The sequence below is a fragment of the Oscillibacter sp. MSJ-31 genome (assembly GCF_018918025.1).
Classification (GTDB): domain Bacteria; phylum Bacillota; class Clostridia; order Oscillospirales; family Oscillospiraceae; genus Hominicoprocola.
In genome coordinates, this window is the sequence record NZ_JAHLPT010000005.1 from 1 (window position 1) to 107,744 (window position 107,744).

Sequence of the window (107,744 nt, forward strand, 5' to 3'; positions counted from 1 at the left end):
TGTTGGTACTTTCCAGTTTACAAGGTTTGAAAGAGCTGTGGTAGTGGCTTTTCCTTTTCCGACTATTTTCGGCTGTGAACTCCCGACATCTGGCGGTTAGTTACGCCCGACGCGAATACAGGCTCCGGCTGAATGAAGTCAGCCGGCAATAGAGGCGTCGTCCAAAGCTGCCTCCAAGTGCTTCATGTTCATGTATTTCTTGTTGCCCCACTGGGTGCCCGCCACGTGGCGCAGCCTCGCGCAGACCAGCATCAGGGCGGAGTTGCCATCGGGGAATGTCCCCACCACACGGGTGCGCCGACGGATCTCACGGTTCAGCCGCTCGATCACGTTGTTGGTGCGGATGCGCGTCCAATGCTCGCTGGGAAAATCGCAGTAGGTCAGCGTCTCCTCAATGCCGTCCTCGACCTTCTTGGCGGCCTCCTTCAGCTTCATGGCGCGCAGCTTGCATACGGCGGCGGCCAGCGGCCGCTGGTGCGGAGCAGAACGGCCGCGGTGCGGTCTGAGTAACAGCCGCCACTAACAACTTGATGTAGTCCAGATATTCTCCATAATGGTGGTATCCGCAACAGCGGAAATTCACTATTAGGAGGGTAATGGATGTTACCGATACAGTAGCCGCAGTCGCCGGAGGTTTTGCTGGTGGAGTTTATGGTTTGAATGGAATTCCGCAGGAATGGCTCAAATCCTTGCAACGGAAAGAGTACATTGAGGACTTATGCGAAAAGGCTGCACTGCGCTGGAGCGCAAAGTAAGTCAGGAAAACACTCGTTGTGGCAAGCTATTAGACCCCTCTGCGGGGCTGATTTGACAAGAGCAACGACTTGTGGTATTATCTCGTCAAGATCAGTGCACGGGTCTTATAGCAATTCCACAACTGAACAATAATCCTATAAGAGAGACGCGAGGGACAAGCCCTATGACCGTCCGGCAACCTCCCAGAGAGAAAGGTGCCAAAGCTTGTACGATAGGTTCAACCAGCCCCGCAAGCTGGATTTTTTGCACCTATTTTCTGGGAGAGTCTAGAAAATGAGGTGCATTTTTCATGAAACCGAATTGTAAATACGAAGTACATACCTATTGGGGATGGTTCCGTTTAGACGAGGGGGCATACCAGGATTATCTTGCTGGGAAGCTTTGGATCACTTGGGTTCCCGGAAAGCCTAATCAGAGCCACCCGGTCGGGTCTGATCCTGTCCATGTATCTGATGAGGCGCTCAAGTATCGTGAACTTGCCGCGAGAAGCGATGCATACACGGTGTGCTATCAGTTCTTTGCTACGGGAAAAGCAACGGTTCCCTATCGTTCCAAAATGAGTGATACGCCGATTGACGAGATGTGCCTGTCCGTCCGCTCTTCGAATGGGCTGATGCGTGCTGGCGCGAACACCTTTGGCAAGGTGAAGTCAATCATGGAGCAGGAAAACGGCCTGCGAACGATTCGCAACCTCGGCGTGAAGAGTGAAAAGGAAATCAAGTTGTGCTTCTTTAATAGCTGCTACTCGCTACTGAACGAATACGAAAAAGCGGAATGGTGGCAGGAAGTGATAGACGGCAATTCGAATTCTGCATCGCCGGCACAGGAAATCGCCTGACAGGAGGAATCGGATGAATTCGTTCAGAGATTTTGAGAAATCCCTCTGTATTCTGCGGGATCGGGCCTGCATCAATATGCTTGACCCGGATCAGGCAAGCGGGGCGAACGGTATACTGTGCTACGGATATGTGGATCATGTAGCCGGGTTGACTTTTGAAGGCTTGGCATTGGTTTCGTGTGTGGACGATGACTATACTATTGTTTTAGACAACAAAGAGATTGGGATGAAGATCCGCGCCGATGAAGAAAAAGTCAGAAATGCAGTTCCGGTATCGAATAAGGCCCTTTTGGCCAGATACGCAGATCGCATTGAGATCCTTGACATTTACTATGAGGACACGGAAGTAGTGAATGCACGCGCTATGACAGAGTTAGACCCCTTCCGGCATCCGCAGTATCCGGACGATCTTTTCGTTTTTTTCTTAGCCCAAGACAAACATTATGAGCAAATGTGGGTGCGATGTGGGAAATACTTGTTTGATGCAGACGGAATAAAGGTGTTCACCGGAACACTATTAAATGAGCCCAATCGTGATATGGGAATTCACGATGGAGACGAGGTAAAAGTCGGAGTGTTCCATACTGACGCTGGGCCTGTATGTGCTTGGTGTGACATCTGAGGCGCATTTTCAACAACTCGGAAATATAAAGGAGGAGAGGGGCCGTTGCCACTCTCCTCCTTGACCTGTCTATCAGTTCACTTCTTCTGAAATGCACAGTTTACCTTGTCAATAATATCCTCTGGCCGGTTATATGTTAAATGAGCATATATGTCCAGCGTAGTCTTAGATTTTTCGTGTCCGGCGAGGTATTGGACTGTTTTGATGTCAGTGCCGGCTAAAAGAAGATTTGTGATGTAGGTATGACGAAGCAGATGGGGCGTCACTTCAAAGTCAATGGTATAGGAATACTTCCTGCATTTGGCTCGCATCCCCTTTTCGGCCTTGACGGTAAACTGAACTTTCTTGCCATCAGTGTACTTATAATAGGTGCGTTCACCTACACTCCTCGATTCGACAGTATGCCACAAATGCCTGAACTGTGTGTATGAGAGCGGGCCGCCAGTTCTATTTGCGAACACATACTCAGACGAGGATAAATCCTTGGCCTTCCTAAGCTCTATCACCAGTAGATTTGGAATGGGAACCGTTCTCCTGGCAGCCTTTGTTTTTAGCTGGTCCGAAATAACAGCTTTATTTCGTTCATGCCTAAGTGCCCTTTTTACTTCAATTCGAGGGACATTATCTAACTCGATGCAATCCCATTTCAATGCCAAGATTTCTTCCCTCCGCAGACCCGCATATAGTGAAGGGGCATTTGCCCACAAATCCATTCTTTTGAAGGAGTGAGGTACGATGGAACTGTTTAACCGAAAAGAGACAGCGGCCATTCTTGGGGTATCGATAACCACCTTGGACAAAATGCGTGAGAACAAGAAAATCGGATACTATCAGTCCTGCCCAGGTGGTAAGGTTCAGTTTACCAGAAAACACATTGAACAATACTGGGAGCGGATTGAGAGTGAGCCGCGAGAGAAGTATGCGAGGAAGCCTAAGAAGGCAAAACTGATTTTTTAATGGAGAGGGCCGTTGCAGAATGCCAAATTCTGCAACGGCCCTTTTTCTGCGCTCAAATTCTGTTTTCAGATGGGGGACGATCATTCGAGATTCAGAGCGAAGAACAAACCATTGCTCATTATCCATAGAACGCAGGATGAAGAAAAACAGAGTCGTGATTAGATGCGCGGATACCAATTTCTGGGCGGTTTTCCCACCGCAAATTTAACCTCAAACCCTCAAAAAAAGGCTTCCCACCGCAAATTTAACCTCAAAAATTGTGCTATAAAAGGTTACGCACCACAATATATTGTGGTGTGCTTTTTCGGAAAATAGACCCCTCAGATTTAGGTATCGTAACTTTTGGCATAAGAAAACCCCGGAAAACCGAAGTTTTCCGGGGTAACTGATAACAAAATCAGCGCTTGGAGAACTGGGGAGCACGACGGGCGGCTTTCAGGCCGTACTTCTTGCGCTCCTTCATACGAGGATCGCGGGTGAGGAAACCGGCCTTCTTGAGGATGGGACGGTAGTCGGGGTTGACGAGCAGCAGAGCGCGGGCAACGCCGTGGCGCAGAGCGCCGGCCTGACCGGACACACCGCCGCCCTCGACGGTGGCGACGATATCGACCTTACCGAGGGTCTCGGTCGCGGCGAGGGGCTGACGGACGACCATCTTGAGGGTCTCGAGACCGAAATACTCATCGATGTCGCGGCCGTTGATGGTGATGGAGCCGGTGCCGTTCTCAAAGAGATGCACGCGGGCAACGGAGGACTTTCTGCGGCCGGTGCCGTAGAGGTAAGGCTTCTTGGACTGATACATTCTTCTTTATCCTCCTTTACTTGACTTCCCAGACTTCGGGCTTCTGAGCCTGCTGCTCATGAGCCTCGCCGGCGTAGATGTGCAGGCGCTTGAGGGAGTCCTTGGTGACGGTGTTGCGGGGCATCATGCCGCGGACCGCGACGCGCATCGCGAGCTCGGGCTTCTCCTGCATGAGGATGCGGTACTTGGTCTCCTTGAGGCCGCCGACCCAGCCGGAGTGAGTACGGTAATACTTCTGCTCCATCTTGTTGCCGGTGAGGACTGCCTTGGCGGCGTTGATGATGATGACGTTGTCGCCGCAATCAGCGTGCGGGGTATAGGTGACCTTGAGCTTGCCGCGCAGCAGATCGGCTGCCGCCACGGCGGTCTTGCCCATGGGCTTGCCGGCAGCGTCGATAACGTACCACTTACGCTCGATGTTGCCCTTGTTCGCCATAAAAGTGGACATGGTGTTTTTCCTCCGTTTGAAATCTATCATGTAGGCTTTCGCTTTACATTTTCTCTGTTCCCTGTTAAAATCGGAACAAAGCTATTTATAGCACTTCTCCGCCCCTCTGTCAACACCATTTTAATTTAGCGCAGTCAATACTCTTGAAATCTCTTTTTTTCTTTGATTTGCTCTCGTTTTCTGAAATGGCAAATTGAAATTTTACTCTGTTACCCGGGAGGAATACCGAACCATGCAGGAAATTCTGGGCCTCGTGCGCCGCTGCGTCGAGGATTACGACATGATCCAGGCGGGCGATACCGTCGCCGTCGGCGTCTCCGGCGGCAAGGATTCGCTCCTCACGCTCACCGCGCTCGCGCGGCTGAGCCGCTTTTATCCCAAGCCGTTCCGGGTCGTCGCCATGACCGTTGAGGCGGGCACGCCGGGCATGAGCTTCGACGGCGTGGCGGACTACTGCCGCGCGCTCGGCGTGGAGTACATCCGCGTGAGCGTCCCCATCTACGAGGTCGTGTTCCTCGAGCGTAGGGAGAAGAACCCCTGCTCGCTGTGCGCCAAGCTGCGCCGCGGCGCGCTCTCGACTGCGATGAATGAGCACGGCATCAGGAAGATCGCGCTCGGCCACCACTACGACGACGCGGTGGAGACCATGCTCATGAGCCTTATTTTTGAAGGACGGCTCGGTTGCTTCCAGCCCGTGACCTACCTCAGCCGCACGGACGTCACGCAGATCCGCCCGCTTCTCTATGTCAAGGAGCGGCAGGTCGTGAACGCCGCGAAGCGGCTGGAGCTGCCCATCGTGGAGAATCCCTGCCCCGCCAACGGCGAAACGCGGCGGCAGGAGATCAAGGAGCTCATCGCCTCGCTCGAGGGGCGCTATCCCGACCTCAAGCAGAAGATCTTCGGCGCGATGCAGCGCTACCCGCTCTACGGCTGGGGCGTCGGCGGCGAGGACAAATGAAAAAGCCGCCGGTCGGCGGCCTCTCCGAAAATATGTAGGCTAAACGAACAGCATCTGCAGCAGCACCAACAGCACCAGTCCGGGCACGCCGAGGATGCCGACGGTGAGCGCGTTGAAAAAATTCAGTCCCAGCGAAAAGCCGGTGACCGGCTCGGTCAGGCCGAGCAGGAACAGCGCGAGGAAGCCCAGCGCCGTGTTGAGCAGCACCTTCGCCGCCAGCTTCAGCGGTGCGGCGAACAGCCGCACCACCGAAAAAAGCACGAAGGCGCAGAGGATCGCAATGCCTATTTTGTCCGTCAGACCCATGTGACCGCCCCCTCCGAGTAGATCCTGGACGCGGCGATGCCGCCGCTCTCCTTGACGAGCCGCAGCAGATAGTTGTAGCGCGACTGGAGCGCGTTGAGCTCGAAGATGCAGGCGTCCACCAGCTCCGGCTCGGTTGTGTTGTCGAAGCGGACATAAGCCTGCGCGAGCGCGAAGCGCGTGTCGCTCAGCTCGGCGAAAAGCTCCTGCAGCTTTGGGTCGCTCGAGACCGGCTGCTGCAATAGATTGATCTTACGCATATGTTTCAACTCCCTCTACCATTTTACGGAGAGTATGGACAATTATGCCTAAACTTAAACCATGGGAGGAACGCGCGCCCGCCGCAGCGGGCGCAACCCCGCCGCAGCGGACACATGAAAGCCACAGCCCCCGCCCCCAACACTTAACGGGGGGCGGGGGCGGAGGAGCGGCGGCGGCGCAGCCGCCCGCAGGGGCGAGCAAGCCCCCCCACCGCTGCTTGCCGCGCAGACGGACGCGGGCGCGGGCGCGGCGGCAGGCAGGGAGCGAGGGGACACGAGCCACATTAGCCCCCTTTTTAATGGCGAGCGCGCCGCCGAGCGACCAACCGCCGCCGCTGCCCACGAACGACGGACGCAAGCGGCAACAGGGGGGGCGCAGCGAACCCGCCGCGACGGGCGCGCAGCCTTTTGCGCCCCGACCGCGCCGCCATCTGCGCCAGCGGGGGCAAGCGGGCGGACAAGGCGCAAAGGCGAGGAGGGCGCGCGAGCGAATGCCGCGCGCCGCGCGCACACCGATGTGTGGCGAGGACGGCAACGCCGCCGCAGCCACAACGAGCGCCGCAGCGGGGGCACCGCCCCCCATCGGCGCGAGCGTCATTCACCATCGGCAGAACCGATAAAAGCCCCCGAAGGGGCTTAGAACGGACACCATATCACACCTTCTTCCGCGTAGAGGTCCGCGAGGTATTCCACAATGTTCTGCGCGTACGCTTCTTTCAGCGAGCGGCGCAGCTCCGCGAGTTCTTCGGGCGTACGCGGCGCGCGGTGACGTTCGGGCAGGAATGTGCCGTGCGCTTCCGCATGGCAGCGCCAGCAGAGTGTGACGAGGTTCATCTCGTCATCCGAGCCGCCGACAGAGCGCGGCATGGCGTGATGGATTTGCAGCCCGCGAACATCGTCGCAAAGGGCGCAGCGGTAGCCGTCGCGGCGATAGACGGCGCGACGCGTGGCGGCGGGAATGTTGGCAGCGGTGGTGATTTTGGCTTTCATGGTGAAGCCCTCCTTTCGTTGATACGACCGCCGCAGCGTAGCCGTCAATGGCGGCTTTCAGCCGCTTGCGAAGCCCTTGACGGCTATGTTATGCTGCGCGGGCGGACGAAAGGGGCGAAACCTGACAGCCTATCAAACGCCGCCGTACCGCAACGCGTCCTCTACGGCGTCTTTTAGCGCCCGATACGGCGTTTTACCGTACCGAAAGCACAGTTTCGCGAACCGCTGCGCCGTTTCCACAGGGACGCGGCAGGACAGCGTACGGTAGTGCCGTCTGTCCCACTCGTACTTCCGCATGGCGCGGCGGTATTCCCTCTCGTGCTTCTCGTTCAGTCGCTCCAACTCGCGGCGGTACAGTTCGAGTTCTTCGTTCGTCATGGCGCCTGCTCCTTTCAATGCTCGCGCCGTGGGCGCTCGCTGCGTGGCGTTTCCGTGGCGGGCTTTTTCGCCCTGTCCTATAGATACGATTTTACAAGAAACTTGTTACCGTGTCAAGATATTGCGGTGCTGCCCTTTAGCAACCGCTACCCCTTGTACCCTACGCGCAGCGTATGCCGATTACCCTCTACCATTTTACGGAGAGTATGGACAATTATGCCTAAACTTAAACCATGGGAGGAACGCGCGCCCGCCGCAGCGGGCGCAACCCCGCCGCAGCGGACACATGAAAGCCACAGCCCCCGCCCCCAACACTTAACGGGGGGCGGGGGCGGAGGAGCGGCGGCGGCGCAGCCGCCCGCAGGGGCGAGCAAGCCCCCCCACCGCTGCTTGCCGCGCAGACGGACGCGGGCGCGGGCGCGGCGGCAGGCAGGGAGCGAGGGGACACGAGCCACATTAGCCCCCTTTTTAATGGCGAGCGCGCCGCCGAGCGACCAACCGCCGCCGCTGCCCACGAACGACGGACGCAAGCGGCAACAGGGGGGGCGCAGCGAACCCGCCGCGACGGGCGCGCAGCCTTTTGCGCCCCGACCGCGCCGCCATCTGCGCCAGCGGGGGCAAGCGGGCGGACAAGGCGCAAAGGCGAGGAGGGCGCGCGAGCGAATGCCGCGCGCCGCGCGCACACCGATGTGTGGCGAGGACGGCAACGCCGCCGCAGCCACAACGAGCGCCGCAGCGGGGGCACCGCCCCCCATCGGCGCGAGCGTCATTCACCATCGGCAGAACCGATAAAAGCCCCCGAAGGGGCTTAGAACGGACACCATATCACACCTTCTTCCGCGTAGAGGTCCGCGAGGTATTCCACAATGTTCTGCGCGTACGCTTCTTTCAGCGAGCGGCGCAGCTCCGCGAGTTCTTCGGGCGTACGCGGCGCGCGGTGACGTTCGGGCAGGAATGTGCCGTGCGCTTCCGCATGGCAGCGCCAGCAGAGTGTGACGAGGTTCATCTCGTCATCCGAGCCGCCGACAGAGCGCGGCATGGCGTGATGGATTTGCAGCCCGCGAACATCGTCGCAAAGGGCGCAGCGGTAGCCGTCGCGGCGATAGACGGCGCGACGCGTGGCGGCGGGAATGTTGGCAGCGGTGGTGATTTTGGCTTTCATGGTGAAGCCCTCCTTTCGTTGATACGACCGCCGCAGCGTAGCCGTCAATGGCGGCTTTCAGCCGCTTGCGAAGCCCTTGACGGCTATGTTATGCTGCGCGGGCGGACGAAAGGGGCGAAACCTGACAGCCTATCAAACGCCGCCGTACCGCAACGCGTCCTCTACGGCGTCTTTTAGCGCCCGATACGGCGTTTTACCGTACCGAAAGCACAGTTTCGCGAACCGCTGCGCCGTTTCCACAGGGACGCGGCAGGACAGCGTACGGTAGTGCCGTCTGTCCCACTCGTACTTCCGCATGGCGCGGCGGTATTCCCTCTCGTGCTTCTCGTTCAGTCGCTCCAACTCGCGGCGGTACAGTTCGAGTTCTTCGTTCGTCATGGCGCCTGCTCCTTTCAATGCTCGCGCCGTGGGCGCTCGCTGCGTGGCGTTTCCGTGGCGGGCTTTTCCGCCCTGTCCTATAGATACGATTTTACAAGAAACTTGTTACCGCGTCAAGATATTGCGGTGCTGCACTTTAGCAACCGCTACCCCTTGTACCCTACGCGCAGCGTATGCCGATTGCCCTCTACCATTTTACGGAGAGTATGGACAATTATGCCTAAACTTAAACCATGGGAGGAACGCGCATGACCGAGCAGGAAACTTACATGGCGCAGGCGCTCGCGCTGGCGCGCGAGGCCGCGGCGGCGGGCGAGGTGCCGGTCGGCTGCGTGATCGTGCGCGGCGGCGAGATCGTCGGCCGCGGGCGCAACCGCCGTGAGGAGAAGCAGTCCACCGCCTCGCACGCCGAGATGGAAGCCATCGCGATGGCGAATGAGACGGTCGGCTCGTGGCGGCTGGACGACTGCACGCTCTATGTCACGCTCGAGCCGTGTCCGATGTGCGCCGGCGCGATCCTCAACGCCCGCATCCCGCGCGTCTACTACGGCGCGCGCGACCGCGCGATGGGCGCCTGCGGCGGCGTGCTGAATCTCTACATGGAGCCGTTCGCGCTCACCCCCGCGCTCGTCGGCGGCATCCTCGCGGACGAGTGCCGCGCAGTGCTGGAGAGTTTCTTCCGCAGCATACGGGCGGACAAGCTACCATAATTTTTATCCGATTTAATACTTTTGTAACAACTGGCCCGAACTTTATTAAAACTCAGCCGTTATCTTAATACTTGCAAGAGACAATAGCTTCTTTTCATCCAATCTTCCAATCAATAGGAAAAAACGGCTGCGAGAGCAGCCGTTTTTCCGTTTTTGGCATGATTCCGTTGTTACCCCTCGAAATCCCCCGCCGCCTCCAGATAGGCGAGGAGCAGCAGCGCCGCGCCGAGGCAGGCGGCAAGACCGGCGAACCGGCGTGCGAGCGCCATATCCACGCAGCAGGCCGCCGCCAGCGTGAGCGCCAGATGTGCGGCGGGCGCAAAGCTGCGCGGAGCGCCGCAGCGATAGGCGAACGCCGCGAGATAGAGCGAGGCGAGGCAGAGCGCCGCGAGCAGCAGAAGCTCCACATAGAAATGCCCCAGCACGCTGTCGCGCGCGTTGGCGCGGTAGGTAACGATGAGCTGCACGACGAGGAAGCACACCGGCATGAGCAGCGCGGTCGGCGCAAACGCACCGGAGCGCCGCTGGGCGATGAGCGCGTAGAGCAGCGCCGCGCCGGAGCAGGCGAGGAACACGGAAAGGATCAGCTCCAACCCCGCCATTCCCCCGCTCACGAGCCGCAGCGCCGCCGCAGCCAGCAGCAGAAAGCCGCCCAGGACCGCAGCGGTCAGCGTGAGCTGACCGTCAAAGCGGAAAATACCGCCGAAGTCCACCGTGACCGCGTCCCGCGCGGGCAGTCCGCGCGCCGAAAGCAGGAACACGACCGCCGCCGCGGCCAGCACGGCGGGCAGGTACGGGAAGCCGCCGGTCGGCAGACCGGCCGGGTCATAATTGTTTTTCAGCTCCAAAAACCGCGCGGCGGGCGCGGCAAGGAGAAAAAGGATCGTCGCAAGGCGGTCGGAGGTCTTCATACAGGGCATCGTCCTTTCCGGTAAAATATCCGATCGACGCTATTGTAGCACGGCGGAGGCGATTTGTCCACGCATTTCGCGCCGCGGTCTATCCTCGGGACAGCCCCTCATATAGTAAATGAGAAACAGCCTGCAAAGGAGGAGCTTCAACATGAAAAACGCCCTGCGCATCAGCCTATTGCTGATCGCCCTTCTCTTTCTTCTCGCGTGGCGCTTCGCGCCCGCGCGGCAAGCGTCGGACGAGCCGGAACCGTCCGGCGAGGTGCGGCGTCCCGATGCCGCGGTGCCAGACCATACGCGCACGCTGCGCGTGCTGCACGGCGGCGCGGTCGAGGAGATGGCGATGGACGAATACCTGCTCGGCGTGCTGCGCGCGGAGATGCCCGCCTCGTTTGAGCTTGAGGCGCTCAAGGCGCAGGCGGTCGCTGCGCGGACCTACACACTGCACAAGATGGCGCAGGGCGCCATTGCGCGCCATCCCGACGCGGACGCCTGCGACGACATCACCTGCTGCAAAGCCTACGAGACCGCCGAGGATGCGGCGGCCGGATGGGGCGCTGGAGCGCTCTACTACGAGGAAAAGCTCGCGCGGGCCGTGGCAGAGACGGACGGCGAGGTGATCGTCTACGACGGCGAACCGGTGCTGGCGGTCTTTTTCTCCTCCGCCGCCGGACACACGCAGGGCGCGGGCGAGGTCTGGCAGACCGACCTGCCCTATCTTCAGAGCGTGGACAGCCCCGAGGACGATTCCCTCGTGCCGAATTACTACTCCGTTGTGACCTTTACCGCGCAGGAATTCCGCGACCGCTTTCTTGCGGTCTACCCTGCGGCAAAGCTCAACGGGGACGCGGGCGGCTTCCTCACGGACATCACGCGCAACGACGCGGGCTTCGTCTCCACGCTGCGTGTCGGCGGCGTGACGGTGCGCGGCAACGAGCTGCGCACCATCCTCGGCCTGCGCTCACCGTCCTTCACGGTCGAGGTCAGCGGCGACACGCTGACCTTCCATGTCACCGGCTACGGTCACGGCGTCGGCATGAGCCAGTACGGCGCGAACGCAATGGCGAAGGAGGGCTATTCCTGCGAGGAGATCTTAGAGCACTACTTTACCGACGCGCAGGTCGTACAGTGGGCGGGATAAGGGATTGCAAAGGCCGCGCGGATTTGTTATACTATAATATAGAAGATTATTGAGTCATGGGAGGTGCGATAGATGACGCGAGGAAAACGGCTGCTGAGCCTGCTGCTCAGCGTGCTGATGCTCTGTACGCTGCTGCCGCCGCGCGCCTCCGCCGCGCCGACGCTGTACTTCACCGCCGTGAACGACCGCATGTGCGACCTGAACGACGAAACGATGCCGTTCTGGCAGAACGGTCTTCTCTATGTCGCCGGTGCGACGGTGGACGGGCCGGACGACCTCGGCATCCGCTACTCGTACAACCAGGAAAAGTCCGTCGCCATCCTCTACAAAGGGCAGCGTGTGCTCTACTGCGACCTGACCGCCGGCACGATGGAGAACAACCGTACCGGCGAGCAATACACCGGCTCGCCCATCGTTCGCAGCGGCATGGTGTTCTTCCCCATCACGGCGCTCGCCAAGATGTTTGACCTCAAATATTCCAGCACGAAGATCGCCTACGGCTATCTGCTGCGCATCCGCGACGACAACGCCGTGCTCTCGGACGAATACTTCATCGACGCGGCGACCGACCCCATTCAGAAGCGCTACGCGCAGTACGAGCGCGCGCACGCGGCGGCGGAGTCGGAGCAGCCCGAAACGCCCCCGCCGGTCGATACGCCCACGCGGCGCGACGATCTGACGGTCTATCTGCTGCTCCCCGCGGCAGAGGAAGCGGCGCTCACGCAGCTGCTCTCCACGCTCGAAAAGCATCAGAGCCACGCGACGCTGCTCCTCACGCCCGAGCTGCCGGAAAGCGCGGGCGACGGGGTGCGCCGTGCCGCCGCGACGGGCAATGCCGTCGCGCTGCGCATCGACGCGGCGACCGCGGTGGAGGCTCTCGCGCAGATCGAACGGGGCAACGACGCGCTGTGGCACGCCGCGAGCCTGCGCACGCGGCTCGTCTATCTCGAAAGCGCCGACCGGACGCTGCGCACCGCAGTCGCCGAGGCGGGCTACTGTCCCATCACGATCAACACGTCCGACTTTACGCGCAGCGGCACACACTGGGCGGACACCGCGCTCAAATGGGCCGGCCGCTCCACCAGCGTGCGGCTCTACCTCGGCGCGGAGAGCGGGGTGTCCTCCGCGCTCGGCACGGCGCTCAGCCGCCTGCGTGCGGAGAACTGCACGATCGCGGCGCTGAATGAGGTCACGGCATAGCTTATGCGGCGTCATGCCGCAGCGGCGTCGACCGAGCGCGGCATGAAACGAGGTCACGGCCTGACCAAACCTTTACAAAATGTTCAGGAAAAGCGCAGGAAACCGATTATAATAAGAACATTCCAAAGATAACTGATAAACGGAGGGATCTGCCATGGCGCGCAACATCCTTGTGGTAGAAGACGACAACAACATTTCCGACCTCATTCGGATGTATCTTGAAAAGGAGGGCTTTGAGGTCCGCATCGCCGCGGACGGCGGCAAGGCCGTGGAGGAATTCAAGGCCAGAGAGCCTGACCTCGTGCTGCTTGACGTGATGCTTCCCGTGCTCGACGGCTGGGGCGTGTGCGCCAAGATCCGCGAGACCTCGAAGTGCCCCATCATCATGCTCACCGCCAAGGGAGAGGTCAACGACCGCATCCACGGTCTCGAGATGGGCGCGGACGATTACCTCGTCAAGCCCTTTGAGATGAAGGAGCTCATCGCGCGCATCAACGCCGTGCTCCGCCGCACGGAGATCCCCGAGGACACGAAAAAGCGTCTCGTGTTCGATAAGCTCATCATCGACCTTGACTCCTACGAGCTGATCGTGGACGGCAAGAAGATCGACACACCGCCCAAGGAGCTGGAGCTGCTCTATCATCTGGCCGCAACGCCCAACCGCGTCTACACGCGCAATCAGCTGCTCGACGAGGTGTGGGGCTTCGACTACTTCGGCGACAGCCGCACCGTGGACGTTCACATCAAGCGTCTGCGCGAAAAGGTGGAGAACGTCTCCGACCAATGGGAGCTCAAGACCGTCTGGGGCGTGGGCTACAAGTTTGAAGTGAAGAAGTAATGAAGGGCAGGAGATGGGAACTTCCGCAGAAGCTCCGGACGATCTACTGGCAGAATTTCGCCCTGACCGCGAGCATCGTCATGCTGACGCTCGCGCTGCTCGGCGCGTCGTTCTTCGCGCTCAGCTACGCCTACGCGGCGGATGAGCGCAGCGACGAGATGGCGCAGAAGGCAAGCGTTGTCGCGCGGCTGGTCGCGTCCTACGCCTCGAGCGGCGATGTGCGCGATATGCGCGAGATGGCGGGCGTTGCCGCGTCGATGACCGACGTGGACTTCCTCGTGTGCAGCACCGAGGGCAGCGTTCTGCTGACGACGGACGAAAATCTGGTCGACCATGTGCTCACCGTGCCGTCCGACGTGATGGAGACTGCGCTCTCCGGCGAGCGTTACAGCGCGCGCACGACGCTCGGCGGCATCTACGAGAGCAAGCGCTTCGTTGTCGGCGTGCCGATCGAGTCCGATATCTGGACGGTCGGCGCGGTGTTCGCCGTGACCGAGACAGGTCGGCTGACGACGATGTGGCGCGCGTTTTTCGCCATGTTCCTGATGACGAGCGTCATCGTGCTGCTGCTCTCCTTCGTCGCTTCGGCGTGGGTGAGTATGCGTCAGTCGCGCCCCATCCGTGAGATGGCGGCTGCTACGCGCGCCTTTGCCGAGGGCAATTTCGACACCCGGATGCACGACTACGGCGCGGGCGAGATCGGCGAGCTGGCAAGCGCCTTCAACGCGATGGCGGATTCTTTGCAGGAGACTGAGCGCCAGCGCCGCGAGTTCATCGCGAACATCTCGCATGAGCTGAAAACGCCGATGACGAGCATCGCAGGCTACACCGACGGCATCCTCGACGGGACCATCCCGCCGGAGAAGGAAAAGGAATACCTGCACATCATCTCCGACGAGAGCCGGCGGCTGAGCCGTCTCGTGCGCCGGATGCTCGAGGTCTCGCAGCTTCAGTCGCGCGACGTGATGCGCAGCAAGGCGCCCTTCGACGTGTGCGAGAGTATGCGCCGGGTGCTTATCTCAATGGAAAAGAAGATCACCGACCGCGGATTGGACGTGGAGGCCGACATCCCCGACGAGCCGGTCACCGTGCTCGGCGACAACGACCTCATCACGCAGGTCATCTACAACCTGCTGGAGAACGCGACGAAGTTCGCCCGCGCGGGCTCGACGCTCTACCTCGGTCTCGCGGTGACGAACGGCAGGGCCGTCGTCTCCGTGCGCAACGAGGGCGACACCATCCCCGCCGAGGAGATCCCGCTGCTCTTCGAGCGCTTCCACAAGAGCGACAAGTCCCGCAGCGAGGATAAGGACGGCGTGGGCCTCGGGCTCTACATCGTCAAGACCATTTTGGAGCAGCACCACGAGCATATCGCCGTCACGAGTGAAAACGGCCTGACGACCTTCGCCTTCACGCTCTCGCTCGCCAATTCGCTTGCCCCACAGCCGTAACACAGGAGTTTTTACATGGAGCAGTATCCGCCTGACAACTTCATTCCGCAGCGCGAGCCCAACGAGGTCACGTTTGAGTACGTCGCCGAGCCGAAGCCCTACGTTGCTTACTATGTGCAGGACCGCCCGCTGCCCGGCAGGAAGCCGGAGGCCGCCACGCAGGAGCCGCCCGCCAGGACGCGCCGCAAGGGACACCGGGGGCTGAAAATTTTCCTCATCTGCCTGGCCGCGGTCCTCGTTTTCGCCGGTGGGCTGTACGCCGCCTGGTGGTTCGGCCTGCTGCCGGACCGTTTCTACGGCGGCGAGCACGGCGACTACTACGATGATCCCGGCTACTATTATTACTACGGTGAGCTTGACGAGAGCGCCGAGCCGGAGCTGCCGGTCATATCGGCGGACGACGGCGTGCGCCTTGTCTACGCGGACGGTCACGGCGACGCGCTGACCATTCAGGAGATCTACCGGAGGGTCAATCCCTCCACCGTCACGGTGGTGACCGAGCTGCCGCGCGGCGCGTCCGTCGGCACCGGCGTCATCCTGACGGAGGACGGCTACATCATCACCAACGCGCACGTCATTGCCGGCGGCACGAGCTGCTACGTCGCCCTTGCGGACGGCTCGATCTTCGACGCCGCCCTCGTCGGCTACGATGCAGAGCAGGATCTTGCCGTCATCAAGGCGCAGGACACCGACGGCCGCGCGGCACAGGGGCTTCTCGCCGCGGAGTTCGGCGACTCCGACGCCCTGAGCGTCGGCGACCCAGTCTACGCCATCGGCAACCCGCTCGGCGTGGAGCTGCGCGGCACGCTGACCGACGGCATCGTGTCCGCCATCAACCGCGACGTCGATGTGGACGGCGTGACCATGACGCTCATCCAGACCAACGCCGCGCTCAACAACGGCAACTCCGGCGGCCCGCTCATCAACCGATACGGGCAGGTCATCGGCATCAACGTGATGAAGATGGGCATGGACCGCTGGTCCACCGCGAGTGTGGAGGGGCTTGGCTTCGCCATTCCCATCGCCTCAAGCGCCTACATCGTCAACGACATCCTCCGCTGCGGCGAGGTGCAGGGCGAGCCGGTGCTCGGCATCTCGGTCGACCGCACGCCCGCCTATCTGCCCGATGGGCAGCAGGCCGCCCGTGTTTACACGGTCGATCTCAACGGCCCCGGCGACAAGGCCGGACTGGAGGTAGACGACCTCATTTACGAGGCCGACGGCGTGCGCGTCGAGACCTCCAACGATCTGCTGCGCGTGCGCCACCGCCACGCCGCAGGCGAGGAAATGATCCTCAAGGTTTGCCGCGGCGGGGAATACCTGACCGTTCCCGTCACACTCGAAGCGAAAAAATGAGGAGAGCATGAAAAAGAACAAGCAATTTCCCGCGGCGATGATCCTGCTTGCCGTCGTCTCGGCGGTGTGCTACAAGGGGATGCGCGCCATCGAAAACAAGCTGAAAGCCAAGAAGGAGAAGTCTCAGAAATGAGGCTTCTCCCTTCTTTCGTCAAATTGCACGAATGGCTTGACAAAATTTTTACGCAGGCGTAAAATGCCATCGTCGTCTTATTCCCTATCGCATTTGTGGGATTTTCACAAAGGAGCACCCATGAAAAAGAAAGCATTCCGCGCCGCGCTGCCCTATTCCCTGCCCATCTGCATCGGCTTTTTGTTCATCGCCATGTCCTATGGCTTTCTGATGCGCAGCCGCGGCTTTTCCGTCTTTTACCCGATGGCCATGAGCGCCTTCATCTTCGCCGGCTCGATGGAGTTCGTCGCGGTGGAGCTGCTGCTCTCGGCCTACGCGCCGCTGCACGCCTTTCTTCTGACGCTGATGGTCAATGCGCGGCATCTGTTCTACGGCATCTCCATGCTGGAAAAGTACAAGGGCATGGGCTGGAAAAAGCCCTACCTGATCTTCGGCATGTGCGACGAGACCTTCTCCATCAACTGCACCGTCACCCCGCCGGATGGCGTGGATCGCGGCTGGTTCATGTTCTTCGTCACCCTGCTCAACCAGACCTACTGGGTCGCGGGCGCGACGCTCGGCGCGCTGCTCGGCTCGGTCCTGCACTTTGACACCACCGGCATCGAATTCGTCATGACGGCGCTGTTCACCGTGATGTTCGTCAATCAATGGGAGGAGGCCAAGGACCACCGCCCCGCCCTCACCGGCCTCGGCTGCGCGGCGCTTTGCCTCGCCGTGTTCGGCAGCGACGGCTTCATGCTGCCCGCGATGGCGCTCATCATCGTCTGCTTCCTCGTGAGCAGCAAATCGCAGAAAAAGGAGGAGCCCGCCCTATGACCATGACCGTCACGCAGAGCGTGATCACCATCGCGGCCGTCGTGCTCGGCACGATGACGACGCGCTTTCTCCCCTTTCTCATCTTCCCCGAAGGGCGCGAGCCGCCCGCGTTCATCCGTTACCTCGGCGCCGTCCTGCCCTTCGCGGTCATCGGACTGCTTCTCGTCTACTGCCTCAAGGACGCGGTGTTCGCCTCGTACCACGCACTGCCGGAGCTGATCGCCATCACCGTGACCGCCGCGCTGCAACGGCGGAAAAGGAATATGCTTTTGAGCCTGTTCGCCGGCACGGCGCTCTATATGCTGCTCGTGCAGACCTGCTTTGTATGAAAAATGAGGCAATGCGTTCGGCATTGTCTCATTTCTTTTTTTGCAGCAGCATATTGGCGCCCGCCCAAAGCAGGAAAACGCCGAACGGCTTGCGGAATACCGTGATGTCGACCGAGGTCGCCGCCCACGCCGCGGCAAGCGCCGCGAGCGTCCCGAGCGGGATCGCCGCGCGCATCACCTCGCGGTCGAGATAGCCGTTTTTCCTGTGCTCAAGGAGCGACATTCCCGCCGTCGGCAGGAAGTAGAGGAGGTTGATGCCCTGCGCCTGCGTCTGGTCGACGCCGAGAAAGAGCGTCATGAGCAGGAGCAGCAGCGTCCCGCCACCGACGCCCCACGCCGAGAGGATGCCCGTGCCGAAGCCCGCGAGCGCGGGTAGAAGCCAGTCCGTCATCGCTCAGCCTCCCGTGAAAAGATAGCGCCAGCCGCCATAGAGCAGAAAGAGCGCGAAAATGCGCCGCAGCCAGAGGTTCGGCACCTTTTTGAACAGCTTCCCGCCGACCCGTCCGCCCGCGAAGCCGCCGAGGAGATACGGCAGCGCCGCCGTCAGGGACAGCTCTGCGCGCCAATACCACAGCGCCGCCGACACCGCGCACATCGGAAAAATGACCGCCACGCAGGTGGCAAATGCCTTCTTTTCCTCCACGCCCGCCCATTTCGTCAGCAGCACGAGCAGCGGAATGCCGCCGCCCCCGCCGAAAATGCCGTTCGTAAGTCCTGCGGCGACGCCGCTGAGGCGGTACTTCGCTTTCTTCTCCATGTCCCCCACTCCCTATGTAAGAAGCGGCTGCGCCGCTTCTTTGCTTACTTCTTGCGGAAGCTCTGGCAGTCGGTGCACTGATCCATGGTGGGATTGGTCTCATGGGTGCCGACCTGAATGGCGTTCAGACCGCAGTAGGACTGACTCTGGCAATGGTTCGCGCAGGAAGTGACCTCGCATTTGATGGCTCTGTTGGGGGTGCAGGCGCAGCCGCTGTTGGTATGATCGGACATGAAGAAATTCCTCCTTGCAAAATTCGCGCGAAGCGAACGTTCGGGCCTCGCGCAGAGGATAGTTTGCGCCGAGGAGCAAAGAATATACACCGTGCGCGGACGCTTTGAGGAAAACAGGTGGACAGGCTTGTATTTTTGTGCTATGCTTTCGTTCGATAAATCGGAATTTGCAGGAGAGTCACCGTTATGATTAGAGAATTACGAAAAGCAGATATAAATAAAGTTGCAAATATATGGTTGGACACCAATATAACCGCACATTATTTTATTCCTGCGCAATATTGGCAAAATAATTTTGAATTAGTGAAAGAACTGCTATTACAGGCAACCGTCTATGTCTATGAATACAATCAAGAAATACAGGGGTTTATAGGACTAAACGATGAATATGTTGAGGGTATTTTTGTTTCTGACGAAATGCAGTCGCAGGGTATAGGTAAAGTTCTGCTGAATTATGCAAAGGGCAAACGGAGCAAATTACTTTTGAACGTATATCAAAAAAATACACGGGCAATATCCTTTTATCAAAGAGAAGGATTTGAGATTCAGCACAGCGGTTTGGATGAAGCTACTGGAGAAAAAGACTATGTAATGGCATGGCACCAATAATAAAAATCCAGTTCGCCGAACCGGCAGAGCTTTAGCGCATTTGCACAGCAAGCCTTCGCCGCACATGAGGCTCGTCCCTCGCTTCGCGGGAACCCTGCGCTCACCTCAAATTGAAATGCGCTCCGCGCATGGGTGGAGGCAGCCGGAGCTTCATTTTGGCGAGGCTCGTTCCTCGCTTCCCGGCATCCCACGAACCGCCTGGCGGCGCTTCGCGGGAACCCTGCGCTCACCTCAGATCAAAATGCACTTCGCGCATGGGTGGAGGCAGCGAGTTCGAGAAACCGGTCTCCATTGCAAAAAATAACACCACGACATCGTCGTGGTGTTATTTTTTGGAGCGGGCGACGAGGCTCGAACTCGCTACCTCCACCTTGGCAAGGTGGCGCTCTACCAGATGAGCTACGCCCGCGGAACATTGACGATAATAGCAGATTCTTTCGCGTTTGTCAAGCCGTATTTTTCATTTTTCCGCAGATTTTGGTTCTGCCGCCTTGCAAATGCGGAAAAGCTATGATAAACTGCCTATTTGTATTGACAAACACCGTATGCAAGGAGACGACACTATGGCCACGCTTCACGAAGAGATCTCACGCCGCAGGACCTTTGCCATCATTTCTCACCCCGACGCCGGTAAGACCACGCTGACCGAAAAGTTCCTGCTCTACGGCGGGGCCATCGCGCAGGCCGGCGAGGTCAAGGGCAAGCGCGCGCGGGCCGCGACCTCCGACTGGATGGAGATCGAAAAGCAGCGCGGCATTTCCGTGACCTCCTCCGTCATGCAGTTCCAGCACGGCGGCTACTGCATCAACATTCTCGACACCCCGGGCCATCAGGACTTCTCCGAGGATACCTACCGCACGCTCATGGCGGCAGACAGCGCGGTCATGGTCATCGACGGCGCGAAGGGCGTCGAGCCGCAGACGCGCAAGCTGTTCCGCGTCTGCGCCCTGCGCCACATCCCCATCTTCACCTTCATCAACAAGATGGACCGTGAGACGCGCGACCCGCTCGAGCTGTGCGAGGAGGTCGAGCGCGAGCTCGGCATCGACACCTACGCCGTCAACTGGCCCATCGGCTGCGGCAAGGAATTTCAGGGCGTTTACGACCGCGAGAAGCAGTGCATCATCCACTTCACCGATGCGGGCCACGCGAAGAAGGCCGGCGTGACCGAGATCGCGCTGGACGATCCCGCGCTGGTCGAGCTCATCGGGCAGAAGCGGCGCGACAACCTCGCCGGCGAGATCGAGCTGCTCGGCGCGGGGCGCGAGTTCGACCTCGACGCCGTGCGAAACGGCACGCTCTCGCCCGTGTTCTTCGGCAGCGCGCTGACGAACTTCGGCGTGGAGCCGTTCCTGGAGGGCTTTCTGCGCATGACCACCGCTCCCCTCTCGCGCGAGAGCGACGCGGGCGTGATCGACGCCTTCTCCCCTGACTTCTCGGCCTTCGTGTTCAAGATCCAGGCAAACATGAACAAGGCGCACCGCGACCGTCTGGCGTTCATGCGCATCTGCTCGGGCAAGTTCGAGCGCGACGCGGAGTATTACCATGTGCAGGGCAACAAGAAGATGCGCCTTTCCCAGCCGCAGACCATGATGGCGAGCGAGCGTGAGATCGTGCAGGAGGCCTACGCCGGCGACATCATCGGTGTGTTCGATCCCGGCATCTTCTCCATCGGCGACACCATCACCGTGCCGGGCAAGAAGTTCCGCTTCGGCGGCATCCCGACCTTCGAGCCGGAGCACTTCATGTCCGTCAGTCCCAAGGACACAATGAAGCGCAAGCAGTTCGTCAAGGGCATCGAGCAGATCGCGCAGGAGGGCGCCATCCAGATCTTCAAAATGCCGGACTCCGGCTTCGAGGACGTCGTGGTCGGCGTGGTCGGTACGCTGCAATTCGACGTGTTTGAGTACCGCATGAAAAGCGAGTACGGCGTGGAGCTGCGCATGAGTGCACTGCCTTACGAGCACCTGCGGCTCATCGCGGAATGTCCCGGCGACCCCAAGGACCTGATGTTCTGCACCGGCTCGAAGCTGCTCGAGGATTTCAAGGGCCGCAAGCTCATCGCCTTCGGCGGCGAATGGAGCGTCGGTTTCCTCACCAAGCACAACCCCGGCCTCGTGCTCGACGACTGGCTGACGGTATCCAAATAAGCATGAAAAAAGGACGGCGCGAGCCGTCCTTTTCTTATGTAATTCCGTGCGTCCCGTGCTACGCGCCCACGAGATAGATGCCCGCAAGGCAGACGAGAACGCCGAGGCCCTGACGCAGCGAGACCGTCTCGTGATAGACCAGCAGACCGACCGCGAGTAGCACGCAGGCCAGCGCAATGTTCATCACGAGCGAGGCGACGCTGATCTTCCAGCCCGCGCGATACACGCAGATAGTGCCGAATTCCAGTCCGACGATGATGGCGCCGAGCGCCCACGCCGTCCAGTTCGTTTTGCCCAGCTCGCCGATAAAGCCGCGGTTCCCCATCAGATAGAACGCCGCGGCCGAAAAGGCCGCGCCCACGAGATAGGTGATGGTGAGCGAGGCAAAGGCATTCACGCCCTCCGGCGTGGACTTTGTTGTGATGTGATAAAACACGTTGACACCGACCACCAGCGCGATCGGCCAGATCATGCTCCACATAGCTGCTTCTCCCTCTTTTATTTCAGCAAAATTTCCACGATGCCCGGCTCGTCCGTGTCCGGATAAAAGCTGACCTGCCACGGCGCGGCGAGCATACCGGCATCTCTTCCGCCGTCCTTCTCCTCCTGCACGTCGCGGACCATCTGCTCCACGCCCGCGCGGTCGGTGGAAAGGTAGCTCACGCGCACCACCAGCCGGTCCGCGCCCTCCGCCGCCGCGGCGCGCAGCAGGTCGGGGATCGCCTCGGTGCTGGTGGCGTTGATGATGCTCTCCTGCTCCTCCGCCGTGCGGCGGTAGCCGAAGCTGAGCGAAAGCTCATAGAAGCCGCGCTCGTCCGTGCCGGCATAGGTGATGTAATCGAGCAGATAGGCGCCGAGGTCCGTTTCCTGCTGCACCTCGTTGCAGGCCTCCGCGGCCAGCTCGGCGTATTCCGCGTCGCTGCCGAAATAGCAGCGCACCACGCCGCGCTCCGCGTGGTTTGCGATCAGCATCAAGATCGCGTTCACCGCATCCTGATAGCTGTCGGCGCGCAGAGTGTCCTTATCGCCGTTTTCCCAGTAGCCGGCGCTGTGCGGCGTGACCGACGACCACTCGCGCTCGAGCAGCCCGCCGCCGCAGCCGCTGAGCAGAAGGCACAGCGCCGCGCAGAGAAGCAGTATTCTTTTTTTCACGGCGCTCCCTCCCCGCTGCTTTTAGTAGCCGAGGTCCTCGTTCACGAGCACGACCTCCATATCGCTGCCCATCATCGCGCCCCAGAGCACGGTGAGCGCGCGGCAGATGCGGCCGGGACTCTTGCAGTCGTAGCAATGGTCAGCCTTGACTGCGCAGGGCGTCTTTGCGTGGAGACGTTGCGCGTTCTTCGGCGCGGCGATGTTGCGGGCGCGCCAGAGCGCCTCGTCGTAGGTGGGCGCGAGCTTATTTTTGCCCGCGACGATCCAGACCTTTTTGTGGCCGTAGATCGCCGAAGCCACACGGTTGCCCGCGCCGTCGATGTTGATGATCTCGCCCGTCTCGGCGATGCCGTTGGCGGAGAGCAGATAATGCTCGCTGCCCGCCGCCTGCGCGCGCAGCGCGGCGGCGTCCCCGCCCTCCGGCAGGTGCCAATGGCTGAACACCGTATTGTGCCCGCTGAGCAGGGCATACAGCCCCAGCTCCTCGAGCGTGATGCTGCCGCCGAAGCCGACGGTCGCGCCGTCGATCTGCGTGTTGAGGTATTCGGCGGCCTCCTTTGCCGTCTCAAAGCTCGAGACCTTAAAGCCGCGCGCGGTCAGCGCCTTTGTCACATTCGTAAAGTCCATGACATTGCTTCCTTTCTTTATGTTCCGTCTCCCGCACTGCGAGAGAGATTATTTGTTACAGCCCGTCGGGCTTATATTCGCCGAAGCCCTCGCCGAGCACCTCGCGCGCGTCGCAGACGATGAAGAAGGCGGTCGGGTCGATCTCGTTCACCAGCCGCTTGACCGCCACGATCTCGCGGCGGCGGACGGCGCAGAGCAGCACGGGCTTGTCGTTGTGCGTATAGGCTCCCTCGGCGGTCAGGCGGGTGACGCCCATATCGCGTGCAAGCAGCTCGTGCGTGATTTTCTCCTGCTCGTTGGATATGATGTAGGCGAGCTTCGCGGCGCTGCCACCGTAGACCACCATATCCATCACCTTGGTGGAGATATAGAGGGCGATGCCACCGTAGAGCGCATTTTCCAGGCTGCGGAACACCGCGGCATAGAACACGATGATCGTCAGGTCGATGGCAAGGCAGAGCGTGCCGATGGAGAGGCCCGGGATCTTCGCCTTCAGCAGCCACGCGCCCAGCTCCGTGCCGCCGGTGGTCGCCTCCTCGCGCAGCAGCCAGCCGAGCGACACGCCCACGAGCACGCCGCCGTAAATGCAGCCGAGGAGCTTATCCATCGGCTGAAAGGTATAGACGGCGTTGATGAGGTCGATGAAGATCGAGTTCACCGCCACGGCGAAGAATGAGCGCACCAGAAAGCGCTTGCCGAAGCGCTTGAGGCTCATCAGAAAGAGCGGCGCGTTGAGCACGATGACGGTAACGCCGACCGGCAGCGCGGGCGCAAAGAAGTTGATGACCTGCGCGATACCGGTGAAGCCGCCGAGCGTCAGCTCGTTGGGCGCGTAGAACCAGTCGAAGGCCAGCGCCATGAGCGCGCAGCCGAGCGTGATGGAAACATACTGTTTGAGCAGCTTCAAGCAATGACTTCCTTTCTCAATCCATCAGGGAGATCTGTTTTTCGTCGCTGTCCTCCGCCTTTAAGAGCGCGCCGACCGCGGGGAGGCTGCGGGCGCGGTAGCGGGCGAGGTTGGCGATGCCGGTCGCCTCAGCGGGACAGGCGTAGTCGAGCGTGAATTTCTTTTTGAGCGTCAGCACCGCGACGCCCTGCGTCGCGCGCGTGGTCTTGCTCCCCAGCAGCGCGGTGGAGAACACCAGCACGCGCGGCTCGGTGGAGTAGACCGCCAGCTCGCAGTCCTCGCGCAGACACAGCGCCGTGCGCAGCGGAGACTTATCCGAGTACGCGCCGGTGAGCTTGCGGCGGTTCGAGGTCGTCCGGTAGGCGGACAGCTCCACCTTGGCGGCCTTGCCGTTTTCAAAGAAGAAGAGCATCCAGCCGCGGTAATCGCCGGGCAGCACCATATAGACGACGCTCTCACCCTCGTCCATGCCGAGCCTTGCGGGCAGATAGTCGCCGAGGGCAGACGCCTTGGTGTCATCGAAGTCCGAAAGGCGGGATTTGTAGACCTGGCACCTGTCGGTGAAGAACATCACCTCGGCGGCGTTGGAGGTCTCAAAGCTCTGCGCGAGCGCGTCGCCCTCCTTATACTTCTGCTCCGCGTTCATGCGCAGCGAGGCGGGCGTGATCTTCTTGAAGTAGCCCTCGCGGGAGAGGAACACGGACACGGCGTAATCGTCCACCGTGATCTCCTCGGTGTATTCCTCGACCTCGTGGCCGTAGACGATGCCGGTGCGGCGCGGCTCGGCGTACTTTTTGCGCACGTCCTCGAGCTCGGTGACGATGATCTTCTTCACGCGCGCAGGACGGGCGAGAATATCCTCCAGGTCCTCGATCTCGTCCTGCAGGGTGCTCGTCTCCTCCACGCGCTTGAGGATATATTCCTTGTTGATGTTGCGTAGCTTGATCTCCGCGACATACTCCGCCTGCACCTGGTCGATGCCGAAGCCGATCATCAGGTTCGGCACTACGTCGGCCTCGGCCTCCGTCTCGCGGATGATCTTGATCGCCTTGTCGATGTCGAGCAGGATGCGCTTGAGACCCTTCAAAAGGTGCAGCTTGTCCTTCTTTTTGCTCATGACAAAGTAGACGCGGCGGCGGACGCATTCCGTGCGCCACGCGCACCACTCGTCGAGCAGCTCGCGTACGCCCATCACGCGCGGCATTCCGGCGATGAGCACGTTGAAGTTGCAGGACATGGTATCCTGCAGGGTCGTGGACTTCATCAGCTTCTGCATGAGCTTGTCGGGATCGGTGCCGCGCTTTAGGTCGATGGTCAGCTTGAGACCGTTCAGGTCGGTCTCGTCGCGCATATCGGTGATCTCGCGGACCTTTCCTGCCTTGATGAGCTCGGCGACCTTGTCCATGATGGCCTCGGTCGTGGTGGTGTAGGGGATCTCATAGACCTCGATGAGGTTTTCCTTTTTGTCGTAGCGCCAGCGGGCGCGGACCTTCACGCCGCCGCGGCCCGTGCTGTAAATTTCGCGCAGGGCGTCGACGTCGCAGATGACCTCGCCGCCGGTCGGAAAATCGGGCGCAAGCAGCGTCTCTGTCAGGTCGCAGTCGGGATTCTTGAGGTAGGCGATCGTCGTGTCGCATACTTCGCCGAGGTTGAAGCCGCACAGCTGGCTCGCCATGCCGACGGCAATGCCCTGATTGGCGCTCACAAGAATATTCGGGAAGGTCGTCGGCAGCAGCGCCGGCTCCTTCATGGTGTTGTCGTAGTTGTCGATGAAATCGACGGTATCGGAGTCGATGTCGCGGAACAGCTCGGCGCAGATGGCGGAGAGCTTGGCCTCCGTGTAGCGGCTTGCCGCCCACGCCATGTCGCGCGAGTAGACCTTACCGAAGTTGCCCTTGGAGTCCACGAACGGGTGCAGCAGCGCACCGTAGCCCTTGGAAAGGCGCACCATCGTGTCGTAGATAGCGGCGTCGCCGTGGGGATTGAGCCGCATGGTCTGGCCGACGATGTTCGCGCTCTTTGTGCGCGCGCCGTTCAGCAGTCCCATCTTATACATGGTATAGAGGAGCTTGCGGTGGCTGGGCTTGAAGCCGTCGATCTCCGGAATGGCGCGCGAGACGATGACCGACATCGCGTAGGGCATATAGTTCGTCTCCAGCGTATCGGTGATGCGCTGCTCGACCACGTCCGCGCGCAGGCCGAGGACGTTGGGGTTATTGCGGTGCGGAGCGGTCTGTTCCTTCTTTTCGTTCTTCTTCATGGTGTCCCTCGAGCGTTCCTGTATTTTATCACTATCTATTGGATTATATCAGCTTTTCCTCGTGCCGTCAATGCGCGGACGCGGCGGGAAGCGCCGCCCGTCCTTTGCCGCATTGCACAAAAAAGCTAAACGACTTTCGTGTTTCTTGGCTAAAATCCCATCTTGTTTTTTCCGCTCCTGTCCTGTATCATTTCCAAAAGAAACAAACGAGGGAGGACACAGCCATGACGCAGTATGTGTACAAAAAGAAATTCCTTCCTGCTGGTGTTTCTATTTTTATCAGCACCGTTTTTGTTGATAATGATATTGTTTCCTTTGACCGGTAATTTTTTACCGGTCTCTTTTTTTGCCCGCGCGGGGCGCTGAGTCGTTTGGTCAAATAAGAACATACATCAAAATCAGAAGAAAGAGGGAAAATCACATGAAGAAAGAACTCGGACACGAAGCCATCTACGACGCCCGCCAGCTGGGCACCCCCAGAATGCTGGTGCTGGGCTTGCAGCACATGTTCGCCATGTTTGGCGCGACGGTGCTCGTCCCCATCCTCGTGCAGGGCTACGGCCTGCCGCTCTCCATCCAGACCACTCTGCTCTTCGCCGGCCTCGGCACACTCCTCTTCCACGTCTGCACCAAGATGAAGGTCCCCGCGTTCCTCGGCTCCTCGTTCGCCTACCTCGGCGGCTTCGAGACCGTCGCTAAGCTGGACGCCGGCAAATACGCCGGTATGAGCGGCGATGAAAAGCTCGCTTACGCGCTCGGCGGCATCGTGATCGCTGGTCTTCTCTACCTCGTGCTCGCGCTGCTGTTCAAAATGCTCGGCGCGAAGAAGGTCATGCGCTACTTCCCGCCCATCGTCACCGGCCCCATGATCATCATGATCGGTCTGAACCTCTCCGGCTCCGCGATCAACAACGCCGCGACCTGCTGGTGGCTCGCGCTCATCGCCATGGCGATCATCGTCGTCGCCAACATCTGGGGCAAGGGCATGGTCAAGATCATCCCCATCCTCCTCGGCGTGGTCGGCAGCTACCTCGTCGCGCTCATCGCCACCGCCTGCGGCGCGCAGCTGCCTGACGCGAACGGCGTGATGCAGCCGCTCGTCAACTTCGCCTCCGTCAGCAAGGCGAACCTGATCGGCCTGCAGCAGTTCGTCATCGCCAAGTTCGACGTCTCCGCCATCCTCGTCATGGCCCCCATCGCCATCGCCGCCATGATGGAGCACATCGGCGACGTCTCCGCCATCTCCTCCACCACCGGCAGGAACTTCATCGAGGACCCCGGTCTGCACCGCACCCTCGTTGGCGACGGTCTCGCCACTGCGCTCGCCGGTATGTTCGGCGGCCCCGCCAACACCACCTACGGTGAGAACACCGGCGTGCTCGCCCTCTCCAAGGTCTATGACCCCCGCGTCGTGCGCCTCGCCGCCGTCTATGCCATCATCCTGAGCTTCTCCCCCAAGTTCGACGCGCTCGTCAACTCCATCCCCGCGGCCATCGTCGGCGGCGTCAGCTTCATCCTCTACGGTATGATCTCCGCGGTCGGTGTGCGCAACATCGTGGAGAATCAGGTCGACCTCACCAAGTCCCGCAACCTCATCATCGCGGCGGTCATGTTCGTCAGCGGCCTGGGCTTCAGCTCCGTCGGCGGCATCACCTTCACCGTCGGCGGCGCGGCCGTCACCCTCTCCGGCCTTGCCATCGCGGCCCTGTGCGGCGTGATCCTCAACGCCGTCCTGCCCGGCAACGACTATGTCTTCGGCGTCAGCGTCGAGGGCGACAAGTCCGCCGACCTCGGCAGCTATTAAGAAGAATATCACTCATTCCCCCTACGGAGAGAGGCGGCGCGGCCTGCGGGCCGGGCCGCCTCTCTCTATCCTTTTTCCTCCTCCGCCGGCAGGAGCGGCCCCGCTTCGCCGTAGGGCAGCGAAAAGTCCACGATGCCCTCCGCCGCGGGCGCGACGGAATACATCGGATAGAACCAGTGCAGGCCGTCGTCCGCCAGATAAAAGCTCCTGCTGGAAAACGCGCGGCGCAGCAGCGCGCCGTAATTGGGATAGTACGCCGCCGTACCCGTCTCCATCTGCTCCCACGCCGTCTCCCGCGCCGCGCGGACGAGGCGCTTTTTTACCGCCGTTTTCGGCAGAAAAAAAGCCGTGAGCGGCATGAGAAAGCCCGTGCGCCGATCCCACGTCTCCGCGCGGCGGAGCGTGAGCCGCGGCGGCAGATGCTCCTCCCGGCCTTCGGTATAAAGGCTCAGGGTGTCTCCCCGCACGAGCGTCACCCGATAGGCGAGCACCGCGCGGGCGCAGCTCCACGGCGCGCTGCGCTCCAGCGCCGTGTGCATCGTTTCGGCAGCGCGGGGCAGCAGCTCCGCCTCGCAGTATTTAAGATAGGCGCGCGCGTATTGGCGGTAGTAGCGGTCGAAGCGCCGCGCACGGCGGCTCTTTCCCCCGCAGCGCGGCAGCGTCACCTCGGCGGTCAGCACCGGCACGCCGCCGCTCTCCCATGTTTTCTCCAGGTGCAGCGGCGTTTCCGACAGCCGCAGAAGCTCTCTTTCCATACCGTCCTCCCGTTTTTTTCTCACTCCAATGTATGAAGCGTCCGTGCAGGCGGTTCCGCCGCGGAAAAATGCGAAAAGTTCACACTTCCGCCCTTTACTTTCATGCTCTGTTCTGTTAAACTATAAAGTAGGGTGCGCAGGGCGCACTACTGTCATATTTCGGAGGGGTCTATCATGGCTGCACCGGGAAACCGCATCGGAAAGAAAGAAAAAAACGAGGACTTTTATAAGGCCATTCTGCTTTTGAAGGACGAGGAGGAGTGCTACAGCTTCTTCCGCGACGTGTGCACCATCGCCGAGCTGCGCGCGATGGAGCAGCGCTTTGAGGTCGCGCGGATGCTCACGCAGGGCAAGGTCTACAGTGAGATTCTGGAGCGCACCGGCGCCTCCAGTGCGACGATCTCGCGCGTGGCCCGCTCGCTGACCGACTCCGACGGCGGCTACGAGCGCATCTTCGCGCGCATGAAGGGCGAGAAGTGATGGAAAGCTATTCTGCCCTCGCCGCCTCCTACGACGAGCTGACGCAGGACGTCGGCTACGAAAAGCGCGCCGCCTTCGTCGAAAAGCTCTTCCTGCGCAGTCATATTCCGGTCCACACCGTGCTCGACCTCGCCTGCGGCACCGGCACGATGACCGCCCTCCTCACCGAACGCGGCTACGAACTCATCGGCGTGGACGGCTCGGAGGATATGCTGCTCGAGGCGCGCGAGAAGGCACAGACGCTCACCGGCGTCCCGCCGTTGTTTTTGCACCAGTCCATGCCCGAGCTGGACCTCTATGGCACGGTGGAGGCGGCAATCTGCTGCCTCGACAGCCTCAATTATCTCACCGAAGCGCGCGAGGTGCGCGAGACCTTCCGCCGCCTGCACCTGTTCATCGCGCCCGGCGGCTCGCTCGTGTTCGACGTTCATGCCCTCGGCAAGCTCGAGGCGATGGACGGTCAGGTCTGGCTCGACGAACGCGAGGATGTCTACTGCGTGTGGCGCACGGAGTATTCCCGCCGCTCGCGCCTGCTGGACTATTACGTTGACATTTTCTCCGCCCGCGCGGACGGCGCTTGGGAACGCAGCTTCGAGGAGCACCGCCAGCGCTGGTACAGCGTTTCGGAGCTGTCCGAATGGCTGACCGCCGCCGGCTTCGGCGAAATCCGCGTCTACGGCGACTGCCGCCTCCGCGCCCCGAACGAAACAGACGGGCGCATCTATATTTCCTGTATCCGAAAAGAGTGATTTTATGAACGACACATTAGTAAGAGCCATGTCCAAGGACGGCATGGTCAAGGCCACGGCCGTCTACACCCGTGCGCTCACCGAGCGCGCCCGCCAGATCCACCACACCAGCCCCGTCGCTACCGCGGCGCTCGGCCGTGCGCTCGCCGGCGTCTCCATGATGGGCAACGCCCTCAAGGGCAGCGGCGAGAGCGTTACACTCCAGATCAAGGGCGACGGCCCGCTCGGCACCATCCTCGCCGTCTCCGACGCCGAGGGCAACGTGCGCGGCTATGTGCAGGACGCTTCCGTGGAGCTTCCCCTGCGTGCGGACGGTAAGCTGGACGTCGGCAGCGCCGTCGGCCACAGCGGCACCCTGACCGTTATCAAGGACCTCGGGCTCAAGGAGCCCTACGTCGGCACGGTCGACCTGCTCGGCGGCGAGATCGCCGAGGACCTGGCTGCCTACTTCGTCGAGTCCGAGCAGATCCCCTCGGCCTGCGGCCTCGGCGTGCTGGTCGACCGCGACCGCAGCGTGCTCGCCGCCGGCGGCTATCTCATTCAGCTCCTCCCCGGCGCGGGCGAGGATACCATCGCCAAGGTCGAGGGCGGCATCTACGCCGCGCCCAGCGTGACGAATCAGCTCCGCGACGATCCCGATCCGGCAAACCTCCTGCGCACGGTGCTCTCTGATTTCGACCTTGAGATCCTGGAGACGACGCCCATCGAGTACCGCTGCTACTGCTCGCGTGAACGCACAGAGCGCGCGCTGCTCTCCCTCGGCTCGAAGGAGCTGGAGGACATTCTGCGCGAGCAGGGCAAGGCAGACCTCACCTGCCAGTTCTGCGACCGCATCCACAGCTTCTCCGGCGAGGAGCTGCGACGCATGATCGACGAGCTTAAAAAAATCGGCAAGTAAGGGCGCGCATACCGCGCCCTTCTGCCGGGTCAAAAAAAGTTTCAAAAGTCTTGAAAAAAATTGTTGACACGGCGAGGGGGATTTAGTATAATAACCCTTGCCGTTCGTAAGACGGCTTCGAGTGGGGAGCATAGCTCAGCTGGGAGAGCACCTGCCTTACAAGCAGGGGGTCACAGGTTCGAGCCCTGTTGTTCCCACCAAAATGTGGCCATGTAGTTCAGTTGGTTAGAACGCCGGCCTGTCACGCCGGAGGTCGAGGGTTCGAGTCCCTTCGTGGTCGCCATTATCAGGCTGCAACAGCGGCTTGATATGCCTCTGTAGCTCAGTTGGTAGAGCAGCGGATTGAAAATCCGCGTGTCGTTGGTTCGACTCCGACCGGAGGCACCATTTGCGGGCGTAGCTCATCTGGTAGAGCGCCACCTTGCCAAGGTGGAGGTAGCGAGTTCGAGCCTCGTCGCCCGCTCCACAAAAGAAAAGGAGCAAAGCATTTGCTCCTTTTTCCATACGGTGACATAGCCAAGTGGTAAGGCAAGGGTCTGCAAAACCCTCATTCCCCAGTTCAAATCTGGGTGTCACCTCCAAAAAGAAGGACATGACGAAAGTCATGTCCTTCTTTTTGGGTTCCGCTCACGTTGTTCGCTCCACCCCAAGGGGATCGAACATACTCGGGGCAAGTGAAATGCGGCGAAGCAGGGCACTCCGTGCATGCGGCACTTTTCCGCTCCGCTTCTGTTCCTTATGGGCTGCCCTGCCGGATAAAATATGACGATGCCGAACATCGGCACCGTCCTGCTGTATCGTGTATTCAGTTCGCCTTTTTCAGCTTTGCAATATCCTCCGCCATTTGGCGGCACATGAGCTTGAGGAATTTCACCTCGTCCTCCAAATCGTCCATGCGGGAGCGCGGCACAAGCTTCTCCTGAATGTCCTTAATGCCGTCTGCCAAAAGGTTGAACTTCGGCGTGACGTCTGATTCAATCAAAACATTCATATAGCGCCGCGTGCGTTCTTCGGACGCATCAATCATTTTTTGGATCGCCTGTAAATCTTTTTCGTCAAGCATTTTTCTCCCCCCCCTTGTCTTGCATTATACGGTGTCGGTATTCGGTTGTCAAGGTGCGCTCTGCCGCCTGCCAGTATTCGAATTTTCTGCTTTCCCCATATTTTAATCAATAATCTTTCAAATCTTATGAATATTGGCTGTTGCATCTTCCGCTGCTTTGCCGTATACTCCTATATTATTTCATAGTAGGATGGGATGGAACCGTATGAAAACCTATTCATTTGCCTACGGCAGCGGCACGGTGGAGCTGCCGCTGGACGAGAAAAATGTGATCGGCGAGCTGCACGGCAACGCCGTCGCCCCGCTTGCCGATATCCGCGCGGCGCTGTGGGCCTCGCTCGACGCACCGATCGACAGCGTGCCGCTGTGCGAGCGCGCCAGGGCGGGCGATACCGTCGCGCTGGTCGTGAGCGACATGACGCGCTTCTGGATGCGGCAGGACCTCGTGGTCCCGCATCTGGTGGATTACCTCACGGAGCGCTGCGGCGTGCGTGAGGAGGACATCACCATCGTCATTGCCAACGGCACGCACATCGGCGGCGACGAGCAGGAGCTGCGCACGCTCGTGACCGACGCGGTCTACGACCGCGTCAAGGTCAAGAACCACGACTGCGAAGCGAAAGACCTTGTCTATCTCGGCACCACGCCGCACGGCACGCCGGTCTCCATCGACCGCACGGCGGCCGAGGCCGACCTCGTGGTCTGTCTCGGCGCGGTGACGCATCATGTGATGGCGGGCTTCGGCGGCGGACGCAAGAGCATCCTGCCGGGCATCAGCGGGCGCGAGACCATCTTCCACAACCACGCCTTCTCGCTCGACGCGGCGCAGCTGCGCTCCAACCCCGCCATCGGCAACGGCGTTTTGAAGGGCAACCCGCTGCACGAGGATATGTGCGAGGCGGCGGGGCTGGTGAAAAATCTCTTCATCGTCAACCTCGTGATGAACGCCCAGATGCAGCTTGCCGCCATTCTCTCCGGTCACTACCTCACCTCGTGGGAGGCGGCCTGCCGCATGGTGGACCGCATCTATCAGGTGGACGTGCCGGAAAAGGCGGACGTGATCGTTGCCAGCTGCGGCGGCTTCCCCAAGGACATCTCGCTCTACCAGGGCACCAAGACCATCGACAACATCGAATCCGGCCTCAAACCGGGCGGCACGCTCATCCTCATCATCGAGGCGCGCGAGGGCGGCGGCCCCGCCGAATACTTCGACTGGGCGAAGGACCTCGTCGCCGGTACCATCGAGCGGCGGCTGCGCGAGCATTTCACCGTCGCAGGCTACATTTTCTTCCTCAACTGCGAGCAGGCGCAGCGCTACAACATCCTGCTCTATTCGAGCATTGCCCCGGAGGACGTTGCGCCCATGGGCATAAAGGCGTTTTCCGACGTCAACACCCTGCTCGACGCCGCGCAGCTGGAGGGCAAGTCCATCTATGTCATTCCGAACGGCTCGACCGTCATTCCACACGTCAAGGAGGCCTCCAAGCATGAAGCGTAGCTACATCGCCAAGCGATTTCAGAGCAGCGGCGCCGGACTGTCGCTCGACACCGAGGCGCTTGCCAAATACAAGGACATCATCGACCTGAGCATCGGCGACACCGATTTCACCACTGACGAGAGCATCATCAATGCCGCCTTCCGCGACGCGAGGGCCGGTCACACGCACTACGGCGACCCCAAGGGCGACCCCGAGCTGATCGACGCGGTCTGCCGCGCGTGGGAGGAGGACTTCGGCCAGCGTCTCCCGCGCGACCATGTGCTCGTGAGCGCGTCGAGCTGCCTCGGCATGGCGCTCGTGATGCTCGCCATCCTCGACCCCGGCGACGAGGTCATCGTCTTCTCGCCCTACTTCCCCATGTACCGCGAGCAGATCGAGCTGGCAGGCGGCGTATGCGTGGACGTGCCGACCTACGCGAGCGAGGACTACGCCATCGACGAGGCGCGCCTGCGCGCCGCCATCACCCCGCGCACCAAGGCCATCGTTTTCAACAATCCCACGAACCCCACCGGCATGGGCTACGACGGGAAGACGCTTGAGCTACTCGCCCGTGTCGCGCAGGAGCATGACCTGCTCATTGCCGCCGACGAGATCTATACCACCTATCTCTACGAGGGCGATTTCTGCCCCATCCGCACACTGCCCGGCATGGCCGAGCGCACCATCACGCTCAACAGCTTTTCCAAGAATTTCCTGATGACCGGCTGGCGTGTGGGCGTGATCATCGCCGAGCCGGAGCTGCTGGCGGTGATGAACCGCATCAACGGCTCGCTTATCTACTCCGCGCCGTCCGTCTCGCAGCGCGCCGCCATTCAGGCGCTCGCCATGCGAAAGGAAATCCGGGAGAAATACGTCACCGCCTACCGCGACCGCATCTTCTACGCCGCCGACCGCATCGAAAAGATCCCCTACCTGAGTCTGGTGCGGCCGAAGGGCACATTCTACCTTTTCCCCAGCGTGGAGAAAACGGGACTGGACGAAAAAGCCTTCTGCAAGGTCCTGCTCGATCAGGCCCATGTTCTCGTCAGTCCCGGCACACCCTTCGGCGTGAGCGCCGCGGGCCACTTCCGCATCGCCTGCACCGTCGGCATCGACCGGCTCAAAGCCGCGTTTGACCGCATGGAGAAGCTGTCGTTCTGACGCCGTCCTTTCCGTTTTTGCATAAATTGCACAATAAATCTGGATAACTTTTCACTATCATCGGTTGAGACGGCTATTTACAAATCCGTTCCGTAGAGTATAATTATCCACATCAAATACGAAATCGCGCATACAAATGCACGGAACGGAGGAAAAGATGAAAAACTTTAACATGATGAAGAAGCTGCTGGCGCTGACGCTCGGCGCTGCGATGCTGCTGGCCGTGATAACCGGCTGCGGCAAGAAGGACACCGCGCAGGAGCCCGCTGACGATCAGCAGCAGCAACAGGAAGAGCAGCAGCCCGCCGAGCCCGCCACCCTGCTTGAGCAGATCAAGGCCAAGGGCAAGGTCGTCGTCGGCACCGAAGCCCAGTACGCCCCCTATGAGTTCAAGGATCTCGACGCCAACTTCGCCGGCTGCGATATGTGGCTGGCCCAGCAGATCGCCGACAGCCTCGGCGTTGAGCTGGAGGTCGTGGACATGGCGTTCGGCGGAATCATCCCCGCCGTCCAGTCCGGTCAGGTGGACCTCGGCATCGCGGCCTTCACCAACACCCCCGAGCGTGCCGAGGAGATCGACTTCAGCGACCTGTATGAGACCAGCGCTCAGCTGCTGATCGTCAAGGCCGGCAACGCCGACACCTACTCCACCAAGGAATCCCTTGTCGGTCTGAAGGTCGGCGCACAGAAGGGCACCATCCAGTCCCAGCTGATCCAGTCCGCTCTGCCCGAGAGCGAGCTGTTCGAGCTTGAGAAGTACCCTGCCCTCGCCCTCGAGGTCCAGAACGGCAACATCGCGGGTCTGGTCGTCGACCAGGCGGTCGGCGAGGCGCTCGTCGCCACCAGCAACGGCGCGCTTGAAGTCTCCAACTTCACTTTTACCGCCGAGGAAGCCTCCTTCGGTAAGTCCGTCGTCATCGCCAAGGGCAATGAGGATCTGGTCGAGGCCGTGAACGAGGTCATCAACAAGGTCACTGCCGACGGCAGCTATCAGAAGGCCTACGACGAAGCTGTCGAGCTGGCTGCCAGCCTCGGTCTGTAAGTCGAACGCAAAATAAGATAACACGACCTACGGGCTTCGCCGTTTCGGCGGCGAAGCCCGCAGTGCTTTGAGGAGGAGTCCCCATGGAATTTATTGAGACGATCGGAAAGCTCGTCGTCCGCTACCACAGCTTTTTTGAGGAAGGCATTGTCAATACGCTCATCATCGCCGCATTCACCGTGTTTTTCGGCACGATCTTCGGCACGCTCATGTCCAGTATGCGCATGAGCAAAATTCTGCCGCTCAAGTGGCTGGCGGTCGCTTACATCGAGTTCATCCGCGGGACGCCCCTGATGGTGCAGCTCATGTTTATTTTCTACGGACTTCCCATGGTCGGCTTCACGCTGCCGGACATTTCGTGGATCCCGAACTTTTCGCGTTTTTCCGCAGGTATCATTGCCATGAGCATCAACAGCTGCGCCTACGTCGCCGAGATCATCCGTTCCGGCGTGCAGGCCGTGGATGTCGGGCAGATGGAGGCCGCGCGCAGCGTCGGCTTCAGCCACGGTCAGGCTATGCGCCTCGTCGTGCTGCCGCAAGCGATCAAGAACATTCTCCCCGCGCTTGGCAACGAGTTCGTCACGGTCATCAAGGAGTCGTCCATCGTTTCGGTCATCGGTCTTGCCGACCTGATGTTCCGCACGAACGACGTCATCGCTCTGACCTACAAGAGCCTTGCGTGCCTTGCCATCGCGGCGCTGTGCTACTTTGCGATGACCTTCACCGGCGGCCGCCTCATCGATCTGGCAGAAAGGAAGATGAATCATGGCAAATGAGAAGATCCTTCAGGTCGTTGACCTGTGCAAGAGCTTCCATAAGCTCGACGTGCTCAAGCACATCAGCGTTGATTTTGAAAAGAACGAGGTCGTGTCCATCATCGGTCCCTCGGGCGGCGGCAAGAGCACCTTTCTGCGCTGCCTGAACCTGCTGGAGACGCCGACCTCGGGCCAGATCCTCTTCGGCGGCGTGGACATCTGCGCCAAGGGACAGAGCAAGCACATCGACCAGCACCGTCAGAAGATGGGCATGGTGTTCCAGCAGTTCAACCTCTTCAACAACATGAACGTGATGCACAACCTGACCGCCGCGCCCACACGCATCAAGGGCATGGACAAGGAGCAGGCTGAGGCCAAGGCGCTCCAGCTGCTCGGCCGCGTGGGCCTTGCCGACCGCGCCGACGCCTATCCCAGCCAGCTCTCCGGCGGTCAGAAGCAGCGTATCGCCATCGTGCGCTCGCTGATGATGGACCCCGAGGTCATGCTCTTCGACGAGCCGACCAGCGCCCTCGACCCCGAGATGATCGGCGAGGTGCTCGACGTGATGAAGGACCTCGCCGAGAGCGGCATGACGATGATCGTCGTGACGCACGAGATGCGCTTCGCACGCGAGGTCAGCAGCCGCACCATCTTCCTCGACGGCGGTCACATCGAGGAGGATAAGCCCTCGCACGAGCTGTTTGCTCACCCCGAGAGCCCGCGCCTCGTGAGCTTCCTCGATAAGGTCCTCTGAGCCCAATACGGAAAACAGAGCCGCAGCCGCGGCTCTGTTTTTTTCATTTTTTACGCGATCTTGCCCTTGCTTTGCAGGCGGATGCGGTCGGCGATCATGGCGATGAACTCCGAATTGGTGGGCTTGCCCTTGGTGTTCGACACCGTGTAGCCGAAGTAGCGCTGGAGCGTTTCCAGGTCGCCTCGATCCCACGCAGTCTCGATGGCGTGGCGCACGGCGCGCTCCACGCGCGAGGGCGTGGTGTTGTAGCGGCGCGCGACCTCGGGATAGAGCACCTTGGTCACGGCGTTGATGACGTCCATATCCTGCACGGCGAGGATGATCGCTTCGCGAACGTACTGATAACCCTTGATGTGCGCCGGCACGCCGACCTCGTGGATGATGGAGGTCACAAGGCGTTCCAGCGCGACGGGGCTTTCCTCCTCCGTCTCCCCGTTCCGGACGGCCTGACGCATCCGCTCGAGCAGCGAGCCGGCCTCGCAGGGCTTTGCCATGAAGTAGGCCGCGCCCTGCTCCATTGCCTGCATCACCATCTGCTCGCGGTAGAAGGCGGAAACCAGGATCGTCTTCGGCCGTGCCGGCAGCTTTGCCATCCGGTCGAGCAGCGCGAAGCCGTCCAGCTCCGGCAGGATCACGTCTGTAATTACAAGCTGCGGACGTTCCCGTTCGATCATCTTCCATGCCTCCGCGCCGTCCCCGGCGCTCCCCACCACGTCAAATTCACCCGTATTTTCTATCGTCTGCTGCAGCATCGTGCGGAAATTTTCGTTGGCATCCGCCAATACGACCTTGATCCTGTTCTCCATTTGCCTGTTCCTTTTCCTTCCTCCTCAATACTTTGGCTTCGACAACCGCATTCCGACGCGAATCGGATGTTTCGTTTTGCCTTGGCTATAAACTATCACATTTGGACAATGTTTTCAAGTAGATTTTTGTCGTTTGGCACAAATTTTATACGACATCGTTCGAGCTTTTTGGGCTCTTAGCACAAACTTAACAGCAGGATAACATCTCCTGCCGTTAAGTCCTCCGTCAGGCGCTCGCCGCGCTTTGCGCCGTCATGCCGGAGGCGGAAAGCATATTTTCCGCGAGAATGCCATAACCTCTCTGCGGGTCGTCCAGCAGGACGTGCGTCACCGCGCCGACGAGCTTCCCATCCTGCACGATCGGGCTGCCGCTCATGCCCTGCACGATGCCGCCCGTGAGCGCGATGAGCGCCGGGTCGGTCACCCGCAGGAGCAGATTGCGCGTGGGCGCGGAGCCGCCGTAGAGCTTTTCGATCTCGATCTCATAGGCACACACCTCGTTGCCCCTGCAGTTTGCCAGAATGATCGCCTTGCCGGTGCGGACCTCCGTGCGCCGCGCGACGGGGATCGCCTCCCCGACGGCCTCCGGTCGGTTCTCCTGCGGCAAAACGCCGAATATGCCGCACTCCGTGTTCGCGTAAAGCGAGCCGAGGTCGCGCGTCAGATCAAAGTCGCCGCGCAGCTCGCCCGGCGCGCCGCTCGCGCCGCGCTTGACCGCCTTGACACTTGCCGCCATCACGCTGCCGCGCGAGAGCGGCATGAGCTTGCCGGTGTCCACGTCCGTGATGCCGTGGCCGAGCGCCGCGAACGCGCCCGTCTGCGGGTCATAGAAGGTCACCGTGCCGATGCCCGCCATGCTGTCGCGGATCCACGCGCCGAGGCGACACACGCCGTCCTGCCCTTTTTTCGGACAGACGGCGAGCTTCACGAGCCGGCCGCCGCGGCGCACGCCGAAGGCTGCCTCTCGCTCTCCGTTCTCCGCAAGAAGCGACTGCAAATGCTCCGTCGAGCCGATGGTGACGTCGTTCATCGTCAAGATCAGATCGCCGGCCTTCATGCCGCCCTTCTTCGCGGGAGAGACGGCGCCCTCGTTCTCCGAAAGCCCCACGACCAGCACGCCCTCGGCAAAGAGCTTCACGCCGATCGCCTTGCCGACCGGCACGAGCAGCTGCGTCTCTCCGCCCGGGTCCGGCGCACTCACGGCTCCCGCCGGCACGAGCAGGGCGGCGAGTGCAAAGACCAATGCCGCGCAGGCGGCAGCGCCATGCCGCCTGCTCCGTTTCCGTCGCCTTTCATCCATCCCATCACCTCTCCTGTTCAAAAGGAAATCGTTTCCTTTTGAAATTTTTTTGCCGCGTTTTTGCTTGCGGCCCCGTTACTTTTTGCAAAAGCGCAAAAAATAGCCCGCACAAAATCTGTCGGCATTGGCATGGAAATGACTTGCTTTCGCGGCAGGGAGACGAAAAAAGAAAACCGCAGGTCAAAACCTGCGGTTTTCGGAAAAATTCGGAAAAATCAACGCTCGCGATTGAAAATCTTGAAGATGTCGGCAAAGGGATCGTCTTCCTCCTCAGTCTTCTTCTCCGCCTCGGCAGCCGCCTTGTCCTCTTCATAATTGATGGGCTCGATGCTGGGCTTCGCCTCCGCCGCCTTCTTTTCCTCGGCAGGCGCGGCAGCCGCGGCGCTCTTACCGTCGGCAAAGCCGGTGGCAATGACCGTGACGCGGATCTCGTCGTCCATCGACTCGTCGAAGGTCGCGCCGAAGATGGTCAGCGCGTCGGGATGCACCGCGTCCTGCACCAGCGACGCGGCCTGCTCGACCTCCTCAAGGCCGATATCCATGGAGCCGGTAACATTGATGAGCACGCCGCGCGCACCGTGGATGGAGGTCTCGAGCAGCGGGCTGGAGATGGCCATGCGGGCGGCCTCCTCGGCCTTGCCCTTGCCCGCCGCGCGGCCCACGCCCATGTGCGCCATACCGGCGTTCTTCATGATGGCGGTGACGTCGGCAAAGTCGAGATTGATGAAGCCGGTGTCGCGGATGAGGTCGGAAATGGACTGCACCGCCTGACGCAGCACATCGTCCGCGATCTCAAAGGCGTTGGCGAAGGTGATCTTCTGATCGGTCGCATGCTTGAGGCGCTCGTTGGGGATAATGACGAGGGAATCGACCTTGCCCTGCAGCTCCTCGATGCCCTTTTCGGCCTGCTGCATCCGGCGGCGGCCCTCAAAGCCGAACGGCTTGGTGACGACGCCGACGGTCAGGATGCCCTGCTCGCGGGCGATCTCGGCCACGATGGGCGCGCCGCCCGTGCCGGTGCCGCCGCCCATGCCGGCGGTGATGAACACCATATCGGTATCCTCCAGCGCCTTGGAGATCTGGGCGCGGCTCTCCTCCGCGCTCTTGCGGCCCACCTCGGGATCGCTGCCCGCGCCCTGGCCGTGAGTCAGCTTCTCGCCGATCTGGATCTTATAGGTAGCGCTGGAAACGTTGAGCGCCTGCTTATCAGTATTGACCGCGACGAAATCCACGCCGCGGGTCCCGGAGCGCACCATGCGGTTGACCACGTTATTGCCGCCGCCGCCGACGCCGATGACCTTGATCCTGACGACGTTTTCAACGCCGGTATCCAATCCGAATGCCATATCGGTTCCTCCTACTATCTCTTGTAGAATGCGGGCGGATCATGTCGGTGCCGCCACAACATCAAGTGTATTCTGAAACAAGTCTATTGTATAACGCTTTTTTCTCGCGGTCAATAGCCGCGCGCGATTTCCCGAAAACTTTTTTACGCGCCCGGCGCGGACGGGATAAAGTGCATCTCGCCCTTGGACTTGAGCAGCATATAGTTGATCTCGCCCGTCTCGTTCGACTCCAGACCGTTTACCAGATCCTGCACGCTGCGGAAAATATAGTCGAGGTCGGAATCCCATGGGAGCCGCACGGTGAAGCGGCCCAGATAGGTGAAGGTGATCGCCTCGGCATCAGACAGGTCGACGCTCCCGATGCCCGCGAGCATACCGTAACCGCCCGCCGTCCGCACGAGGGTGAGCAGTGTCTCCGTCGTCAGCGTTTTCTCCTCACCGAGCGAGAGCTGCGCGCTCAGCGCGGGCGACTCCGGCTCGACGCCCGTGATGCTCGGGCAGCCGGACGGCAGCGTGTCGGTCCGCTCGAGGAGCTTACCGTTTTCGCTGATGAGCCAATAGCCATCCGGCGTGACGACGCCCGCCGCCGCCGCGCACTCCCGCACCGTGATAACGATGGTGTCCGGCAGAGCGCGGTTGATCGTCGCCTCCTCCACATAGGGCAGCTTTTCAAAAATAGCCTGTGCGGCGCTGTACTTGTTGAGCAGGAAAAGGTTATCCTCGATCTCGATGCCCGAGGCCGCGACGACCTCCTCGCTCGTGTAGCGCGCATTGCCGCTCACCGTGATACTCTGCACCTTGAAGAAGACCGTCAGCGCCGCGACGACCGCGCCGGCGATGAGCAGGATGCACAGGAGCTTCATCAGGAAAGAAAATCTTCCTCGCCGGCGTCTGCGATTCGTGCTGCGATTTCGTGCCATAGCTTTTGTATCCTTTTCGTTTCTATGTAGTCTCCCGGCGGATCTGTGCGCCGAGCGCGGCCAGGTCGCGCTCGATAGCGTCGTATCCGCGATCGATGTGCGTGAGCTCCGTCACGCGGGTCGTGCCCTCGGCGGAAAGTCCCGCGATCACCAGCGCCGCGCCGCCGCGCAGGTCGGTGCACTTGACCGCCGCGCCGTGCAGCGTCCTCACGCCGTTCACCACCGCCACGCGCCCCGCGACGCGGATCTCCGCGCCCATGCGTGAGAGCTCGTCAACGTGTCGGTAGCGGTTTTCAAAAATGTTTTCGACAAAGACCGTGCAGCCCTCGCTCCTGAGCAGCGCCGCCATCAGCACGGGCTGGGCGTCGGTCGGAAAGCCCGGATAGGGCGCGGTACGCACGGGGCGCACAGAGCGCAGCGCTCCGGTCGAGCGCAGGGAAACGGCGTCCGCCTCGCTCCTCACCTCGCAGCCGCTCTCGGCAAGCGAGAGCGCCACGGCGGACACCGCGCGGTAGTCCACACCGGTGAGCCGCACCTCGCCGCCCGCCGCCGCCGCGGCGCAGAGGTAGGTCGCGCAGACGATGCGGTCCCCGATGACGCGGTGCGTGCAGCCGTGCAGCGCCGTGCCGCCCTCGACCGTGATAATGGAGCCGCCCGCGCCGTTCACCCGCGCGCCCATGCTCCGCAGCAGCGCCTGAAGATCGACGATCTCCGGCTCGCGGGCCGCGTTGTAGATGACGCTTGTGCCCTCCGCGCCGCAGGCGGCGAGAATGGCGTTCTCCGTCGCGCCGACGCTCGGAATGGCGAGGGTGATGTCCGTGCCGCGAAGGCATTTCGCCTTGCAACGCAGCTCGCCGTAGCGCTCGGTGATCTCCGCGCCCAGCTCACGCAGGGCGGCCAGATGCAGGTCGATGGGCCGCGGACCGAGCTCGCAGCCGCCGGGGTAAGATAAAACCGCCTCCCCCTGCCGCGCGAGGATCGCGCCCAGAAAAATGATGGACGAGCGCATTTCGCGCATCAGCTCGTCAGGAATGTCGCAGCGCGCCATCGGCGCAGTGTCCACCTCCAGCGCTGTGCCGTCGCGCCGCACGCGGCAGCCGAGGTGGCGCAGGATGGCGACGGACGCGTCCACGTCGCGCAGACGCGGACAGTTCTCGATGCGGCAGACGTCCCGCGCGAGGATCGTCGCCGCCAGCACGGGCAGGACGCTGTTCTTGCTGCCCTGTATCGTCAGTTCTCCGTGAAGCGGCGCGCCGCCCTCGATGCTCAGATAGCTCATGTGCCGTTCCTCCCTTTCCCGATGGGTCAACAAACTAAGCCATAGTATGCGCCCACGGTGCGCCGTGGTTCCGGCGCGGGAGGAAAAGGGTGTGTACTTTCGCGGTGTTTTATGGTAAAATTCCAAAAAAATCCAAAAGCGAGGTCATATCATGAAGGGAAAAACGATCTGCAAAACGCTTGGGCTCGTACTGCTCGCGCTGCTCATTCTCGTCGTGCTGTACGTCGTCTATGTGTTCGCGAGCTACCACCGCGTCGGCGACCAGAGCCTCAGCGTAATGCATTGCAGCAGCAGGGACGCAGTCCCCATGGAGGACGCGGTCGAGACCGGCGCCGTCTATCGCGTCACGTCCGCTAATGTAGGCTTCGGCGCCTACAGCGCCGACTACAGCTTCTTTATGGACGGCGGCAGGGAGAGCCGCGCCCGCAGCCGGCAGGAGGTCGACCGGAATATGCGCGGCATTGTCGCGTTTGTCGAAGCCCTTTCGCCCGACTTTGCCCTCTTTCAGGAGGTCGACACCGACGGCACACGCAGCTGGCATATCGACGAGACCGCCTATCTGAGCGACGCCATGACGGGATGCGAATTTGACGAGGTGTTCGCGCAGAACTACGACAGCCCCTATCTTTTCTACCCGCTCATTCAACCCCACGGAGCGAATCAGTCCGGCATCGTGACGCTTTCGCGCCACCCCATCGCTTCCGCTGCGCGGCGGGAGCTGCCGGTGGAGAGCGGCTTTATGAAGCTCCTTGACCTCGACCGCTGCTATTCGGTCAGCCGCATCCCGACGGCGAGCGGCAAGGAGCTTGTCCTCTATAATCTCCACCTCTCTGCCTACACCTCGGACGGCGCCATCGCCACCGAGCAGCTTGAGCTGCTGTGCGCGGATATGCTTGCGGAATACGAGGCGGGCAATTACTGCGTCGCGGGCGGCGACTTCAACAAGGACCTGCTCGGCAATTCGCCGGAGATCTTCGGTGTGGCCGCCGGGGAAAACGACACCTGGGCGCAGCCCATCCCGGAGGGAACGATCCCCGCGGGGCTGACGCTCGTCGCGCCCTTTGACGAGACCGCACCCGCCGCCTCCTGCCGCACGGCGTCCGAGCCGTACAGCATCGAGACGACCTTCCGCCTGACGGTGGACGGCTTCCTCGTGAGCGATAACGTGGAGGTCGTGGACAGCGCCGTGCTGGACGCCGGCTTCCTCTACTCCGACCACAATCCCGTGTGGATGGACTTCAAGCTCAACTGAATATGCTCTGAGCCTGCGGCTTGCGCCGCAGGCTTTTATTTGACAAGCGCCATGACGGTCTCATAGATGCGCTCGGTCGCGTCGCGCACGCCGAGTCGGAGCGAAGCCTCGTGCATCGCCGCGAGCCGCGTTTCGTCGCGCAGCAGCGCGGCGGCCTCCGTAAACAACCGCTTGCCGTCCAGCCCCTCCTCGGGCAGGACGAGCGCCGCGCCGTGCTCGCCGAGCACGGCGGCGTTTTTCTCCTGATGATGGTTCGTCACATTCGGCGACGGCACCAAAATGGCGGGAACGCCGAGCGCGGTCAGCTCGCTGAGCGTGGACGCGCCCGCGCGGCAGATCACAAGGTCGGCGGCGCGCATAACGTCCGCCATGTCGTAGATATACTCACGCACGTCGAGCGAGGGATGGTCGCGCAGATCCACGCCGTACCCGCTCACCCACTCGTGCATTTTCTGCCAGCCGAGCGAGCCGACGGAGTGGACATGGTGGAACGGCTCCTTTGCCGCCTCAAGATAAAGAAGCTCCGCCGTGACGCGGTTCATATTTCCCGCGCCGAGGCTGCCCCAGAAAGAAACGACGAGCGGGCGGCCGTCGTTCACGCCGAGCTTTTCCTTGGCCTGCGCCTTCGTCTGCGTGAAGAAGTCGCCGCGCACCGGCGTACCGGTGACGACCACGCGGTCCTTGTGCTTATAATACCGCCGGCAGTCCTCAAAGCCGACGAGAATGCGGTCGCAATGGTTCTCGAGCAGTCGGGTCGTCAGCCCCGGAACGGCGTTCGACTCGTGCACCGCCGTCGGAATGCCGCGCGCGTGGCCGTAGCGCACGACGGGATAGCTCGCGTAGCCGCCCGTACCGACAATGAGGTCGGGCTGAAATTCATCGAGAATAGCGTCCGCCTCACGCTTCGCGTGCATCAGATTGCGCACGGAGACGAGGTTATGGCGCAGCTCCTTCGGCCGAAGGGAGCGGTGGAAGGACGAGATGTTGACTGTGCGGAACGGATAGGGCGTGTGCGCGATCAGGTCGCGCTCCAGTCCGCGCTCCGCGCCGACGAAGAGGATGCGGGTCTTCGGGTCTCTCTCCCGCAGGAAGCCTGCGAGCGCCAGCGCGGGGTTGACGTGTCCCGCCGTGCCGCCGCAGGTGAAAATAACGTTCATGCCTTCCGTCCCCCTTTCTTCCTCGCGGCGGTCTGTTTTCCGCCGCGGCATATTTTTGAGCTTTTCAGCCTGGCGGCATCTGCCGCGAAACACTCAGCACCACGCCCATCTCCGCCAGCTGGATGGCGAGCGCCGTGCCGCCGAAGCTGAAGAACGGCAGCGAGATGCCGGTGTTCGGCACAAGATTCGTCACGACCGCGATGTTTAAGAAAACCTGTAAGGCGATCTGCGTGGTAATGCCCACGACAAGAAGGCTGCCGAAGCGGTCGCGCGCGTGGAGCGCGATCCAGTAGCCGCGGATGATGAGCAGCGCGAAGATGGCCATGATGAGCGTTGCGCCGATCAGGCCCAACTCCTCGCAGACGATGGAGAAGATGCAGTCGTTGTGCTCCTCAGGCAGGAAGAGGAACTTCTGCCGGCTCTTGCCGAGGCCGAGACCGAGGAGACCTCCCGAGCCGATGGCGATGAGGCTCTGGCGCGTCTGATAGCCCGTGCCCGTCTTAAAGGCGTCGTTGAGCGGGTCGAGCCAGATGGCGATGCGCGAGGAGTTGTAGGTGATGAGGCCCGAGAGGAACGCATACGCCACCGCCGCCACGCCACCGATGCCGATGCCGACCCAGTAGCCGCGGATGCCGCCGACGAACATCATCGCCGCGCCGATGCCGAGAATGAGCACGGTGCCGGAAAGGTGCGGCTCGAAGTACATCAGCACCGCAATGAGGGCAAGGATAAAGCCGTAGGGCAGGATACCGTAGCGGAGCGTCCTCATTTTGTCCTTCTTTTTGGAGATGCTGTCGGCAAAATAAAGGATGACGCCAAGCTTGGCGATCTCCGACGGCTGAAACCGCATCGTGGTGCCCGGGATACCGAGCCAGCGCGTCGCACCGTGGCTCGTGATACCGACGCCGGGAATGATGACCGCGACGAGCAGAGCGATGGAAATGCCCAGCGCGATCTTGGCCACGCCGCGGAAGCGCGCGTAGTTGATGCGCCCGATGACGACCATGGCGGCAAGGCCGAGCGTGGCAAAGGCCGCCTGCCGCTTAAAGTAGTACAGCGGGTCGCCCGACTCATAATAGGCAGAGGGGAAGCTCGCCGAGAGGAGCATGATGAGCCCCACGCCGGTGAGCAGCAGCACGAGCAGGAGAAACGGCACATCGATGGGTCCGCGGCCCGCCTCCTTCGCAGCGGCCTCCATGCGCTTCATGTGCTCGCGCTGTTCGCGCCGCAGCTCGCGCTCCTCCTTCGTCATACCGGTTCACCTCCCCCGATCGTTTTTTGAAATGTGCCTTAGAAGTGGTATCTTCCGATCACGCCCCAGAGCGCCAGCATACAGAACACGGCGGAGACGAGCGTGAAGATGGTCACGAGCTTGACCTCGCTCCAGCCGCAGAGCTCAAAGTGATGGTGCAGCGGCGCCATCTTGAAAATGCGCTTGCCGTGCGTCGCCTTAAAGTAGGCGACCTGAATGATGTCCGAGAGCGTCTCGCAGATGTAGACGATGCCGACGAGCAGCAGCACGAGCGGCATATCGTAGGCGAACGCCAGTCCCGCCACCGCGCCGCCGAGAAAGAGCGAGCCGGTGTCGCCCATGAATACCTTGGCGGGATGGAAGTTATAGACGAGGAAGCCGATCAGTCCGCCGACCATCGCCGCGGCAAAAACGCCGAGGTCATTCTCATAGCCCCACCACGAGCCGACCACCGCGAAAAACAGCGCCACCGGCACCGTCACGCTGCCGGCCAGACCGTCGATGCCGTCCGTGATGTTGACGGCGTTGACCGTGCCGACGATAACAAAGGCGGCGAAGATCATATAAACGATCCACGGCAGGATGACATAGGTATTGGCGAACGGAACGTAGAGGTTCGGCGTCAGCATCCCCTCATAGCGCATCAGGCAGAGAAACACCACCGCCGCGGCAAGCTGGAGGGCAAACTTCTGGATCGCCGTCAGGCCGAGATTCCGGTGCATTTTCACCTTCTGAAAATCGTCAAGAAAGCCGATCAGGCCGAACACGGCGGCAAAGGCAAACACATAGAGGTGCGCGAAGCTGCCCGCGCGCATGGCGTCCCAGCCGAACACGAGAATGGTGACGAGGATGCCGAAAATGAACATCAGTCCGCCCATCGTCGGCGTGCCGGACTTGCCGGCGTGCCAGGTCGGGCCGTCCTCGCGGATGCTCTGCCCCGCCTTGAGCCTGCGCAGCTCGGGGAGCAGAAAGCGTCCGGTGACAAGCGTGATGAGAAAGCTCACAATGCAGGCAGCGATCAGTTTCATAGCGTATTCCTTCCGCCGCGCAGAGCGCGGCTCTTTCGTTTTTTATTGGCTCAGATGCTCGCGCACCACCTGCCGCTCGTCGAGCGGCAGCGTCTCGGCGCCGACCACCTGATAGGTCTCGTGTCCCTTGCCCGCGAGCACCACCACGTCGCCGGTGCGGGCGTGGTCGAGCGCGTAGGCGATGGCCTCGCGGCGGCTTTCCAGCACGGCAAACGGCGTCGCGCTGTCCGCCATGCCGGCGAGGATCTCGTGCAGAATGGCGTAGGGGTTTTCCGTGCGGGGATTATCCGAGGTGACGATCACCTCGTCCGCGAGCCGCGCGGCGATGCGCCCCATTTCGGCGCGCTTCGTCCGGTCGCGGTCGCCGCCGCAGCCGAACACGACGAGCACGCGCGCGTCGGCAAAGCCGCAGACGGTCGAGAGAATATTTTTCAGCCCGTCGGGCGTGTGCGCGTAATCAATGAGCACGGTGTAGTCCGTGTCCGTCGGCACCACCTCCGCCCTGCCGCGCACGCCCTGACAAAGTGAGAGGGCCTGCGCCGCGTCCCCGATCGGAATGCCGAGGGCCTGTGCCGCGGCGAGCGCGGCGAGCGCGTTGTAGAGCGAGAACGCCCCGGGAATGTGCAGCGTCACGGGGACGTGCTCGCTGTCGCTGCACGCGGTGAAGCTCACGCGGTCGGCGCAGTAATGCGCGTCCCAGCCGACGAGATCGTTTGCAAGTCCCTGCCCGAAGCGTGTGACCGGACAGGTCACATTTTCGAGCAGCCGCGGCGTCCACGGATCGTCGCCGTTGACGGCGGCGGCGCGGCATTGGCGGAACAGACGCGCCTTGGCGTCGCAGTAGGCTTCCATTGTACCATGGTAGTCAAGATGGTCCTGCGTGAGATTGGTGAACACGCCGAGCGCGAAGTCGATCGCGCCGGCACGCCTTTGCACGAGCGCGTGGGAGGAGACCTCCATCACCACATGGGTGCAGCCCGCGTCCGCCATTTCGCGCAGCAGACGCTGGAGCGTCAGCGCGTCGGGCGTGGTGCGCTCGGCGGGCAGAACGGCGTCGCCGATCATGTTCTGATTCGTGCCGATCAGGCCGACCTTTGCGCCCAGACAGCGCTCAAGGAGCTGCTTGAGAAGATACGTTGTGGTCGTCTTGCCGTTCGTGCCGGTCACGCCGACCACCGTCATGCCTCCCGCCGGATCGCCGTACCACCTCGCGGCGAGCTTTGCCGCCGCCTCGTGCGCGTCGGGGATCAGCACACAGGGCACGCCCTCGGCCGCGTGCTCGGTCACGACGCAGACCGCGCCGCGCGCGGCGGCCTCTTTTGCGTAGTCTGCGCCGTCCTCCCGCGCGCCATGCAGGGCGAGGAAAAGGCTTCCCTCTCCCGCCGTGCGGGAATCGAGGGTGAGGTCATGTATCTCCGTCCGCGCGTCCGCGCGGAGGAGTCGGAAGTGATCGAGGGCGCTCAAAAGCTCGCCGAGCTTCGTAGGCGCGTCGTCCTTTCTCCGTCAAATCTTGCTCTCTTTTGCGGTTTTTAATCCGTCACCGAGCTGTCGCTGAACTGGACGCGCACCACCGTGCCCGCCGCGACCTCCGTGCCCGGCATCTCCGACTGGGAGATGGCGCGCACGCTCGCGGAGCTGCCGCCGGTCGCGCCGGAGACGGACATGATGAGCCCCGCGTCGGTGAGCTTGCGGTTGGCTGCCGCGGCGCTGTCGCCCACGACGTTCGGCACGATGCACAGCTCCGTGGATTTCTCCGCGCCGAGATAGAGGATGATCTCCGCGTTGTTCGGCACGATCGCGCCGCCGAGCGGCGTCTGGTCGGTGACGGTCTCGCCGTCGCCGACGGTGCGGCAGGAGAAGCCCTCCTCCTTGAGCTTTGTCGCCGCCTCGTCGCGCTTGAGCCCGACGACGTTCGGCACGGTATGATCCGCGCCGACGAGTTCATCGGCGCTGTAGGTCGGCTCGATGCCGAGGTAGGGCAGTATCTCCGCCATGATGCTCGATGCCACGGGCGCGGCCATGTTGCCGCCGGAGCGGTAGGTGCCGGTGTCGTTGCTGGCGCTGCTGAGGGTGAGGAGCATCATGATCTGCGGGTCGTCCGCCGGCGCGCAGCAGGTGAACGAAACGGTGACGCTCCCGTCGATCTGGTCGGCGGTGCCGGTCTTGCCGCCGATGCGGTAGCCCGCGACCTTGCCGTTCTTGCCCGTGCCGTACTCGACCTCGTACTCCATGATCTCGCGCACGGTCTTGGAGGTATCCTCGGAGATGACCTGCCGCAGCGGGGTGGTGTCGTGGCGATACTTGACGTTGCCGCTCTGGTCGAGCACCTCGGAGACGATGTAGGGCGTGCGGAGGTAGCCGCCATTGGCGCAGGCCGCCTGCGCGTTGATGAGCGAGAGCGGCGTGACGTTGAAGTTCTGACCGAAGGCGTAGCACGCCAGCGCCAGCGTGGAGTATTCGATCTCCTTGTTGACAAAGCCGCTCGCCTCGCCCGTGGTGTCCACGCCGGTCTTTCCGGTGAGGCCGAAGGCCTTCATGTAATTATAGAACGTCGTGTTGCCGAGGCGCAGGCCGATGTTGATGAACGCGGGGTTGCAGGAATTGGCGAACGCCGTGATGAGGTCCTGATGACCGTGACCGGGCGCGCGCTTGGAGCAGTTGATCTTCGCGCCCTCGATGACGACATAGCCCGGGCAGTTGAAGGTGTCGGACATTTTGACCTTGTTCTCCTCCAGCGCCATGGCGAGGGTGAGGATCTTGAAGGTCGAGCCGGGCTGGAAGGTGTCGTTGATGGCCTTGTTGCGCCATTGCATATTTTGCAGCGTGCCGGCCGCCGCGGCAAGCTCCTCGTCGGTCATGCCGGCGGCGAGCATCTCCTTGTTGTAGATGCTCGCGGGGGCGTTGAGGTCGTAGGTCGGCAGCGACGCCATCGCGAGGATGCCGCCGGTGTTGACGTCCATGACGATGCCGGTCGCGCCCACGCCCGTGCCGTAGCGGCTCTCGAGCTCCTCAAGGCCCTTTTCAAGGTAATACTGCACCGTCTTATCGAGGGTCGTCACCAGACTGTCGCCGTTCTCGGCGTCGAAATACTGCTCATACTGATAGAGCAGCGCGTTGCCGTTGGCGTCGCGTGCGGAGACGACCATGCCCTTTTCGCCGGTCAGCTCCTCGTCATACACGGCCTCAAGGCCGTAGGCGCCGCCGTTGGCGTTGACAAAGCCGATGACGTGCGCGGCGAGCGAGGAATAGGGGTAGTAGCGCTTGGAGGTCGGCTCCAGAAAGACGCCTTTGATGCCGTTGTCGCTGATAAACACGCGGACTTTGTCCGCCGTCTCCTGCTCGACCTTCTTCTTGATGACCTTGTACTGCGAGGCGGTGTCCTTCATATCGTCGAGGATGCCGCTCGGGTCCACGCCGAGGATCTCGCCGAGGCCGTTTGCGATCAGATCTTGGTCCTGCTCGTTTTTGGCAACGTCGAGAGGCGAGACGCAGACGTTCTCCGCCGTGGAGGAGAGGGCGAGAATGTCGCCGTTTTTATCGTAGATGGTTCCGCGGCTCGCCTCCACGGTCGTGCGCAGCGTCTGCTGGCGCACGGCGAGCGTCTTGAGCTCGTCGTGCTGCTTGATCTGCAGCTTGTAGAGCTGGGCAAAGAGCAGCAGAAACGTGCCGATGCCCAGCAGCGCCAGCAGCAGAAGCGTCCGCTGCTGGATGATGCGGTTGGCGCGGCGCGCGCTGTCCGGTTTTCTTTTCGGGGGTGTCGGCACGGTCTTTCCTCCTCATACGGCAAGGGGCATAATGGCAAAACAAGGAGTAAGGAAGCTCCTTACTCCTTATGTATAGGCTTCGCTCAACTGAAATATTCCACCACGCTGAAAACGCCCCGCCCCAGCGAGGTGAACACGCGGCTGAGCACGCTGACGTTCTGTGCTTCGCAAAGCTCCACGCTGTCCGGCGCGGAAAGGTCGATGTAATTGATCTGCGAGGAGCTGGGCTTGTTCATGCCCGCGGCGGCCGCCGCCGCCTTGACCGTTTCGAGATCAAAGGTGCGCTCGTACTGCGTGAGCAGCGCGACGTGCTCGGCGTCGAGCGTCTTGAGCTCCTTCTGCATCGAGACCACGTCGGCGGAAATGCTCGTGAGCTGCGCGTAGCTCATCAGCACGACCACAACCATCGCGGCCAGCGCGGCAAAGCCGAGCACCAGCACGCCGGAGACTCTCTGCCGCTCGCGCACGCGCGGACGGACGGCCTTCTTTTCCCGGCGGCGCGGCGGACGGATGAATTCCTCGCGCGGCTGCTCCCGCTGCTCGCTCTCGCGGCGCGGCGCACGCCGCTCGGCGTAGCGCTCATCGTAGGCGAGATTGCCGACCACACGTCCGCCGCGGTAGCTATTCGGTTGTCTGCGGCTCGTGCGTGCCATAGCGCTCTCCTTCGTGAAAGATTTGCTTTCTCAGCATTTTTCCGCCACACGCAGCTTGGCGCTGCGGGCGCGGGGATTTTCATTCAGCTCTTCCTCGCCCGAAACGATGGGCTTGCGGGTGATGAGCTTCATTTTGGGCTTCTTGCCGCACACGCACACCGGAAACTCCGGCGGACAGGTGCAGCCCGTGGCGAGCGCTTGCAGCTCGCGCTTGACGATGCGATCCTCGAGCGAATGGAAGGTGATGACCGCGAGCCGCCCGCCCGGCTTGAGATTCTTCTCGGCGGCGCGGAGCATCGGCGGAAGCTCGCCGAGCTCGTCATTGACCGCGATGCGAATGGCCTGAAAGCTCCGCTTGGCGGGATGCTGCTTTTCGCGCAGCGCCGCGGCGGGCATCGCCGAGCGGATGAGATCCGCCAGCTCCAGCGTGGTTTCGATGGGCTTTTCCGCGCGGTACGCGCAGATCTTCTTCGCGATGGCGGGCGCGTAGCGCTCCTCGCCGTATTCGTAGAGGATGCGCTTGAGCTCCTCGTAGCTGACGGTATTGACCAGCTCGCGCGCGGTGTAGGGCGCGCTCTCGTCCATACGCATATCGAGCGGCGCGTCCTGCTTGTAGGAAAAGCCGCGCGCGGCATCGTCGAGCTGCGGCGAGGAAACGCCGAGGTCAAAGAGCATCCCGTCCACACCGCGGACGCCCAGCTCACGCAGCACGTCGTCGAGTGCGCTGAAGTTGGAGTGTACCAGTGTCACGCGGTCCATATAGTCCGCGAGCCGCCGCTGCGCTGCCTCGATGGCGGTCTCGTCGCGATCGAGGGCAATGAGCCGTCCTCCCGCCGTCAGGCGGCGGACGATCTCCAGCGAGTGGCCCGCGCGGCCCAGCGTTCCGTCGAGGTAAACGCCGTCCGGCTTGATGGCAAGCGCGTCCAGACATTCGTGCAGCAGCACCGGCTTGTGGCCGTAGTTGATCTCTTCCATCTCAGAAGCCCAGCTCCTCCATCACGGCGGCGAGGTTCTCGGGGTTGAGCTCCTCGGCCTCCAGCGCAGCCCAGCGCTCCGCGTTCCAGATCTCGGCGCGGTTCGATACACCGATGATGACCACGTCCTTGTCCAGCCCCGCGTAGGCGCGCAGCTTCTGCGGCAGCAGGATGCGGCCCTGGCTGTCCGGCTCGCACTTGGCGGCATTGGCGAACAGCGGACGCATGGCCTTGGTCTTGGTGTAGGGCAGGCTCTCGAACTTCTCGGTGAACTTCGCCCAGCTCGCGTCGGAATAGACGCTCAGGCAGGAGTCCATGCCCATGGTGACATAAAAGGTCTCGCCCAGCTCCTCGCGGAGCTTTGCGGGGATGAACACTCTGCCCTTGGCGTCGATGCTGTGCTGATACTGGCCGGTCAAAGCGCTTCCCCCTTTCGGCGATCCTTGAAGCTGCTGTGAAGAGGGCAAAGCAGCGGCTCCCTCTTTTTTCGGGGAAGTCGCTCGGCTCCACTCTCCTGCACTTTTGGGTCAGCAGCACCACTTTTGCACACTTGGCACCACTTTCCCCCACTTCGTATTTTGAGTATACATAAAACGCTTTTGAAATGCAAGCAGAAATTTTCTTTGTTTTCAGGGCTTTCACGCCCTTTTCTGCCAAATTCTTCCAGCGTTTTCCGCCGGAACTCAAACGCGCGTTTTATTGTCGAAAGGGTGCGAAAAAACGCGCCACAATATCTTGTGGCGCGTTTTACCTTTATCGCAAAATATGTTCAAATTAAAAAACGCTCGAAAAGCCTTTGTCAGATGTAACGAATTTTACTTGTCCTCTTTGTCGTTTTTCTCCAAAGACTTGTTCAGCTCCTCGCGGCGGCGCTGCATCTGCTCGTTGGACGCGGCGCGGAAGCGCACGCGCGTCTGCTTGACCTCGTCAAGCGCCATCTGGACCGCCTCCTCCGTGCGGCGCAGAACATCCTCGGAGTAGTCGTTCGCCACGCGGTACATCTCGCGCGAGCGCTCCTCGGCACGGGTGACGATGTCGTGGCCCTTGGCGCGCGCAGCGGTGAGCACCTCGCTCTCGGAGACCTTGCTCTTGGCCTCGAATTCCGCCTTCTGCATCATGCGCTCGACGTCGCGCTTGGCAGCCTCCACATACTCGTCGCGGGCGCGGACGAGCTCCTGCGCGCGCTTGAGCTCCACCGGCATCTGCGCGCGGATCTCGTCGAGCAGGTCGAGCGCCTCGTCGCGGTTGAGCACGCACTTGTCGTTCGACAGCGGCGCGTTCTTCGCCTCGTCGATCATCTCATACAGCATATCCAGCAGCTTCTGTACATTCTCTTCAGCCATCGTTATCCCCTATCCTTTCCTCTTATCCGAGCCGCGGCCGCAGCCGGCAAATACTTCTCGAGCGGCTGATGATACTTCACCATCTCGCGCGCCATGGTCGATGAAATGTGCTGGTGCGCGGGCTCGGCGCACAAAAGCACCGTGTCGAGCGCGCCGCCGGACACATCCTTATAAATGAGCGAGAGCTGATACTCCGCATCGAAATCCATACTGTTCCGCGCGCCGCGCACGAGAAAGCGCGCGCCCTTCTGCGCGGCAAAGTCCGTCAGCAGTCCGTTCCACAGCGCCGCCTCGACGTTGCCGAGCGGTGCGATGCTCACGCGCATCAGCTCCAGCTTCTCCCTGTCCGTGAACATCGGGTGCGTCTTTTCGCCGTTCGGCACGATGGCGACGTACACGCGGTCAAAGAGCTGCGCCGCGCGCTCGATAATATCCATGTGGCCGAGCGTCACGGGGTCGAAGCTGCCGGGAAACACGGCGATGCGTTCCTCTCTCATGTCGTCTCCTCCCCATCGCGGCGGTAAAGCGTGACCTTGATTCTGCCGTAGCGGTACTCGCGCGCGACGCGGTAGGGCACGCAGAGCTTGGGCAGCTCCTTTTCCGCCGGACTCTCCGCGATCATTATACCATCGGGCGCAAGAATGTCAAACCGCGCGATGTGCGCGACGGCGCGCTCGAGCAGATCGTCCGCGTAGGGCGGGTCGAGGAAAATGAGGTCGAATTTCTCACGCAGGGCATTGAGATAGGCCATCGAGTCGCCGCAGACGACCTGCGCGCCGTCCTCCAGCCGCGTGAGCGCCAGATTCTCACGGATGAGCTTCACCGCGTCGGTGCGCCGGTCCACGAACACGGCGCGCTGCGCGCCGCGCGAAAGCGCCTCGATGCCGAGCTGTCCCGTCCCCGCGAAGAGGTCGAGCACGCGCGCGCCCTCCACCTCGAACTGGATGGCGGAGAAAATGCCCTCCTTGACCTTGTCGGTGGTCGGGCGGGTATCATAACCCTTTAATTCATTCAGCCGGCGCCCGCGCGCCGAGCCGGTGATGACTCTCATACCGTTTTCCGTTCCTTCTTTCGGTTTCTTTTTACATCCTACAAAAAAGCGGCGCACATTGCAAGTGGTCACGCAAAAATATTTTTCCGCATTCGCTTCCCGCTTTTTCGGATAGCCTTGTCGAAATTGCTCAAAATGAAAGTTTTCCTGCGCCTGGTCTTGCAAAATATGTTCAGATGCGGTAGAATGTAAAAACTCTTATAAATCGCATCTATAAGCTGTCGTTTATAGGAGAAATTTTAGGAGAGAGTGTATATTATGGAAAAGAAAAAGCTCAGTCTGCCGGCACAGATCTTCATTGCTCTGCTGCTCGGTATCGTGGTCGGCCTTGCCTTCTACTTTATGGGCAAGCCCGAGATCACGACCAACTACCTCAAGCCCTTCGGCACCATCTTCGTTAACCTCCTCAAGTTCATCGTCGTTCCCGTTGTCCTGCTGTCCATGATCGACGGCATCATCTCCATGGGCGACATGAAGAAGGTCGGCTCCGTCGGCTGGAAGACCGTCGCGTACTTCCTGGTCACCACCGCCGTCGCCTGCGTCATCGGCCTTGTGTTCGCCAACATCTTCAACAACGCCGGCCTCTTCCCCACCCTCCAGCTGGTTGACGGTCAGGTTTGGGAGAAGGCCACCAGCGCAAACTTCATGGATACCCTCATCGGCATCTTCCCCAGCAATATGTGGGAATCCTTCCGCACCGCCAATATGCTGCAGGTCATCGTCATCGCCATTTTTCTCGGCGGCGGTATCCTCGCCGCGGGTGAAAAGGGCAAGCTCGCGCAGGACATGGTCTCCACCCTCTATGCGGTCATCGAGCGCGTGATGGCGTTCATCATCTCCCTCAGCCCCATCGGCGTGTTTACCATGATGGCATGGGTCGTCGCCACGCAGGGCCCCGAGATCCTCGGCTCCCTCGGCATCGTCCTCGGCTGCGCCTACCTTGGCTACATCGTCCACGCGGTCCTCTGCTACTCCGTCTCCGCCAAGGCGTTCGCGGGCATCAATCCCATCACCTTCTTCAAGAAGGCGTCCCCCGCGATGATCTTCGCCTTCACCTCCACCTCCTCCGCCGCGACCATTCCCCTGAGCATGGAGTGCTCCGAGGACCTCGGCGCGGAGAATGATATTTCCTCCTTTGTTATCCCCCTCGGTGCGACCATCAACATGGACGGCACCGCCATCTACCAGTGCGTCGCCACCATTTTCCTCGCCACCTGCTGCGGCATGACGCTGACCCTCGGCCAGATGGTCACCATCGTTGTCACCGCGACCCTCGCCTCCATCGGCACCGCCGGCACGCCCGGCGCGGGCATGATCATGCTGGCTATGGTGCTCCAGGCCATGAACATCCCCGTCGATATGATCATGATCATCTACGGCGTGGACCGTCTGTTCGACATGGGCCGCACCTGCCTGAACATCACCGGCGACATGTCCTGCGCGCTCTGCGTCACCAAGTGGGAGAGCAAGAAGACCGCCGTCAAGTAAGGCAAGCACCCTCGCCTTCAAACGCATACCAAAAGAAGTGCTGTTTCCCACGGGAAGCAGCACTTCTTTCTTGCTTTTTTCGGAGTGCGGGCATACAATGGGCGGTGCTCCATCACAGGAAACGGAGGAACGACGCCATGAACCGGAAGCGCGGTTATCTTTATATTCTGCTCGCCGCCATGATCTACTCCACCACCGAGGTCGCGCTCAAGGGGCTCGGCGGCGTCTTCGTGCCCATGCAGATCACGGTCGAGCGCGTGCTCATCGGCGCGCTCTTTCTGCTGCCCTTTGCCCTGCGCAGCCTGCGGCGGAACGCCATTCGCCTCACCCGCTCCGACTGGAGCTACTTTGCCCTGCTCGGCTTTCTGACGGTCACGCTGCACATGTCGCTGCTCCAGATGGCCGTGCTGCACATGGACGCCTCGGCGACCTCCATCATCTACTCCGGCAACCCCGTCTTTGCCCTCGCCGCCGCGCACCTGATCCTGCACGAGCCGCTGAAACGGAACCACCTCATTGCCATCGGCATCGAGCTGATCGGCATCCTCTTCATTCTCAACCCCGCGAAGCTCGAGGTCAGTCCGCGCGGCTTCGCGGAGATCCTCACGGCGACCGTTCTCTTCGCCATGTACGGCACACTCTGCAAGCTGCGCATCCCACGGCTCGGCGGGCTGGTCATCACGACCTTCAACATGGTCCTCGGCGGGCTGGAGCTGCTCGCGCTCCTGCTGCTCGGTCACATCCCCGCCGTCGGCGCGCTCTACTGCAGCCTCGGGCTGGACATTTTCGCCGACGTGCCGTTCTTCACCGGCTTCACGCTCAGGTCCGCGCTGCTGCTGTGCTACGTCGGCATCTTCTGCGCCGCCATCGGCTTTCTGCTCACCGCCAAGATCACGGAATACACCTCCGCGACCGAGGCCTCCTTCGTCTATCTGATCAAGCCCGTTCTGGCAACGCTTCTGGCGGTGGTCTGCTTCCGCGAGACCATCAGCGTCAACCGCATGATCGGCCTTGTCTTCTTCCTCGCCGCCTCGCTGTGCGTCAGTGTGCCCGTGCTGCGCGAGATGCGGCGGGACGCCGTTACGGCACAGCCGCCGCGGTAAGCCCATTTTCACGCAAAAAAGCTCCGGCCGTTTTCACGGTCGGAGCTTTTTCATCCGGTCTCAGAAATCAACGGTGCCGTCAAGGACCTTGAGGTCATAAGGTTCAAAGACGACCCTGCGGTACTTCTCCACATCGAGCGGCACATTCGTCCAGTCGGAGTGCAGGTCGCCGTTCTGCTTGATGAGAATGTCGTAGAGAATGTCGTAGGTCACGCCGTCCTCGCCGGTCTCCACGATGGTGGAATAGGGCAGGGTCTTATGGTAGGTCATGTGCAGGCCCTTGTACTCAAAATGGAAGCCGTTGCGCATCCGGCAGCCGTCGAGTCCCCTATAGGTGAACTGCTTTTTGAGGTCCTGCAAAATTTTGTCGTGCTCCTCCTCATAGAGGTTCTCGGGCGTGGTCTCGGTGTAGTCGTAACGAAACTGGATGGGAATGTTGTACTTCCGCCAGCGCTCGACATACTCCGTGAGCTTGTCCGCGGGATAGTTCTTGTAGAGCACGCAGTTGATGCGCTTGGGCGTGGCGATAGCGGCCACGACCTCGTCGGGCGATTCCTCGACGTAGCGCTGCAGATGGCGCGAAACGTTGATGCAGGTGATCTTGTCCGCGTTGCGGCGGGTGAAGTCGATCATCTCCTCCGCGCTGCAGCCGGGCTGCACGGGGAACGTGGTGTTGATATACACCTTGTGCGTCCCGGGGATCGCGTCGAGCATCCGCTGCAGGTCGCCCAGCTGGGCGAACGGCTCACCGCCGGTGAAAACGAAGTCGCATTCCGGCGTGATGGCGTCCATCACGGCAATGGACCTCAGAATCGCCTCGACGCTGAAGCCGGTGCAGTCGGCATATTCCTTTTTATTGATACAGAAAGGGCAGTGGTTGCGGCAGTCATACGGCACAAAAATGGTGACCGTCGCCCCGCCCGACCTCGTTTTGTAGGGGTGGCTCATAGCAGTTGTGTCCGTCCTATTGCAAAATTCGATAAATAGTTTACTCCTGTAAACGAGAAAATGCAAGGGAGAAAACGCGGAAAAAGCGGTTTTTGCCTATTTTCTTTCCTTTTCCTCCCGCAGCAGGCCGCGAACGTAGGCGAACGCGGCGTCCTCGCCCTCGTCGCGGAGCACGCGCAGCATCGCCTCGATGGCGTCGCTCGTCTCGGGGTGGATGAGGATATGGCTCTTCGAGCGGATATAGTAGTCATACGGCGCGGCGTCGGTGTACTTGTCCTTGAGGTAGGTCCTGCACGCCGCGATGCGGTCGCAGAACATCTCGGCGACGTAGCGCAGCGGCATTTTGCACCCGCCCATGTAGGGCTTTCCGTCCTCCCCGATGCAGTAGTCGATCCAATACTCGAAGTGATGGCGGTTGCGTCCCTTGTGGTGCAGCCAGGCAAGGCTCACGCCGTTCCGCTTGCGCTCGGCGTCGTTCGGACTGCGGTAGCCCTGGTAATATTTCGCGCCGCGCCAGAACTCGCAGGGCGCGTACTTGCTCAGGTCGTGCAGCAGTCCCTGCCGGTAAAGGCCGAGACGAAAGCAGTATCTGCACACCAGGTGCCGATGATGCGTGATGGTCTTGAAATGTGCCAAAGGCTGCATGGCGGCTCCTCCCGCGGGCAAAAGATAAGAATGAACCTATTGTAGCACATCCTGTGGAAATGGCAAAGCGTATTTTTTGCGGATTTCCGCACATGATACCTTCAGACGCGCGGCGGCATGACCTTGCCTTGCCGCTCGTTTGAAAGGAGGAGGGGCTCTCGCCCCTCCTCCGGTGATTTCCGCCGCGCCCGCTTGTTTTTTCTCCGCCGCCGTGGTACGATAGCCGCGAGAAAGCAGGGAGGGACCGTCATGGAAAAGCAGCCGCAGCTCCACACCATCGCACCGGTATACGACGAAAACAGCAGAATATTGATCCTCGGCTCCTTTCCCTCGGTGAAGTCGCGCGAGGCGGCGTTTTTCTACGGCCATCCGCAAAACCGCTTCTGGCGTGTGCTCGCCGCCGTGCTCGGCGAGGAGGCGCCGCAGACGGCGGCGGAAAAGAAGTCCCTGCTCCTGCGCCATGGCGTCGCGCTGTGGGACGTCATCGCCTCCTGCGACATTGCCGGCTCGTCTGACGCGAGCATCACGAACGTGGCGCCGAACGACCTCTCGCGCATTCTGGACGCCGCGCCGGTCCGCCGCATCTTCTGCAACGGCGGCACCGCCTACCGCTTTTACCGCCGGTATGACGAGGCCGTATGGGGAAAGGCGGAGGCTCTGCCCTCCACCAGTCCCGCCAACGCGCGCTCGTCCGTGCAGGCGCTCACAGAGCGCTGGCGCGCGGCGCTCGCGCCGTGGCTTTGACGGCTCCGCGCCGATGAAAAATGTCACTTTAACTTGTTAACAACCCGTTGCTTTTCCCCTTTCCGCGTCGTATAATGCCCCAATAACAGCAAGAAAAACGGAGGCAAAAGCCATGCAGGCAAGGGGAATTTTTCTGACCGTTCTGTCCGCGGTCCTCTACGGTCTGAACCCGCTCTTTTCCAAAACCATCAACGTCGGCGGCTGCAATTCGCTCACGCAGACCTTCGCCCGTCTTGCCGCCGGCATCGTGATCTTTTTCATTCTTCTTGTATGCAGCGGAAGCGGCAGCGTGCGCGAAAAGCTGCGCCTGAACCGGCAGGAGCTCAAGGACATCCTGATCTGCTGCATCGGCTACGGGCTCATCGGTCCGCTGCTCTTTGCGTCCTATAACTACCTCGCCTCGGGCCTTGCCACCACGCTGCACTTCGTCTATCCCGTGCTGGTGGTCGTCGCCTGCATCGCCTTCCGCTACGAAAGGGCGAACCGCCGCAAGCTCGTCTGCTGCGCGCTGTGCTTTGCCGGCATTCTGTGCTTCTACACCCCCGGCGGCGATGTGAGCGCCTACGGCGTATTCCTCGCGCTCGCCTCGGGCGTGGCGTGGGCATACTACATCGTGCATCTCAACTCCAGCGGGCTGGTGACGATGGCGCCGTTCAAGCTCGCCTTCTGGCTGTGCGTCTTTTCCGCCGTGCTCGTCGGCGGCATCACGCTCGCGATGGGCGAATTCGTCTGGCCCTCCACCGCCTTCACGCGCGGCGCGCTCGCGCTCTACTGCTGCGTGTCCACCGCGGCGTCGCTACTGTTCCAGCTCGGCAACCGCTTCATCGGCGCGCAGAGCGCGTCCATGCTCTCGACCTTCGAGCCGCTCACGAGCGTGGTCATCGGCATCCTCGTCTACCACGAGGTGCTGACCGTGCGGCTGGGCATCGGCATTTTCTGCATCCTGCTGGCGGTCTTTCTGCTGGCCAAGGCCGACGGAACGGTCAAGGAAGAAACGAAAAGCGAGGCTTGACACGCCTCGCTTTTTCTTCTCATTCTCACAGCTTTTCCGGCAGCGGCGTGTGCTCGCACACCGCGCGGACCTTTTCGCGCAGGCTCATCAGGTCCTCGAAGGCGTCGGGCCGCCGCGCGGGATCGCGCAGCAGCGCCGCGGGGTGGTACATCGCCATGAGCTCAAAGCCGCCCTTTTTCACCCACTGCCCATGCTCGCGCGTGATCTTGAAGTCCTCGCGGATCAGGCGCATCGCCGCGATGCGGCCGAGGCAGACGATCAGCTTCGGGCGCAGCAGCGTCACCTGCTCGCGCAGATAGCCGATGCAGGCGTCCTGCTCCACGCCGAGCGGATCGCGGTTCTGCGGCGGGCGGCACTTGACGATGTTCGCGATGTAGACCATCGTGCGGTCAAGGCCGATGATGGCGAGCATATCGTCGAGCAGCTGCCCCGCCTTGCCGACAAAGGGCACGCCCTGCTCGTCCTCGTGCGCGCCGGGACCCTCGCCGACGAACATTATCTCCGCCGTGCGGCTGCCGTCGCCGAAGACCACATTCGTCCTCGTTTCGCACAGCGAGCACTCGCGGCAGTCCTGACAGCGCTTTTCCAGTTCCTCCCAACGGTCCGCCATAGCTCGTCCTCCCTCTTTTTCTTCTGCCGCCTATGGTATCACGTTTTTCCATTCTTTGCAACGCCGCGGCGGCGCATTTTTCCGTTTCGAGCGGGCAAACTGCGGTGCAGGAGGTGAACGGACGCGATGGCGTATTTCTGGTATTTTCTCGGCTACGGCTTTTTGGGCTATCTGCTCGAAAAGCTCTTCGCGGCTCTCACGCACGCGGAGCACCGCGTGCGGAAGGGCTTTCTGCTCGCGCCCGTCTGCCCCGTGTACGGTCTTGCAATGTGCGCCGTGCTCGCGCTGGGCGCGGATCGCATCGGCCCGCTCTGGGAGCTCGCGCTGCTCTGCAGCATCACCGCAACGACGGCGGAATACGCCGTCCATCTTTTCTGCGACGCCGTGCTCGGCGTGCGCTTCTGGGACTACAGCGCGACAAAAACGGACGTCAACGGCCGTATCTGTCTGCCGTTCTCGCTCGCGTGGGGCGTGCTCGGTGCGCTCGCCGTGCGCCTCGTGCAGCCCGCGCTGGCGGCTCTCGCCGCCGGCATTCCGTCCGCCGTGACGAACACCGTGCTGCTCTGCCTCGGCATCGACGCGCTGTGGAGCACCGGCGTGCTGCTGCGCTGGGGCGACATTGATCTGCTCGCCCCGAGCCGCCTGCGGCGGAAATACCGGACGGCATAGAAAAAAGCGTGGGCTGCGCCCGCGCTTTTCGTTTAACCGTTATGCCGCTCGATCCACTCCCACAGATCGTCGTAGACCTGCGCGCGGCAGTCCTCGTTCAATATCTCGTGGCGCAGGCCGGGATAGAGCTTCAGCTCCGCGTCGCGCACACCGGCGCGGCGGAAGCTATCGTAAGCCGCGCGCACGCCCTTGCCCATGCCGCCCACGGGGTCGCGGTCGCCGGAGATGAAGAGCACGGGCGTCGCCATGTTCATGTGCCGCAGGTTGGCGGGCTTCTTGATGAACGCCATGCCGTCAAGCAGCTCGAGGAACAGCCCCGTGCTCGCCATGCCGCCGCAGAGCGGATCGGCGATGTAGGCGTCCACGTTTTCCTCGCTCACGCTCAGCCAGTCGTAGCCCGTGCGGTTAGGCGCGAAGGCCTTGTTGTAGGCGCCGAAGGCGAGCTTTTCCACGACGTCGCTCGCGTTCTCGCGCCCGACCTTCCTTGCCAGTACGCTTGCGAGCGCCTTGCCGCCGACGAGCATCGCGTCGGGATTCTGCCCCGTGCCCATCAGGATCGCGCCCTTGACCATGCCGGGATAGCGGATGAGGTAGGTGCGCGTGAGGAACGAGCCCATGGAGTGACCCATGATAAAGTACGGCAGCTCCGGATAGGCTTCGCCGGTCCGGCAGCGGAGCGTGTACATATCGTCCACGACGTGCTGCCAGCTGCCCTTTTCGCCGAAGTAGAGCCGCGGCGCGCCCTCGGCGACCGACTCGCCGTGGCCGAGGTGGTCGTTCGCCACGACCAGGAAGCCGTGCGCGTTCAGAAAGCGCGCAAACGGCTCGTAGCGCAGCGCGTACTCCGCCACGCCGTGCGCGATCTGCAAAACACCGGCCGGCTCCCCTGCGGGGTGCCATTCGACCGCGTGGATGGCCGTCCTTCCGTCGGCGGAGGGAAAGGTAAATTCTTTTCGATTCTCCATAGCGCAAGGCTCCTTTGTATGGTATAATCCGAAAAACGGGTGATCTCGGGGCAGCGGCGCCGCTTTCACTGTGCCGCCTTAGTATACCACATCGCTTTTGGAAATAACAGGGGGTAATTATGGGCAGTTTCATCCTTGCGCTCGACCAGGGCACGACCAGCTCCCGCGCCATTCTCTTTGACCGCAGTGGCCGCGTCGCCGCGATGGCGCAGCAGACCTTTCCCCAGCACTACCCGCAGCCCGGCTGGGTCGAGCACGACCCGCTGGAGCTCTGGGAGAGCCAGCGCAGCGTGGCCGCGCAGGCGCTCCGCAAGCTCGGGCCGGACGCGCGCATCGCGGGCATCGGCATCACGAACCAGCGTGAGACGACGATCCTGTGGGACAAGGCGACCGGTGAGCCGGTGTACAACGCCATTGTCTGGCAGTGCCGCCGCACGGCGGGCATCTGCGATAGGCTCTGAAAAGTCAATAGAGAAATGCAGAAAAGCCTAAAATTTTTTTCAAGCCAGTTTTTTGAGGTTCTCGTCGAATAGACTGCCAGCGCTTCTCCAGCCGAGGATCTCGCGCGGATAGCTGTTCATCCACGTCTCTATGACGCGGACCTTTGTGTCTGTCAGCTTCTCGAAGCAGGTCCCCTTCGGAAGCCAGCGGCGAATCAGCCTGTTCGCGTTCTCGTTGGAGCCGCGCTCGCAAGCTGTGTATGGATGGCAGTAATAAACGTGCGTTCGCCTGTGCTTCCCGTATCTGGAACGCTCCATGCTTTCGCAGTCTGCGAACTCCGATCCGTTGTCCACGGTGATCGTCCGGAAGAGCTTGCGGAACCTCTGCGAGCCGCACTTCCGCTCCAGCTTATCCAGGGCGCGCACGACGCTCGCGGTGCTGCCGTCTCGCATGAGCATGATGATCTCGCGCCGTGTGAGGCGCTCTGTCAGCACCAGCAGGCGCTTGAGGGACCCGCGCGCCGAGACGACGCAATCCATCTCCTAATGCCCGAAGGTGGTGCGCTCGTCGATCTCTTCCGGTCGATCCTCGATGCTGTCGCCCGCCGGCGGCCTGCTGGCGTGTACTTTCTTGTAGTTTTTCTTGTGCTCGCCGTGCATCGGAAGGTCCTTATTCGTGATATTCAGGAATACGCCCTTGTCGATGTACCGGTATAGCGTCCACTCGCTGATGGTAACGGAGAAGATCTTGCCTTCCTCGTTGATTTTCGCAAGCGCCGCCGCGGGCGAAAAATGCCCGTTGAGGATCTTGTCCTCGATGTACGCAGCAAGCTCGTGGTCGTTTCCGATTTTCAGGTCCGGCCCGTGTACGCTCTTGCTCTCTTCGTATTTCCGTTGCGCCGTGTCGGGGCAGTATACCTCGCGGTCCACCAGCTCAGACGTGCGCTGGACGGTCAACCCGCGCTTGATCTCTCGATAGATTGTAGAATTGTGGACATGAAGTGCGTCCGCGATCTCCTGCGCTTTGTAGCCCTCCTTCAGCATCTTGTCGATCTTCAAGCGATTGTGCCATGACAGGTGCGAAAATCTGCGTCCTCTCTCGTTCATGTTCACGCCTCCTTCTCTTTGTTTGGGCTTTTAGTATTACAGCACAAAGAGAAGAATGTCAAGCCTGAATTTTATATGCAAAATGCCGCAGGGCAACCTGCGGCATCGTTTTTATTCTTTTCCGGCCAGCCAATCCATGCTCGCGCCCAGCACTTCTGCAAGGGCGCGCAGCTCATAGTCCTGCACCATTCTCTGCCCCAGCTCAATGCGGCTGATCGCGTCCTGTTCCAGCGTGACGCCCTCGCATTGGACCCGCGCAGCAAGCTCGGCCTGTGTGATTTTCCGCTCTATGCGCTTCTGCCGCACGCGCTCACCCGATACGTTTCTCTTGCCCTCATAATCCAGCGCCTTCATGCACCGCCGCCTTCCTTCATTTTATGGGATATTGCCATATTCTCGATTGACTTTATCACCGCTCTCATGTAATCTTATGGTAATATCCCATAAAAACGAAGAAAAGGGGGAGTATTGCGTGAAAGTGAAGCGTTTTCATGAGTGTCCGGACTGCCACCGCATCGTGCCGTATCTTCAGCGCAAGTGTGACTGCGGTTATGTGTTCTCCGGAGGGGAGAGGGAGTATAAGACCTGCGTTGCCTGCGGCTCACTTGTTCCGGCATCCCGCCTGTTCTGCGATTGCGGCAAATTTCTCCCGATGCAGCGCGACACGCTGACGGAGGGAGATGTTGAAACAGCTTACCGGGAGGGGCGCTTCGCCGGTGTTGCAGAGGAGCGCACGAGGCAGGACGGAGAATGGTCCCGCTTTTTCCGCGCCGCTGGCCTGAAGAACACCTTCACCGGCGAGCCGATCTCCTCTGCCGCTGACTTCTACAGCTGGAAGGAAGCCTACGATGCCGAGAAACTCAGGCGTGACCGTTCTTCGGCGCGGTCAAAATTCGAGAAAATAGCCGCAAACTACGTTGCCGCAATAAGGATACGCAAGGAAACAGAGGCATTTATTCGCCGTTTTGGAATGAAGCCTGCCGAGCAGCTGCTTGCGTATCGTGTTGCAATAGGCAAGTGGGATGTCAGCAACGTCCCTTCCGGTGTTGATGAATTGCATTTTGGTGATCTCTGTGATTATTATTCCGCCGAGCAGTCTATGATAGGTGGCTTTCCATTTTGCCTTTCTTTACAGGATATTCTTTTTTGCTCAATCATTGAATTTGCGAACTGCGTGCGCAAAATATTCCCTCACCCCGATGCGGACTTCATTTGCGATGATGGATACTTCACCGCGGCCGGTAGTCTTAATGCGGTGGGCGAGATTTTTTTGAGTATTCCTCGGGCGGACTCGGTTGCCGTAAAAAAAAAGATTTCCTCCCTTTGTGCGGTCTCCGAGGACGATGCCGCAATCATCGACGACAATATGAAGATCGCCGCCGACAATGTTTTCGCCTCGATTTCAGGAAAGGGTCCGAGCGAGCTTCTCCAAGCAGTTTCCTTTGCAATTCAAAAGATGCTCAGCGATACGCCCAATATCGAAGAGCCTCTCGCTATTACGCAAGTGATTTTTGATTTCATTCGGGCATACGTCGATAAAAAAGTGCTTGTGAAGTGAAAGCGATGCGGTCGAAAGTGTGCATCGCTGTAAGAAAAGACCTGCGGAATCCCGCAGGTCTTTTCTCATTGCCAAGGCGTTTCGTCCAGCTTGCTCTCGGCATAGCCTTCGTTGAGGTAGAGCCAGTTTTTCTGCGCCTTGTTCAGCGGCAGGGAGTCGATCAGCTTCAGGACCTTCTCCTTTTTGCTGTTTCGGATCACGTTGCCGTCCTTGTCTCGGTCCGACTCCAGCGCGGCGGCGTCCGCCTGGAACTTCTGATAGGTCCCGACAGGGATGCCCTGCGCCTTTGCCTCGTCCGCCGCGGAATACTTCGTATCCGATCCGGAGAGCGTGTTGTGCAGCAGCTCTCGCTCCTCGCTCGTGAGCGGAAGAGACTGCACCAGCTCGAAGCGTGCCGTCTCACGCTCCGCTTTGCTCAGGGCCTCGTTGCCGTCGATCTTCTTCCATGCCAGGATGGCGTCGTATACGGTCTCGCTGTCTGCGCCCATATCCACAAGCTGTTTGTAGAGCCGTGTCTGTGCCGCGCTCAGCCCCTTGCCGCCGGCCGCGTAGAAGTCTCTGGTCTCGCTCAGCGCGTTCCGGCCGAACATCGTGGCCTGTACCACATTCCAAAAGTCGTCGCTCACGGGATATTGCAGCCTTTCGTCCTCGCCGCTGCCCTTATAGTAACCGCCCTTCAGAAGCGTCTCGATGCCCTGGTAGGTCTTCTCCGCCTGTCGGCCTCCTGGCAGCGTGTCGCCTGCGAGACCCATTAGCTGACGCATGACTTCTTCCGAGAACGGTCCGTTGTCTTTCACGGCCTTTGCCGTTCCCGTCACCGTGCCGTAGATGTCCGGCATCGGGAGCGTCTGGTCGCCAAGGCCAAGGAGGCCCGCCGCGTTCCGCAGATACGGGATGTCGTTGCTGACATTGTAAAGCGTGTCCTCGGTCGCCGCGCCCGCATCGAACTCGTCGTTACCGGCGTTAGCGTCCGTTCCGAAGAGCCGCTCGCCGGTTCCGTTTTCCCATGCGTCGTCGATCCAGGTCGCGATCTGCTCATTGGTGCTCAGTCCGTTGCCGGAAGCGAGGAAGCCGATCAGAAGGCCGATCACATCAAATTGCGCCGGTGTTCCGCCGTAGCCCTCCTCGGCGACGCGGTTGAGCAGGAAGGCGCCGAGCAGCGTCGCGACGATGATCCCCGCGAGCCGCTTTGCCGCTTCCTCCTTGCCGAGCTTCGCTTCCGCCTCCTTCAGCCCTGGGCCGAAGAGATCCTGCGTGACGTGCTCCCAACTGTTAAGAGCCTCGACCTGGAACATATTCACCATCTGCGCGATTAAGTTTTTCGACTGGAAGGTGAGCGGCGCCGCGCCCTTCGACCTGGTTCCCATGATGTCGCGCGCCCAGCGGTCCGCCGCCTTCATGGCCTCCTTCGGACTTCTCCCCGCGTCAAGCTCCTTGCGGTACTTTCCGCGCACCGCGATAGAGCTGATAAGATAATCCATGCGCTCAAGCGGCCAGAAGAGGGCCGAGGTGATCTTGCTGCCCTTGTCATTGGTGAGATAGTCGATGCCGTTTTTCTCCGTCAGGAAGTCGCTCTGGTCGGCGAAGTCGCCCTTCGTCTTTCCGGCGATGATGTCGTTAACGGCCTTAATGACGTATTTCGGCCCGATCTCGCCCGCGATCATCGGCAGCTGCGCGGTCTGGTTCAGCGAAGAGGAGAGGTTTCCCGCCACGTTAGCCCGCGCAAACATCTTGTTCAGCTTCCGTCCGACGTTCAGAGAGGTGCGGCCGACCTCGCGCTCCATGTCGCGGTCGGAGAAGAGCTGCTTTCCGGCCAGCTTATTCGCATAGTCGTCCAGCCACACAGTCAAATCGCTGTACTTGCTCGTTTTCTTGATGCTGTCGAACAGGCCCTCGACGTATTCCTCCATCTTCGCGCTCAGATCCGCATAGCTCAGGTCCGACGTGTTCGTCAGCAGCCCCGCCGACTTCAGGAAGGACTCCTTCGCCTCCTTCGGCGCAAAGCGCAGGCTCTCTGCGCGGGAGATCTCCGCGCTGATCTCGTCCGGCCCGTATTCCTCTCGGAAATACTTCACCGCCGCGCGCACGCGCATGATGTCGTCCGTGTGGTAGAGCACGTCGCTGAGATAATCGACGTACTTCTCAAAGCCTTTCTCCACGTCGTATTCCGTGCTCTTTCCCGCACGGTGCTGGAAGAAGGGATTGTACCGTTTGTTCGGCTTGAAGGCTTTCGTGAGACCCGCGATGCTCGCCGGAAGGCTTCCAGCCTCTGCGCCCAGGTCCACGCCGATGTTCTTCAGCGCCTTCTCCAGCTTCCCGCTCTCAGCCTCCGGCTGGAAGTGCGGCGCGTACCCCTTGATAAAGCCGATAGGCTCGTATCCGTGCGCGACGAGGAAGTGGTTGATGGCCTTGTAGAACTTGTCGTACAGCGTCCGATACGCTTCGACTGCGTGCTCGACCTTGGTCTGGTCCACGTCGGTTCCTGCCAGGTCCTCCTGCGTTTGCAGCCAGTCGGCATACCGCCGCGCAAGGTCTCGCGCTTCCTTGTCGTGCAGACCGAACTCCTGCGACACGTCGGCCATTTCGCCGCCGGCCTTCAGGTTCTCCGCCGCGTGAATGAGCTGTTCTTTCATGTCCGAAGCCGCGACCAGCTCCGCGACGGCCTTGCCCTCGATCACAAGCTGCGTCAATGCGCGCTCTTTCTCCGTCAGCGCGGTCTGCTTGCCGTTCTTATCCTCGAACCGCCGCACCTCGTCGTGCATACGATTGACGAAACGCTTGCGTTCCTGCTCGTTGACGTAGACCGGCTCGAAGATCGCCTCGTTGATCTTCTGGCCCTGTTCCCAGCCGAAGATGGCTCTCATGCTGCGCTGCGGCGTGCGGTGGTACAATGCGAGGCCGCCCTTCGGGCTGAACAGGGCTTTTTCATACTTCTTCTCGAAGGTGTCGTTCCCCGTATCCTTGAACAGCTCCGCCGCCTGCGCACGCAGGTTTTGACTGATGTCCTGCCGCTGCATGGGGATCGTGTCGGACTTCATGGCCTGCTCGGCCGTGTAGTAGTCCGCAAGCTCCATCACCTTTGAGGCGTTCATCCGGCTCGGGATGTCGTCGGCGTCGTAGATGCCGGCAGCGATGCCCGCCGCGTAGCTCTTCTCCTTCGGGGTAACGCTCAGCCGCTTTTCGGCCCGCCGGATCTCCCTCTGGATCTTCTTCGCGGCCTTGTCGTTTTCGATCATCTGCTCGACGTTCTGATAGAGACCCGCGCTGTTCTCGATTTTGATGCCGAGATCCTGCAAGGCTTCCGTTCCCTCGAACTCTTCCTTCGGGACATTGCGCATCCGCTTCTTTCGTTCCGCTTCGGCTCTCTGCCGCATCGCGGCAAAGTAATCGTCCACATTGTCGAAGTCCTGCATCCGCGGTGCGTCGCCGCGTGCCCTTGCGCGGGCACGCTCCAGCTGCTCCTTCTGCTCCGGCGTGAGCCGCGTGTTCTCCCACTTGTCCTGCTCGTCGTCTGGCAAGATCCCGCCGTCCTCGTCCACGCTGAAGCGCGCCTTCTCGATACTGTTCACCTTTGCCAGCCGGTCCGCTTCGTCTCCGGCCTTGTACTCCACGACGTTCATGCCGGCATTGCGCATCTCGCCCAGCAGGTCCGCCGGCGCATTGTCCGGCGCGACAACGGCAAGCGCTTCATCGAAGCCGACGACGCGCTGGGGCTTCGCCTCGTAGTACCCCGTCGGGATATTGGCTGCGCGGTCAATGAGCGCAAGGATGCTCTTGGCGTGCCCGTCGGATATGGCATAACCTTCCTTGCGGAACGCCGCCTTCACCGCCGCCGCAGTCTTCTTGCCTTTGGCCGCCTCTGCAATGATGCGGCTCAGGTTCTGCTCTTCCTCGAAGGTGTTGTCGAACTGGTGTTTTGTGGTACGCAGCAGATCGTCCGTCACCCGGTCAAGGTAGATGCCGAGGTCTCGCAGCGCCTTTGCGTGCTCCTCCTCGCTTACCGTGCGTAGTCTTGCCTCGTCCGCGTGCATCTCGTCCACGGTTTTGTATTCCTGCGTGGCCGTCGCCGCCAGCGTCTCCGGCGTGATGCCGTATACATTTGCGCCCTTGGCCGCGGCCATATTCATTGCCTTCACGATGTTCTCGGCCGTGTAGTCCCAATGCGTCTCCGCAAAGCTGCGCCTGCCGCGGTCCGTCACGGCGTCCTTGCCGTTGTAGATGCCACGCTCACCCAGCAGCCCTTCCAGCTGCGGCTTCACCCAGTCCTTCACCGTGCGCAGCGCATCTCTCCGGCTTCCGCTCGGCGCGATCAATTCAAACATCTTGGCCGCTGTGGCTTCCTTGTCGATCTCGCTCGCGCTTGCGCCGCTCTCATAGAACTCCTGCGTGCTCCGGATGAAGTCCTCCACCCGGTTAGGGAGCACGTTGTTTTTCATGTAGTAGTCGATGCGCTTCTCCTTGGATTCCGGTCTGCGGTTCAGGAAGTTGGCGTGCTCCTCTGCATAGACCTCCCGGATGGCCTGCTCCGCCGGTTTCATCTCTTCCGCCGTCAGGCGCTCGCCGGTCATCAGCTTCACCGCCAGCCGCGCCGCTTCCTGTTCGCCCACCGTGTCAAGGTATCTCCGGATGGTCGCGTTGCTGAAGAAACGGTCGAACTGCTTGTCACGGTACACCGGTTCAAGGCTCTTGCCCTCGCTCTGAAGGAATGCCGCCTGCACCTCCGGATGGTTCGCCAGCTTGTCGGCGATCTCTTCCGGCTCCCATCTGGTATCATTCTCCAATCCGATCTTGCCCAGCGTGCCGCTGCCTTGGAAAACTCCGTCCGCAAACCGGCTCGACAGGTTCTTGATGTTCTCATCGAACGCCCGCCGCGCCTCGTAGTTTACGCCGCGCTCCACTATGGCGTTATCGTGCGTCGGTGTCCATGCGTCGCCGCCGTAGACCTTGTTCTTGCTGTCCGCTTGCGGATCAATGGTCCCGCGCGGAAAAACGGCGGAGTATTCGCCGTAGTTGGCGTGCCCCTCTTTTGCCTTCACGACGGCGATGGAAGGCGACGGCCACGCGCCGATGTCGAGTGTGCGCCGCAGCTTCTCCTCGGTCATGTTGTGCATGGCAACCAGCGTTTCCGTTTCCTCTACCGGCTCGTCCAGGCTGAATCTTGTCTTTGCGGTCGGCTCCAGCGTCGGCAGCGACAGAGGCTGAACGCCCGAAATTTCCCTGTTGCTTTTTTCTGTGCTTCGGGATATACTACGTCCAGAGGAGCTTTCCTGTATATCGCTTGAGGCGTTGTTGCCTGCGGCGGTGGGGGAAGGCTCCCTTTTTTCGACCGTCGGCAGCGACAGGGGCTTGACGCCCTCGCCCATTTCTGCTATACTACCCGTGCCAGCTTCTCCCACATCTGACGCAGGATTGCTTTCCGCAAATACTGCTACGGGAGACGCTGGTGTTTTTTTGTTTTCGTTAAGCTGGATGGAGTAGACATACTCTCCATCCGGCTTTTTTCTGACATTTGCCAGCAGGTCGTATACGCGCCCGTCGATCTGGACCGTTTTGACGAAGTATTCCCAGCCGGTCACGCCCCGATGCGGGGAGGTGAGTTTTCCCGTATCCGCATCGCTGCTCTTGTGTGCCGCGTTTTCCACAAGCTCAAAGATATTGCCGTCGGCTCCGGTGTTGATTTTTGCCCTCCACCCTCGCGGCGAGGACCTCTTGTCGCCATAGATATTTTTGGAAATATCCTTGCTGTCGAACTTTGCGTAATATACATCTCCGTTTGCTGTGAACTTCGCCGTCCGCCCCGCATAAAGCATCCTCGCGGTCTCCTCATCGAATCGCTTTCTCGCCGCTTTTTTCGGCTCCTCCGGCACCTCTGTCTCGCGCGGCAGCACGCCCTCGCCCACCAGCACCTGCCGGATCTCCTTCACCGAGCAGGCGTTCAGCTCGGCGAGCACCTTGATCTGCTTTTTCGGATCGGCCGCCATCCGGTACGACCGCACGATCTCTGCCGGTGAATCGATCATCGCTCACCGCTCCTCTCTGCCCCCCCTCCGCGGGATACTCGCTCTCTGCGCTTGCGGTCCGCTGTGCGCTGTGCGCGGCCGCGGATCAGGCGGCGGATCAGCGCCAGCAGCCCGCTCTGCTTCGGGCTGTACTGCGGCGTGACCCACGCCTTTCTCGCCACGCTCCCGCAGATGCTCTTCGTCACGCGGTAGCTTCGGTGGCTCCTCTTCTGATGGTTTCTTGCGCTGCTCATGTTGCTTCTCCTTTCATTTCGTCATTCATCCTCTTCGCAATGCTCGATCATGTCTTTGATGATCGCGGCATTGGTCCGGATAATGTCCATTGTGATATCCGCCTGGATGTTGTGCGCGATCACGGCCTTGTCCGTTGCATCCGCGTTGTAATATCCGGTGTAGACCTCGCCGTCCGGCATGGTCGCTGCGAAGCAAAGGCTCACCGGCTCCAAAGGCACGATGGCCTGCAAGGACTTTTCGAGCCATTCCGCATACGGCACCTTGTTGATGTCAAACATTCGCTTTCCCCTCCAGCGTTTCTTCTCCCTCTTGCGAGAGGGGAGTGATCCTTCCGCACTCCACAAGTCCGCGGAACACGTCGTATCCCATGTAAAAGATGATGCCGGCGCTGCTCTGGTACCGGACGCAGAGCGTCACGTTTTTCATCACCCACGGCCGCTCAAAATACTCCTGGCAGAGCATCGGCCGCCCGGTCTTCATCGGCAGGAGGAAGAGCCGGCCGTCCTCGTCCGCCTTGGCAAGCTCCAGGAGGCGGTCGGTGTTTACCACGCGCAGCTCTGCGATGTCCGGACCGTTCTCTTCTTTGAGCGGATTTTCCATCAACCGGTCGATTGCACCGTCCGCCATGATCCGCATGAGGCGCCGGCGCTCCAGACGCTCCTCCTCGTTCTTCCAGCGCGGTAAGACGACCACGCGCCCGTTCTTGTCGGCCTCGGCCAGCTCCTCCAACCGGTCAATATCGCAGTTTCGGCACAGATGGCGGAGCTGCTCTGCGGCTTCGTGATCCATGTCGATTTCCTCCGGTTCCAGCCTCGTGTCCTCGTAGGCGGCAAGGCGGCTCCACGCCGCTTCTTCCCACTTGCAATTCATGGCGCAGTTCCCGCCAACTTCGAGGCATTCGGGGCCGCGAAAATGTGTGCAGCAGATACCGTTTTCGTGCGATGTTTGCTTGCTATGTTTTGTCAGGCGTTCCATCACTCCACCTCCTCGCAGGCATCACCTGGAAACGCGATGGTGTTCCCGTAATAGTGGACAAAATAGATCGTCTCGCCGTCTTTTCCGGTTGTTTTCAGCTCCACGCCGAAGGTGCAGCCCTTCTTCGCCAGCGGCAGCGCAAGGTCCCTCGTCAGTTGCACCTTCATGCCGTCGCCTCCCCCGCCTTCTCGGCGATCATGTTCCGCAGCGCGCCCAGCGCGCGGTAGACCTTCGGACGGTTCTCCTCGTCCAGCTCGCCGGCAAGCTCCATCAGGCGATTCACCGTCTCCTGCGCCTGCCGGAACAGCACACCGAACTCCGCGAGCGCCTTGTTGTCCATCGCCGCGGCGCTCTTTCTCGCCTTCTCCAGCTCGACGCGCAGAGCCGCCGCCTGCTCCTCTGCTACCTTCCTTCCGGCCTCGGCGTTTTCCACAGCCTTCCGTGCCTCGTCGCGCTGCTCCTCCGCCGCCTTCAACTCCTCAGCTTTCTTGGCTACCGCCGCGTCGCGCTTGGCCTTGGCCGCCTTTTCCGCTTCCTTGACTGCCGCCGCGATCTGCTCGGCGCTCGCGTCCACCGTCTGCACGGCCACGTCCACCGGCCTCTCGCGCAGCTCCTTCAGCTCGCGCTCCAGCTCCGCCGTGCGCTCCTGCGCGGCGAGGGAAATGCTCTTGGCGTCCTCGACCTCGGCGCGGGCGGCCTCCGCCGCCTCCTGCGCCTTTTCTGCCGCGGCTTCCGCTTCCGCGGTGGCTTCCTTCTGCCGGTTCAGCTCGCGCGCCGTTTCCTCCGCCTTTAGCTCGGCGATTTTCCTCTGCCGGATGGCCTTCTCCAGCTCGCGTGCCGACATCTCCGGAACCGTCTTTTCCGCGCCTCGTACATCGTGCTTTTCGCTCAAAAATTCATCACGCTCAACAGGGCTTAAAGCCAGTAATACCAGGGCTTTCGAGGCTCCCAAATCCGCAAGCGTCTGCGGATTTTGATAGGCGTCCGCAAGCCTCATAAAGTTCTGCGCGCTGCGCTCTGAAAACTCCACTTTCTCGCTCAGCCAAGGCAGCCATTCGCCGTGCGACAGGAGCGCCTTCGCCTCCTTCAAGCGGCGTCCGATCTCCAAAATACTCTCGCCCGCCGTGCGCTTATAGCTCAGGATCTCCTCCGTAATGGTCTCGATCCCGCGCCCGATCTCCTGCTCCGTCCCGTAAATGCTTCCGAGCGTCCCGCTCTCCGCTTCCTTGGCAAGCTCCTCGCCAAACATCCCTCTCAGCGCCGCACCCTCGCTGACGCCCTCCGGCGTCACATCTACCGTATCGTCGTCCATACTCATGCTGTTTTCTCTCCTTTCACCGGCAGGACCGGCCTGCCGCTCTTATCCCGTTTGCTTCCGTTCTTCAGCCATGCGAGCCACAGGTCGATGAAGGCCCCGTGCCGCTCCTGCGGCGAGGCGAGCTTCTTTCCCGCTTTTTGTTCGTTCCCGTAGCCGTGGATCTGCCGGATGTCGTTTCCCTGTTTGCCGCACATTTCGATGGTGATGTAGCTCCGGTGCGGCGTCTTTTCCTTGCGCAGGAAGAGGATCGTCGCCGCTCCGCTCATGTGCCGCTCGGCGTAGCCGCCGACGCAGTGGTGCAGTGTCTTGCCCTCGTTGATGATCTGCCGGTCGTCCTCCGGCACCACGATGCAAAGGCCCATCGCCGAAAAGCTGTATTTCTTTTTGAGCTTCTTATATCGCTTTTCGTATGCCTTCCGCGCCGCCGCGTTCTCCTCATACCGGATCGCCGCAACGGCCGCGTCGTGCGCCCCTTGCAGGTCCTTCGGAAAAGCTACATCCCGCCGCGCGAGGTCGTACCTGAGCCTTTTCGCCGCGTCGATGTAGTCCAGCCACAGTCCCGCACCCTTGTGCTGGTGCTTTTCCAGATACCGCGCTAGTACGAGCACGCTTTCGCCGACCTCTCGGAGCGCCGCATCGCAGCGCCTCCGCTCGTTTCTGTCGCCGATCCGGCCGCAGATCGTCAGCGCCTCCTCCGGCGTCACGCCGCCGTGCCGCACCAGCTCCAGCGCCTCCAGCTCCTTTTGTCCGATGCCTCCGGCAAGCAGCCGCTTCACGGTTGGCTTGTCCACCCCGAAGAAGGCCGGCATGGTCTTTGCCCGCCAGTTGAGCGCGCGGCTGTTCATGCTGCCTTGGATCGCGTCGTCGATGATCTTTTTGCATCCGGCCTTTGCCAGCTGCTCGATGCGCGGGTAGCGCGTCCACAGTCCGAGGTAGGTCAGAAGGCCCTTTGTGTTCTCCCGCGGATCGTCTCCGTCCAGCTCAAAGAACTGCTCCGCCGCGCAGTATCGCAGCGGCGATGCCGCGATCTGGTCCACGCCGTGTATCGCGTAATCCCCGATCCTTCGGCACAGCCAGCTGTCGCACTCCGCAAACGGCTCCGTCATGGTTTTCTGCGCCACGAGCCACGGCGTGTACTGCTGTTCTTCCTTGCTCCACGCCCATTCTCTCCGCCACTTCTGGCACTTGCCCTGTGCGAAGTAGTAGGCGGCCTTTGTGCAGCTCTCCGCGTCGTCCGACTCCCAGCGCCCGTGATGCTTCCACACGCTCAGCGCGACCGCGCGCAGCGCCCCGCCGATGGCGCGCAGCAGCACGACCTGCCGGTATTCGTCCAGCGTATTTCCGCTGCGCAGCCTTCCGCGCGGATAGAGCGTCACACCGCAGCCGCAATCCGGGCACAGAAGGTTCGACCTTGCCTTGACGTCGTTCTCCCGCTTGAAGCGCTTCCATTCGCGCTCCGTCCACCATACCTTTCGGCCGCAGCGCGTACATTCCGTGGTCACGCCGAGCCTTCCGTTCTCGTCCGTCTCATGCTCAAAGAAGAGATAGCCGATGAAGCACCGCTCGATAAATTCCTGCTCCTCTCCCGTGCAGCGGAACGGGACCTCCAGCGCGGCCTTCTGCTCCGCCTCTGTCAGATTGCACCGCATACCGTCACCTCACAGGAAGTCCGCGATGTCGAGGATCTTCTTCTGCGCGCTGCGCGGCGCTTCCTCCGCCGTCGGGCAGAGGTCGATCTCCATGCGGAAGCGAACATCCGCGCCCTTGAAGTAGAAGCGCACCGCCTTGCGGTAGGCTTCGAGGTCGGAAATGCTGCCCCCGACGCCCTTGGCGACCGCCGCCATGCAGTCCTTGAAGCTGCCGCCCTGCGCCACCGCCTGCGCAAACTCCGCATCCTGCCGGCAGAAGTCCGTCAGGGCCTCGCGCACGCTCGGCGCCATCGCGTTCTCCTTCTGCCCGCTCACGTTCTCGGCGAGCTTATTCAATGCCTGATCCAAAAACTCGTTCATACCCTTGCTTTTCTTCCCCGCCCTGTGCTACAATGGCAGGGAAGAGATCTCCTTTCGTGTAGTTTTCTTCGCTGCGGTTGACCGGTGCCACGGTCAGCCGCTTTTCTTATGCGCTCTCGGCCTGAATGGCCGCGATCTCCTCCAGCTCCTCGTCGTCGAGGTAGTTTTTGCCGAAGTGGAAGCGGAACTCGTCCACCGTCCAGCCCTGCTCGATCATCGCCTTGCGCTGACCGTAACGGCGCAGCGTTCGCATGGTCTCGGCGCAGTTGTGTGCCGCCTCCGGTCCGAAGATGTGGCAGCGCCCGTGACACAGCCGCACCTTCAGGCCGTACCGCTCGCATTTCTTCCGGTCCGCAGCGTTTCCGCCGAAGATGTGGTGGAAGTCCAGCGGGTCCTCCGTGCCGTCGCGGCCGCAGAGAAAGCACACCCCGTCTCTCGCGTTTTCCCGTTTCATGTTCTTCTCTCCCTTCACTTTCTTCTGCGCCGCTCCAGACTGGTGCGGCGCTTTGCATTGCGGAGCCTGCTCTCGCGTTTGTAACCCATCGCCACTTCCACGCGCTTGAAGTCCTCCGCCGCCTTCGCGCGGAAGGCCTCCTGCTCCGCTTGATACGCGGCCCACCGGTCGCACCTCCACGCGCCGTCCTCCGTCTTCCCGTGGCAGCCCGCATTGCGGTCCGGGCAGTCCAGGCACGGTCCCTTGATGCCGCTCCCCATCATGCCAACACCCCCTCCAGCGCCGCGGCCGCGAAAAAGATGGCGACGGTCAGCGCCCCGAGCAAGGTGTCGCGTATGTCTTCGCGGTTACTCGCGTGTATCCGCTTCATCGTGCGGCTCCTCCTCGAATACTTTCTCCAGCGGGATCTCGTGCTGGCAATGCGCCTTGGTCTCTTGCACGATTGCCGTGTGCGCGATGGTCCCGTCCTTCCGGTAGCGCATCTGATAGGCGATGGGCAGCATCGCCTGATAGCCGCACCATCGCGCGGGCCTGCACCATACCAGGTAACGCTTCGCAGTCCGGTATCGCTTGCCGTCCATGTCGCCCGCCGCCATTGCGCAGCGGCGCAGATACTCCTTGCGGTCCATCACTCGTCCGTCATTTCGACGGCGATCTTCCCGAGCACGGAAACGGTGATCCACTCCGCTGCAAGAGTGGAAGATGCTCTCGTCAGCTCGTTCGCCAGCGCACGGTAGGCGTCGTCATTCTGGTCCTTGATGGCGTCCCACATTTCCTTGTGGACCTTCTCGATGTCCTTGCGCATCTTCTCGGCGCGCTCCAGGTAGCCCTTCAGCGCAGCCCAGCTCTCGTTGTCGCTTGCAAAGCCGCGGCCGCGTTCCTCCGTCATGCCCTCCAGCAGCTCTGCCGTGGTGTGCTCCAGATTGCCGAGCAGCTGCGCATTTTCCGATAAATTACTCATTTTTGTCTCCTTTCTTCTTCGCCGGTCCGATGATCTCGCACTCGACGCCGCGTGCAACGCCGGTCCAGCCGACGCCCCACTTCTGCGCCGCCGCTACGACCGCGTTCAGCCGGTTCTCGGCCTCGACGCGCACGGTCGGCAGCTTCTTGCTCTTCAGCTTGCCGTCCGGCGCGGTGTAGGCGTATTCCTCGCCGTCGGTGTACTTCACCTCATAGATCCATTTCTTCGCTGCCATTGCTTCACTCCCATTCATACTGATAGCAGAAGATGTGCCCGCCGATGGCGCCCCATGTTCTGCTGTTTTCGCCTGTGGTCGAAAAGAAAACCACGTCCATCGGCAGGATCGGCTCGCCGTAGAGGGCTTGTCCCACCGCCGCAAACTGCTTGTCCGTCGGCGCTGCCTCGTCGAGGTGCGCCGCTGTACTGAACTGTGCAGCCCCGTTCCCGTCGGCGCCCTGGAAAATGACCTCCTCCACGCTGTCGGGGAAGTTGTCCGCCGCAACGCGGTTGAGAATGACCTCCGCCACGGCCTGCTGGCCCTCCAGCGGCTCGCCCCGCGCTTCCAGGTAAACGATCTTTGCGATCAGCTCGCAATCCTCCTGGCTCACCTCGGCATAGCGGCTCGTCGTGATGCTCTCCGTCGGCTCCTCGTAGGACGTGAGCAGCTTCGCCCGTGTCTCCTGCGCAACGACAGGCGGCTCCGGCGTCACCTCCGAGATCGTCTCGCGCCATTGTGCGTTCGCCGCGATGTACCCCGCCGTAAAGGCCAGTGCCGCGAGGACGACGATCAAAAGCGTCGCGAGCAGGTCGTCCCGCTTCTCCGGTTCGCGGTGGATCGTCACGGTGATCTCTCTCGTCTCCATCATTCCGCCGCCTCGCTTTCTTTCGCTTCCTCTTTCATTGCTCCGTGCTCGGATTCCGGATCTGCCATCAGCGCCGCCATCACCGCTAAGACGTGCAGCGCGGGAAGCTGCAGAGCACTCGCGTACTCCTGCACGATGATGCAGATGCCATTGATCGCGGATGCGGCATTGTTCGCCGTGATCTTGCACTTGCACTTCTCGTTTCCGGCTGTCTTTCGGAGTGTGATCTCCACCTCGTCGCCTATGTGTTTCTCCGTTACCCTCATGGTCTTTCCAGTCTCATTCATGTTTCTTTCCTCCTGTTATTTTGTGGCGGCTTTTCTGCGGCCGCGGTTTGCAAGGCTCTCCTGGTATCTCGTCAGGCCAAGCTCCGGATCGTACTCGCGGCGCTTGTTCCCATCGAGGCCGCCGGTGTATCCGCGCCGCAGCTCCGCGTAGACGGCTGCGGCAGACATTCCGAGATCGACTGCGATCCTCGTGACATTCTCGCCGGCCGCGTAACGGCGCGCCAGCGTTTGCCGGTCCTGCATCGTCATGGTTTTCATCCGCTTTTCACCTCATTCCTCTCCGCTTTTCTGCGGCGAAATAAAAAAATATTGCAGAAAAAGATGTTAAATCCTTTTCTGCAATCATTATGCTATCTCACAATCTGCGATAGGCTCAAGGAAACGCCGGGCATGGCGGAGACGATCGCGGAGAAGACGGGACTGGTCATCGACGCCTACTTCTCCGGCACGAAGCTCAAATGGCTGCTCGACAACGTTCCCGGCGCGCGGGAGCGCGCCGAGCGCGGCGAGCTGCTCTTCGGCACGGTGGAAACGTGGCTCATCTGGCGTCTCACCGGCGGGGCCGCCCATGTGACCGACTACTCCAACGCCAGCCGCACAATGCTCTTCAACATCCACACGCTCACATGGGACGAGGAGCTGTGCCGGCTCCTCGGTATCCCCATGTGCCTGCTCCCCCGGCCCGTTTCCAACAGCGAGATCTACGGCACGGTCGTGCCCGGCATCGAGGGGCTGGAGGCGCTCGCGGGCATTCCGGTCTGCGGCGCGGCAGGCGATCAGCAGTCGGCGCTCTTCGGGCAGGGCTGCCACGAACGCGGGCAGGCGAAAAACACCTACGGCACCGGCTGCTTCACGCTGATGAACGTTGGCGGGCGCGCCGTGCGCTCGCGCGCGGGCCTTGTGACCTCGGTGGCGTGGAGCCTCGGCGGAAAAACGATCTACGCGCTTGAGGGCAGCGTGTTCAACGCCGGCAGCGCCATCCAATGGCTGCGCGACGAGCTGGGGCTGATCGGCACCTCGCATGAGTGCGACCTTCTTGCCGAGAGCGTGCCGGACGCGGGAGGTGTCTATCTCGTGCCCGCCTTCACCGGTCTCGGCGCGCCGTACTGGGATATGTACGCGCGCGGCTGCATCGTCGGCGTGACGCGCGGGACGACGCGCGCCCACATCGCCCGCGCGGTGCTCGAGGCCATCGCCTTCGAGGTGACCGACCTGATGAACGCCATGCGGCAGGACGCGGGCTGCGAGATCACCGTGCTGCGCGTGGACGGCGGGGCGAGCGTGAGCGACGTGATGCTTCGCTTCCAGTCCGATCTGCTGCGTATTCCGGTGGACCGCCCGAAAATGGTGGAAACGACCGCCTTCGGCGCGGCGGCGCTGGCGGGCCTTGCCGTCGGCTTCTGGCAGAGCACGGACGAGGTGCGCGCCCTGCGCGTGAGCGACCGCGTGTTCTCCCCCGAGCGGGCGCAGGCCGAGTGCGATGAAAAATACCGGCTGTGGAAGCGCGCGGTGAGCTGCGCCTGCGGCTGGATCGAAAAGGCATGAAATGTGCCGAACACTTCGGATAACGGACACAAAATATTTACATTCTCGTGCATTTCTCCGCTTGCAAGCGCGAGGGTGTGCGCGTATAATAGAGGCAACAGGAAAACCCCGCATAATAGAAAGGAGAAGAAGATCATGGCATTTTTTGAGGATCTGAGCAGGAAGGTACAGGACGTCGCGTTTGCCGCGGCCGAAAAGGGCAAGGAGGTCGCTGCCATCGCCAGCGAGAAGGCGCAGGACGCCGCCGAAACCGTTAAGACCAACGTCGCCATCGCCGGCGAGCAGCGCGCCATTGAGAAGAACTACCGCGCCATCGGCGAGTGGTATGTTTCCGAGCTCAAGGGCGAGGCTCCCGAGGCGGTCGCCGACATCGTCGCCGCCATCCGCGCCAGCCAGGCGAAGATCGCCGAGCTGCAGGGCGAGGATGCGCCCGTCGAGGCCGAATGTGCCGACGTCACCGAAGCCGCTCCCGAGGCCGCTCCCGCCGAAGCGCCGGTCGAGGCGCCCGCTGAAGCGCCTGCCGAGACTCCCGTTCAGGAGTAAGCGCACCGCACATAAAAAAGGAACGCAGCTGCGTAGCAGCCGCGTTCCTTTTTTATGTCTTCTTACGCGAGGAAACCCTTGAGGATGGTATCCTCCGCCTCCTCGGCGGTCAGGCCGAGGGTCTGGAGCTTGAGGAGCTGGTCGCCGGCGATCTTGCCGATGGCGGCCTCGTGAATGAGCTGGGCGTCCGTGGAGTTCGCCGCGATCTCGGGAATGGAGCGGATCTTCGCGTTGCCCATGATGATGGAGTCGCACTGCACATGACCGAAGCACTTCGCGTTGCCGACCATGCGGGGATAGAAGAGCTGGCTGGACTCGTCCTGCGCGACGGAGCGGGAAATGACGCGCCCGCGGGAATTTTCGCCGTCGAGCACGATCTCCATGTCGCTCGTGGCCTCCTGATGGCCGTGGGTGAGCAGGCGCTCGGTGACGACACCCTCGGCATCCTTGCCGCAGACGATCTTCGTGTAGCGCTTGGTGGAGTCGATGCCGCGGATCTGCACCGTGTCCATCTGGATGCTCGCGCCCTCCTCCAGATACACGATGGTCTGGGGATTCATAACGTTTTTGCCGTTGCCGTCTCCCTCGCCGTAATGCTTTTCGGAGTAGTGGACGTGGGAATTTTTGCCGACGTAGAAGGTGTGTACGCCGTCGTGGCGGCTCTCGTCGCAGCCGGAGTTGTGGATGCCGCAGCCGGCGACGATGTCCACGTCGCAGTCCTCGCCGATGTAGAAGTCGTTATAGACCATCTCGGAAAGACCGGTCTTGCTGATGATGACGGGGATGTGGCACTGCTCGCCCTTCGTGCCGGGCTTGACGCGGATGATGATGCCGCTCTTGCCCTCCGGCTGGGGGACGATCTCAATACGCTCGGTGGACTGGCGGGCCTCGCAGCCGCTGTCCTTACGGATGTTGAATGCGCCGACGGGCTTGCCCGTGAGGTCGGCAATCTTTTCCAGAAGGCGGGAGTCGATATCGGTCAGCATACTTTCGTCTCTCCTTTCTCAGCGGTTCAGCACGGGGCAGGAGCCGAGTGTATCGGCCATGATGAGGGGGAAGATCTCCTCGGTCGTGCCGCGGTGCCTGATCTCGCCGCCGCCGACCACGATGATCTCGTCGGCGAGCTGAATGATGCGCTCCTGATGGGAAATGATGATCATGCTCGCCGTGTGCTCACGGTGGAGCTGCTCGAAGGTCTCGGTCAGGCGGGCGAAGCTCCACAGGTCGATGCCGGCCTCGGGCTCATCGAAGATCATCAGCGCGGAATGACGCGCGAGCAGCGTCGCGATCTCGATGCGCTTGACCTCGCCGCCCGAGAGGGAGACGTCCACCTCGCGGTCAAGGTAATCGTTCGCGCACAGGCCGACCTGCGTGAGGTAGCGGCAGCACTTGTCCTTGCTGAGCCTGCTGTCGCCGCTGGCGATGGTGAGCAGGTCGCGCACGGTGATGCCCTTGAAGCGCGGGGGCTGCTGGAAGCCGTAGCTGATGCCGCGCTTCGCGCGCGCCGTGATGTCGAGGGCGGTGATGTCCTCGCCGTTCCAGAGGATCTGACCGCTCGTCGGCGTGACGAGGCCCATGATGACCTTGGCGAGCGTCGTTTTGCCGCCGCCGTTGGGCCCGGTAAAGACGATGAGCTTACCGTCGGGAATGGTGACGCTGATGTCCTTCAAAATGGTCTGCTCACCGGTCTCCGGCGTGGAGACGGTGTAGCATATGTTCTTGAGTTCTAACATGAAAGTTCCTCCTGCTTGCCCTGGAGTTTATCTGAAGTATACCGCTTTCCGGAGAAACAGAAAGTTGCAAATGCCACATTTTGCCGCTTTCTCCGCAAAAAATCACCCGGAATATCAAAACGCTATATAGTTTACCAGCTTTTGCAAAAAAAATCAATGAAAAGTGACGAGCCCGCCCCGCATAGGATAGGGAAGAAAAATGAGGAGGGACCGATCTATGGAAAACGAGCTGTCCGCGGCGCAGAACGCCGCATACGATTACCGGCGCTGTGCGCGCGTCTGGCAGCGGGTGGATCCGACGCTGGACCCCTATCCCGACGTCCGCGCCGCAGCGGCGATGGCTGCCGACACGCCCGGCGACGGTCTGAGCGCCGCCGAGCGGAACGCCGAGCTGACGCTCCCGGGCGCGCAGGCGGACCCCTGCTGCATGGGCACGGCGGCGCTGGAGTCGCTGGAGGTGCTGCAGGGCTTCATCCGCGAGGAGCTCGCCGACCGGAGGACCTATCTTTTCCTCGCGCGGCGCGCGCCGACGGCGGAGGCGCGGCAGGTGTTCCGCGCCATCGCGTCGGACGAGGGGAGGCACGCCCGGCGTCTTCTCGCCGCGGTCTATCTCATCACGGGCGAGCGCTATTGCCCCGCGATCTGCTATCCTCCGCTGCGCTGCGACGGCTACTGCGCCGCGCTGCGGGAGCGGTATCACGAGGAGGTCTGCGGCGGCTTCAACTATCGCCGCGCCTCGCAGGAAACGCTCGACCCCTGCTTACAGCAGCTCCTGCTGGCGTTTTCGCAGGATGAATACCGCCACGCGAACGCCATGCTGTGTCTGCTTTCGGGCGTGATGTAGCAAAGGAGGGAAAGGCCGCGGCCTTTCCCTCCTGTTCCTTTTTGTGCTTATTCCATCGAAATGATATAGTAGTACACCGGCTGACCGCCGCTGACCACATTGATCTCCGCGCCCGGGCAGAGCCGGCCGAACTGCTCGCCGGCTTTCTGTGCGTCCTCCTCGCTCACGTCGGAGCCGTAGAAGAGGTTGACGAACTCCGCGCCGCGGCTGTCCGCCTCGGCGGCGAGCTTTTCGAGCACCGCGCCGATGCTGGTGTCCGTGTCGAAGAGCTTGCCCTCGAGCAGCGCAAGGTAGTCGCCCTCGCGGATGGCGAAGCCGTCAAACTCGCTGTTGCGCGCGGCGTAGGTGATCTGCGCCGTGGTGACCGCAGAAGCAGCGGCGTTCATCGCCTGCTCGATGGCCGCGGCGTCCGTCTCGTCGGGGTCGACCGCCATCATCGCGCTGATGCCCTGCGGCACGGTCGCGGTCGGAATGACGATGACCTTCTTTTCACTCAGGCCCGCGCACTGCTGCGCGGCCATGACGATGTTCTTGTTGTTCGGCAGCACAAAGACCGTCTCCGCCGCGATCCTTTCGACCTCGGTCAGAATGCTCTCGGTGGAGGGGTTCATGGTCTGTCCGCCGTTCACGATGCCGTCCGCGCCGAGGTCGGCGAACACGGCGGCGAGGCCGTCGCCCGCGCACACGGCGAGGAAGCCGAAGGGCTTGAGCTCCTGCGGCTGCGGTGCGGGAGCGGCATGGTCGTGGCCGTCCTCCTCCAGATCGTCGGTGCTCTGCGCCTTGCGGCCCGCGGCAAGATCCTCGGCCTGCGTGCGCATATTCTCGATCTTGGCAAGCTCGAGCGTACCGTATCTCTGCGCCTCGGTGAGCGCGACGCCCGGGGTGTCGGTGTGAACGTGGACCTTGAACGCCTCGTCGTCCTCGCCGATCACAAGGCTGTCGCCGATGCCGTTCAAAAACTCGCGGAACGGCTCGATGGAGCGGTCGTCGATGCGGCGGACGATGAACACGGTGTCGAAGGCAAAGGTGATGTCCTCGTCGCCGACGGAGGCGAAGTCCGCCTTGTCGCGCGCGGCGTGCTCGGTCTCGAGCGTGGGCATGGTCTCGCCGCGCAGCGCCGCGAGCATTCCCTTCAGGATCACAAGGAAGCCCTTGCCGCCCGCGTCCACAACGCCGGCCTTCTTGAGCACGGGATTCATGTCTACGGTCTGGCGCAGCGTCTCCTCGCCCTGCGAGATGGCCTGCTCAATGACGTACTCTACGCTGTTTTTCTCGGCGCTGGCCGCCATCGCGCGGTCTGCGGCGAGGCGGGAGACGGTGAGGATCGTGCCCTCGGCAGGCTTCATCACCGCGTTGTAGGCAGCGCTCACGCCCTCCTGCATGGCGGCGGCAAAGGTGCAGCCGTCCGCGGTGACGCAGCCCTTGAGGCTCTTGGACATTCCGCGGAAGAGCAGCGAGAGAATGACGCCGGAGTTGCCGCGCGCGCCGCGCAGCAGAGCGCTGGCGGTGATGGACGAGGCGAGATCCACGGTCGCGGGGCTGCGCTTTTGCAGCTCCTGCGCCGCGGCGTGCATGGTCAGGCTCATATTGGTGCCCGTGTCGCCGTCCGGCACGGGGAAAACGTTGAGATCGTTGATGCTCTGTTTTTCCTTGGCGATCGAGGCCGCGCCGAAGATCAGCATCTCCTGGAAAACAGGCCCGGTAATGGTATCGTGCATAGGAAAGGTTCCTCCTCTTGTTTACATGGTCATGCTGTCGACGCAGACATTCACGCCGCGCACGACCGCGCCGGTATTCTCGGTGACAAGGTAACGCACCTGACCGATGATGGCCTGGCAGACCGCCGAAATGTTCACGCCGTGCTCGACGACGATGTGCAGCTCAATGGAGATCTCATGGTCGTCGTGCTGCGTGATGTGGACGCCCTTGCTCATCGCCTCGCGGCGCAGCAGGTGGACGATGCCGTCCGTCATGGAGCGGTAGGCCATGCCCTTCACGCCGAAGCAGCTCGTCGCCGCCGCGCCGGTGATGCTCGAGAGCGCGGTGTCGCTCACGAAGACGCTGCCCTTTTCGTTTTTCAGTTCTATCATATTCGCGCATCCTTTCTGCAAAGCTGCGTTTGGAAAATCGTTTCCGTCATTGCGTAATCAATGGTATTATATACGATACCGGGGAGAATAACAAGAGAAATTTGCGTCCCCGCGCTCCGCGCGCGAAGGCGGGCGTTTTATGCAGCCGCGGCGAAATGCCCAAAGCGGCCAATCTTAACACAATTGTAACACTTTTCCATGCTATACTACGGTATGATAGGACTATATCCGGAAAGGAGCTTTTGCCTTGTATCGCAGCAAACTCAACGAAAAATTACAGGAATCGCTTGCCGCGGTGCTGCCCATCCTCGCCATCGTGCTGATCCTGAGCTTCACCATCGCCCCGCTCCCGACGAGCGTGCTGATGGCGTTCCTCTTCGGCGCGGTGCTGCTGGTGGTGGGCATGATGTTCTTCTCCCTCGGCGCGGAGCTGGCCATGTCGCCGATGGGCGAGCGCGTGGGCGCGTGCATCACCAAGACGCGCAGGGTCGGCATCATGCTGACGCTCGGCTTTCTGCTGGGCTTTCTCATCACCATTTCCGAGCCGGACCTGCAGGTGCTCGCCAATCAGGTGCAGGCCGTGCCGAATATGGTGCTCATCGTCACCGTGGCGGTCGGCGTGGGATTGTTTCTCTGCTTCGCCATGCTGCGTATGCTGCTCTCCGTCCCGCTCAACACGATGCTGGTGGGCTTCTACATCGTGGTCTTTGTTCTCGCCATGTTCGTGCCCAAGGATTTCCTTGCCGTAGCGTTCGACTCCGGCGGCGTGACGACCGGCCCGATGACCGTGCCGTTCATCATGGCGATGGGCGTCGGCGTTTCCGCCATCCGAAGCGATAAGCACAGTGCGAACGACAGCTTCGGTCTTGTCGCGCTCTGCTCCATCGGTCCCATCCTCGCGGTGCTCATCCTGAGTCTCATCTTCCATCCGGACGGCGGCAGCTACACCCCCGTCGTCATCCCCGAGATCGGCGACAGCGCCGCGCTCTGGCAGCTCTTCTTCGTCGCCTTCCCGACGTATTTCAAGGAGATCGCCGTCTCGCTCCTCCCCATCGCGGCGTTCTTCGCGGTGTTCGATCTTGTCTCCCTGCATCTCGAGCGCAAGCAGCTCATCCGCATCGGCGTGGGCCTTGCGTATACATACCTCGGGCTCGTCATTTTCCTCACCGGCGTGAACGTCGGCTTCATGCCCGCGGGCAACTACCTCGGCAGCGTCATCGCGGGACTTTCCTGCAACTGGATCATCATTCCCATCGGTATGCTCATCGGCTACTTCATCGTCATGGCCGAGCCGGCGGTCTACGTTCTCATGCGGCAGGTCGAGGAGCTGACCGACGGCGCGATCCCCGGCAGCGCGATGAAGCATTCGCTCTCCATCGGCGTAGCCGTCTCGGTCGGTCTTGCGATGATCCGCGTGCTGACCGGCATTTCCATCTTTTACCTGCTCGTGCCGGGCTACGCCGTTGCCATCGTGCTCTCGTTCTTCGTGCCGAAGCTCTTCACCGCCATCGCGTTCGACTCCGGCGGCGTGGCCTCGGGCCCCATGGCGACGACCTTCCTGCTGCCCTTTGCGATGGGCGCGTGCTCGGCGGTCGGCGGCAATATCGTCACCGACGCCTTCGGCGTGGTCGCCATGGTCGCCATGACGCCGCTCATCACCATCCAGGGGCTTGGGCTGCTCTATCGCCTGCGCACGAGACGCGGGGCGGCAGAGAGCGTGCCCGCGGTCTCCGGCGACGCCTTCGCCGCGTCGGACGACCTCGCCATCATCGACCTGTAAGGAGGGCGCAGCATGAGTGAATTATCCATGATGGTCACCATCACCGAGCGCAGCAAGCTCACGACCTTCCTCTCGTTTTACCGCGAGCGGCAGGTGCCGGTGCAGTTCATCTCGCTCGCCCTCGGCACGGCGAGCAACGAAACGCTCAATTACCTCGGTCTCGAGCGCAGCGACAAATGCGTGTTCGCGAGCTTCGTCACCGACGAGAAATGGGAGGAGCTGCGCCGCGGCCTGCGGCGCGAGCTGCAGATCGACGTGCCCGGCATGGGCATCGCCTTTACGGTCCCGCTCAGCTCCATCGGCGGGCGGCGCGAGCTGCAATTCCTGACCGAGCACCAAAACTACCAAAAGGGGGAGGAATCCACCATGAAGGACACGAAATACGAGCTTCTGGTCGTCATCGCCAACCACGGCTACAGCGATCTGATCATGGACGCGGCCCGCGGCGCGGGCGCGGCGGGCGGCACGGTCATCCACGCCAAGGGCACCGGCATGGAGGGCGCGGAAAAATTCCTCGGCATTTCCCTTGCCGCCGAAAAGGAAATGATCTACATCGTCGTCCACCGCGACAAGCGCAACGAGATCATGTCCGCCATCATGCGCGACGCGGGCATGGCGAGCAAGGCGAAGTCCATCTGCTTCACCCTGCCCGTCTCCGCCACGGCGGGCCTGCGGCTCATCGAAGAGGACTGAGCCGCCGCACACGATCAAAAAGAGGTTGGAAAGCCGCTTGGCTTTCCAACCTCTTTATTCTTTCAGCAGCTTCATGCGCTCGCGGTGGTCCGGCAGGATGCTGCCGAGCAGGGCGTAGAAGCCCGCGCCGTGGTCGTGATGCGCGATATGGCAGAGCTCATGCACCACCACGAGGTCAATGGCCTCGTCGGGGTACTGCATGAGCCGCCAGGAAAAGCAAAGGCTGTTCCGGCTGTTACAGCTCCCAAAGCGCGTTTTCGCGCCGGTGATCTTCACGCCGGTCGGCACAAGGCCGGTCACGCGGCTCCAATGCGCCACGCGCTGCGGCAGCTCGGACCTCGCGCGCGCAAGGAGCGCTTCGCGCTCGGCCTCTGTCGGCTCGTGATGCGCGGCAATGCGTTCCGCCTGACGGGTGCGGGCGCGGGCGAGCCACGCCTCATGCGCGGCGACAAACGCGTCGATCTTCTCCACGCCGAGCCTCAGCGGCGCGTGGACGACCACCGTGCCGTCGCGCTTCAGCTCCATCGAGAGCGTTCGCCGCCGTGAACGGACGAGCGTATAGTCCGTCATTCCCCGAGATAGGTGAATCGGCGGTAGGTCTTGCCGTCGCGCTCGACGACCTCGTTCCACATGGCGGCGGGGCGCACCCACAAGCCGAACTCCCCATAGAGCGCGCGATAGACGACCATATCCTCCAAGGTTTCGCTGTGCTTCGCAAGGCCGACGACCTCGTATTCGTTGCCCTTGAAGTGGCGGTAGCGGCCTAATTTGATCGGTTCCATACAGATTTTCTCCTTTATGTTTATGCGTCACATTCCTCAAGATAGCATTTGCGGGCGCTGCGCAGCGCATAGAGCGCACAGACGGCAAGCCACAGCTCGACCGGGAAAAGCTGCTTGACATAGCCGAACTGGTAGAGCGCGGCGGGCATATCGAAAATCGCGTGCAGGCCGATGGCGAAGGCGAGATAGCCGCGCTTTGCGCGGCTCCGCGCCGCGGCAAACACAAAAACGGAGAGCGAGATGTGCAGCAGCATCGCGCTCACGCGCTCGAGACAGGCGAGCAGGCAGTAGCCGACGGTGTATTTGCCGAGGGAAGCGGCGACGGTCTGCACCTCCTCCATACTGCTGGCGAGCTTCAAAAGCGCGTCCGTGTCGCCCGCGTTCCAACAGAGGGCGAAGACAAGATAGAGTGCCATCGACGCAGCGGAAACGGTCATCGCCTCGATGCCGCCGTGGCCGATGCCCGCCGTGACGGCGGCAGCACGCCCGTCATAACGGCGCATGACGGTCTTATACATGCAAAAGCGGCCGCACTCCTCGAAAATGCCCGCTGTCAGCGCGCCGTAGAGCATATAGAGCCACGGGCTGCTCAGGATCGCGCGGGAAACGGCGTTGTCGGAGAGGATGCAGAGGTAGTGGAGTCCCATCTCCAGACCCCGCGCAAAGAGGAGAAAGGCCAGCGCGCCCCAGAGCGCGGGCTGCAGGCGGGTACGCTCGGTCCTGCGCCACCAAATCAGAATGCCGATGGGCAGCAGAGCACAGAATGCCGCGGCCGCGCCCATGGCGATGAGCGACGAGGTCGGAACAGTCATTGCGCTCCCCCCTTCTCATGGCGGCGGTAGTAGAGATAGGAATACAGCACCGGAATGCCCACCGCCAGCACAAGGAGAACAACGGTCACCGTCGGCCCATGCAGCTGCCAAAACGCGGACACGACCATCAGCAGTCCCGCGGCGACCCAGGTGAAGCCCGCGGCGCGGTGCGTGCGGGTCCAGTTCTCCTCGCTCGCAAGCGTCCACGGCAGCTTGATGCCCATGGTGCGGTTCCGCCGGAGCTTCGGCAGGTAGTTGCCGAGGATGAGAAACAGCAGTCCCACGAACACCGGCGCCACGGTGCCGACGTGCATTTCATAGCCCAGCCCCGTGCCGAGCGTGAGCGCTCCGCCGAGCAGCGACATCGCGGGACAGATCCACAGCATCACCGTCCGCAGCACAGGATTCATATTCCTGTTCGTCCCGTGGCTCTCGGCGTAAAAGCAGATGAGGTGCAGCGCCAAAATAAACAGCGGCAGGCCGAACACCGTGGCGGCACGCGACGACCAGCCGTTTGCCGTTCCGTCAAAGCCCCAATGCGTCGCCATCGTTTCGGGCAGGCGCGGATAGAGCGCCACGCCCGCCAGCAGCGGCAGCAGGCAGACCAGCGAGGTCAGCAGCAGTTCTTTTTTGTTTGCCTTCACGGTTCCTTCTCCCCTTTCAAATCCTGTAACCACAGCAGCACCTCCTCCAAAATGGAGGCGTTGAGACTGTAGTAGATAAAGTTCCTCTCGCGGCTCTCAAAAATGAGTCCCGCCTTCTTGAGCTGGGCGAGGTGGTATGAGACCGTCGCCGCCGTCATGTCAAAGCGGCTCGCGATGTCGCCCGCGGTCATGCGCCCGCCCTTGAGCAGATTCAGTATCTCGCGCCGCACGGGATCGCCCAGCGCCTTCATGGTTTCACTCAGGCCCACGCCGCTCACCTCCTTCGTGGTATTTAGAAAATTTTCTAAATAGAGAGTAGCACCATTCCGCCGGAATGTCAAGCGGTATTTAGAAATTTCTCTAAATACCGCTTTGCAGAAAGGGAGCCGTCCCCCCAGTGGAGAACGGCTCCCTTGATTTTTGCTTTTACTGCTTTGCGCCCGCGAGCAGGTCGATGCCCATGGTGTAGCTCTCGAAGCCGTGACCGCGGATCTGCGCGATGCAGACCGGCGCGGTGACGGAGAGATGGCGGAACTCCTCGCGCTTTTCAATGTCGGAGATGTGGACCTCCACCACCGGAATGGTGATGGCCTTGATGGCGTCGCGGATGGCGTAGCTGTAATGCGCGTAAGCACCGGGGTTGATGACGATACCGTCGAACATCCCGTCCGCCTCCTGAATGGCGTCGATGATCGCGCCCTCGTGGTTGGACTGGAAGCACTCGACCGCGATGCCGCGGCTCTGTGCGTGGGCATAGATGCGGGCGCAGAGGGCGGCGTAGTCCTCGCGGCCGTAGATATCCGGCTCGCGCTTGCCGAGCAGGTTCATGTTCGCGCCGTTGATGACCAGAATTTTCATGGCGTTTTCTCCTCTCCGTCCGCGCTTATTTACCCTGCTGAGCAAGGAACGCGCGGTACTCCACGCTCTTGCGGTAGTAAAGCTCGCTGTTTTCCAGACAGGACGCCTTCTGCTTGTCGTTCAGGGGCTTTGCGACCACGGCGGGAGAGCCGACGAGCAGGCTACCCGCAGGCGCGTCCATCTTGCCGGTCACGACCGCGCCGGCGGCAATAATGCAGTCGTCGCCGATCTTTGCGCCGTCGAGCACGATGGCACCCATGCCGACGATCACGCGGTCGCCGACCGTCGCGCCGTGGACGATGGCGCCGTGGCCGACGGATACATCGTCGCCGAGGGTGCAGAGGTTGTGGATCACCGCGCAGTCCTGAATGTTGCAGCGCTTGCCGATCTTGATGGGCTGCAGCTCCGCGCGGCAGACGCTGTTGAACCAGAAAGCGGTGCCCTCGCCGACGGTCACATCGCCGCAGACCACCGCGCCGGGCATGACAAGGACGTTCTCGTCCGTTTCAATGGGCTTGAAATTCATCGTGTTCTCCTCCGTTTTTCTCTGTATCTGCGCCCTTACAGGGCAAAATTTCCGCTGCGGAACACCGGCAGCTCGCGGCCGTCGTGCGTCGTGCCGGTGATGGAGAGGTCGGCGGTGCCGACCATGAAATCGACGTGCGTGAGCGAGTGGTTCAGCCCGTGGGCATTCAGCTCCTCGCGCGTCATCCGCTCGCCGCCAACGATGCACTCGGGGTACGCCTCGCCGAAGGCGAGGTGGCAGGAGGCATTCTCGTCGTAGAGCGTGTTGTAGAACAGCAGACCGCTGCTGCGGATGGGGCTGTCGTAGGGCACCAGCGCGACCTCGCCGAAATAGCGTGCGCCGTCGTCCACCGCGATGGCGGCGTTCAAAACATCCTCGCCGCGCGAGGCCCGCGCCTCAACGATGCGGCCCTCCCTCACGGTGAAGCGGATGTCTTCGATGATACTGCCGTTGTTGACGAGCGGCAGCGCCGCGCAAACCGTGCCGTTGACGCCGGTTTTAAGGGGTGCGGTGAAGATCTCCTCGGTGGGCAGATTGGCGACGAAGCCGACGCCCGCGGGCGTTTCGGAGTTGCCCGCCGCCCAGAGATGATCGTCCGGCAGCTCGATGGTGAGGTCGGTGCCGAGGGAATTGGTGTAGTGCAGGCTCTTGAAGCGCAGCGCGTTGAGCTTTTCCTTGCGCGCGGTCAGCAGCGCGATGTGCTCGCGCCAGCGCGCCTCGGCGTTTCCGTCGCCGGTGACACGCACGGTTTTCAGGACCGCGTCCCAGAGCGCGGCGACCGCATCGCCCTCGCTCCGGTCGGGGAAGACCTTCCTCGCCCACGCGGCGATGGGCGCGCCCGCGACGCACCACGGAAAGCCGTTCGCCATCTGGAGCCGGTCAAAGGTCTCGCGCTCGGCGGACGAGGTGCGCTGCGCGGCGACGAGCCGCGCAGGCGATACGCCCAGCAGCGTTTCGGGGTCCTCCGCATCGATGCGCAGATAGGCCGCGCCCTCGTTGGCGTAGTCGGTAAAGAACGCCCTGCGCCACGGGCGCGGCGTTTCAAAGGCGGCATCCTGCGCACGCAGGAAGCGCTCGCGGGTGATATAGTCGTCCGTCCAGTTCAGCACGACCTCGCCCGCGCCGAGGTCATAGGCCGCCGACGCGCACAGCCGCGCGAACGGCGCGCACTCCACGGGGGACGAGAGAATGAGCGTCTGCCCCTTTTGCAGGTTCAGTCCGACGGAAACGATCAGATGCGCATATTCGCGCAGCTTTTCTTCCACAAAAATACCTCCTTGAAAATCGGGTATGCTTACCCTACGGTGCTTTTCATAGGAACAGAATACCACGCCCCGCCGCGCTTGGAAAGGGGAAATTCGGCGGCAAGGCCGGAAAACTCAGATGCCCAGCAGGAGCGAGGCGAAGCGGAAATAGATGGCCAGCGAGATCGCGTCCACCACCGTGGTGATGAACGGCGAGGCCATGACCGCGGGGTCGAAGCCGATCTTCTTGGCCAGCAGCGGCAGCGTGCAGCCGACGAGCTTGGCGGCAAACACCGTGACGATCAGCGTCAGGCAGATGACCGCCGCCACCGTCATCGTGATGGGATTGCCGAAAATCATCTTATCCACCAGCAGCAGCTTGACAAAGTTCGCCGCGCTGAGCACCGCGGCGCAGAGCACCGCCACGCGGATCTCCTTCCAGATGACGCGGAGGAGGTCGGAAAACTCGATCTCATCGAGCGAAATGCCGCGGATGACCGTGACGCTCGCCTGCGAGCCGCAGTTTCCGCCGGTATCCATCAGCATGGGGATATAGGCGGTCAGGATAGCGCAGGCGCCGAGGGCGTCCTCGAATTTCGCGATGATCTGGCCGGTGAAGGTCGCCGAGACCATCAGCAGGAGGAGCCACGGGATACGGGACTTGAAGGTCTCGAATACGCTCGTTTTGAGATAGGGTTTGTCGGTCGGCAGCATGGCCGCCATCTTTTCGATATCCTCGGTGGCCTCTGCCTCCATGACGTCCATGGCGTCGTCAACGGTGATGATGCCGACGAGACGGTCTTCCTTATCGACGACCGGCAGGGCGATGAAGTCGTACTTCGAGAAGGTCTGGGCGACGTCCTCCTTATCCTCGAGGGTGCCGACGGAGATGACATGCGTCTCCATGATATCCTCGATGATATCGTCCTCGTCGGAGAGGAGGATCGTGCGCAGAGAGGCGATACCGAGCAGCTTGCGCGCGGGGTCCACCACATAGCAGACGTTGATGGTCTCCTTGTCCGTGCCGGTGCGGCGGATGCGCTTGAGTGCGTCCTCGACCGTCATGTCGCGCTTGAGGTCGACGAACTCCGTCGTCATCAGCGAGCCGGCGGAATCCTCGGGATATTTCAGGATCTCATTGATGCTCTTGCGGGTGTCGGGGTCGGCGTGCTTCAGAATGCGCTTGACCACGCCCGCGGGCATCTCCTCGACGATATCGACGGCGTCGTCGAGATACAGCTCGTCGAGCACCTCTTTCAGCTCGGTGTTGGAAAAGCCGCGGATGAGCATTTCCTGCACATCCGGCTGCAGCTCAACGAACAGCTCCGCCGCCGGCTCCTTGGGCAGCAGGCGGAACAGCAGCGGCAGCATCTCCTCGGGCAGATCGTCGAACAGGTCTGCGATATCGGCGGGCTCCAGCTCGACTAAAATGTCGCGCAGCGCCTTATACTGCTTTCGGCGGGTCATCTCCTCTATTTCCTCCAGCAGCTCGTCGCGGCGTTCTTCAAAATCGATCATGCGCTGTTCCTCCTTTCTCCAAAGCTGACCGGCGCGGGCCAGGGGATAAAAAAAGCCCGCAGGCCTTCCTCCGGTACCAAGGCTGCGGGAGCGACAATGATAAAAATCGCGCTTTGCGATCTTCCCTACCGTTCAAGCTTTAGCATCATCAGGCGGTGAAACTGCATTAGATGGCACCTTGGTTTCGATGCCAACTGTTCAAACCCTCGCATCGTGTCTCCACGACTCTGCGGCAGCAGTCCATATCCTGATGGTAGCCTTACCTACCGGACGAATATTTATTTGCCTTATCATAGTATGCGCATTTTCTTTCTTTGTCAAGCATTTTCCCGATTTTTTCGGCCCGTTTTCCCCGCTGCGGCGCGTCGGAAATCTTTCTCTTTCCTTTTCGGTCTTGCTGTGCTATAGTATTGTTGTTTTTATAGGGCTTCGTGAAGAATAAACAGGGCGGAGGTGAGCGGGATTTGCTCGAGCGCGTGATGCACAACCGGTTTTTTCGCGGCACGGCGCTGTTCGTGCGCCGCTACTTCGACCACCGCGTGGCCCGCGACAGCGCAGCGCTAACGTATTACCTGCTCTTTGCGATGTTCCCGCTGCTCATCTTCCTGAGCAACCTCGTCGGCTTCTTCGCCGTGGACATTGAGGGCTTCCTGCGCCAGCTCGGCACCATCATCCCCGCCGAGGTGCTGGACCTGCTGATCCAGTACCTGCGCTACGTTTCGCGCGTATCGAGCCGGACGCTGATGACCTTCAGTCTGATCTTTTCCATCTGGTTCCCGATGCGCGCGGCCAACGCGCTGCTGCTGAGCGTGCGCAAGGCCTACGGCATGGGGCGTCCCACGCAGTTCCTCCGCCATCAGGCCAAGGTGTTCCTTTACACCATCTGCCTGATCCTCACGATCCTGCTCTCGCTGGTGCTCGTGACGGTGGGCCGCAGCGTGCTGAACCTCTGCGCGGACTACTTCCATTTCAGCGCCATCCTGACCGACGGCTTCATCGAGCTGTGGTCGACGCTGCGCTTCGTGTTCCTCGGCTGCATCGTCTTTCTCGCGCTCGCCGTGCTCTACGGTCTCGCGCAGGAGACGCGAAGCGTTCACTACGTCTGGCCCGGCGTGCTCTTTTCGCTCACGGCCTGGATGGTCCTCTCGCTGCTTTTCTCGCTTTATGTGGAAAACGCGGCGAACTATTCCGTCATCTACGGCTCCATCGGCGCCATCATCGTGCTGCTGCTGTGGCTGTATCTCTCGGCGACCATGATGATCATGGGCGCGGAATTCAACAGCGTTCTGATGGAAATGAAGACTGCGCGCGGATGAGGCGCGCGGATACCGGGGATATTACGCGCCGCGCGGTGCGCGGCAGAACGGAGAACAAAGCATGAAGATCATCATTGTCGGTCTGGGCAAGGTCGGCTACGCCATTGCCCAGCAGATGGTCGGCGAGGAGCACGACCTGATTTTGGTGGACGAGAGCGCCGCCGTGATCGAGCACGCCGACGCCACGCTCGACGCCATGTGCGTCGAGGGCAACGGTGCGTGCGCGAGCGTGCTGCTGCGCGCCGGTGTGCGCGACGCCGACCTGGTCATCGCCGCCACGGCGGACGACGAGGTGAACCTCGTCTGCTCGCTGATGGCGAAAAAGCTGGGCGCCAAGCACACGGTCGCCCGTGTGCGCAATCCCGAATACTTCCGCGACGCGCCGATCCTGCGCCGCGAGATCGGTCTGGACATGATCATCAACCCCGAATACGCCGCCGCGCAGGAGATCGCTCGCATTCTGCGCGTGCCCGCCGCGTTCAGCGTGGAGAGCTTCGCCCGCGGCACCGTGGAGCTCATCGGCTTCCAGATCACCGAGCAGGACGGCATGGCCGGCAAGAGCCTGATCGAATACAACAAGCTCCATCCCAACGCGCTGCTGCTGTGCGCGGCCAAGCGCGGCGGCGAGGTGCTGGTGCCGAACGGCCACTTTGTCCCGCAGGCCGGCGACCGCGTTTACGCCATCGGCACGCCGACCGAGACCGCCCGCGTGCTGCGCAGCATGGGCCGCGACACCTCGCCCATCCGCCAGCTGAGCGTGATCGGCGGCGGGCGCATCGCGCTCTACCTCGCCTGGGCGCTCGACGGCATGGGGATGCACATCACCATCGTTGAGCAGAACGAGGAAAAGTGCATGGCGATCGCCGAGAAGCTGCCGAAGGCGACCATCCTCCACGGCGACGGCACAGACCATGACCTGCTCGAATCCGAGGGCATCTTCGACGCGGATGCCTTCGTCTCCCTCACGGGGCGCGACGAGGAGAATCTGCTCATGGCGCTCACCGCGAAGGACTCCGGCGTTGCCAAGGTCCTGCCGAAGATGTCGCGCCCGAACTACACCGCGCTGGTGCACGACCTCGGCATCGACACCGTCATCTCCCCCAAGGACGTAACGGCCAGCCAGATCTCCAGCTACGTCCGCGGCCTCGCCAACTCGCAGGGCAGCGCCGTGGAGAGCCTGCATAAGATCCTCGGCGGCGCGATGGAGGCGGTGGAATTCACCGCGACCGGCGCGACGCACTTCCTCAATACGCCCCTCAAGGACCTGAACTTCAAGCCGGGGCTGCTGGTCGCCGCCATCGTCCACGGCGGCAAGCTCCTCATTCCCGGCGGCCACTCCATCATCTCGGAGGGCGACCGCGTGATCGTGGTGGCAAAATCTCTGTTCCTCAAGGACCTTAACGACATTCTGGTCCGTTGAGCCGCTGCACGGAGGAAGGCGCGACATGAACAAAAAGCTCATTTTCAAAATTCTCGGCATCATCCTGGGCATCGAGGGCGTGTCCCTGCTCATTCCCTTCGTCATCGCGCTCGTCTGCCGGGAAAATACCGCCGTCTTCGGCGTCACGGCGCTGCTCTGCCTCGCGGTCGGTCTGCCGCTGAGCCGGCTGCATACGGCCAAATCACGCCTGCAGAACCGCGACGGCTATGTCGCCGTGGCGCTCGGCTGGATCGTGCTGTCCGCCTTCGGCGCGCTGCCCTATGCGCTCAGCGGCTGCTGCAGCTATGTGGACGCGCTGTTCGAGACCGTTTCCGGCTTCACGACGACGGGCGCCTCCATTCTTCGGCGCGCCGGCCTCGCTGCCGCGCGGCATCCAGCTCTGGCGCGCGCTGACGCAATGGCTCGGCGGCATGGGCGTTCTCGTCCTGCTGCTCGCGCTGATGCCGAAGCTCGGCGAGGGCAGCGTCAACCTGATGAAGGCCGAAAGCCCCGGCCCCATCTCCTCCAAGCTGCTGCCGCGCACGAACGACACGGCCAAAATGCTTTACAGCATCTACATTCTCCTCACGGCGGCGGAAACGCTCGCGCTCCGCGCGGCGCGGATGCCGTGGTTCGACGCGGTGACCACCGCGCTCACGACCATCTCGACCGGCGGCTTCTCCGTCCGCAACGAAAGCATCGCCTACTACCAGTCCTCGGCGGTCAACTGGATCATCGTGGTCTTCATGTTCGTCTCGTCGGTCAATTTCACACTTCTGTTTCTGGCCGGTACACGGCGCTGGCGGGAGGTCCTGCGCAGCGACGAGCTGCGCGTCTACTCCGGCATCGTGTTCGGCTCGTCCGCGCTCATCGCGCTCGATCTTGTTCTCAAAACGGGCCGTTCCGTCGGCTCCGCCATCGAGCACGCGGCCTTTCAGGTCACAACGCTCATTTCCACCACCGGCTACTGCACAGAGGATTTCGACCGCTGGCCGCAGTTCAGCCGTCTTGTGCTGCTCGTTGTGATGTTCGCCGGCGGCTGCGCCGGCTCGACCGCCGGCGGCATCAAGGTCTCGCGCATCGTGCTGCTCTTCAAGGGACTCAAGCGCGATCTGCGCCGCATCCTGCACACACGCGAGGTGCGCCCCATCACGCTCGACGGGCAGCGCGTGGAGGAGGATACCATCTCCTCCGTTTCCCTCTTCTTCTTTGCCTATATGATCATTCTCTTTTTCTCCGCGCTGATCGTCTCGCTCGACGAGCTGGATTTCACCTCCGCTTTCACGGCATCTCTGACCTGCATCAGCAACGTCGGCCCCGGCCTCGGCCTTGTCGGCCCGACGTGCAACTTCGGCTTTCTCTCACCGCTCTCAAAGCTCGTGCTCTCGTTTACGATGCTCCTCGGGCGACTGGAGATCATGCCTCTGCTCGTGCTGTTCCTGCCGTCCGTGTGGCGAAAAAAATAAATCTGTGCCAAAGCCGCTCCCACGGGTGCGGCTTTTCTCTGCAAATTTTGGTTGACAATTGTATACCTTTCTGCTATGCTGGGTTCAGACAGGTATACAGCTGTATACCGAAAGGAGGAATGTCCCGTGTCCTGCAATCTGACCGACGCGGAGTGGAAGCTGATGCACCGTCTCTGGGAGCAGTCCCCGCAGACCATCACGCAGCTCACCGCCGCGCTCTCCGCCGAGACCGGCTGGGAGAAGCACACCGTCATCACCATGCTCACACGGCTGGAGGCCAAGGGCGCGGTGCGCCACGAGGCCGGCGGGCGCGCCAAGCAGTTCTATCCCGCCGTCGCGCAGAGCGACGCCGCCCGCACCGAGACCGAGAGCTTTCTCGGTAAGGTCTACGGCGGCAGCCTGGGACTGATGATGAGCGCCATGGTCGAGGGCCGCGCGCTTACACAGGAAGACATCGACGAGCTGACCGCCATTTTGGAGCAAGCGGGAGGGAACACGAAATGAAAGAGATCCTTTTGACTTCCTCTGTTTTGATCCTTGCGCTGCTGGCGCTGCGGCAGCTGTTCCGCCGCACCGTCTCGCGCCGGATGCAGTACGCGCTCTGGCTTCTGGTGCTCGTGCGGCTGCTCGTACCGGTGAACGTCGGCACACTGGCGCACAATGTGCTCTCCGCCGCCGAGCCGGTGCAGGCCGTTGTGGAGGAGCGGCTGGATACCCCCGTGCTGTACGTTCAGGGCGGCACGGAGCGGCGCCCCGCACAGCTTTTGCCCGGCAAGGAGTCGCAGGGTGAGCCTCTGTCTCCGCAGTCCGACGCAGCGCAGAGCGCCCCCGCCGACGAATACTACACTGTGACGCCGACCTACCGAACCGTCACGCTTTCCGAAGCGCTCACCTACGTCTGGTACGCCGGAATGGTCGGCGTGGGCGCGTGGTTCCTTTTCACCAACCTGCGCTTCGCCCGCGCGCTGCGCAAGGCGCGCACGCCTTACCGCGTCGAGGGCTGCCGCTATCCAGTCTACCTCATGTCCGCGCTGCCCTCGCCGTGCCTCTTCGGCGTTCTGCGCCCCGCCATCTATCTCAACAACGCGGCGGCCGCCTCGCCCGAATTGCTACGCTTCGTGCTCGCGCACGAGCAGACCCACGCGCGGCACTTAGACCCACTGTGGTCGCTACTGCGCGGTCTGTGTCTGACCGTCTACTGGTTCGACCCACTCGTGTGGCTCGCGGCGGTGCTCTCGCGCGAGGACGGCGAGCTTGCCTGCGACGAGGGGACGCTCCGCGCGCTCGGCGCGGACGAGCGCACCGCCTACGGAAAAGCCCTGCTCTCGCTCGTGCCCGTGTGCACCAAGCCGCAAAACCCGCTCCTCGGCGCGACGACCATGACCGGCGGCAAAAGGAGCCTCAAGGAGCGCATCACACGCATTGCGGAGAACCGGCAGGCGAAGACCGCGGCGGTGTTCGCCGCCGTCGCGCTCGCGGCGCTCGTGTGCGCGGTGAGCTTCACCGGCGCGCCGGATACGCCGCCTGAGGTCACGCAGGAGTGGTACGACGCGGGCTTCACGACCGAGGACGCGCAGGCATGTCTCGAATTTCTCGACTGGGCGGCGGAGCTTGACGGCAGCAAAATAACAGGCTGCGGCGCATGGGACGCCGAGACCGGCGCAGCCCACTTCCTTCTGGAGGAGCCCTCCGATGATACGTCCGCGCAGATCGAAGCACTCGAGGGCATTCTCCGCAGCGTCCGTGCGGAGGAGCTTACTCCATTCGCAGCCCGCGATGGAGAAGTCCGTTATACGCTCTCCTTCAACGATGATTATACCGGCTATTATGGCTTTTCGCTGAGCGAGAATGGGCAAGTTGCGCTGGACGCACCCGCGGTGTACGAAACCGAGGGAGAACCATTTCCCTACATGAAGGCCGTCGCCGTCGTGGACAACGCGGAACTGACACAAGCTCTGTACCGATTGCTCCGCCCCGCACTTCTTGACGGTCTGACGGCGGCACAGCGTGACGCCGTCGACAGCTTCCTGCACTGGGCGCAAGCTCTGCGCGCAGAGGACATTCTCAACCTGCAATTCCGCGATGGCAGCAGCTCGCGCTTTCTCGTCGATGCGGAGCTGACCGCACTTTCGGCGCAGCTCGTGCCCGCCCTCAACGCCCTCACCGAAGCGGAGCTTTACACGCAGCAGGGCTACGGAGACTCCGCGTACTACACGCTCGCGGTGAATCTGCGGGACGGCACGCAATACACCTTCCTCTGTGGCTTCGACCGCGTGCGGCTCCTGCATCCCACCTTTGAGCCGGGGCTCTCCTCCAGCTATCCCAGCGACCGCCCGACGCTCTGGATCGACAGTCCCGCGCTGATGGCGTGCCTCGACAGTCTGGAAGCCTCGCCCGCGCCTTTGCCGGACTTTGAGACCGCCGCGCCGACGCCGCTCGCGGACATCCTGCCCGCGCGGGAGCCGTGGATGACCATTCCCCTTGCCGGGAAGGCACAGCGCGTCACCGACCGCCGCATCCCCTCCGATGCCCTTGACTGGCTTATACAGATGGACATGGACGGCGACGGCGTGTGTGAGATCGTCAACAGCTCTCCCAACTTCCCCGCCATCTACTACAAGCGCGGCGGTCAGCTCTACGGCGTCGACCTCAAGTCCGTCATCACCGCCGCGTGGCCGGAGCTGAACTGGTGGGACTTCACATCCGCCGCTCCCGCCATCCGTTCGGTCCTCTTCTACGGCTTGTCTGCGGGCGACGCTCCCGGCGATGGGGTCAACTTCACGCGCTATCTCTATTTCGACGGTGAAAGCCTGCTGCTCTACAAGCCCGACCGCAGCCACACCGACCACATCGCCGACGCGACGCTTGCCGATCCGAGCGTTCCCGCTGAGGTCGCTGCACGGGCAAAGCAGCTTGTTCGGCAGCGGTACGACACCCTTGCGGGCAGCGCCGCGCAGTACGACGACTGGTACACAGACGTCTCCTTCCTCGGTGCGGAGACCCGCTATGAGGGTCTGGCGCCGGAGGTTTACAGCTTCAGCCAGCATTACCACGCGCAAAAGCCGGAAAAAATCCTGCTCGCGGGCGGCACTGAGGTGGACGAGGACGGCTGGGCCATTCTGGACGGCGACACGGTCCTGGACGGTCCCTATATCGTCTGCCTCATGGACGGCGGCACGCGACGCATGTTAGAGGGCAGCATGAGCGGCGATTGCAGCACGGGCAGCCCCGCTTATTATGCCGATCTGACCGCGCTGCTGGCGAAAAACAATGTCCTCCGCCCCGACGCTCTGGACGGCGGCTTGCTGAACGAGGCGATGAGCAGCGGCGGCAGCTTCCTCAACTGGCTGGGTCAATACGACGCTGCCGAGCAGGACCGCGCGCTTGAAAGGCTGAGCGCCTACCGCGCCTCGCTCACCGACAGCTACGACCTCGATATGTTCTCCCGCATCGTTGCCTATCTGCTCGGCGACCGCGACGGCCTGACCGACGCGGGCCGCGCCGCGCAGGAGCGCTTCCGCGCGAAATTCGGATGAACGACCAAACGGCAATTTTGTGCATTTTTTTCGAGAGCCGCCCTTGCAAAGGGCGGCTCTTTGCGGTAAAATAGTCAAACTGCCGCCTTGGCGGCGGTCGAGTTTATCAACAAATGAGGTGTTCAGAAAGCATGAAACGCGAATCCTTCCGCTCCCGTCTGGGCTTCCTGCTGGTGAGCGCGGGCTGCGCCATCGGCATCGGCAACGTGTGGCGCTTCCCCTACATCGCCGGCAAGAACGGCGGCGGCTACTTCGTTCTCTTCTACCTGCTCTGCCTGCTCGTGATGGGCGTGCCCGTGCTGACGATGGAACTGGCGGTCGGCCGCGCGAGCCGCAGGAGCGCCGTGCTCTCCTATAAGACGCTGGAAAAGCCCGGTCAGAAATGGCACATCCACGGCTGGTTCTGCCTGCTCGGCTGCTACCTGCTGATGATGTACTACACCACCGTCTCCGGCTGGATGGTCAGCTACTTTGGCAAGTTCCTCACCGGCGCGTTCCATTCCGGCATGAGCACGGATGAGGTCGCGAGCGCCTTCGGCGCGATGCTCTCCTCCCCCGGCGAAATGGCGCTCTGGGCCGAGGTCGTGGTCGTCGCGGGCTTTCTGGTCTGCTCCTTCGGCCTGCAAAAGGGCCTTGAGCGCGTGACGAAGGTCATGATGCTCTGCCTGCTGGTGCTCATTCTCGTGCTCGCCGTTCACAGCCTGACGCTCTCCGGCGCGGCGGAGGGCATGAAGTTCTATCTGGTCCCCTCGATGGATTCCATCCGCGAAAACGGCTTCGGCAGTCTCGTCACCGACGCGATGAATCAGGCGTTCTTCACGCTCTCGCTCGGCATTGCCGCCATGGAGATCTTCGGCAGCTACATGAGCGACGAGCACACCCTGCCCGGCGAAGCCGTGCGCATCTGCGCGCTCGACACCTTCGTGGCGCTGATGGCGGGCACCATCATCTTCCCCGCCTGCTTCACCTTCGGCGTGACACCGGACAACGGCCCCTCCCTGATTTTCCAGACGCTGCCGCCGGTCTTCATCAACATGGCGGGTGGGCGCTTCTGGGGCGCGCTGTTCTTCCTGTTCATGATCTTCGCGAGCTTCTCCACCGTGCTGGCGGTGTTTGAAAACATCCTCGCCATCTGCATGGATACCTTCGGGATCAGCCGCAGGAAGGCCGTGCTCATCAACGGCATCCTGATCGCCGTTCTCAGTCTGCCCTGCGTGTTCGGCTACAACATCTGGAGCGACTTCCGTCCCATCCTCGGCAAGGACGTGCTCGACAGTGAGGACTTCCTCGTGAGCAACCTCCTGCTGCCCATCGGCTCGCTCGTCTACCTCCTCTTCTGCGTGACGAAGTGGGGCTGGGGCTTCGACAAGTATCTTGCCGAGGCCAACAAGGGCACGGGCCTCAGGTTCGCCCGCTGGCTCAAGCCCTACTTCCAGTGGGTGCTGCCGATCCTGATCGTCATCATCCTGCTGCAGGGTCTCTAAACAGTGCAGAAAACCGGCGTCCGTTTCAAGCGGACGCCGGTTTTTTGTTGTGTCTATTACGCAGCCGGTCCCGTCTCCGCGCGGGAGACCGCGGTGAAGTAGCTGTGGCCGAAGCAGTCGTGGCTCACGCCGGTGAGCCCCTCGCGCAGAAGGTACGCCGTGCCGGAGAAGCAAAGCGGCGAAACAGCGCTGTCCTCGAGCAGCATCGCTTCTGCGTCGTGCAGAAACGCCGCGCGGGCAGTCAGGTCGCCGGTCGATTCCGCCACGCCGACGAGCAGGTCAAAGGTGTCGTTGCGGTAGCCGCAGACGTTGCTCTCCGACGTGCCGCGGAACGGCAGCAGGTACTCCATCGGATCGTCGCAGCGAGCCGTGAGCGTGGTGAGCGCGAGGTCAAAATCACCGGCGGCGAGCGCCGCATCAAACTCCTCGGCGCTCACGCCCACCAGCTCGACCGCCACGCCCGTGGCGGTCCTCCACATATTGAACAGACTCAGCGCCGCCGCGCGCGTCTGCTCCCCCTCCACAAAGAGGAAGCGGAGCGTCGGCAGGCCCGCGCCCTGGTAGTGTCCGGCGGAGGTCATCAGCCGCGCCGCCTCGGCGCTGCGCTCGGCATAGCCCTCGGCGTCCGCCGCGCAGAGTGCGCCGCCCGCCGTGCGGAAGTCCTCCCCGCTCTCGGGCGCGTCGCTGATGCCGTCGGGCACACAGCCGGTCGCCGCCGTCGCCGTCACGCCGAGCTGTTCGGCGAGCGCCGCGCGGTCGATGGCAAGGTCAAAGGCACGGCGCAGCTGCGCGTCGGAGAAGGTGTCGGTCAGATGGTTGTAGAGCACACAGACCGTCTCCGCCAGCGGAGCGGGCTGCCACGTCTCATCCTCCGCCAGCTGCTCGATGGCCGCGTAGGGCAGCTTCGCGGTGTAATCCAGCTCGCCGGCAAGCAGCTGCTCGTAGTTCGTCTGCGCGTCCGTCTCGAAGCGGAAGCAAATGCTGTCCGGCACGACGAGCTTGCTCTCGTAGTATTCGCCGTTTCTCTTCGTCTGAAGCTGCGCGGCCTTTACCCATGTGCCCACAGTATAGGGGCCGTTCGTCACGATGTCGGCGGTCGCCGCCCAGCTCGCATTCCCCTCCACCAGATCACGGCGCAGTGGGGCCGTCGCCGGCGACGTGCAGACGCTGGTGATAAAGTAGGCGCAGGGCCTGCTGAGCGTCACGAGGAAGGTGCTCTCGCCCTTGGCCTTCACGCCGAGCAGCGACACGTCGCCGCTCTCGCGCACCTCGTCATAGCCCGCGACCATGCTCAGAAGCGAGGCGTTGGGCGACGCCGTCGCGGGATCGACCAGGCGCTGCCAGGCGTAAACGAAGTCCTCCGCCGTCACGCGCTCGCCGTCCGACCAGCGGGCCGCGGAGCGCAGCGTGAACGTATAGGTCACGGTGTCGTCGTAATTCTTTTCCTCAATGTATTCCTTGGCGATGCCCGCCACGGCGACCGCCTTGCCGGCGCCGTCATCGCGCAGGCGCATCAGGCCCTCAAAGAGCGTGGAGAGCAGGCTCTCCGCCCCCACGTCGGTGTTCATGGTCGGGTCAAGCGTCTCCAGCGGACCGCAGACCGCGGCGCTCACCACAAAGTCCTCCGCGGGCTCCTCCTGCTTGCCGCAGCCGGCGAGCAGGGTCAAAAACAGCGCCGCACAGAGCAGCAGACAGACGGATCTTCGTAGCATTTTCATCGGGAGCGTCTCCTCTTTCTCTATCGTAAAACGCGGCGCGGAGCGCGCCGCACAGGCAAACATCTAAATGATTATATAAAAATTTGCCCCGCTTGTAAAGACGAGCGGGGCAAAAAGTTACAAATTGTTATTATTTGGCATCCACGACCAGCGTATCACCCTCAAAGTGGGCAGGCTTGACGTCGTTTCCGGTGAACTTGGCGATGGCGTCGAGCCGCATCTTGCTCGGATAGTCGGCGACAAGCGTGTAAGCGACGCCGTGACGCTTCGCGCGGCCCGTGCGTCCGATGCGGTGGACGTAATATTCGTTCTCCTGCGGCACATCGTAGTTGAACACCGCGTCCACGTCGTCCACGTCGATGCCGCGGGCGGCGACGTCGGTGGCGACGAACACAGGCAGCTCGCCGCGGCGGAAGCGCGCCATGACCTGCTCACGCTTTTTCTGCGGGATGTCGCCGTGGATGCAGGCGGCGTCCAGTCCCTCCATCTCAAGGTACTTCGTCAGGCGCTCGACCATGCCCTTGGTATTGCAGAACACCATCACGCGCTCCAGCCTCTCCTGCCGGATGATGCGCGCCATCGCCGCGACCTTGTCGGTCTGCTCGACCGTGACGGCATACTGGAGGATGTCGGGCTTATTCTGCTCGTCCGCGCGGACGGTGATCTCCTCGGGGTCGCGCTGGTAGACCCAGCTGATGTCCATGACCTCGCGCGAGATGGTCGCGGAGAACATACCGAGGTTGCGGCGGGATGGAATCTTGTCCAAAATACGGGTCACGTCGTGGATGAAGCCCATGTCGAGCATCCTGTCGGCCTCGTCGAGCACAACGGTCTGCACCCGGTCGAGCCGCACGGTGCGGCGCTTCATGTGGTCGGACAGGCGGCCCGGGGTCGCCACAACGATCTGCGGCTTTTTCTTCAGCGCGTCGATCTGCTTGCCAATGGGCGCGCCGCCGTAGAGGCACACCACGCGGATGCCGCTCATAAAAACGGCCAGGTCGCGCAGCTCCGCCGTGATCTGCATGGCAAGCTCGCGCGTAGGCGCCATGATGACCGCCTGCACCTCCTCGCTTTCGGGGTCAATGTGCTCGATGATGGGAATGCCGAAGGCAAAGGTCTTGCCCGTTCCGGTGGGGGCCTTGGCGATCACGTCCTTCCACTCGCGCATCGGCGAGATGCAGCCCGCCTGCACGGGGGTGGACCATTCGATGTTTTTCTTTTCCAATGCGCGCGTCATTTCCGGCAGCAGGCCAAGGCTGTCGAAGCGCACACCCTGTGTGAATTCC

The 107,744-nt window shown here is 61.7% G+C and carries 118 protein-coding genes, 6 tRNA genes, 2 pseudogenes and 2 riboswitches (1 of these 128 running past the window's edge); of the genes and pseudogenes, 49 read left to right on the plus strand and 77 right to left on the minus strand.

What is annotated here, in order from left to right; translation table 11 throughout:
• Positions 1-138: 138 nt before the first annotated feature.
• Positions 139-444: pseudogene (locus KQI17_RS05315) on the minus strand (transposase); the annotation flags it as partial.
• 152 nt (positions 445-596) lie between these two features.
• On the opposite strand from KQI17_RS05315, the gene KQI17_RS05320 reads away from it, so the two are divergent.
• The 3 genes from KQI17_RS05320 (at position 597) to KQI17_RS05330 (ending at position 2,216) form a co-directional block, all read left to right on the plus strand.
• Positions 597-755 (plus strand): hypothetical protein, encoded by a 159-nt coding sequence (locus tag KQI17_RS05320; protein ID WP_216495159.1) that lies wholly within the window; start codon positions 597-599, stop codon positions 753-755.
• Positions 756-887: 132 nt separating this feature from the next.
• Positions 888-974: riboswitch (SAM riboswitch) on the plus strand.
• Positions 975-1,045: 71 nt separating this feature from the next.
• Positions 1,046-1,594, plus strand: a complete 549-nt coding sequence (locus tag KQI17_RS05325; protein WP_216495160.1) for a DNA-directed RNA polymerase subunit alpha C-terminal domain-containing protein — start codon at positions 1,046-1,048, stop codon at positions 1,592-1,594.
• Between the two features lie 13 nt (positions 1,595-1,607).
• Positions 1,608-2,216 (plus strand): hypothetical protein, encoded by a 609-nt coding sequence (locus KQI17_RS05330; RefSeq protein ID WP_216495162.1) that lies wholly within the window; start codon positions 1,608-1,610, stop codon positions 2,214-2,216.
• A gap of 77 nt (positions 2,217-2,293) precedes the next feature.
• On the opposite strand, the gene KQI17_RS05335 is transcribed toward KQI17_RS05330, so the two are convergent.
• A complete protein-coding gene (locus KQI17_RS05335) occupies positions 2,294-2,986 on the minus strand; it encodes a site-specific integrase (protein WP_216495312.1) in 693 nt (230 codons plus the stop codon).
• Between KQI17_RS05335 and KQI17_RS05340 the strand changes: the two genes are divergently transcribed.
• The gene (locus KQI17_RS05340) at positions 2,952-3,173 is read left to right on the plus strand and encodes a helix-turn-helix domain-containing protein (RefSeq protein ID WP_253285702.1); all 222 of its coding nucleotides are present in this window, start codon (positions 2,952-2,954) and stop codon (positions 3,171-3,173) included. The genes KQI17_RS05335 and KQI17_RS05340 overlap by 35 nt on opposite strands.
• A 397-nt stretch (positions 3,174-3,570) precedes the next feature.
• Here KQI17_RS05340 and rpsI read toward each other — a convergent pair whose 3' ends face one another.
• Together rpsI and rplM are read right to left on the minus strand one after the other, a co-directional pair.
• Positions 3,571-3,975 carry a 30S ribosomal protein S9 gene (gene rpsI, locus KQI17_RS05345; RefSeq protein ID WP_216495164.1) on the minus strand — a complete coding sequence of 135 codons (405 nt, stop codon included), beginning with the start codon at positions 3,973-3,975 and terminating at the stop codon, positions 3,571-3,573.
• 16 nt (positions 3,976-3,991) lie between these two features.
• Positions 3,992-4,423, minus strand: a complete 432-nt coding sequence (gene rplM / locus KQI17_RS05350) for a 50S ribosomal protein L13 (RefSeq protein ID WP_216495165.1) — start codon at positions 4,421-4,423, stop codon at positions 3,992-3,994.
• A gap of 232 nt (positions 4,424-4,655) precedes the next feature.
• Here rplM and KQI17_RS05355 point away from each other — a divergent pair, with 232 nt between their 5' ends.
• Complete coding sequence (locus KQI17_RS05355; RefSeq protein WP_216495166.1) at positions 4,656-5,381, plus strand: ATP-binding protein; 726 nt, start codon at positions 4,656-4,658, stop codon at positions 5,379-5,381.
• Positions 5,382-5,420: 39 nt separating this feature from the next.
• Here the strand turns inward: KQI17_RS05355 and KQI17_RS05360 are convergent, their stop codons facing one another.
• From KQI17_RS05360 to KQI17_RS05385, 6 genes are all read right to left on the minus strand, one after another.
• On the minus strand, positions 5,421-5,687 hold the full coding sequence (locus tag KQI17_RS05360) for a pro-sigmaK processing inhibitor BofA family protein (RefSeq protein ID WP_022018091.1): 267 nt from the start codon (positions 5,685-5,687) through the stop codon (positions 5,421-5,423).
• Entirely contained in the window at positions 5,678-5,944 is a 267-nt protein-coding gene (locus KQI17_RS05365) for a DUF2508 family protein (protein ID WP_216495167.1), read from the minus strand. The genes KQI17_RS05360 and KQI17_RS05365 overlap by 10 nt, the downstream gene beginning before the upstream one ends.
• A 636-nt stretch (positions 5,945-6,580) precedes the next feature.
• The gene (locus tag KQI17_RS05370) at positions 6,581-6,934 is read right to left on the minus strand and encodes an HNH endonuclease (protein WP_216495169.1); all 354 of its coding nucleotides are present in this window, start codon (positions 6,932-6,934) and stop codon (positions 6,581-6,583) included.
• 132 nt (positions 6,935-7,066) lie between these two features.
• Entirely contained in the window at positions 7,067-7,312 is a 246-nt protein-coding gene (locus KQI17_RS05375; protein ID WP_216495171.1) for a hypothetical protein, read from the minus strand.
• Between the two features lie 808 nt (positions 7,313-8,120).
• Positions 8,121-8,474, minus strand: coding sequence for an HNH endonuclease (locus KQI17_RS05380; protein WP_216495169.1), 354 nt, complete (start codon positions 8,472-8,474; stop codon positions 8,121-8,123).
• A 132-nt stretch (positions 8,475-8,606) separates the two neighbouring features.
• On the minus strand, positions 8,607-8,852 hold the full coding sequence (locus KQI17_RS05385; protein ID WP_216495171.1) for a hypothetical protein: 246 nt from the start codon (positions 8,850-8,852) through the stop codon (positions 8,607-8,609).
• Positions 8,853-9,100: 248 nt separating this feature from the next.
• Between KQI17_RS05385 and KQI17_RS05390 the strand changes: the two genes are divergently transcribed.
• Positions 9,101-9,562, plus strand: coding sequence for a nucleoside deaminase (locus KQI17_RS05390; RefSeq protein ID WP_216495173.1), 462 nt, complete (start codon positions 9,101-9,103; stop codon positions 9,560-9,562).
• A gap of 170 nt (positions 9,563-9,732) precedes the next feature.
• Here the strand turns inward: KQI17_RS05390 and KQI17_RS05395 are convergent, their stop codons facing one another.
• Positions 9,733-10,473 carry a hypothetical protein gene (locus KQI17_RS05395; protein WP_216495175.1) on the minus strand — a complete coding sequence of 247 codons (741 nt, stop codon included), beginning with the start codon at positions 10,471-10,473 and terminating at the stop codon, positions 9,733-9,735.
• 151 nt (positions 10,474-10,624) lie between these two features.
• Here KQI17_RS05395 and spoIID point away from each other — a divergent pair, with 151 nt between their 5' ends.
• The 8 genes from spoIID to KQI17_RS05430 all read left to right on the plus strand — a co-directional run bounded on the left by spoIID (position 10,625) and on the right by KQI17_RS05430 (position 17,737).
• A complete protein-coding gene (gene spoIID / locus KQI17_RS05400; RefSeq protein ID WP_216495176.1) occupies positions 10,625-11,614 on the plus strand; it encodes a stage II sporulation protein D in 990 nt (329 codons plus the stop codon).
• A gap of 72 nt (positions 11,615-11,686) precedes the next feature.
• Positions 11,687-12,814, plus strand: coding sequence for a hypothetical protein (locus KQI17_RS05405; RefSeq protein ID WP_216495177.1), 1,128 nt, complete (start codon positions 11,687-11,689; stop codon positions 12,812-12,814).
• A 154-nt stretch (positions 12,815-12,968) separates the two neighbouring features.
• Positions 12,969-13,652, plus strand: coding sequence for a response regulator transcription factor (locus KQI17_RS05410; protein WP_022018408.1), 684 nt, complete (start codon positions 12,969-12,971; stop codon positions 13,650-13,652).
• Positions 13,652-15,103, plus strand: a complete 1,452-nt coding sequence (locus tag KQI17_RS05415; protein ID WP_216495179.1) for a HAMP domain-containing sensor histidine kinase — start codon at positions 13,652-13,654, stop codon at positions 15,101-15,103. Before KQI17_RS05410 ends, KQI17_RS05415 begins: the two co-directional genes overlap by 1 nt.
• 15 nt (positions 15,104-15,118) lie before the next feature.
• Entirely contained in the window at positions 15,119-16,459 is a 1,341-nt protein-coding gene (locus KQI17_RS05420) for a trypsin-like peptidase domain-containing protein (protein WP_216495181.1), read from the plus strand.
• 7 nt (positions 16,460-16,466) lie between these two features.
• Positions 16,467-16,592: a hypothetical protein gene (locus tag KQI17_RS13775; RefSeq protein WP_256445965.1), complete on the plus strand. Its 126-nt coding sequence runs from the start codon at positions 16,467-16,469 to the stop codon at positions 16,590-16,592.
• Positions 16,593-16,712: 120 nt separating this feature from the next.
• A complete protein-coding gene (locus tag KQI17_RS05425) occupies positions 16,713-17,408 on the plus strand; it encodes an AzlC family ABC transporter permease (protein WP_216495182.1) in 696 nt (231 codons plus the stop codon).
• The gene (locus tag KQI17_RS05430; protein ID WP_216495184.1) at positions 17,405-17,737 is read left to right on the plus strand and encodes an AzlD domain-containing protein; all 333 of its coding nucleotides are present in this window, start codon (positions 17,405-17,407) and stop codon (positions 17,735-17,737) included. Before KQI17_RS05425 ends, KQI17_RS05430 begins: the two co-directional genes overlap by 4 nt.
• Positions 17,738-17,765: 28 nt before the next feature.
• On the opposite strand, the gene KQI17_RS05435 is transcribed toward KQI17_RS05430, so the two are convergent.
• Genes KQI17_RS05435 through KQI17_RS05445 form a run of 3 tightly spaced genes read right to left on the minus strand, consistent with a single transcriptional unit; the run spans position 17,766 to position 18,727 of the window.
• Positions 17,766-18,128 carry a TSUP family transporter gene (locus KQI17_RS05435; protein ID WP_022018146.1) on the minus strand — a complete coding sequence of 121 codons (363 nt, stop codon included), beginning with the start codon at positions 18,126-18,128 and terminating at the stop codon, positions 17,766-17,768.
• A 3-nt stretch (positions 18,129-18,131) separates the two neighbouring features.
• On the minus strand, positions 18,132-18,494 hold the full coding sequence (locus KQI17_RS05440; protein WP_216495185.1) for a TSUP family transporter: 363 nt from the start codon (positions 18,492-18,494) through the stop codon (positions 18,132-18,134).
• Positions 18,495-18,538: 44 nt separating this feature from the next.
• Complete coding sequence (locus tag KQI17_RS05445) at positions 18,539-18,727, minus strand: DUF1540 domain-containing protein (protein ID WP_216495187.1); 189 nt, start codon at positions 18,725-18,727, stop codon at positions 18,539-18,541.
• A 186-nt stretch (positions 18,728-18,913) separates the two neighbouring features.
• Between KQI17_RS05445 and KQI17_RS05450 the strand changes: the two genes are divergently transcribed.
• A complete protein-coding gene (locus KQI17_RS05450) occupies positions 18,914-19,336 on the plus strand; it encodes a GNAT family N-acetyltransferase (RefSeq protein WP_216495188.1) in 423 nt (140 codons plus the stop codon).
• 333 nt (positions 19,337-19,669) lie between these two features.
• On the opposite strand, the gene KQI17_RS05455 is transcribed toward KQI17_RS05450, so the two are convergent.
• Positions 19,670-19,745, minus strand: a tRNA-Gly gene (locus tag KQI17_RS05455).
• Positions 19,746-19,899: 154 nt separating this feature from the next.
• Here KQI17_RS05455 and KQI17_RS05460 point away from each other — a divergent pair.
• Entirely contained in the window at positions 19,900-21,486 is a 1,587-nt protein-coding gene (locus KQI17_RS05460; RefSeq protein WP_216495189.1) for a peptide chain release factor 3, read from the plus strand.
• 58 nt (positions 21,487-21,544) lie between these two features.
• On the opposite strand, the gene KQI17_RS05465 is transcribed toward KQI17_RS05460, so the two are convergent.
• From KQI17_RS05465 to KQI17_RS05485, 5 genes are read right to left on the minus strand one after another with little or no spacing between them, the layout of a single operon-like run.
• Complete coding sequence (locus KQI17_RS05465) at positions 21,545-21,958, minus strand: hypothetical protein (RefSeq protein WP_253285703.1); 414 nt, start codon at positions 21,956-21,958, stop codon at positions 21,545-21,547.
• Between the two features lie 26 nt (positions 21,959-21,984).
• Positions 21,985-22,638 carry a hypothetical protein gene (locus KQI17_RS05470; RefSeq protein ID WP_216495192.1) on the minus strand — a complete coding sequence of 218 codons (654 nt, stop codon included), beginning with the start codon at positions 22,636-22,638 and terminating at the stop codon, positions 21,985-21,987.
• 21 nt (positions 22,639-22,659) lie between these two features.
• Entirely contained in the window at positions 22,660-23,265 is a 606-nt protein-coding gene (locus tag KQI17_RS05475) for a lactate utilization protein (RefSeq protein ID WP_216495193.1), read from the minus strand.
• Positions 23,266-23,320: 55 nt separating this feature from the next.
• Positions 23,321-24,172, minus strand: a complete 852-nt coding sequence (locus KQI17_RS05480) for a YitT family protein (RefSeq protein WP_216495195.1) — start codon at positions 24,170-24,172, stop codon at positions 23,321-23,323.
• Between the two features lie 16 nt (positions 24,173-24,188).
• Complete coding sequence (locus tag KQI17_RS05485) at positions 24,189-26,432, minus strand: DNA topoisomerase (ATP-hydrolyzing) subunit A (RefSeq protein ID WP_216495197.1); 2,244 nt, start codon at positions 26,430-26,432, stop codon at positions 24,189-24,191.
• A 421-nt stretch (positions 26,433-26,853) separates the two neighbouring features.
• Here KQI17_RS05485 and KQI17_RS05490 point away from each other — a divergent pair, with 421 nt between their 5' ends.
• The gene (locus tag KQI17_RS05490; RefSeq protein ID WP_216495199.1) at positions 26,854-28,236 is read left to right on the plus strand and encodes a uracil-xanthine permease family protein; all 1,383 of its coding nucleotides are present in this window, start codon (positions 26,854-26,856) and stop codon (positions 28,234-28,236) included.
• A 65-nt stretch (positions 28,237-28,301) separates the two neighbouring features.
• Here the strand turns inward: KQI17_RS05490 and KQI17_RS05495 are convergent, their stop codons facing one another.
• Positions 28,302-28,991, minus strand: a complete 690-nt coding sequence (locus KQI17_RS05495; RefSeq protein ID WP_216495201.1) for an RsiV family protein — start codon at positions 28,989-28,991, stop codon at positions 28,302-28,304.
• Between the two features lie 174 nt (positions 28,992-29,165).
• On the opposite strand from KQI17_RS05495, the gene KQI17_RS05500 reads away from it, so the two are divergent.
• The 8 genes from KQI17_RS05500 to KQI17_RS05535 all read left to right on the plus strand — a co-directional run bounded on the left by KQI17_RS05500 (position 29,166) and on the right by KQI17_RS05535 (position 31,699).
• The gene (locus tag KQI17_RS05500; RefSeq protein WP_022018158.1) at positions 29,166-29,471 is read left to right on the plus strand and encodes a YerC/YecD family TrpR-related protein; all 306 of its coding nucleotides are present in this window, start codon (positions 29,166-29,168) and stop codon (positions 29,469-29,471) included.
• The gene (locus KQI17_RS05505; protein WP_216495202.1) at positions 29,471-30,220 is read left to right on the plus strand and encodes a class I SAM-dependent methyltransferase; all 750 of its coding nucleotides are present in this window, start codon (positions 29,471-29,473) and stop codon (positions 30,218-30,220) included. Before KQI17_RS05500 ends, KQI17_RS05505 begins: the two co-directional genes overlap by 1 nt.
• Before the next feature lie 4 nt (positions 30,221-30,224).
• Entirely contained in the window at positions 30,225-31,118 is an 894-nt protein-coding gene (gene hslO / locus KQI17_RS05510) for an Hsp33 family molecular chaperone HslO (protein WP_216495204.1), read from the plus strand.
• Between the two features lie 124 nt (positions 31,119-31,242).
• Positions 31,243-31,318: transfer RNA gene (locus tag KQI17_RS05515), tRNA-Val, on the plus strand.
• 6 nt (positions 31,319-31,324) lie between these two features.
• A tRNA-Asp gene (locus KQI17_RS05520) sits at positions 31,325-31,401 on the plus strand.
• A 28-nt stretch (positions 31,402-31,429) separates the two neighbouring features.
• Positions 31,430-31,505, plus strand: a tRNA-Phe gene (locus KQI17_RS05525).
• 3 nt (positions 31,506-31,508) lie between these two features.
• Positions 31,509-31,584, plus strand: a tRNA-Gly gene (locus KQI17_RS05530).
• A 40-nt stretch (positions 31,585-31,624) separates the two neighbouring features.
• Positions 31,625-31,699: transfer RNA gene (locus KQI17_RS05535), tRNA-Cys, on the plus strand.
• Positions 31,700-31,923: 224 nt separating this feature from the next.
• On the opposite strand, the gene KQI17_RS05540 is transcribed toward KQI17_RS05535, so the two are convergent.
• Positions 31,924-32,181 (minus strand): hypothetical protein, encoded by a 258-nt coding sequence (locus KQI17_RS05540; RefSeq protein WP_216495206.1) that lies wholly within the window; start codon positions 32,179-32,181, stop codon positions 31,924-31,926.
• 205 nt (positions 32,182-32,386) lie between these two features.
• Between KQI17_RS05540 and larA the strand changes: the two genes are divergently transcribed.
• The 5 genes from larA (at position 32,387) to KQI17_RS05565 (ending at position 37,371) form a co-directional block, all read left to right on the plus strand.
• Positions 32,387-33,679: a nickel-dependent lactate racemase gene (gene larA / locus KQI17_RS05545; RefSeq protein WP_216495207.1), complete on the plus strand. Its 1,293-nt coding sequence runs from the start codon at positions 32,387-32,389 to the stop codon at positions 33,677-33,679.
• Positions 33,669-34,820, plus strand: a complete 1,152-nt coding sequence (locus tag KQI17_RS05550) for an aminotransferase class I/II-fold pyridoxal phosphate-dependent enzyme (protein WP_216495208.1) — start codon at positions 33,669-33,671, stop codon at positions 34,818-34,820. The genes larA and KQI17_RS05550 overlap by 11 nt, the downstream gene beginning before the upstream one ends.
• A 157-nt stretch (positions 34,821-34,977) precedes the next feature.
• A complete protein-coding gene (locus KQI17_RS05555; protein WP_216495209.1) occupies positions 34,978-35,862 on the plus strand; it encodes a transporter substrate-binding domain-containing protein in 885 nt (294 codons plus the stop codon).
• Between the two features lie 83 nt (positions 35,863-35,945).
• Positions 35,946-36,638, plus strand: a complete 693-nt coding sequence (locus KQI17_RS05560) for an amino acid ABC transporter permease (protein ID WP_216495211.1) — start codon at positions 35,946-35,948, stop codon at positions 36,636-36,638.
• A gap of 4 nt (positions 36,639-36,642) precedes the next feature.
• A complete protein-coding gene (locus KQI17_RS05565; protein WP_371821966.1) occupies positions 36,643-37,371 on the plus strand; it encodes an amino acid ABC transporter ATP-binding protein in 729 nt (242 codons plus the stop codon).
• Positions 37,372-37,421: 50 nt separating this feature from the next.
• Here KQI17_RS05565 and spo0A read toward each other — a convergent pair whose 3' ends face one another.
• From spo0A to murA, 5 genes are all read right to left on the minus strand, one after another.
• Complete coding sequence (gene spo0A, locus KQI17_RS05570) at positions 37,422-38,177, minus strand: sporulation transcription factor Spo0A (protein ID WP_022017861.1); 756 nt, start codon at positions 38,175-38,177, stop codon at positions 37,422-37,424.
• A gap of 226 nt (positions 38,178-38,403) precedes the next feature.
• Positions 38,404-39,477, minus strand: a complete 1,074-nt coding sequence (gene spoIVB / locus KQI17_RS05575; RefSeq protein WP_216495215.1) for a SpoIVB peptidase — start codon at positions 39,475-39,477, stop codon at positions 38,404-38,406.
• A gap of 215 nt (positions 39,478-39,692) precedes the next feature.
• On the minus strand, positions 39,693-40,823 hold the full coding sequence (ftsZ, locus tag KQI17_RS05580) for a cell division protein FtsZ (RefSeq protein ID WP_216495216.1): 1,131 nt from the start codon (positions 40,821-40,823) through the stop codon (positions 39,693-39,695).
• Between the two features lie 143 nt (positions 40,824-40,966).
• Positions 40,967-41,686: a cell division protein FtsQ/DivIB gene (locus KQI17_RS05585; protein WP_216495218.1), complete on the minus strand. Its 720-nt coding sequence runs from the start codon at positions 41,684-41,686 to the stop codon at positions 40,967-40,969.
• A gap of 79 nt (positions 41,687-41,765) precedes the next feature.
• Positions 41,766-43,022, minus strand: coding sequence for a UDP-N-acetylglucosamine 1-carboxyvinyltransferase (murA, locus tag KQI17_RS05590; protein WP_216495220.1), 1,257 nt, complete (start codon positions 43,020-43,022; stop codon positions 41,766-41,768).
• Between the two features lie 151 nt (positions 43,023-43,173).
• Here murA and KQI17_RS05595 point away from each other — a divergent pair, with 151 nt between their 5' ends.
• Entirely contained in the window at positions 43,174-44,274 is a 1,101-nt protein-coding gene (locus KQI17_RS05595) for an endonuclease/exonuclease/phosphatase family protein (RefSeq protein ID WP_216495221.1), read from the plus strand.
• Between the two features lie 35 nt (positions 44,275-44,309).
• Here KQI17_RS05595 and KQI17_RS05600 read toward each other — a convergent pair whose 3' ends face one another.
• The 11 genes from KQI17_RS05600 to rsmD form a co-directional block, all read right to left on the minus strand.
• Positions 44,310-45,431, minus strand: a complete 1,122-nt coding sequence (locus KQI17_RS05600) for a glycosyltransferase (RefSeq protein ID WP_022019074.1) — start codon at positions 45,429-45,431, stop codon at positions 44,310-44,312.
• A gap of 64 nt (positions 45,432-45,495) precedes the next feature.
• Positions 45,496-46,629 carry a putative lipid II flippase FtsW gene (gene ftsW, locus KQI17_RS05605; RefSeq protein ID WP_371821967.1) on the minus strand — a complete coding sequence of 378 codons (1,134 nt, stop codon included), beginning with the start codon at positions 46,627-46,629 and terminating at the stop codon, positions 45,496-45,498.
• Positions 46,630-46,721: 92 nt separating this feature from the next.
• Positions 46,722-47,711, minus strand: a complete 990-nt coding sequence (gene mraY, locus KQI17_RS05610; RefSeq protein WP_216495222.1) for a phospho-N-acetylmuramoyl-pentapeptide-transferase — start codon at positions 47,709-47,711, stop codon at positions 46,722-46,724.
• A 42-nt stretch (positions 47,712-47,753) separates the two neighbouring features.
• Positions 47,754-49,175: a UDP-N-acetylmuramoyl-L-alanyl-D-glutamate--2,6-diaminopimelate ligase gene (locus KQI17_RS05615; protein ID WP_216495223.1), complete on the minus strand. Its 1,422-nt coding sequence runs from the start codon at positions 49,173-49,175 to the stop codon at positions 47,754-47,756.
• A 65-nt stretch (positions 49,176-49,240) separates the two neighbouring features.
• Positions 49,241-51,475 carry a penicillin-binding transpeptidase domain-containing protein gene (locus KQI17_RS05620; RefSeq protein WP_216495224.1) on the minus strand — a complete coding sequence of 745 codons (2,235 nt, stop codon included), beginning with the start codon at positions 51,473-51,475 and terminating at the stop codon, positions 49,241-49,243.
• Positions 51,476-51,558: 83 nt separating this feature from the next.
• Complete coding sequence (locus KQI17_RS05625) at positions 51,559-52,128, minus strand: hypothetical protein (RefSeq protein ID WP_216495225.1); 570 nt, start codon at positions 52,126-52,128, stop codon at positions 51,559-51,561.
• Positions 52,129-52,158: 30 nt separating this feature from the next.
• Complete coding sequence (rsmH, locus tag KQI17_RS05630; RefSeq protein ID WP_371821968.1) at positions 52,159-53,094, minus strand: 16S rRNA (cytosine(1402)-N(4))-methyltransferase RsmH; 936 nt, start codon at positions 53,092-53,094, stop codon at positions 52,159-52,161.
• A 10-nt stretch (positions 53,095-53,104) separates the two neighbouring features.
• Positions 53,105-53,521, minus strand: coding sequence for a division/cell wall cluster transcriptional repressor MraZ (gene mraZ / locus KQI17_RS05635; RefSeq protein WP_022019080.1), 417 nt, complete (start codon positions 53,519-53,521; stop codon positions 53,105-53,107).
• A gap of 396 nt (positions 53,522-53,917) precedes the next feature.
• Positions 53,918-54,445 (minus strand): hypothetical protein, encoded by a 528-nt coding sequence (locus tag KQI17_RS05640; protein WP_022019081.1) that lies wholly within the window; start codon positions 54,443-54,445, stop codon positions 53,918-53,920.
• A 2-nt stretch (positions 54,446-54,447) separates the two neighbouring features.
• The gene (gene coaD, locus KQI17_RS05645) at positions 54,448-54,942 is read right to left on the minus strand and encodes a pantetheine-phosphate adenylyltransferase (RefSeq protein WP_216495229.1); all 495 of its coding nucleotides are present in this window, start codon (positions 54,940-54,942) and stop codon (positions 54,448-54,450) included.
• Complete coding sequence (gene rsmD, locus KQI17_RS05650) at positions 54,939-55,496, minus strand: 16S rRNA (guanine(966)-N(2))-methyltransferase RsmD (protein WP_216495230.1); 558 nt, start codon at positions 55,494-55,496, stop codon at positions 54,939-54,941. The genes coaD and rsmD overlap by 4 nt, the downstream gene beginning before the upstream one ends.
• Positions 55,497-55,754: 258 nt before the next feature.
• Between rsmD and KQI17_RS05655 the strand changes: the two genes are divergently transcribed.
• Together KQI17_RS05655 and KQI17_RS05660 are read left to right on the plus strand one after the other, a co-directional pair.
• Positions 55,755-56,984, plus strand: coding sequence for a dicarboxylate/amino acid:cation symporter (locus tag KQI17_RS05655; protein WP_216495231.1), 1,230 nt, complete (start codon positions 55,755-55,757; stop codon positions 56,982-56,984).
• A gap of 137 nt (positions 56,985-57,121) precedes the next feature.
• Positions 57,122-58,087, plus strand: a complete 966-nt coding sequence (locus KQI17_RS05660) for a DMT family transporter (RefSeq protein ID WP_216495232.1) — start codon at positions 57,122-57,124, stop codon at positions 58,085-58,087.
• A 60-nt stretch (positions 58,088-58,147) separates the two neighbouring features.
• On the opposite strand, the gene KQI17_RS05665 is transcribed toward KQI17_RS05660, so the two are convergent.
• Both KQI17_RS05665 and KQI17_RS05670 read right to left on the minus strand, forming a co-directional pair.
• Positions 58,148-59,035 (minus strand): 4Fe-4S cluster-binding domain-containing protein, encoded by an 888-nt coding sequence (locus tag KQI17_RS05665; protein ID WP_216495233.1) that lies wholly within the window; start codon positions 59,033-59,035, stop codon positions 58,148-58,150.
• 96 nt (positions 59,036-59,131) lie between these two features.
• Positions 59,132-59,680 (minus strand): DUF5662 family protein, encoded by a 549-nt coding sequence (locus KQI17_RS05670; RefSeq protein WP_216495235.1) that lies wholly within the window; start codon positions 59,678-59,680, stop codon positions 59,132-59,134.
• 249 nt (positions 59,681-59,929) lie between these two features.
• On the opposite strand from KQI17_RS05670, the gene KQI17_RS05675 reads away from it, so the two are divergent.
• Complete coding sequence (locus KQI17_RS05675) at positions 59,930-60,424, plus strand: DNA-deoxyinosine glycosylase (protein WP_216495236.1); 495 nt, start codon at positions 59,930-59,932, stop codon at positions 60,422-60,424.
• A 112-nt stretch (positions 60,425-60,536) separates the two neighbouring features.
• Positions 60,537-61,436, plus strand: coding sequence for a DMT family transporter (locus KQI17_RS05680; RefSeq protein WP_216495238.1), 900 nt, complete (start codon positions 60,537-60,539; stop codon positions 61,434-61,436).
• 25 nt (positions 61,437-61,461) lie between these two features.
• On the opposite strand, the gene KQI17_RS05685 is transcribed toward KQI17_RS05680, so the two are convergent.
• Positions 61,462-62,046 carry a uracil-DNA glycosylase family protein gene (locus KQI17_RS05685; RefSeq protein ID WP_216495240.1) on the minus strand — a complete coding sequence of 195 codons (585 nt, stop codon included), beginning with the start codon at positions 62,044-62,046 and terminating at the stop codon, positions 61,462-61,464.
• Positions 62,047-62,172: 126 nt separating this feature from the next.
• On the opposite strand from KQI17_RS05685, the gene KQI17_RS05690 reads away from it, so the two are divergent.
• Positions 62,173-62,715: a putative ABC transporter permease gene (locus tag KQI17_RS05690; RefSeq protein ID WP_216495242.1), complete on the plus strand. Its 543-nt coding sequence runs from the start codon at positions 62,173-62,175 to the stop codon at positions 62,713-62,715.
• A gap of 32 nt (positions 62,716-62,747) precedes the next feature.
• Here KQI17_RS05690 and KQI17_RS05695 read toward each other — a convergent pair whose 3' ends face one another.
• The gene (locus tag KQI17_RS05695; protein ID WP_216495243.1) at positions 62,748-63,680 is read right to left on the minus strand and encodes an alpha/beta hydrolase; all 933 of its coding nucleotides are present in this window, start codon (positions 63,678-63,680) and stop codon (positions 62,748-62,750) included.
• A gap of 119 nt (positions 63,681-63,799) precedes the next feature.
• Here KQI17_RS05695 and KQI17_RS05700 point away from each other — a divergent pair.
• Positions 63,800-64,138: pseudogene (locus KQI17_RS05700) on the plus strand (FGGY family carbohydrate kinase); the annotation flags it as partial.
• 42 nt (positions 64,139-64,180) lie between these two features.
• Here KQI17_RS05700 and KQI17_RS13855 read toward each other — a convergent pair.
• From KQI17_RS13855 to KQI17_RS05710, 3 genes are all read right to left on the minus strand, one after another.
• Complete coding sequence (locus KQI17_RS13855; protein WP_371821963.1) at positions 64,181-64,660, minus strand: IS30 family transposase; 480 nt, start codon at positions 64,658-64,660, stop codon at positions 64,181-64,183.
• 3 nt (positions 64,661-64,663) lie between these two features.
• Entirely contained in the window at positions 64,664-65,227 is a 564-nt protein-coding gene (locus tag KQI17_RS13860; RefSeq protein WP_371821964.1) for a transposase, read from the minus strand.
• Between the two features lie 111 nt (positions 65,228-65,338).
• On the minus strand, positions 65,339-65,581 hold the full coding sequence (locus KQI17_RS05710; RefSeq protein WP_216495246.1) for a helix-turn-helix domain-containing protein: 243 nt from the start codon (positions 65,579-65,581) through the stop codon (positions 65,339-65,341).
• A gap of 118 nt (positions 65,582-65,699) precedes the next feature.
• On the opposite strand from KQI17_RS05710, the gene KQI17_RS05715 reads away from it, so the two are divergent.
• The gene (locus KQI17_RS05715; protein WP_216495247.1) at positions 65,700-66,785 is read left to right on the plus strand and encodes a hypothetical protein; all 1,086 of its coding nucleotides are present in this window, start codon (positions 65,700-65,702) and stop codon (positions 66,783-66,785) included.
• Between the two features lie 65 nt (positions 66,786-66,850).
• Here the strand turns inward: KQI17_RS05715 and KQI17_RS05720 are convergent, their stop codons facing one another.
• The 16 genes from KQI17_RS05720 to KQI17_RS05795 all read right to left on the minus strand — a co-directional run bounded on the left by KQI17_RS05720 (position 66,851) and on the right by KQI17_RS05795 (position 80,164).
• Positions 66,851-72,805 (minus strand): hypothetical protein, encoded by a 5,955-nt coding sequence (locus tag KQI17_RS05720; RefSeq protein ID WP_216495250.1) that lies wholly within the window; start codon positions 72,803-72,805, stop codon positions 66,851-66,853.
• Positions 72,802-73,038, minus strand: coding sequence for a hypothetical protein (locus KQI17_RS05725; RefSeq protein WP_216495251.1), 237 nt, complete (start codon positions 73,036-73,038; stop codon positions 72,802-72,804). The genes KQI17_RS05720 and KQI17_RS05725 overlap by 4 nt, the downstream gene beginning before the upstream one ends.
• Positions 73,039-73,059: 21 nt before the next feature.
• Positions 73,060-73,317, minus strand: a complete 258-nt coding sequence (locus KQI17_RS05730) for a hypothetical protein (RefSeq protein ID WP_216495253.1) — start codon at positions 73,315-73,317, stop codon at positions 73,060-73,062.
• Positions 73,310-73,909 (minus strand): hypothetical protein, encoded by a 600-nt coding sequence (locus KQI17_RS05735; RefSeq protein WP_216495254.1) that lies wholly within the window; start codon positions 73,907-73,909, stop codon positions 73,310-73,312. The genes KQI17_RS05730 and KQI17_RS05735 overlap by 8 nt, the downstream gene beginning before the upstream one ends.
• 104 nt (positions 73,910-74,013) lie before the next feature.
• The gene (locus KQI17_RS05740; protein ID WP_216495256.1) at positions 74,014-74,181 is read right to left on the minus strand and encodes a hypothetical protein; all 168 of its coding nucleotides are present in this window, start codon (positions 74,179-74,181) and stop codon (positions 74,014-74,016) included.
• A complete protein-coding gene (locus KQI17_RS05745) occupies positions 74,178-75,332 on the minus strand; it encodes a DUF3102 domain-containing protein (protein ID WP_216495257.1) in 1,155 nt (384 codons plus the stop codon). Before KQI17_RS05745 ends, KQI17_RS05740 begins: the two co-directional genes overlap by 4 nt.
• Positions 75,329-76,981, minus strand: a complete 1,653-nt coding sequence (locus tag KQI17_RS05750) for a PcfJ domain-containing protein (RefSeq protein ID WP_216495259.1) — start codon at positions 76,979-76,981, stop codon at positions 75,329-75,331. The genes KQI17_RS05745 and KQI17_RS05750 overlap by 4 nt, the downstream gene beginning before the upstream one ends.
• Before the next feature lie 9 nt (positions 76,982-76,990).
• The gene (locus KQI17_RS05755) at positions 76,991-77,341 is read right to left on the minus strand and encodes a hypothetical protein (RefSeq protein ID WP_216495260.1); all 351 of its coding nucleotides are present in this window, start codon (positions 77,339-77,341) and stop codon (positions 76,991-76,993) included.
• A gap of 106 nt (positions 77,342-77,447) precedes the next feature.
• Positions 77,448-77,795, minus strand: a complete 348-nt coding sequence (locus KQI17_RS05760) for a hypothetical protein (RefSeq protein WP_216495262.1) — start codon at positions 77,793-77,795, stop codon at positions 77,448-77,450.
• Positions 77,796-77,809: 14 nt separating this feature from the next.
• Positions 77,810-78,058, minus strand: coding sequence for a hypothetical protein (locus tag KQI17_RS05765; RefSeq protein WP_216495264.1), 249 nt, complete (start codon positions 78,056-78,058; stop codon positions 77,810-77,812).
• A gap of 84 nt (positions 78,059-78,142) precedes the next feature.
• On the minus strand, positions 78,143-78,424 hold the full coding sequence (locus KQI17_RS05770) for a hypothetical protein (protein ID WP_216495265.1): 282 nt from the start codon (positions 78,422-78,424) through the stop codon (positions 78,143-78,145).
• The gene (locus tag KQI17_RS05775) at positions 78,424-78,756 is read right to left on the minus strand and encodes a hypothetical protein (protein ID WP_216495266.1); all 333 of its coding nucleotides are present in this window, start codon (positions 78,754-78,756) and stop codon (positions 78,424-78,426) included. The genes KQI17_RS05770 and KQI17_RS05775 overlap by 1 nt, the downstream gene beginning before the upstream one ends.
• Complete coding sequence (locus KQI17_RS05780; RefSeq protein ID WP_216495268.1) at positions 78,749-78,991, minus strand: hypothetical protein; 243 nt, start codon at positions 78,989-78,991, stop codon at positions 78,749-78,751. The genes KQI17_RS05775 and KQI17_RS05780 overlap by 8 nt, the downstream gene beginning before the upstream one ends.
• Positions 78,992-78,995: 4 nt before the next feature.
• Positions 78,996-79,622, minus strand: a complete 627-nt coding sequence (locus KQI17_RS05785) for a cell wall hydrolase (RefSeq protein WP_216495270.1) — start codon at positions 79,620-79,622, stop codon at positions 78,996-78,998.
• Positions 79,619-79,906, minus strand: a complete 288-nt coding sequence (locus tag KQI17_RS05790) for a hypothetical protein (protein ID WP_216495271.1) — start codon at positions 79,904-79,906, stop codon at positions 79,619-79,621. The genes KQI17_RS05785 and KQI17_RS05790 overlap by 4 nt, the downstream gene beginning before the upstream one ends.
• 15 nt (positions 79,907-79,921) lie before the next feature.
• The gene (locus KQI17_RS05795) at positions 79,922-80,164 is read right to left on the minus strand and encodes a helix-turn-helix domain-containing protein (RefSeq protein WP_216495273.1); all 243 of its coding nucleotides are present in this window, start codon (positions 80,162-80,164) and stop codon (positions 79,922-79,924) included.
• 63 nt (positions 80,165-80,227) lie between these two features.
• Here KQI17_RS05795 and KQI17_RS05800 point away from each other — a divergent pair, with 63 nt between their 5' ends.
• Entirely contained in the window at positions 80,228-81,451 is a 1,224-nt protein-coding gene (locus KQI17_RS05800) for a glycerol kinase GlpK (protein WP_216495274.1), read from the plus strand.
• A gap of 135 nt (positions 81,452-81,586) precedes the next feature.
• A complete protein-coding gene (locus tag KQI17_RS05805; RefSeq protein ID WP_216495275.1) occupies positions 81,587-81,994 on the plus strand; it encodes a hypothetical protein in 408 nt (135 codons plus the stop codon).
• Positions 81,995-82,056: 62 nt separating this feature from the next.
• Here KQI17_RS05805 and KQI17_RS05810 read toward each other — a convergent pair whose 3' ends face one another.
• On the minus strand, positions 82,057-82,980 hold the full coding sequence (locus KQI17_RS05810; RefSeq protein WP_216495276.1) for a SufD family Fe-S cluster assembly protein: 924 nt from the start codon (positions 82,978-82,980) through the stop codon (positions 82,057-82,059).
• Between the two features lie 18 nt (positions 82,981-82,998).
• Complete coding sequence (locus tag KQI17_RS05815) at positions 82,999-83,727, minus strand: ABC transporter ATP-binding protein (protein WP_216495277.1); 729 nt, start codon at positions 83,725-83,727, stop codon at positions 82,999-83,001.
• A 217-nt stretch (positions 83,728-83,944) separates the two neighbouring features.
• Here KQI17_RS05815 and KQI17_RS05820 point away from each other — a divergent pair, with 217 nt between their 5' ends.
• A complete protein-coding gene (locus KQI17_RS05820; RefSeq protein ID WP_216495278.1) occupies positions 83,945-84,571 on the plus strand; it encodes a ferritin family protein in 627 nt (208 codons plus the stop codon).
• Between the two features lie 47 nt (positions 84,572-84,618).
• Here the strand turns inward: KQI17_RS05820 and KQI17_RS05825 are convergent, their stop codons facing one another.
• Positions 84,619-86,289 carry a DAK2 domain-containing protein gene (locus KQI17_RS05825; protein WP_216495279.1) on the minus strand — a complete coding sequence of 557 codons (1,671 nt, stop codon included), beginning with the start codon at positions 86,287-86,289 and terminating at the stop codon, positions 84,619-84,621.
• Positions 86,290-86,310: 21 nt separating this feature from the next.
• Positions 86,311-86,661, minus strand: a complete 351-nt coding sequence (locus KQI17_RS05830) for an Asp23/Gls24 family envelope stress response protein (RefSeq protein ID WP_022018374.1) — start codon at positions 86,659-86,661, stop codon at positions 86,311-86,313.
• A 247-nt stretch (positions 86,662-86,908) separates the two neighbouring features.
• On the opposite strand from KQI17_RS05830, the gene KQI17_RS05835 reads away from it, so the two are divergent.
• Positions 86,909-88,441, plus strand: a complete 1,533-nt coding sequence (locus KQI17_RS05835; protein WP_216495280.1) for a DUF1538 domain-containing protein — start codon at positions 86,909-86,911, stop codon at positions 88,439-88,441.
• Positions 88,442-88,453: 12 nt separating this feature from the next.
• Positions 88,454-89,134 (plus strand): P-II family nitrogen regulator, encoded by a 681-nt coding sequence (locus tag KQI17_RS05840; protein WP_216495281.1) that lies wholly within the window; start codon positions 88,454-88,456, stop codon positions 89,132-89,134.
• 54 nt (positions 89,135-89,188) lie between these two features.
• Here the strand turns inward: KQI17_RS05840 and KQI17_RS05845 are convergent, their stop codons facing one another.
• The 9 genes from KQI17_RS05845 to mgtE form a co-directional block, all read right to left on the minus strand.
• The gene (locus tag KQI17_RS05845) at positions 89,189-89,704 is read right to left on the minus strand and encodes a M48 family metallopeptidase (RefSeq protein ID WP_216495282.1); all 516 of its coding nucleotides are present in this window, start codon (positions 89,702-89,704) and stop codon (positions 89,189-89,191) included.
• A complete protein-coding gene (locus KQI17_RS05850) occupies positions 89,701-89,916 on the minus strand; it encodes a DUF1653 domain-containing protein (protein WP_216495283.1) in 216 nt (71 codons plus the stop codon). The genes KQI17_RS05845 and KQI17_RS05850 overlap by 4 nt, the downstream gene beginning before the upstream one ends.
• Positions 89,917-89,936: 20 nt before the next feature.
• Entirely contained in the window at positions 89,937-90,728 is a 792-nt protein-coding gene (locus KQI17_RS05855) for a YhfC family intramembrane metalloprotease (RefSeq protein WP_216495284.1), read from the minus strand.
• Entirely contained in the window at positions 90,725-91,372 is a 648-nt protein-coding gene (locus KQI17_RS05860) for an SdpI family protein (protein ID WP_216495285.1), read from the minus strand. The genes KQI17_RS05855 and KQI17_RS05860 overlap by 4 nt, the downstream gene beginning before the upstream one ends.
• Positions 91,369-91,641, minus strand: coding sequence for an autorepressor SdpR family transcription factor (locus tag KQI17_RS05865; RefSeq protein ID WP_216495286.1), 273 nt, complete (start codon positions 91,639-91,641; stop codon positions 91,369-91,371). The genes KQI17_RS05860 and KQI17_RS05865 overlap by 4 nt, the downstream gene beginning before the upstream one ends.
• 157 nt (positions 91,642-91,798) lie before the next feature.
• On the minus strand, positions 91,799-92,230 hold the full coding sequence (gene aroQ / locus KQI17_RS05870; protein ID WP_216495287.1) for a type II 3-dehydroquinate dehydratase: 432 nt from the start codon (positions 92,228-92,230) through the stop codon (positions 91,799-91,801).
• A gap of 25 nt (positions 92,231-92,255) precedes the next feature.
• Entirely contained in the window at positions 92,256-92,756 is a 501-nt protein-coding gene (locus KQI17_RS05875) for a gamma carbonic anhydrase family protein (protein WP_253285704.1), read from the minus strand.
• A 35-nt stretch (positions 92,757-92,791) separates the two neighbouring features.
• On the minus strand, positions 92,792-94,021 hold the full coding sequence (locus tag KQI17_RS05880) for an aminopeptidase (RefSeq protein WP_216495288.1): 1,230 nt from the start codon (positions 94,019-94,021) through the stop codon (positions 92,792-92,794).
• 114 nt (positions 94,022-94,135) lie between these two features.
• Positions 94,136-95,518, minus strand: coding sequence for a magnesium transporter (mgtE, locus tag KQI17_RS05885; protein WP_216495289.1), 1,383 nt, complete (start codon positions 95,516-95,518; stop codon positions 94,136-94,138).
• 115 nt (positions 95,519-95,633) lie between these two features.
• A riboswitch (M-box (ykoK) riboswitch) is annotated at positions 95,634-95,796 on the minus strand.
• Positions 95,797-95,982: 186 nt separating this feature from the next.
• Between mgtE and KQI17_RS05890 the strand changes: the two genes are divergently transcribed.
• Positions 95,983-96,834, plus strand: a complete 852-nt coding sequence (locus tag KQI17_RS05890; RefSeq protein ID WP_022018387.1) for a YihY/virulence factor BrkB family protein — start codon at positions 95,983-95,985, stop codon at positions 96,832-96,834.
• Between the two features lie 61 nt (positions 96,835-96,895).
• Positions 96,896-98,254, plus strand: a complete 1,359-nt coding sequence (gene trkA / locus KQI17_RS05895; protein WP_022018388.1) for a Trk system potassium transporter TrkA — start codon at positions 96,896-96,898, stop codon at positions 98,252-98,254.
• Here trkA and KQI17_RS13560 read toward each other — a convergent pair.
• On the minus strand, positions 98,232-98,447 hold the full coding sequence (locus KQI17_RS13560) for a hypothetical protein (protein WP_253285705.1): 216 nt from the start codon (positions 98,445-98,447) through the stop codon (positions 98,232-98,234). The genes trkA and KQI17_RS13560 overlap by 23 nt on opposite strands.
• Positions 98,448-98,559: 112 nt before the next feature.
• On the opposite strand from KQI17_RS13560, the gene KQI17_RS05900 reads away from it, so the two are divergent.
• The 4 genes from KQI17_RS05900 (at position 98,560) to KQI17_RS05915 (ending at position 104,740) form a co-directional block, all read left to right on the plus strand.
• Positions 98,560-99,720, plus strand: coding sequence for a TrkH family potassium uptake protein (locus KQI17_RS05900; RefSeq protein WP_253285706.1), 1,161 nt, complete (start codon positions 98,560-98,562; stop codon positions 99,718-99,720).
• Between the two features lie 126 nt (positions 99,721-99,846).
• Positions 99,847-100,224 carry a BlaI/MecI/CopY family transcriptional regulator gene (locus KQI17_RS05905; protein ID WP_371821965.1) on the plus strand — a complete coding sequence of 126 codons (378 nt, stop codon included), beginning with the start codon at positions 99,847-99,849 and terminating at the stop codon, positions 100,222-100,224.
• Positions 100,221-103,256 (plus strand): M56 family metallopeptidase, encoded by a 3,036-nt coding sequence (locus KQI17_RS05910; protein ID WP_216495291.1) that lies wholly within the window; start codon positions 100,221-100,223, stop codon positions 103,254-103,256. The genes KQI17_RS05905 and KQI17_RS05910 overlap by 4 nt, the downstream gene beginning before the upstream one ends.
• Positions 103,257-103,387: 131 nt before the next feature.
• Positions 103,388-104,740 carry a sodium-dependent transporter gene (locus KQI17_RS05915; RefSeq protein ID WP_216495292.1) on the plus strand — a complete coding sequence of 451 codons (1,353 nt, stop codon included), beginning with the start codon at positions 103,388-103,390 and terminating at the stop codon, positions 104,738-104,740.
• 56 nt (positions 104,741-104,796) lie between these two features.
• On the opposite strand, the gene KQI17_RS05920 is transcribed toward KQI17_RS05915, so the two are convergent.
• Both KQI17_RS05920 and KQI17_RS05925 read right to left on the minus strand, forming a co-directional pair.
• On the minus strand, positions 104,797-106,458 hold the full coding sequence (locus KQI17_RS05920) for a peptide ABC transporter substrate-binding protein (protein WP_216495293.1): 1,662 nt from the start codon (positions 106,456-106,458) through the stop codon (positions 104,797-104,799).
• Positions 106,459-106,588: 130 nt separating this feature from the next.
• On the minus strand, positions 106,589-107,744 hold the 3' portion of the coding sequence (locus KQI17_RS05925) for a DEAD/DEAH box helicase (RefSeq protein ID WP_216495294.1). The gene runs 2 nt beyond the window's last position; 1,156 of the gene's 1,158 nt are visible here — the last part of the coding sequence; the start codon is cut by the window's right edge — 1 of its three bases falls inside, at position 107,744; the stop codon is at positions 106,589-106,591.

Excerpts from the sequence above, each read along its gene's own strand:
- KQI17_RS05320 (WP_216495159.1), top strand. The coding sequence starts at position 597 with ATGGATGTTACCGATACAGTAGCCGCAGTCGCCGGAGGTTTTGCTGGT.
- KQI17_RS05325 (WP_216495160.1), top strand. The coding sequence starts at position 1,046 with ATGAAACCGAATTGTAAATACGAAGTACATACCTATTGGGGATGGTTC.
- KQI17_RS05330 (WP_216495162.1), top strand. The coding sequence starts at position 1,608 with ATGAATTCGTTCAGAGATTTTGAGAAATCCCTCTGTATTCTGCGGGAT.
- KQI17_RS05340 (WP_253285702.1), top strand. The coding sequence starts at position 2,952 with ATGGAACTGTTTAACCGAAAAGAGACAGCGGCCATTCTTGGGGTATCG.
- KQI17_RS05335 (WP_216495312.1), bottom strand. The coding sequence starts at position 2,986 with ATGGCCGCTGTCTCTTTTCGGTTAAACAGTTCCATCGTACCTCACTCC.
- rpsI (WP_216495164.1), bottom strand. The coding sequence starts at position 3,975 with ATGTATCAGTCCAAGAAGCCTTACCTCTACGGCACCGGCCGCAGAAAG.
- rplM (WP_216495165.1), bottom strand. The coding sequence starts at position 4,423 with ATGTCCACTTTTATGGCGAACAAGGGCAACATCGAGCGTAAGTGGTAC.
- KQI17_RS05355 (WP_216495166.1), top strand. The coding sequence starts at position 4,656 with ATGCAGGAAATTCTGGGCCTCGTGCGCCGCTGCGTCGAGGATTACGAC.
- KQI17_RS05360 (WP_022018091.1), bottom strand. The coding sequence starts at position 5,687 with ATGGGTCTGACGGACAAAATAGGCATTGCGATCCTCTGCGCCTTCGTG.
- KQI17_RS05365 (WP_216495167.1), bottom strand. The coding sequence starts at position 5,944 with ATGCGTAAGATCAATCTATTGCAGCAGCCGGTCTCGAGCGACCCAAAG.
- KQI17_RS05370 (WP_216495169.1), bottom strand. The coding sequence starts at position 6,934 with ATGAAAGCCAAAATCACCACCGCTGCCAACATTCCCGCCGCCACGCGT.
- KQI17_RS05375 (WP_216495171.1), bottom strand. The coding sequence starts at position 7,312 with ATGACGAACGAAGAACTCGAACTGTACCGCCGCGAGTTGGAGCGACTG.
- KQI17_RS05380 (WP_216495169.1), bottom strand. The coding sequence starts at position 8,474 with ATGAAAGCCAAAATCACCACCGCTGCCAACATTCCCGCCGCCACGCGT.
- KQI17_RS05385 (WP_216495171.1), bottom strand. The coding sequence starts at position 8,852 with ATGACGAACGAAGAACTCGAACTGTACCGCCGCGAGTTGGAGCGACTG.
- KQI17_RS05390 (WP_216495173.1), top strand. The coding sequence starts at position 9,101 with ATGACCGAGCAGGAAACTTACATGGCGCAGGCGCTCGCGCTGGCGCGC.
- KQI17_RS05395 (WP_216495175.1), bottom strand. The coding sequence starts at position 10,473 with ATGAAGACCTCCGACCGCCTTGCGACGATCCTTTTTCTCCTTGCCGCG.
- spoIID (WP_216495176.1), top strand. The coding sequence starts at position 10,625 with ATGAAAAACGCCCTGCGCATCAGCCTATTGCTGATCGCCCTTCTCTTT.
- KQI17_RS05405 (WP_216495177.1), top strand. The coding sequence starts at position 11,687 with ATGACGCGAGGAAAACGGCTGCTGAGCCTGCTGCTCAGCGTGCTGATG.
- KQI17_RS05410 (WP_022018408.1), top strand. The coding sequence starts at position 12,969 with ATGGCGCGCAACATCCTTGTGGTAGAAGACGACAACAACATTTCCGAC.
- KQI17_RS05415 (WP_216495179.1), top strand. The coding sequence starts at position 13,652 with ATGAAGGGCAGGAGATGGGAACTTCCGCAGAAGCTCCGGACGATCTAC.
- KQI17_RS05420 (WP_216495181.1), top strand. The coding sequence starts at position 15,119 with ATGGAGCAGTATCCGCCTGACAACTTCATTCCGCAGCGCGAGCCCAAC.
- KQI17_RS13775 (WP_256445965.1), top strand. The coding sequence starts at position 16,467 with ATGAAAAAGAACAAGCAATTTCCCGCGGCGATGATCCTGCTTGCCGTC.
- KQI17_RS05425 (WP_216495182.1), top strand. The coding sequence starts at position 16,713 with ATGAAAAAGAAAGCATTCCGCGCCGCGCTGCCCTATTCCCTGCCCATC.
- KQI17_RS05430 (WP_216495184.1), top strand. The coding sequence starts at position 17,405 with ATGACCATGACCGTCACGCAGAGCGTGATCACCATCGCGGCCGTCGTG.
- KQI17_RS05435 (WP_022018146.1), bottom strand. The coding sequence starts at position 18,128 with ATGACGGACTGGCTTCTACCCGCGCTCGCGGGCTTCGGCACGGGCATC.
- KQI17_RS05440 (WP_216495185.1), bottom strand. The coding sequence starts at position 18,494 with ATGGAGAAGAAAGCGAAGTACCGCCTCAGCGGCGTCGCCGCAGGACTT.
- KQI17_RS05445 (WP_216495187.1), bottom strand. The coding sequence starts at position 18,727 with ATGTCCGATCATACCAACAGCGGCTGCGCCTGCACCCCCAACAGAGCC.
- KQI17_RS05450 (WP_216495188.1), top strand. The coding sequence starts at position 18,914 with ATGATTAGAGAATTACGAAAAGCAGATATAAATAAAGTTGCAAATATA.
- KQI17_RS05460 (WP_216495189.1), top strand. The coding sequence starts at position 19,900 with ATGGCCACGCTTCACGAAGAGATCTCACGCCGCAGGACCTTTGCCATC.
- KQI17_RS05465 (WP_253285703.1), bottom strand. The coding sequence starts at position 21,958 with ATGATCTGGCCGATCGCGCTGGTGGTCGGTGTCAACGTGTTTTATCAC.
- KQI17_RS05475 (WP_216495193.1), bottom strand. The coding sequence starts at position 23,265 with ATGGACTTTACGAATGTGACAAAGGCGCTGACCGCGCGCGGCTTTAAG.
- KQI17_RS05485 (WP_216495197.1), bottom strand. The coding sequence starts at position 26,432 with ATGAAGAAGAACGAAAAGAAGGAACAGACCGCTCCGCACCGCAATAAC.
- KQI17_RS05490 (WP_216495199.1), top strand. The coding sequence starts at position 26,854 with ATGAAGAAAGAACTCGGACACGAAGCCATCTACGACGCCCGCCAGCTG.
- KQI17_RS05495 (WP_216495201.1), bottom strand. The coding sequence starts at position 28,991 with ATGGAAAGAGAGCTTCTGCGGCTGTCGGAAACGCCGCTGCACCTGGAG.
- KQI17_RS05500 (WP_022018158.1), top strand. The coding sequence starts at position 29,166 with ATGGCTGCACCGGGAAACCGCATCGGAAAGAAAGAAAAAAACGAGGAC.
- KQI17_RS05505 (WP_216495202.1), top strand. The coding sequence starts at position 29,471 with ATGGAAAGCTATTCTGCCCTCGCCGCCTCCTACGACGAGCTGACGCAG.
- hslO (WP_216495204.1), top strand. The coding sequence starts at position 30,225 with ATGAACGACACATTAGTAAGAGCCATGTCCAAGGACGGCATGGTCAAG.
- KQI17_RS05540 (WP_216495206.1), bottom strand. The coding sequence starts at position 32,181 with ATGCTTGACGAAAAAGATTTACAGGCGATCCAAAAAATGATTGATGCG.
- larA (WP_216495207.1), top strand. The coding sequence starts at position 32,387 with ATGAAAACCTATTCATTTGCCTACGGCAGCGGCACGGTGGAGCTGCCG.
- KQI17_RS05550 (WP_216495208.1), top strand. The coding sequence starts at position 33,669 with ATGAAGCGTAGCTACATCGCCAAGCGATTTCAGAGCAGCGGCGCCGGA.
- KQI17_RS05555 (WP_216495209.1), top strand. The coding sequence starts at position 34,978 with ATGAAAAACTTTAACATGATGAAGAAGCTGCTGGCGCTGACGCTCGGC.
- KQI17_RS05560 (WP_216495211.1), top strand. The coding sequence starts at position 35,946 with ATGGAATTTATTGAGACGATCGGAAAGCTCGTCGTCCGCTACCACAGC.
- spo0A (WP_022017861.1), bottom strand. The coding sequence starts at position 38,177 with ATGGAGAACAGGATCAAGGTCGTATTGGCGGATGCCAACGAAAATTTC.
- spoIVB (WP_216495215.1), bottom strand. The coding sequence starts at position 39,477 with ATGGATGAAAGGCGACGGAAACGGAGCAGGCGGCATGGCGCTGCCGCC.
- ftsZ (WP_216495216.1), bottom strand. The coding sequence starts at position 40,823 with ATGGCATTCGGATTGGATACCGGCGTTGAAAACGTCGTCAGGATCAAG.
- KQI17_RS05585 (WP_216495218.1), bottom strand. The coding sequence starts at position 41,686 with ATGAAGCTCCTGTGCATCCTGCTCATCGCCGGCGCGGTCGTCGCGGCG.
- murA (WP_216495220.1), bottom strand. The coding sequence starts at position 43,022 with ATGAGCTATCTGAGCATCGAGGGCGGCGCGCCGCTTCACGGAGAACTG.
- KQI17_RS05595 (WP_216495221.1), top strand. The coding sequence starts at position 43,174 with ATGAAGGGAAAAACGATCTGCAAAACGCTTGGGCTCGTACTGCTCGCG.
- KQI17_RS05600 (WP_022019074.1), bottom strand. The coding sequence starts at position 45,431 with ATGAACGTTATTTTCACCTGCGGCGGCACGGCGGGACACGTCAACCCC.
- ftsW (WP_371821967.1), bottom strand. The coding sequence starts at position 46,629 with ATGGAGGCCGCTGCGAAGGAGGCGGGCCGCGGACCCATCGATGTGCCG.
- mraY (WP_216495222.1), bottom strand. The coding sequence starts at position 47,711 with ATGAAACTGATCGCTGCCTGCATTGTGAGCTTTCTCATCACGCTTGTC.
- KQI17_RS05625 (WP_216495225.1), bottom strand. The coding sequence starts at position 52,128 with ATGGCACGCACGAGCCGCAGACAACCGAATAGCTACCGCGGCGGACGT.
- KQI17_RS05640 (WP_022019081.1), bottom strand. The coding sequence starts at position 54,445 with ATGGCTGAAGAGAATGTACAGAAGCTGCTGGATATGCTGTATGAGATG.
- coaD (WP_216495229.1), bottom strand. The coding sequence starts at position 54,942 with ATGAGAGAGGAACGCATCGCCGTGTTTCCCGGCAGCTTCGACCCCGTG.
- rsmD (WP_216495230.1), bottom strand. The coding sequence starts at position 55,496 with ATGAGAGTCATCACCGGCTCGGCGCGCGGGCGCCGGCTGAATGAATTA.
- KQI17_RS05655 (WP_216495231.1), top strand. The coding sequence starts at position 55,755 with ATGGAAAAGAAAAAGCTCAGTCTGCCGGCACAGATCTTCATTGCTCTG.
- KQI17_RS05660 (WP_216495232.1), top strand. The coding sequence starts at position 57,122 with ATGAACCGGAAGCGCGGTTATCTTTATATTCTGCTCGCCGCCATGATC.
- KQI17_RS05665 (WP_216495233.1), bottom strand. The coding sequence starts at position 59,035 with ATGAGCCACCCCTACAAAACGAGGTCGGGCGGGGCGACGGTCACCATT.
- KQI17_RS05670 (WP_216495235.1), bottom strand. The coding sequence starts at position 59,680 with ATGCAGCCTTTGGCACATTTCAAGACCATCACGCATCATCGGCACCTG.
- KQI17_RS05675 (WP_216495236.1), top strand. The coding sequence starts at position 59,930 with ATGGAAAAGCAGCCGCAGCTCCACACCATCGCACCGGTATACGACGAA.
- KQI17_RS05680 (WP_216495238.1), top strand. The coding sequence starts at position 60,537 with ATGCAGGCAAGGGGAATTTTTCTGACCGTTCTGTCCGCGGTCCTCTAC.
- KQI17_RS05685 (WP_216495240.1), bottom strand. The coding sequence starts at position 62,046 with ATGGCGGACCGTTGGGAGGAACTGGAAAAGCGCTGTCAGGACTGCCGC.
- KQI17_RS05690 (WP_216495242.1), top strand. The coding sequence starts at position 62,173 with ATGGCGTATTTCTGGTATTTTCTCGGCTACGGCTTTTTGGGCTATCTG.
- KQI17_RS05695 (WP_216495243.1), bottom strand. The coding sequence starts at position 63,680 with ATGGAGAATCGAAAAGAATTTACCTTTCCCTCCGCCGACGGAAGGACG.
- KQI17_RS13855 (WP_371821963.1), bottom strand. The coding sequence starts at position 64,660 with ATGGATTGCGTCGTCTCGGCGCGCGGGTCCCTCAAGCGCCTGCTGGTG.
- KQI17_RS13860 (WP_371821964.1), bottom strand. The coding sequence starts at position 65,227 with ATGAACGAGAGAGGACGCAGATTTTCGCACCTGTCATGGCACAATCGC.
- KQI17_RS05710 (WP_216495246.1), bottom strand. The coding sequence starts at position 65,581 with ATGAAGGCGCTGGATTATGAGGGCAAGAGAAACGTATCGGGTGAGCGC.
- KQI17_RS05720 (WP_216495250.1), bottom strand. The coding sequence starts at position 72,805 with ATGATCGATTCACCGGCAGAGATCGTGCGGTCGTACCGGATGGCGGCC.
- KQI17_RS05725 (WP_216495251.1), bottom strand. The coding sequence starts at position 73,038 with ATGAGCAGCGCAAGAAACCATCAGAAGAGGAGCCACCGAAGCTACCGC.
- KQI17_RS05730 (WP_216495253.1), bottom strand. The coding sequence starts at position 73,317 with ATGTTTGACATCAACAAGGTGCCGTATGCGGAATGGCTCGAAAAGTCC.
- KQI17_RS05735 (WP_216495254.1), bottom strand. The coding sequence starts at position 73,909 with ATGAATTGCAAGTGGGAAGAAGCGGCGTGGAGCCGCCTTGCCGCCTAC.
- KQI17_RS05740 (WP_216495256.1), bottom strand. The coding sequence starts at position 74,181 with ATGAAGGTGCAACTGACGAGGGACCTTGCGCTGCCGCTGGCGAAGAAG.
- KQI17_RS05745 (WP_216495257.1), bottom strand. The coding sequence starts at position 75,332 with ATGAGTATGGACGACGATACGGTAGATGTGACGCCGGAGGGCGTCAGC.
- KQI17_RS05750 (WP_216495259.1), bottom strand. The coding sequence starts at position 76,981 with ATGCGGTGCAATCTGACAGAGGCGGAGCAGAAGGCCGCGCTGGAGGTC.
- KQI17_RS05755 (WP_216495260.1), bottom strand. The coding sequence starts at position 77,341 with ATGAACGAGTTTTTGGATCAGGCATTGAATAAGCTCGCCGAGAACGTG.
- KQI17_RS05760 (WP_216495262.1), bottom strand. The coding sequence starts at position 77,795 with ATGAAACGGGAAAACGCGAGAGACGGGGTGTGCTTTCTCTGCGGCCGC.
- KQI17_RS05765 (WP_216495264.1), bottom strand. The coding sequence starts at position 78,058 with ATGATGGGGAGCGGCATCAAGGGACCGTGCCTGGACTGCCCGGACCGC.
- KQI17_RS05770 (WP_216495265.1), bottom strand. The coding sequence starts at position 78,424 with ATGGACCGCAAGGAGTATCTGCGCCGCTGCGCAATGGCGGCGGGCGAC.
- KQI17_RS05775 (WP_216495266.1), bottom strand. The coding sequence starts at position 78,756 with ATGAGTAATTTATCGGAAAATGCGCAGCTGCTCGGCAATCTGGAGCAC.
- KQI17_RS05780 (WP_216495268.1), bottom strand. The coding sequence starts at position 78,991 with ATGGCAGCGAAGAAATGGATCTATGAGGTGAAGTACACCGACGGCGAG.
- KQI17_RS05785 (WP_216495270.1), bottom strand. The coding sequence starts at position 79,622 with ATGATGGAGACGAGAGAGATCACCGTGACGATCCACCGCGAACCGGAG.
- KQI17_RS05790 (WP_216495271.1), bottom strand. The coding sequence starts at position 79,906 with ATGAATGAGACTGGAAAGACCATGAGGGTAACGGAGAAACACATAGGC.
- KQI17_RS05795 (WP_216495273.1), bottom strand. The coding sequence starts at position 80,164 with ATGAAAACCATGACGATGCAGGACCGGCAAACGCTGGCGCGCCGTTAC.
- KQI17_RS05800 (WP_216495274.1), top strand. The coding sequence starts at position 80,228 with ATGTTAAATCCTTTTCTGCAATCATTATGCTATCTCACAATCTGCGAT.
- KQI17_RS05805 (WP_216495275.1), top strand. The coding sequence starts at position 81,587 with ATGGCATTTTTTGAGGATCTGAGCAGGAAGGTACAGGACGTCGCGTTT.
- KQI17_RS05810 (WP_216495276.1), bottom strand. The coding sequence starts at position 82,980 with ATGCTGACCGATATCGACTCCCGCCTTCTGGAAAAGATTGCCGACCTC.
- KQI17_RS05815 (WP_216495277.1), bottom strand. The coding sequence starts at position 83,727 with ATGTTAGAACTCAAGAACATATGCTACACCGTCTCCACGCCGGAGACC.
- KQI17_RS05820 (WP_216495278.1), top strand. The coding sequence starts at position 83,945 with ATGGAAAACGAGCTGTCCGCGGCGCAGAACGCCGCATACGATTACCGG.
- KQI17_RS05825 (WP_216495279.1), bottom strand. The coding sequence starts at position 86,289 with ATGCACGATACCATTACCGGGCCTGTTTTCCAGGAGATGCTGATCTTC.
- KQI17_RS05830 (WP_022018374.1), bottom strand. The coding sequence starts at position 86,661 with ATGATAGAACTGAAAAACGAAAAGGGCAGCGTCTTCGTGAGCGACACC.
- KQI17_RS05840 (WP_216495281.1), top strand. The coding sequence starts at position 88,454 with ATGAGTGAATTATCCATGATGGTCACCATCACCGAGCGCAGCAAGCTC.
- KQI17_RS05845 (WP_216495282.1), bottom strand. The coding sequence starts at position 89,704 with ATGACGGACTATACGCTCGTCCGTTCACGGCGGCGAACGCTCTCGATG.
- KQI17_RS05850 (WP_216495283.1), bottom strand. The coding sequence starts at position 89,916 with ATGGAACCGATCAAATTAGGCCGCTACCGCCACTTCAAGGGCAACGAA.
- KQI17_RS05855 (WP_216495284.1), bottom strand. The coding sequence starts at position 90,728 with ATGACTGTTCCGACCTCGTCGCTCATCGCCATGGGCGCGGCCGCGGCA.
- aroQ (WP_216495287.1), bottom strand. The coding sequence starts at position 92,230 with ATGAAAATTCTGGTCATCAACGGCGCGAACATGAACCTGCTCGGCAAG.
- KQI17_RS05875 (WP_253285704.1), bottom strand. The coding sequence starts at position 92,756 with ATGAATTTCAAGCCCATTGAAACGGACGAGAACGTCCTTGTCATGCCC.
- mgtE (WP_216495289.1), bottom strand. The coding sequence starts at position 95,518 with ATGATCGATTTTGAAGAACGCCGCGACGAGCTGCTGGAGGAAATAGAG.
- trkA (WP_022018388.1), top strand. The coding sequence starts at position 96,896 with ATGAAGATCATCATTGTCGGTCTGGGCAAGGTCGGCTACGCCATTGCC.
- KQI17_RS13560 (WP_253285705.1), bottom strand. The coding sequence starts at position 98,447 with ATGCAGCCGGCTCAGCGGCAGACCGACCGCGAGGCAGAGCAGCGCCGT.
- KQI17_RS05900 (WP_253285706.1), top strand. The coding sequence starts at position 98,560 with ATGTGGACGCGCTGTTCGAGACCGTTTCCGGCTTCACGACGACGGGCG.
- KQI17_RS05910 (WP_216495291.1), top strand. The coding sequence starts at position 100,221 with ATGAAAGAGATCCTTTTGACTTCCTCTGTTTTGATCCTTGCGCTGCTG.
- KQI17_RS05915 (WP_216495292.1), top strand. The coding sequence starts at position 103,388 with ATGAAACGCGAATCCTTCCGCTCCCGTCTGGGCTTCCTGCTGGTGAGC.
- KQI17_RS05920 (WP_216495293.1), bottom strand. The coding sequence starts at position 106,458 with ATGAAAATGCTACGAAGATCCGTCTGTCTGCTGCTCTGTGCGGCGCTG.